111 protein-coding genes (1 of these 111 running past the window's edge) are annotated in these 114,872 nt (G+C 69.0%); 37 read left to right on the top strand and 74 right to left on the bottom strand.

The annotated features are described in order from the left end of the window. Together SBI67_RS10995 and SBI67_RS10990 are read right to left on the bottom strand one after the other, a co-directional pair. Nucleotides 1-915, bottom strand: partial view of a bifunctional 3,4-dihydroxy-2-butanone-4-phosphate synthase/GTP cyclohydrolase II gene (locus tag SBI67_RS10995; RefSeq protein WP_318980603.1) — the 5' portion only. The gene continues 360 nt to the left of window position 1, outside the view; the window shows 915 of its 1,275 coding nt (coding positions 1-915); its start codon is at nt 913-915; its stop codon lies off the left edge, out of view. Between the two features lie 119 nt (nt 916-1,034). After that, on the bottom strand, nt 1,035-5,102 hold the full coding sequence (locus SBI67_RS10990) for a cadherin-like domain-containing protein (protein ID WP_318980602.1): 4,068 nt from the start codon (nt 5,100-5,102) through the stop codon (nt 1,035-1,037). Between SBI67_RS10990 and SBI67_RS10985 the strand changes: the two genes are divergently transcribed. After that, nucleotides 5,062-5,865, top strand: a complete 804-nt coding sequence (locus tag SBI67_RS10985; RefSeq protein ID WP_318980601.1) for a hypothetical protein — start codon at nt 5,062-5,064, stop codon at nt 5,863-5,865. The genes SBI67_RS10990 and SBI67_RS10985 overlap by 41 nt on opposite strands. Nucleotides 5,866-6,093: 228 nt before the next feature. Here SBI67_RS10985 and SBI67_RS10980 read toward each other — a convergent pair whose 3' ends face one another. Continuing rightward, entirely contained in the window at nt 6,094-6,798 is a 705-nt protein-coding gene (locus tag SBI67_RS10980) for a riboflavin synthase (protein ID WP_318980600.1), read from the bottom strand. 73 nt (nt 6,799-6,871) lie between these two features. Here SBI67_RS10980 and SBI67_RS10975 point away from each other — a divergent pair, with 73 nt between their 5' ends. Together SBI67_RS10975 and SBI67_RS10970 are read left to right on the top strand one after the other, a co-directional pair. Then, complete coding sequence (locus SBI67_RS10975) at nt 6,872-7,603, top strand: LppX_LprAFG lipoprotein (protein WP_318980599.1); 732 nt, start codon at nt 6,872-6,874, stop codon at nt 7,601-7,603. After that, a complete protein-coding gene (locus tag SBI67_RS10970) occupies nt 7,603-9,186 on the top strand; it encodes an MFS transporter (protein WP_318980598.1) in 1,584 nt (527 codons plus the stop codon). Before SBI67_RS10975 ends, SBI67_RS10970 begins: the two co-directional genes overlap by 1 nt. Here the strand turns inward: SBI67_RS10970 and SBI67_RS10965 are convergent, their stop codons facing one another. The 9 genes from SBI67_RS10965 to SBI67_RS10925 form a co-directional block, all read right to left on the bottom strand. Beyond that, on the bottom strand, nt 9,187-9,336 hold the full coding sequence (locus tag SBI67_RS10965) for a hypothetical protein (RefSeq protein WP_318980597.1): 150 nt from the start codon (nt 9,334-9,336) through the stop codon (nt 9,187-9,189). Between the two features lie 140 nt (nt 9,337-9,476). Further along, entirely contained in the window at nt 9,477-10,484 is a 1,008-nt protein-coding gene (ribD, locus tag SBI67_RS10960; RefSeq protein ID WP_318980596.1) for a bifunctional diaminohydroxyphosphoribosylaminopyrimidine deaminase/5-amino-6-(5-phosphoribosylamino)uracil reductase RibD, read from the bottom strand. Beyond that, on the bottom strand, nt 10,481-11,188 hold the full coding sequence (rpe, locus tag SBI67_RS10955) for a ribulose-phosphate 3-epimerase (RefSeq protein ID WP_318980595.1): 708 nt from the start codon (nt 11,186-11,188) through the stop codon (nt 10,481-10,483). Before rpe ends, ribD begins: the two co-directional genes overlap by 4 nt. 6 nt (nt 11,189-11,194) lie before the next feature. Continuing rightward, nucleotides 11,195-12,574, bottom strand: a complete 1,380-nt coding sequence (locus tag SBI67_RS10950) for an RsmB/NOP family class I SAM-dependent RNA methyltransferase (RefSeq protein ID WP_318980594.1) — start codon at nt 12,572-12,574, stop codon at nt 11,195-11,197. Further along, the gene (gene fmt / locus SBI67_RS10945) at nt 12,571-13,497 is read right to left on the bottom strand and encodes a methionyl-tRNA formyltransferase (protein WP_318980593.1); all 927 of its coding nucleotides are present in this window, start codon (nt 13,495-13,497) and stop codon (nt 12,571-12,573) included. Before fmt ends, SBI67_RS10950 begins: the two co-directional genes overlap by 4 nt. Nucleotides 13,498-13,516: 19 nt before the next feature. Next, complete coding sequence (locus tag SBI67_RS10940) at nt 13,517-14,050, bottom strand: LemA family protein (RefSeq protein WP_318980592.1); 534 nt, start codon at nt 14,048-14,050, stop codon at nt 13,517-13,519. A gap of 10 nt (nt 14,051-14,060) precedes the next feature. Further along, nucleotides 14,061-15,866, bottom strand: a complete 1,806-nt coding sequence (locus SBI67_RS10935; protein ID WP_318980591.1) for a DUF2207 domain-containing protein — start codon at nt 15,864-15,866, stop codon at nt 14,061-14,063. Between the two features lie 102 nt (nt 15,867-15,968). Beyond that, on the bottom strand, nt 15,969-16,172 hold the full coding sequence (locus SBI67_RS10930; RefSeq protein ID WP_318980590.1) for a hypothetical protein: 204 nt from the start codon (nt 16,170-16,172) through the stop codon (nt 15,969-15,971). Nucleotides 16,173-16,218: 46 nt separating this feature from the next. Beyond that, complete coding sequence (locus SBI67_RS10925; RefSeq protein WP_318980589.1) at nt 16,219-16,425, bottom strand: hypothetical protein; 207 nt, start codon at nt 16,423-16,425, stop codon at nt 16,219-16,221. Between the two features lie 163 nt (nt 16,426-16,588). Between SBI67_RS10925 and SBI67_RS10920 the strand changes: the two genes are divergently transcribed. From SBI67_RS10920 to SBI67_RS10905, 4 genes are all read left to right on the top strand, one after another. Then, complete coding sequence (locus SBI67_RS10920; protein ID WP_318980588.1) at nt 16,589-17,533, top strand: LysR family transcriptional regulator; 945 nt, start codon at nt 16,589-16,591, stop codon at nt 17,531-17,533. A gap of 131 nt (nt 17,534-17,664) precedes the next feature. Next, nucleotides 17,665-18,705 carry an FAD/NAD(P)-binding protein gene (locus tag SBI67_RS10915; protein ID WP_318980587.1) on the top strand — a complete coding sequence of 347 codons (1,041 nt, stop codon included), beginning with the start codon at nt 17,665-17,667 and terminating at the stop codon, nt 18,703-18,705. After that, nucleotides 18,702-19,031, top strand: a complete 330-nt coding sequence (locus SBI67_RS10910) for a YidH family protein (RefSeq protein WP_266046356.1) — start codon at nt 18,702-18,704, stop codon at nt 19,029-19,031. Before SBI67_RS10915 ends, SBI67_RS10910 begins: the two co-directional genes overlap by 4 nt. After that, a complete protein-coding gene (locus SBI67_RS10905) occupies nt 19,028-19,318 on the top strand; it encodes a DUF202 domain-containing protein (RefSeq protein ID WP_318980586.1) in 291 nt (96 codons plus the stop codon). The genes SBI67_RS10910 and SBI67_RS10905 overlap by 4 nt, the downstream gene beginning before the upstream one ends. 3 nt (nt 19,319-19,321) lie before the next feature. Here SBI67_RS10905 and SBI67_RS10900 read toward each other — a convergent pair whose 3' ends face one another. Together SBI67_RS10900 and SBI67_RS10895 are read right to left on the bottom strand one after the other, a co-directional pair. After that, entirely contained in the window at nt 19,322-21,268 is a 1,947-nt protein-coding gene (locus tag SBI67_RS10900) for a primosomal protein N' (protein ID WP_413232480.1), read from the bottom strand. Nucleotides 21,269-21,318: 50 nt separating this feature from the next. Next, nucleotides 21,319-22,017, bottom strand: a complete 699-nt coding sequence (locus SBI67_RS10895; RefSeq protein ID WP_318980584.1) for a lysoplasmalogenase — start codon at nt 22,015-22,017, stop codon at nt 21,319-21,321. On the opposite strand from SBI67_RS10895, the gene SBI67_RS10890 reads away from it, so the two are divergent. The 3 genes from SBI67_RS10890 to SBI67_RS10880 are packed head-to-tail and all read left to right on the top strand — an operon-like array spanning nt 22,016 to nt 25,390. Beyond that, entirely contained in the window at nt 22,016-22,945 is a 930-nt protein-coding gene (locus SBI67_RS10890; RefSeq protein WP_318980583.1) for an alpha/beta hydrolase, read from the top strand. The two genes, SBI67_RS10895 and SBI67_RS10890, sit on opposite strands and share 2 nt — an antisense overlap. A 3-nt stretch (nt 22,946-22,948) precedes the next feature. Beyond that, complete coding sequence (locus tag SBI67_RS10885) at nt 22,949-23,905, top strand: alpha/beta hydrolase (protein ID WP_318980582.1); 957 nt, start codon at nt 22,949-22,951, stop codon at nt 23,903-23,905. A gap of 9 nt (nt 23,906-23,914) precedes the next feature. Further along, a complete protein-coding gene (locus SBI67_RS10880) occupies nt 23,915-25,390 on the top strand; it encodes a flavin-containing monooxygenase (RefSeq protein ID WP_318980581.1) in 1,476 nt (491 codons plus the stop codon). Nucleotides 25,391-25,433: 43 nt separating this feature from the next. Here SBI67_RS10880 and metK read toward each other — a convergent pair whose 3' ends face one another. The 5 genes from metK to mihF form a co-directional block, all read right to left on the bottom strand. Further along, nucleotides 25,434-26,642, bottom strand: a complete 1,209-nt coding sequence (gene metK, locus SBI67_RS10875; RefSeq protein WP_318980580.1) for a methionine adenosyltransferase — start codon at nt 26,640-26,642, stop codon at nt 25,434-25,436. A gap of 112 nt (nt 26,643-26,754) precedes the next feature. After that, nucleotides 26,755-27,993, bottom strand: a complete 1,239-nt coding sequence (gene coaBC, locus SBI67_RS10870) for a bifunctional phosphopantothenoylcysteine decarboxylase/phosphopantothenate--cysteine ligase CoaBC (protein WP_318980579.1) — start codon at nt 27,991-27,993, stop codon at nt 26,755-26,757. Nucleotides 27,994-28,014: 21 nt separating this feature from the next. Next, complete coding sequence (gene rpoZ / locus SBI67_RS10865) at nt 28,015-28,323, bottom strand: DNA-directed RNA polymerase subunit omega (RefSeq protein WP_266046446.1); 309 nt, start codon at nt 28,321-28,323, stop codon at nt 28,015-28,017. A gap of 55 nt (nt 28,324-28,378) precedes the next feature. Beyond that, nucleotides 28,379-28,957, bottom strand: a complete 579-nt coding sequence (gene gmk / locus SBI67_RS10860; RefSeq protein ID WP_318980578.1) for a guanylate kinase — start codon at nt 28,955-28,957, stop codon at nt 28,379-28,381. A 19-nt stretch (nt 28,958-28,976) separates the two neighbouring features. Next, nucleotides 28,977-29,294, bottom strand: coding sequence for an integration host factor, actinobacterial type (gene mihF, locus SBI67_RS10855; RefSeq protein WP_011894593.1), 318 nt, complete (start codon nt 29,292-29,294; stop codon nt 28,977-28,979). A 424-nt stretch (nt 29,295-29,718) separates the two neighbouring features. Here mihF and SBI67_RS10850 point away from each other — a divergent pair, with 424 nt between their 5' ends. After that, entirely contained in the window at nt 29,719-29,862 is a 144-nt protein-coding gene (locus tag SBI67_RS10850; RefSeq protein WP_318980577.1) for a hypothetical protein, read from the top strand. Continuing rightward, nucleotides 29,835-30,302: a DUF2330 domain-containing protein gene (locus SBI67_RS10845; RefSeq protein WP_318980576.1), complete on the top strand. Its 468-nt coding sequence runs from the start codon at nt 29,835-29,837 to the stop codon at nt 30,300-30,302. The genes SBI67_RS10850 and SBI67_RS10845 overlap by 28 nt, the downstream gene beginning before the upstream one ends. Here the strand turns inward: SBI67_RS10845 and pyrF are convergent. The 8 genes from pyrF to SBI67_RS10805 all read right to left on the bottom strand — a co-directional run bounded on the left by pyrF (nt 30,290) and on the right by SBI67_RS10805 (nt 40,221). Next, nucleotides 30,290-31,090 carry an orotidine-5'-phosphate decarboxylase gene (gene pyrF / locus SBI67_RS10840; protein ID WP_318980575.1) on the bottom strand — a complete coding sequence of 267 codons (801 nt, stop codon included), beginning with the start codon at nt 31,088-31,090 and terminating at the stop codon, nt 30,290-30,292. The genes SBI67_RS10845 and pyrF overlap by 13 nt on opposite strands. Beyond that, nucleotides 31,087-34,431, bottom strand: coding sequence for a carbamoyl-phosphate synthase large subunit (gene carB, locus SBI67_RS10835; RefSeq protein WP_318980574.1), 3,345 nt, complete (start codon nt 34,429-34,431; stop codon nt 31,087-31,089). Before carB ends, pyrF begins: the two co-directional genes overlap by 4 nt. After that, nucleotides 34,431-35,555 (bottom strand): glutamine-hydrolyzing carbamoyl-phosphate synthase small subunit, encoded by a 1,125-nt coding sequence (gene carA, locus SBI67_RS10830; protein WP_318980573.1) that lies wholly within the window; start codon nt 35,553-35,555, stop codon nt 34,431-34,433. Before carA ends, carB begins: the two co-directional genes overlap by 1 nt. After that, entirely contained in the window at nt 35,552-36,055 is a 504-nt protein-coding gene (locus SBI67_RS10825; RefSeq protein ID WP_318980572.1) for a PH-like domain-containing protein, read from the bottom strand. The genes carA and SBI67_RS10825 overlap by 4 nt, the downstream gene beginning before the upstream one ends. Continuing rightward, complete coding sequence (locus tag SBI67_RS10820; RefSeq protein WP_318980571.1) at nt 36,052-37,335, bottom strand: dihydroorotase; 1,284 nt, start codon at nt 37,333-37,335, stop codon at nt 36,052-36,054. The genes SBI67_RS10825 and SBI67_RS10820 overlap by 4 nt, the downstream gene beginning before the upstream one ends. Continuing rightward, entirely contained in the window at nt 37,332-38,288 is a 957-nt protein-coding gene (locus SBI67_RS10815) for an aspartate carbamoyltransferase catalytic subunit (RefSeq protein WP_318980570.1), read from the bottom strand. Before SBI67_RS10815 ends, SBI67_RS10820 begins: the two co-directional genes overlap by 4 nt. Continuing rightward, complete coding sequence (pyrR, locus tag SBI67_RS10810; protein WP_318980569.1) at nt 38,285-38,869, bottom strand: bifunctional pyr operon transcriptional regulator/uracil phosphoribosyltransferase PyrR; 585 nt, start codon at nt 38,867-38,869, stop codon at nt 38,285-38,287. The genes SBI67_RS10815 and pyrR overlap by 4 nt, the downstream gene beginning before the upstream one ends. Before the next feature lie 68 nt (nt 38,870-38,937). Further along, nucleotides 38,938-40,221, bottom strand: coding sequence for an MFS transporter (locus tag SBI67_RS10805; protein ID WP_318981306.1), 1,284 nt, complete (start codon nt 40,219-40,221; stop codon nt 38,938-38,940). A gap of 59 nt (nt 40,222-40,280) precedes the next feature. Here SBI67_RS10805 and SBI67_RS10800 point away from each other — a divergent pair, with 59 nt between their 5' ends. From SBI67_RS10800 to SBI67_RS10790, 3 genes are read left to right on the top strand one after another with little or no spacing between them, the layout of a single operon-like run. Further along, nucleotides 40,281-41,951 (top strand): alpha-keto acid decarboxylase family protein, encoded by a 1,671-nt coding sequence (locus tag SBI67_RS10800; RefSeq protein WP_318980568.1) that lies wholly within the window; start codon nt 40,281-40,283, stop codon nt 41,949-41,951. Between the two features lie 46 nt (nt 41,952-41,997). Then, nucleotides 41,998-43,197, top strand: coding sequence for a serine hydrolase domain-containing protein (locus SBI67_RS10795; protein WP_318980567.1), 1,200 nt, complete (start codon nt 41,998-42,000; stop codon nt 43,195-43,197). Then, nucleotides 43,194-44,384, top strand: coding sequence for an FAD-dependent monooxygenase (locus SBI67_RS10790; protein ID WP_318980566.1), 1,191 nt, complete (start codon nt 43,194-43,196; stop codon nt 44,382-44,384). Before SBI67_RS10795 ends, SBI67_RS10790 begins: the two co-directional genes overlap by 4 nt. A gap of 9 nt (nt 44,385-44,393) precedes the next feature. On the opposite strand, the gene SBI67_RS10785 is transcribed toward SBI67_RS10790, so the two are convergent. The 5 genes from SBI67_RS10785 to SBI67_RS10765 form a co-directional block, all read right to left on the bottom strand. Continuing rightward, nucleotides 44,394-45,932, bottom strand: coding sequence for an HNH endonuclease signature motif containing protein (locus SBI67_RS10785; RefSeq protein ID WP_318980565.1), 1,539 nt, complete (start codon nt 45,930-45,932; stop codon nt 44,394-44,396). Nucleotides 45,933-46,103: 171 nt separating this feature from the next. Next, nucleotides 46,104-46,631, bottom strand: a complete 528-nt coding sequence (locus SBI67_RS10780; protein ID WP_024452857.1) for a hypothetical protein — start codon at nt 46,629-46,631, stop codon at nt 46,104-46,106. Further along, nucleotides 46,631-47,107 (bottom strand): transcription antitermination factor NusB, encoded by a 477-nt coding sequence (gene nusB, locus SBI67_RS10775; RefSeq protein WP_024452858.1) that lies wholly within the window; start codon nt 47,105-47,107, stop codon nt 46,631-46,633. The genes SBI67_RS10780 and nusB overlap by 1 nt, the downstream gene beginning before the upstream one ends. 42 nt (nt 47,108-47,149) lie before the next feature. After that, nucleotides 47,150-47,713, bottom strand: coding sequence for an elongation factor P (gene efp / locus SBI67_RS10770; protein WP_266046330.1), 564 nt, complete (start codon nt 47,711-47,713; stop codon nt 47,150-47,152). Nucleotides 47,714-47,732: 19 nt separating this feature from the next. After that, entirely contained in the window at nt 47,733-48,827 is a 1,095-nt protein-coding gene (locus SBI67_RS10765; RefSeq protein WP_318980564.1) for an aminopeptidase P family protein, read from the bottom strand. A 33-nt stretch (nt 48,828-48,860) separates the two neighbouring features. Here SBI67_RS10765 and SBI67_RS10760 point away from each other — a divergent pair, with 33 nt between their 5' ends. Further along, complete coding sequence (locus SBI67_RS10760) at nt 48,861-49,364, top strand: B-4DMT family transporter (RefSeq protein WP_318980563.1); 504 nt, start codon at nt 48,861-48,863, stop codon at nt 49,362-49,364. A 16-nt stretch (nt 49,365-49,380) separates the two neighbouring features. Here the strand turns inward: SBI67_RS10760 and aroB are convergent, their stop codons facing one another. The 8 genes from aroB to alaS form a co-directional block, all read right to left on the bottom strand. Beyond that, nucleotides 49,381-50,460, bottom strand: a complete 1,080-nt coding sequence (aroB, locus tag SBI67_RS10755) for a 3-dehydroquinate synthase (protein ID WP_318980562.1) — start codon at nt 50,458-50,460, stop codon at nt 49,381-49,383. After that, on the bottom strand, nt 50,453-51,088 hold the full coding sequence (locus tag SBI67_RS10750; RefSeq protein ID WP_318980561.1) for a shikimate kinase: 636 nt from the start codon (nt 51,086-51,088) through the stop codon (nt 50,453-50,455). Before SBI67_RS10750 ends, aroB begins: the two co-directional genes overlap by 8 nt. 3 nt (nt 51,089-51,091) lie before the next feature. Next, complete coding sequence (gene aroC / locus SBI67_RS10745) at nt 51,092-52,297, bottom strand: chorismate synthase (RefSeq protein WP_318980560.1); 1,206 nt, start codon at nt 52,295-52,297, stop codon at nt 51,092-51,094. A gap of 88 nt (nt 52,298-52,385) precedes the next feature. Beyond that, on the bottom strand, nt 52,386-52,817 hold the full coding sequence (locus SBI67_RS10740; RefSeq protein WP_318980559.1) for a prepilin peptidase: 432 nt from the start codon (nt 52,815-52,817) through the stop codon (nt 52,386-52,388). A gap of 9 nt (nt 52,818-52,826) precedes the next feature. Then, nucleotides 52,827-53,630 carry a shikimate dehydrogenase gene (locus SBI67_RS10735; protein ID WP_318980558.1) on the bottom strand — a complete coding sequence of 268 codons (804 nt, stop codon included), beginning with the start codon at nt 53,628-53,630 and terminating at the stop codon, nt 52,827-52,829. Further along, on the bottom strand, nt 53,620-54,885 hold the full coding sequence (gene mltG, locus SBI67_RS10730; RefSeq protein WP_318980557.1) for an endolytic transglycosylase MltG: 1,266 nt from the start codon (nt 54,883-54,885) through the stop codon (nt 53,620-53,622). The genes SBI67_RS10735 and mltG overlap by 11 nt, the downstream gene beginning before the upstream one ends. Then, on the bottom strand, nt 54,878-55,369 hold the full coding sequence (ruvX, locus tag SBI67_RS10725; RefSeq protein ID WP_318980556.1) for a Holliday junction resolvase RuvX: 492 nt from the start codon (nt 55,367-55,369) through the stop codon (nt 54,878-54,880). The genes mltG and ruvX overlap by 8 nt, the downstream gene beginning before the upstream one ends. Before the next feature lie 4 nt (nt 55,370-55,373). Then, nucleotides 55,374-58,094 (bottom strand): alanine--tRNA ligase, encoded by a 2,721-nt coding sequence (gene alaS, locus SBI67_RS10720; protein WP_318980555.1) that lies wholly within the window; start codon nt 58,092-58,094, stop codon nt 55,374-55,376. A 162-nt stretch (nt 58,095-58,256) separates the two neighbouring features. On the opposite strand from alaS, the gene SBI67_RS10715 reads away from it, so the two are divergent. Next, nucleotides 58,257-58,877, top strand: a complete 621-nt coding sequence (locus SBI67_RS10715) for a hypothetical protein (RefSeq protein WP_318980554.1) — start codon at nt 58,257-58,259, stop codon at nt 58,875-58,877. Here SBI67_RS10715 and SBI67_RS10710 read toward each other — a convergent pair. Genes SBI67_RS10710 through SBI67_RS10700 form a run of 3 tightly spaced genes read right to left on the bottom strand, consistent with a single transcriptional unit; the run spans nt 58,874 to nt 61,493 of the window. After that, nucleotides 58,874-59,278, bottom strand: a complete 405-nt coding sequence (locus SBI67_RS10710; RefSeq protein WP_318980553.1) for a secondary thiamine-phosphate synthase enzyme YjbQ — start codon at nt 59,276-59,278, stop codon at nt 58,874-58,876. The two genes, SBI67_RS10715 and SBI67_RS10710, sit on opposite strands and share 4 nt — an antisense overlap. 5 nt (nt 59,279-59,283) lie before the next feature. Then, nucleotides 59,284-60,630 (bottom strand): replication-associated recombination protein A, encoded by a 1,347-nt coding sequence (locus tag SBI67_RS10705; protein WP_318980552.1) that lies wholly within the window; start codon nt 60,628-60,630, stop codon nt 59,284-59,286. A 20-nt stretch (nt 60,631-60,650) separates the two neighbouring features. After that, nucleotides 60,651-61,493 (bottom strand): DUF3097 domain-containing protein, encoded by an 843-nt coding sequence (locus SBI67_RS10700; protein WP_318980551.1) that lies wholly within the window; start codon nt 61,491-61,493, stop codon nt 60,651-60,653. Between the two features lie 112 nt (nt 61,494-61,605). Between SBI67_RS10700 and SBI67_RS10695 the strand changes: the two genes are divergently transcribed. Together SBI67_RS10695 and SBI67_RS10690 are read left to right on the top strand one after the other, a co-directional pair. Beyond that, nucleotides 61,606-62,091, top strand: coding sequence for a MerR family transcriptional regulator (locus SBI67_RS10695; protein ID WP_318980550.1), 486 nt, complete (start codon nt 61,606-61,608; stop codon nt 62,089-62,091). Next, complete coding sequence (locus tag SBI67_RS10690) at nt 62,088-63,116, top strand: SDR family oxidoreductase (protein WP_318980549.1); 1,029 nt, start codon at nt 62,088-62,090, stop codon at nt 63,114-63,116. Before SBI67_RS10695 ends, SBI67_RS10690 begins: the two co-directional genes overlap by 4 nt. On the opposite strand, the gene SBI67_RS10685 is transcribed toward SBI67_RS10690, so the two are convergent. From SBI67_RS10685 to SBI67_RS10665, 5 genes are all read right to left on the bottom strand, one after another. Beyond that, nucleotides 63,097-64,128 carry a zinc-binding metallopeptidase family protein gene (locus SBI67_RS10685; RefSeq protein ID WP_266046314.1) on the bottom strand — a complete coding sequence of 344 codons (1,032 nt, stop codon included), beginning with the start codon at nt 64,126-64,128 and terminating at the stop codon, nt 63,097-63,099. The two genes, SBI67_RS10690 and SBI67_RS10685, sit on opposite strands and share 20 nt — an antisense overlap. Nucleotides 64,129-64,139: 11 nt before the next feature. After that, entirely contained in the window at nt 64,140-65,006 is an 867-nt protein-coding gene (locus SBI67_RS10680) for a transglutaminase family protein (RefSeq protein WP_318980548.1), read from the bottom strand. Between the two features lie 61 nt (nt 65,007-65,067). After that, nucleotides 65,068-67,758 carry a circularly permuted type 2 ATP-grasp protein gene (locus tag SBI67_RS10675; RefSeq protein ID WP_318980547.1) on the bottom strand — a complete coding sequence of 897 codons (2,691 nt, stop codon included), beginning with the start codon at nt 67,756-67,758 and terminating at the stop codon, nt 65,068-65,070. After that, nucleotides 67,758-71,051, bottom strand: a complete 3,294-nt coding sequence (locus tag SBI67_RS10670; protein ID WP_318980546.1) for a transglutaminase family protein — start codon at nt 71,049-71,051, stop codon at nt 67,758-67,760. Before SBI67_RS10670 ends, SBI67_RS10675 begins: the two co-directional genes overlap by 1 nt. Nucleotides 71,052-71,092: 41 nt before the next feature. Further along, nucleotides 71,093-71,563: a winged helix-turn-helix transcriptional regulator gene (locus tag SBI67_RS10665; protein ID WP_318980545.1), complete on the bottom strand. Its 471-nt coding sequence runs from the start codon at nt 71,561-71,563 to the stop codon at nt 71,093-71,095. Nucleotides 71,564-71,667: 104 nt separating this feature from the next. On the opposite strand from SBI67_RS10665, the gene SBI67_RS10660 reads away from it, so the two are divergent. After that, entirely contained in the window at nt 71,668-72,852 is a 1,185-nt protein-coding gene (locus SBI67_RS10660) for a thiolase family protein (protein ID WP_318980544.1), read from the top strand. Between the two features lie 26 nt (nt 72,853-72,878). Here the strand turns inward: SBI67_RS10660 and SBI67_RS10655 are convergent, their stop codons facing one another. Genes SBI67_RS10655 through SBI67_RS10645 form a run of 3 tightly spaced genes read right to left on the bottom strand, consistent with a single transcriptional unit; the run spans nt 72,879 to nt 75,662 of the window. After that, nucleotides 72,879-74,240 (bottom strand): hypothetical protein, encoded by a 1,362-nt coding sequence (locus tag SBI67_RS10655; protein WP_318980543.1) that lies wholly within the window; start codon nt 74,238-74,240, stop codon nt 72,879-72,881. Between the two features lie 37 nt (nt 74,241-74,277). Next, nucleotides 74,278-74,724: a nitroreductase family deazaflavin-dependent oxidoreductase gene (locus SBI67_RS10650; protein WP_318980542.1), complete on the bottom strand. Its 447-nt coding sequence runs from the start codon at nt 74,722-74,724 to the stop codon at nt 74,278-74,280. Next, nucleotides 74,721-75,662 (bottom strand): TIGR03564 family F420-dependent LLM class oxidoreductase, encoded by a 942-nt coding sequence (locus tag SBI67_RS10645; protein ID WP_318980541.1) that lies wholly within the window; start codon nt 75,660-75,662, stop codon nt 74,721-74,723. The genes SBI67_RS10650 and SBI67_RS10645 overlap by 4 nt, the downstream gene beginning before the upstream one ends. A gap of 81 nt (nt 75,663-75,743) precedes the next feature. Between SBI67_RS10645 and SBI67_RS10640 the strand changes: the two genes are divergently transcribed. Beyond that, nucleotides 75,744-76,631: a LysR family transcriptional regulator gene (locus SBI67_RS10640; protein WP_318980540.1), complete on the top strand. Its 888-nt coding sequence runs from the start codon at nt 75,744-75,746 to the stop codon at nt 76,629-76,631. Here SBI67_RS10640 and aspS read toward each other — a convergent pair. Continuing rightward, complete coding sequence (aspS, locus tag SBI67_RS10635; RefSeq protein WP_318980539.1) at nt 76,600-78,393, bottom strand: aspartate--tRNA ligase; 1,794 nt, start codon at nt 78,391-78,393, stop codon at nt 76,600-76,602. The genes SBI67_RS10640 and aspS overlap by 32 nt on opposite strands. Nucleotides 78,394-78,454: 61 nt before the next feature. Here aspS and SBI67_RS10630 point away from each other — a divergent pair, with 61 nt between their 5' ends. Beyond that, complete coding sequence (locus SBI67_RS10630) at nt 78,455-79,336, top strand: oxidoreductase (protein ID WP_318980538.1); 882 nt, start codon at nt 78,455-78,457, stop codon at nt 79,334-79,336. Between the two features lie 30 nt (nt 79,337-79,366). Then, on the top strand, nt 79,367-79,861 hold the full coding sequence (locus SBI67_RS10625; protein WP_318980537.1) for an SRPBCC family protein: 495 nt from the start codon (nt 79,367-79,369) through the stop codon (nt 79,859-79,861). A gap of 6 nt (nt 79,862-79,867) precedes the next feature. Here the strand turns inward: SBI67_RS10625 and SBI67_RS10620 are convergent, their stop codons facing one another. Beyond that, on the bottom strand, nt 79,868-81,343 hold the full coding sequence (locus SBI67_RS10620) for a carboxylesterase/lipase family protein (protein WP_318980536.1): 1,476 nt from the start codon (nt 81,341-81,343) through the stop codon (nt 79,868-79,870). A 68-nt stretch (nt 81,344-81,411) separates the two neighbouring features. On the opposite strand from SBI67_RS10620, the gene ypfJ reads away from it, so the two are divergent. Together ypfJ and SBI67_RS10610 are read left to right on the top strand one after the other, a co-directional pair. Beyond that, the gene (ypfJ, locus tag SBI67_RS10615) at nt 81,412-82,302 is read left to right on the top strand and encodes a KPN_02809 family neutral zinc metallopeptidase (protein ID WP_318980535.1); all 891 of its coding nucleotides are present in this window, start codon (nt 81,412-81,414) and stop codon (nt 82,300-82,302) included. Beyond that, entirely contained in the window at nt 82,299-82,826 is a 528-nt protein-coding gene (locus SBI67_RS10610) for a DinB family protein (RefSeq protein WP_318980534.1), read from the top strand. Before ypfJ ends, SBI67_RS10610 begins: the two co-directional genes overlap by 4 nt. Nucleotides 82,827-82,834: 8 nt before the next feature. On the opposite strand, the gene SBI67_RS10605 is transcribed toward SBI67_RS10610, so the two are convergent. Both SBI67_RS10605 and SBI67_RS10600 read right to left on the bottom strand, forming a co-directional pair. Further along, entirely contained in the window at nt 82,835-83,854 is a 1,020-nt protein-coding gene (locus SBI67_RS10605) for an Rv2578c family radical SAM protein (RefSeq protein ID WP_318981305.1), read from the bottom strand. Between the two features lie 54 nt (nt 83,855-83,908). Beyond that, entirely contained in the window at nt 83,909-84,340 is a 432-nt protein-coding gene (locus SBI67_RS10600) for an Rv2576c family protein (protein ID WP_318981304.1), read from the bottom strand. A gap of 232 nt (nt 84,341-84,572) precedes the next feature. Between SBI67_RS10600 and urtA the strand changes: the two genes are divergently transcribed. The 5 genes from urtA to urtE are packed head-to-tail and all read left to right on the top strand — an operon-like array spanning nt 84,573 to nt 89,347. After that, nucleotides 84,573-85,850, top strand: a complete 1,278-nt coding sequence (gene urtA, locus SBI67_RS10595) for an urea ABC transporter substrate-binding protein (RefSeq protein ID WP_318980533.1) — start codon at nt 84,573-84,575, stop codon at nt 85,848-85,850. Between the two features lie 17 nt (nt 85,851-85,867). Further along, nucleotides 85,868-86,752 (top strand): urea ABC transporter permease subunit UrtB, encoded by an 885-nt coding sequence (urtB, locus tag SBI67_RS10590; protein ID WP_318980532.1) that lies wholly within the window; start codon nt 85,868-85,870, stop codon nt 86,750-86,752. Further along, nucleotides 86,749-87,855: an urea ABC transporter permease subunit UrtC gene (gene urtC, locus SBI67_RS10585; RefSeq protein WP_318980531.1), complete on the top strand. Its 1,107-nt coding sequence runs from the start codon at nt 86,749-86,751 to the stop codon at nt 87,853-87,855. Before urtB ends, urtC begins: the two co-directional genes overlap by 4 nt. Next, entirely contained in the window at nt 87,852-88,655 is an 804-nt protein-coding gene (urtD, locus tag SBI67_RS10580) for an urea ABC transporter ATP-binding protein UrtD (protein WP_318980530.1), read from the top strand. The genes urtC and urtD overlap by 4 nt, the downstream gene beginning before the upstream one ends. Further along, the gene (gene urtE / locus SBI67_RS10575) at nt 88,655-89,347 is read left to right on the top strand and encodes an urea ABC transporter ATP-binding subunit UrtE (protein WP_266046297.1); all 693 of its coding nucleotides are present in this window, start codon (nt 88,655-88,657) and stop codon (nt 89,345-89,347) included. The genes urtD and urtE overlap by 1 nt, the downstream gene beginning before the upstream one ends. A 33-nt stretch (nt 89,348-89,380) precedes the next feature. Here the strand turns inward: urtE and dtd are convergent, their stop codons facing one another. From dtd to SBI67_RS10560, 3 genes are all read right to left on the bottom strand, one after another. After that, nucleotides 89,381-89,812: a D-aminoacyl-tRNA deacylase gene (gene dtd, locus SBI67_RS10570; RefSeq protein WP_266046296.1), complete on the bottom strand. Its 432-nt coding sequence runs from the start codon at nt 89,810-89,812 to the stop codon at nt 89,381-89,383. A 123-nt stretch (nt 89,813-89,935) separates the two neighbouring features. Next, nucleotides 89,936-91,204, bottom strand: a complete 1,269-nt coding sequence (gene hisS, locus SBI67_RS10565; RefSeq protein WP_318980529.1) for a histidine--tRNA ligase — start codon at nt 91,202-91,204, stop codon at nt 89,936-89,938. A gap of 9 nt (nt 91,205-91,213) precedes the next feature. Further along, entirely contained in the window at nt 91,214-91,879 is a 666-nt protein-coding gene (locus tag SBI67_RS10560; protein WP_318980528.1) for an MBL fold metallo-hydrolase, read from the bottom strand. Between the two features lie 111 nt (nt 91,880-91,990). Here SBI67_RS10560 and SBI67_RS10555 point away from each other — a divergent pair, with 111 nt between their 5' ends. The 3 genes from SBI67_RS10555 (at nt 91,991) to SBI67_RS10545 (ending at nt 94,778) form a co-directional block, all read left to right on the top strand. After that, nucleotides 91,991-92,863: a peptidylprolyl isomerase gene (locus SBI67_RS10555; RefSeq protein ID WP_266046293.1), complete on the top strand. Its 873-nt coding sequence runs from the start codon at nt 91,991-91,993 to the stop codon at nt 92,861-92,863. A 4-nt stretch (nt 92,864-92,867) separates the two neighbouring features. Further along, nucleotides 92,868-93,887 carry a peptidylprolyl isomerase gene (locus tag SBI67_RS10550; protein WP_413232457.1) on the top strand — a complete coding sequence of 340 codons (1,020 nt, stop codon included), beginning with the start codon at nt 92,868-92,870 and terminating at the stop codon, nt 93,885-93,887. A gap of 90 nt (nt 93,888-93,977) precedes the next feature. Further along, nucleotides 93,978-94,778, top strand: coding sequence for an HAD-IIA family hydrolase (locus SBI67_RS10545; RefSeq protein ID WP_413232479.1), 801 nt, complete (start codon nt 93,978-93,980; stop codon nt 94,776-94,778). Here the strand turns inward: SBI67_RS10545 and SBI67_RS10540 are convergent. Continuing rightward, the gene (locus SBI67_RS10540) at nt 94,775-95,059 is read right to left on the bottom strand and encodes a DUF4333 domain-containing protein (RefSeq protein WP_318980527.1); all 285 of its coding nucleotides are present in this window, start codon (nt 95,057-95,059) and stop codon (nt 94,775-94,777) included. The genes SBI67_RS10545 and SBI67_RS10540 overlap by 4 nt on opposite strands. Before the next feature lie 107 nt (nt 95,060-95,166). On the opposite strand from SBI67_RS10540, the gene SBI67_RS10535 reads away from it, so the two are divergent. Continuing rightward, nucleotides 95,167-96,369, top strand: coding sequence for an MFS transporter (locus SBI67_RS10535; protein WP_318980526.1), 1,203 nt, complete (start codon nt 95,167-95,169; stop codon nt 96,367-96,369). Between the two features lie 59 nt (nt 96,370-96,428). Here the strand turns inward: SBI67_RS10535 and SBI67_RS10530 are convergent, their stop codons facing one another. The 6 genes from SBI67_RS10530 to yajC form a co-directional block, all read right to left on the bottom strand. Further along, the gene (locus SBI67_RS10530; RefSeq protein WP_266046290.1) at nt 96,429-98,768 is read right to left on the bottom strand and encodes a RelA/SpoT family protein; all 2,340 of its coding nucleotides are present in this window, start codon (nt 98,766-98,768) and stop codon (nt 96,429-96,431) included. Between the two features lie 38 nt (nt 98,769-98,806). Next, nucleotides 98,807-99,331, bottom strand: coding sequence for an adenine phosphoribosyltransferase (locus tag SBI67_RS10525; protein ID WP_024452913.1), 525 nt, complete (start codon nt 99,329-99,331; stop codon nt 98,807-98,809). Between the two features lie 12 nt (nt 99,332-99,343). After that, the gene (locus SBI67_RS10520; protein WP_318980525.1) at nt 99,344-100,990 is read right to left on the bottom strand and encodes an ABC transporter substrate-binding protein; all 1,647 of its coding nucleotides are present in this window, start codon (nt 100,988-100,990) and stop codon (nt 99,344-99,346) included. Continuing rightward, nucleotides 100,990-102,240, bottom strand: a complete 1,251-nt coding sequence (gene secF / locus SBI67_RS10515; protein ID WP_318980524.1) for a protein translocase subunit SecF — start codon at nt 102,238-102,240, stop codon at nt 100,990-100,992. The genes SBI67_RS10520 and secF overlap by 1 nt, the downstream gene beginning before the upstream one ends. Nucleotides 102,241-102,243: 3 nt before the next feature. Further along, on the bottom strand, nt 102,244-104,055 hold the full coding sequence (secD, locus tag SBI67_RS10510) for a protein translocase subunit SecD (RefSeq protein WP_318980523.1): 1,812 nt from the start codon (nt 104,053-104,055) through the stop codon (nt 102,244-102,246). 81 nt (nt 104,056-104,136) lie between these two features. Beyond that, nucleotides 104,137-104,496 (bottom strand): preprotein translocase subunit YajC, encoded by a 360-nt coding sequence (gene yajC, locus SBI67_RS10505; RefSeq protein ID WP_318980522.1) that lies wholly within the window; start codon nt 104,494-104,496, stop codon nt 104,137-104,139. A 315-nt stretch (nt 104,497-104,811) separates the two neighbouring features. Here yajC and gabT point away from each other — a divergent pair, with 315 nt between their 5' ends. Continuing rightward, nucleotides 104,812-106,152 carry a 4-aminobutyrate--2-oxoglutarate transaminase gene (gene gabT, locus SBI67_RS10500; protein WP_318980521.1) on the top strand — a complete coding sequence of 447 codons (1,341 nt, stop codon included), beginning with the start codon at nt 104,812-104,814 and terminating at the stop codon, nt 106,150-106,152. A 24-nt stretch (nt 106,153-106,176) separates the two neighbouring features. Here the strand turns inward: gabT and SBI67_RS10495 are convergent, their stop codons facing one another. The 6 genes from SBI67_RS10495 to SBI67_RS10470 all read right to left on the bottom strand — a co-directional run bounded on the left by SBI67_RS10495 (nt 106,177) and on the right by SBI67_RS10470 (nt 109,835). Then, complete coding sequence (locus tag SBI67_RS10495) at nt 106,177-106,809, bottom strand: hypothetical protein (RefSeq protein WP_318980520.1); 633 nt, start codon at nt 106,807-106,809, stop codon at nt 106,177-106,179. Nucleotides 106,810-106,882: 73 nt separating this feature from the next. Next, complete coding sequence (locus SBI67_RS10490; protein WP_318980519.1) at nt 106,883-107,266, bottom strand: DUF1304 domain-containing protein; 384 nt, start codon at nt 107,264-107,266, stop codon at nt 106,883-106,885. A 5-nt stretch (nt 107,267-107,271) separates the two neighbouring features. Further along, nucleotides 107,272-108,327 carry a Holliday junction branch migration DNA helicase RuvB gene (ruvB, locus tag SBI67_RS10485; RefSeq protein WP_318980518.1) on the bottom strand — a complete coding sequence of 352 codons (1,056 nt, stop codon included), beginning with the start codon at nt 108,325-108,327 and terminating at the stop codon, nt 107,272-107,274. After that, nucleotides 108,324-108,911, bottom strand: coding sequence for a Holliday junction branch migration protein RuvA (ruvA, locus tag SBI67_RS10480; RefSeq protein ID WP_318980517.1), 588 nt, complete (start codon nt 108,909-108,911; stop codon nt 108,324-108,326). Before ruvA ends, ruvB begins: the two co-directional genes overlap by 4 nt. After that, nucleotides 108,908-109,465, bottom strand: coding sequence for a crossover junction endodeoxyribonuclease RuvC (ruvC, locus tag SBI67_RS10475; protein ID WP_266046279.1), 558 nt, complete (start codon nt 109,463-109,465; stop codon nt 108,908-108,910). Before ruvC ends, ruvA begins: the two co-directional genes overlap by 4 nt. Before the next feature lie 205 nt (nt 109,466-109,670). Next, nucleotides 109,671-109,835 (bottom strand): hypothetical protein, encoded by a 165-nt coding sequence (locus SBI67_RS10470; protein ID WP_318980516.1) that lies wholly within the window; start codon nt 109,833-109,835, stop codon nt 109,671-109,673. A 26-nt stretch (nt 109,836-109,861) separates the two neighbouring features. Here SBI67_RS10470 and SBI67_RS10465 point away from each other — a divergent pair, with 26 nt between their 5' ends. After that, nucleotides 109,862-110,509 carry an NAD(P)H-binding protein gene (locus tag SBI67_RS10465; protein WP_318980515.1) on the top strand — a complete coding sequence of 216 codons (648 nt, stop codon included), beginning with the start codon at nt 109,862-109,864 and terminating at the stop codon, nt 110,507-110,509. On the opposite strand, the gene SBI67_RS10460 is transcribed toward SBI67_RS10465, so the two are convergent. Beyond that, complete coding sequence (locus SBI67_RS10460; protein WP_024455828.1) at nt 110,506-111,261, bottom strand: YebC/PmpR family DNA-binding transcriptional regulator; 756 nt, start codon at nt 111,259-111,261, stop codon at nt 110,506-110,508. The two genes, SBI67_RS10465 and SBI67_RS10460, sit on opposite strands and share 4 nt — an antisense overlap. A gap of 41 nt (nt 111,262-111,302) precedes the next feature. Next, nucleotides 111,303-111,905 carry a TetR/AcrR family transcriptional regulator gene (locus SBI67_RS10455; protein ID WP_318980514.1) on the bottom strand — a complete coding sequence of 201 codons (603 nt, stop codon included), beginning with the start codon at nt 111,903-111,905 and terminating at the stop codon, nt 111,303-111,305. A 60-nt stretch (nt 111,906-111,965) separates the two neighbouring features. On the opposite strand from SBI67_RS10455, the gene SBI67_RS10450 reads away from it, so the two are divergent. Further along, nucleotides 111,966-113,693, top strand: a complete 1,728-nt coding sequence (locus tag SBI67_RS10450; protein ID WP_318980513.1) for a CocE/NonD family hydrolase — start codon at nt 111,966-111,968, stop codon at nt 113,691-113,693. Here the strand turns inward: SBI67_RS10450 and SBI67_RS10445 are convergent. Further along, a partial coding sequence (locus SBI67_RS10445; protein ID WP_489685554.1) for a mannosyltransferase YkcB-related protein occupies nt 113,676-114,872 on the bottom strand: 1,197 nt, incomplete at its 5' end. The genes SBI67_RS10450 and SBI67_RS10445 overlap by 18 nt on opposite strands.

Genomic DNA, 114,872 nt, shown 5'->3' with positions numbered 1-114,872 from the left:
GCGGCCCTCGTGCCCGCGCATGTAGAGCACGATGCCGCGCCCTTCGCGCGCCACCATCGCCATGGCCGCGTCCAGCTGGGGCCCGCAGTCGCACCGCCGCGAGCCGAACACGTCGCCGGTGAGGCATTCCGAGTGCACCCGGACCAGCACGTCGTGGCCGTCGGATTCCGGGCCGGCGATATCGCCGCGCACCAGCGCGACATGCTCGACGTCCTCGTAGATGCTGGTGTAACCGACGGCGCGGAATTCGCCGTGCCGGGTCGGGATGCGGGCTTCGGCGACGCGCTCGATGTGCTTCTCGTGTTTGCGACGCCATTCGATGAGGTCGGCGATCGAGATGAGCGCCAGGTCGTGTTCGTCGGCGAAGATGCGCAGCTCGTCGGTCTGGGCCATGGCGCCCTCGTCCTTCTGGCTGACGATCTCGCAGATCGCACCGGCCGGCTGCAGGCCGGCCAGCCGGGCCAGGTCCACCGCGGCCTCGGTGTGGCCGGGCCGGCGCAGCACCCCGCCGTCCTTGGCGCGTAGCGGCACCACGTGACCGGGCTTGGTGAAATCCTCGGCGACCGCTGCCGGATCGGCCAACGCCCGCATGGTGGTGGCCCGGTCCGACGCGGAGATGCCGGTGCCGACGCCCTGTTTGGCGTCGACGGTGACCGTGTACGCGGTGCCGTGCTTGTCCTGGTTGACCGCGTACATGGGCAGCAGACCCAGGCGGTCGCAGACGGCGCCGTCCAGCGGCACACAGAGATAACCCGAGGTGTAACGCACCATGAACGCCACCAGTTCGGGGGTGGCCTTCTCGGCGGCGAAAATCAGATCGCCCTCGTTTTCGCGGTCTTCGTCGTCGATGACCACGACGGCCTTGCCCGCCGCGATGTCGGCCACGGCCCGCTCGATGGAATCGAGCCTCGTCATCTTGTGCCACCTTTTAGCGTTCGCATTTCCACCTCAGTATGAACCACCGCACCGCGACGTTTAATGCCCGCCGTCCCTGGGGTGGGACGGCGGGCATCAAACGTTCTGCGCGAAGAACCTCAGAAGGACCGTTGGTCCATGGTGAAGGTCCGGGTACTGCTCGACGGGGTGCTGGTGACCGTCCCGTTGTCCACCACGTAGTAGCCGTCGGACACGGTGATGGTGAAGGTCTCGCCGTTGCGGGTATTGCTGGTGCTGATGGTTCCGAGTGCAGAGTTGAACGACACGGAGCCGTGGGCCGGTTGGGTGACGGTGTATGTCATCGAGTCGCCATCGCTGTCGTTGCTCGTCACGAAGGTCCACGACGTGTAGGTGTTGATCAAGTTGCTGCCGTACAACCGGGATCCGCCGCTGATCGTCGGAGCGGTGTTCTCCGCGTAGATCGGCACCTTGACCACGTAGCTGGTGCTGCCGCCGAAGGCGTCGTTGATCGTCACGGTGAACGAGTCCGCGACGGTATTGCCGCTGGCCCCGATCTTCGCCGCGTCGTGGTAGTACGACGTGGTGAACGCCTTGTCGATGGTGTAGGAGAAGCTGCCGTCGGCATTGACGGTGACAGTACCGCCGTTGGTGGTCGACAGCGTTCCGGCTCCGAAGGTCACCGCGTCGCCGTCGGCGTCGGAGGCGCCGATGGTGCCGGTGGTCGACTGCCGCTTGGTGACGCCGAGGTTCACCGAGTTCAGCGACGAACTGGTGATCGTGACGCTGCCGCCGGTCGGCGCGGCATTGGCCACCGGCGGCGCCACGTTCACCTTGAAGGTCACCGTCTTGCCGTTGGCATCGGTGCCGGTGATGGTGAAGCTGTCGTCGGGTGTCTGGGAATGCCCCAGCCCGTTGTTGCGGGTGTAGGTGTAGCTGCCGTCGGCGTTGACCACCACGGTGCCCTTGGCTCCGTCGGACCCCTTGCCGTAGGTCAGCAGACCGGCGTCGACACCCGGGATGCTGAGCTTGCCGCTCTGCACGTTGGTGCTGGTGCCCAGCGTCGTGGTGCTCGGCGCCACCACCGGGACGTTGACGGTGGCGGTGCTGCTGCCGCCGTGCCCGTCGTCGACGGTGACCTTGAACGAGTCGGTGCCGCTGGCCGAACTGGTCGGGATGTAGACGAAGGTGCCGTCCGACTTCAGTTGCACCACACCACCTTTGGTGGTGTAGGTGGAGCTGGTGCTGACCCCGCCCGGGTTGCCGGCGTTGACCAGGCTGTAGGTGACGGAGTCGCCGTCGCTGTCCGAACCCGACACCGATCCGCGCACCACGCCGAGGGTGTCGGCCTGCCCCACCGACACGTTCGACGACGGGCCGGCGTTGCTGGCGATGATCGGCACCGAGAAGGTGACGGGTGTCGTGCCGCCCTGACCGTCGGAGACGTTGATGGTGACGGTGTCGAACTTGTCGGAGGCCGGGGCGTTGTCGGCGGCGGCCTTGTGGTGGGCATCGGAGTAGGTGATCCAGCTGTACAGGAACCCGCCACCGGAGGTGACCGTGACGGTCCCGCCCTTGGTGGTGGTGTAGATGCCGCCGGCGAACGTCACCGTGTCGCCGTCCGGGTCGGTCGTGCTGAACGTGCCGGTGGTGGTCTGGGTGGCCGGGGTGATGGCGACACCGCCGACCATACCGCGGTCGATCAGGCCGCTGTCGGAGATGGTGGTGCTGGCACCGCCGGCCGACGGAGCGGTGTTGACCAGCGGCGGGGACACGCTGACGGTCGCCACCGTGATGGTGAGGCCGTTGGCGTCGGTGCCGGTGATGGTGAAGCTGTCGGCGGCCGTGATGTTGTGCCCCAACGCCGGATTACGGGTGTAGGTGTAGGTGCCGTCGGCGTTGACCACCACGGTGCCCTTGGCCGGAGTGGTGCCGACGCCGTAGGTGAGCAGCCCGGTGTTGCCGTTGGAGACGTTGAGCTTGCCGCTCTCGACGTTGGGCGCGGTCGACGTGGTGGAGGTGCCGATGGTGAGGTTGGCCAGCGGGGTCACCTTCACCGTCGAGGTCCCGCCGTGGCCGTCGGTGATGGTCACGTAGAACGAGTCGGTGTCCAGGCCGGGGATGATCGCCGTGGACGGCTTCGGGATGAAGGTGTAGGTCCCGTCGGCCGCCAAGTGCACGATGCCGCCCCCCACCGAGTACGAGGAGCCGGTGGTGGCACCCGACGGATTGGATCCGTTGGCCAGGCTGTAGCTCAGCGAGTCGCCGTCCAGGTCGGTGCCGATGATGCTGCCGCGCACCACGCCGTTGGAGTCGGGCAGGCTGATGCTGGGCACACCGGCCGGATCGATGTTGGCACCCGCGATGTCCACCGAGATGGGTACGTCGACGGTGCCGCCGTGGCCGTCACTCACCGTGATGGTGAAGGTGTCCTTTTTGTCGTCGGCGGTCGCCGTGGTGGAGGCCGCCAGGTGCCGCGCCGTCAGCGAGGGGGCGTAGCTGAAGGTGCCGGTGAGGGCACCGACGGTGACCAGGCCACCCTTGCCGGTCGTGAAGGTGATCGGGCCGTAACTGATGATGTCGCCGTCGTCGGGATCGCTTGCGGTGACCTTGCCGGTCACCACGCCGAGCGAATTCGGGCTGCCCACTTGGACATTGGTGACCTGTGGCGCCGAATTGTCGGACAGGATGGAGACCGCCACCGACTTGATGGTGATCCCGCCGTGTCCGTCGGTGACGGTGATGGTCACCGTGTCCGTGAGCGGGAGGCCGGCCGCCAGGTGGCGGGCCGCGGCAGTGGGCGTGTAGGTGAAGGTGCCGTTGTTGAGTGTCACCGATCCGGTGAGCGGACCCAGCAGGTTCGTCACGAGGTAATGCAGGGTGTCGCCGTCGTCGTCCTTGACGGTGAACGTTCCCGTCACGACGCCGGTGCTCGGGTTGGTGTTGGTGACCGTCGGGTTGGAGGTGAAGACCGGGGCCGAGTTGAGGTCGAGGCCCGGCGCGACACCCACGGTGACCTCGACCTGGGTGGTGCCGCCGTGTCCGTCGGTCAGGGTGACAGTGAACGTGTCCTTCTTGTCGTCGTCGGTGGCGCCGTCGGCTGCCGCGTCGTGCCGGGCCGCCAGCGACGGGGTGTAGGTGAAGTCGCCGGTGAGCAGGCTGACCGCGACGACACCGCCCTTGCTCGTGGTGAACAGCACCGGGCCGTAGTTGATGATGTCGCCGTCGTCGTCGTGGGCCGTGATCTTGCCGATCACGGTGCCCAGCAGGGCATTCGGATCACCGACGGTGACCTTGTCGACGGTCGGGTCCGCGTTGGACGGAACGACATCCACCACAACGGATTTGAAGGCGATACCACCGCGGCCGTCGTTGACCGTGATGGTCACCAGGTCCTTGTTCAAGCCGAGCGAGGCGGCCAGGTCACCGGCGGCGGTGTGCCGGGCCAGATCTGTCGGCGTGTAGGTGAACGAGCCGTCGGAGTTGACCACGACGTTGCCGTACAACGAACTTCCCGAATAGGTGAGGCTGTCGCCGTCCGGATCGGTGGCATGCGAGGTGCCGCTGACGACGCCGGTGACATGGTTGACCGAGACGACGGTCGGGGCACCGTCGGAGTCGAACTCGGGCAGGTTGTTCAGTCCGCTGCCGGCGTAGTGGAAGCTGACCGTGTAGTACGCGTCGTTGCCGTCGGGGGTGATCGGATGCGCCAGGTAGCCGAGGCTGTCGTTGATGCGCACGGTGAAGGTGACGTCGGCGCCGTCGCGCAGCCCGGCCAGGGTGGGCACATAGCTGAACGAGCCGTCGGGAATCATCACGATCGTGCCTTGGCTGGGCTGCTTGTCCACCCAGTAGGTCAGCGGGTCGCCGTCGGGATCATTGCTGGTGAGCTTGTAGGTGCCCGGTAGCGGCCCGGTGGCGACGATCGACGGGGCGCCCGGCAGGTGATTGGTGGCCAGGTTCTCGTAGCGCTGATAGGCGGCGACCATGAGGATGTAGACCGGCACCGTGAACGGCGTCGGGGCGCCGTTCCAGTAAGTGCCCGCCAGGATCTGGTTGATCGCGACCACCCAGCCGGCAGCGACCTGGGAGGGAGCCAGGATCGGGTCGGCCTCATAGGCCGGCAGCAGCTTCTCCAGGCCGGTGGCGATCGCGTTGATGACGCCCATGAAGGGGTTGAGCACCGGGATGGTCGGCGGCTTGGGCACCAGGTCGGTGACCGAGGCCAGGGCGTTGGGCGTCGGCGTGGTCGCCGACGCGCTGAACAGTGCGGGTGCCGTGGCGGCCGCCGCCGTGGTCTTGGCCCCGGACGAGGTGGGCGTGCCGGACGACGAGGTGCCGGTGCTCGGCGTCGGATCGGTCGTCGGGGTCGGTTCGACGGTCGGGGTCGGTTCGACGGTCGGCGTGGGCCCGGCGGTCGGGGTGGGGGTCGGCTCGGCTGTCGGGGTCGGCTCGGCGGTCGGGGTCGACGATCCGGTGCTCGTGCTCGTGCTACCGGATGTGCCGGAAGTACCGGACGTGCCGGTGTGGGCGCCACCCGAGCTGCTCACCGTCGTGGTGGGGCCGCCGTTGACACTCGTGGTGGTGGTCGTCCCGGTGGAACCGGACGTGGTGGTCTCCTGCGTGGCAGAACCGGTCGTGCCGGATCCGGTCCCGGTGCCGCCGGTGGTCGAACCCGACGTCCCGGTGGTGCCGCTGCTCGACCCGGTGGTACCGGTGCCGGTGGTGCCGGTCCCGGTCCCGGTGCTGCTGGTGCCGGTCCCGGTGCTGCTGGTCCCGGTCCCGGTCCCGGTGCTGCTGGTGGTGCCGGCGCCGGGGCTGCCGGTTGACCCGGGTGACGCATCGCCGTTCGGCGCGTCGCCGGTGTCCGCCGCCGCGACGGCGGGCGCCGCGGCGACCGACAACCCCAGGAATGCCGCGACTGCGAACTCGCTCGCACGCTTCCGGGTTTTCGCTGAACTCTTGCGATGAGCCCCCACGGTGTTCCTTCCCGACTCCCCCAGCCGGACAGCCGCATGGCAGCAACTGTCCAGCTGGTTCTTAATTGACTGTCGCGAAAGTTAACACGTCTGACAAATTTGAGCCAGCTTTTCCTGAGAAAAAGCTGACACGTGTCTTTACCGAGGCTAGGCGGCTGGTTCTAGAACAGGTTCCTGTTGCTAAAGTGACTCCAGGCCGACAAGTACTGAGAAAATGTCCTTACCGGGCCGACATCAGACGTTCCACGTATTTGGCGATGACGTCGACCTCAAGGTTCACCGGGGTACCGACCGCGGCCCGGCCGAGCGTGGTCAGCGCGAGGGTGGTCGGGATGAGCGACACCTCGAACCACGCCCCGGTGTCATTTCCCGTCGCTTCGCTCGCCCCGGTCTCATTCCCCGTCGCTTCGCTCGCCCCGGTCTCATTCCCCGTCGCTTCGCTCGCCCCGGTCTCATCCCCCGTCGCTTCGCTCACTCCCGACACCGTCAACGAGATCCCGTCCACGGTGATCGAGCCCTTCTCCACCACGTACCGGGACAGCTCGGCAGGCAGCGCGATGCGCACCACCTCCCAGTGCTCCGACGGCGTCCGCGAGATCACCCGGCCGGTGCCGTCGACATGGCCCTGCACGATATGGCCGCCCAGCCTGCTGTTCACCGCGGCCGCACGCTCGAGATTGACCGCACTGCCCACCCCGATGGCACTCAGGCTCGATCGGTTCAGCGTTTCGGCCATCACATCCGCGGTGAAGGCCCCGTCGGCCAGTACCTCCACGACGGTCAGGCACACGCCGTTGACGGCGATGGAGTCGCCATGACCCGCATCAGACGTCACGACCGGGCCTTTGATGACCAGCCGGGCCGAATCATCGAGCCTGTCAATTCCGACGATCTCGCCCAGTTCCTCAACGATTCCGGTGAACATGGTCATCAGGCTAGTGAGGAGCCCGATCAGCGTAGAGCCGGGCCGCCCAGGCGCACCCATTACGATGCTGGGTATGCAGACGCGCCAACGCCGTGCAGTCCGAAGCTCTTTCCGTTTCCTGATCCCCTTCCTGGCCGTATTCCTGGCCGCGCTGGGACTCGTCGGGTGCTCGTCGTCGCCGAAGACCAATGACGCGCCGCTCCCCGACGCCGCCACGCTGCTCAAGCAATCCGCGGATACCACCCGCAAGCAGACCAGCGCGCACGTGGTGCTCACCACCACCGGCGATATCAAGGCCCTCCCGATCACCGTCCTCACCGGTGACATGACGTTGACGCCCGCCGTCGCCGCGCAGGGCAAGGCCGACATCATGTTCCTCGGCCAGAAGCTCTCCGACGTGAAGTTCGTGGTCTCCGACGGCAACCTCTACGGGGCCATCACCGCCGGCGGTGCGATGGAGAACTTCGGGCCCGCCGCCGACATCTACGACATCTCCACCATCCTGAGCCCGGAGAACGGGCTGGCCAACATCCTCACCAGCTTCACCGATCCCAAGGCCGAGGGCCGCGAGTCCGTCAACGGCGTCGACGCGGTCAAGATCACCGGAACGGTGCCCGCCGACGCGATGAACAAGATCGCCCCGGCGCTGAAGGTCACCGGCCCGATCCCCGGCACCGCCTGGATCCGCGAGGACGGCGACCACCAGCTGCAGCAGGTGAAGTTCGACGTCGAGCAGGGCAAGAACATTCAGATGACGCTGTCGGACTGGGGTAAGACCGTCACCGTCGACAAACCCGCCGCCTGATGCCGGCCCGCACCAACCGCGGTCTCGCCATCGGCGCGGGTGGCCTCGCCGTACTGCTGGGCGCGCTGGACACCTATGTCGTCATCGCGGTGATCCGCGACATCATGGCGGCGCCGCCGGCTGGTATCGGCATCCCGCTCAACCAGATCCAGCAGGTCACCCCGATCATCACCGGGTATCTGCTGGGCTATATCGCGGCCATGCCGCTGCTGGGTCGGGCCTCGGACCGCTTCGGCCGCAAGTTGCTGCTGCAGGCCAGCCTGCTGGGCTTCGCGGTCGGTTCGGTGGTCACCGCCCTGTCCACCGACCTGACCATGCTGGTCATCGGCCGCGTCATCCAAGGCACCGCCAGCGGTGCGCTGCTGCCCGTGACGCTCGCGCTGGCCGCCGACCTCTGGTCGGCCCACAACCGGGCCACCGTGCTGGGCGGGATCGGCGCGGCCCAGGAACTGGGCAGCGTGCTCGGCCCGCTCTACGGCCTGGCCGTGGTATGGGCGCTCAGCACCTGGCGCGACGTGTTCTGGATCAACGTGCCGCTGGTGCTCGTGGCGATGGTGTTGATCCAGGTCAGCCTGCCGGCCCGGGACCGCAGCAAGGAGCCGGAGAAGGTCGACGTGGTCGGCGGAGTGCTGTTGGCCGTCGCGCTGGGCCTGGCCGTGGTGGGCATGTACAACCAGTCACCCGACGGCAAGCAGGTGCTGCCCAGCTACGGCCCGCCGGTGCTGATCGCGGCCCTCGTGGTGGCCATCGGGTTCTTCGCCTGGGAGAAGTTCGCCAAGACCCGGTTGATCGAACCGGCCGGAGTGCATTTCCGCCCGTTCCTGGCTGCGCTGGGCGCCTCGTTGTGCGCCGGTGCCGCCCTGATGGTCACGCTGGTCAACGTCGAACTGTTCGGTCAGGGCGTGCTGGGCAAGAGCCAGGACGAGGCGGTGTTCCTGCTCCTGTGGTTCCTGGGCGCCCTGCCCATCGGTGCGCTGATCGGCGGCTGGGTGGCCACCCGCATCGGGGACCGGATCGTGGGTCTGGTGGGACTGCTGATCGCGGCGTTCGCCTATTGGCTGGTCTCGCACTGGGACACCAATGTGTTGTCGGCTCATCACGATCTGGGCGTGGTCGCGCTGCCGACGTTCGGCACCGACCTGGCATTGGCCGGTATCGGCCTCGGCCTGGTGATCGGCCCGCTCACCTCGGCCACCCTGCGGGTGGTGCCGGCGGCCGAGCACGGCATCGCCTCGGCCGCGGTGGTGGTCGCCCGGATGATCGGCATGCTGATCGGTATCGCCGCACTCAGCGCATGGGGCCTCTACAAATTCAACCAGTTCCTGCAGGAACGCCTGGCGGCCCTGCCTGCCCCGAAAGCCGACACACCGGGCGGGATACTGATCGCCCAGGGCGCCCGGCTGGCCGAGGCCACCAGGCAGGCCTACACCATGCAGTACGCGAGCATCTTCCTGATCACCGCGATCGTGTGCGTGGTGGGCGCCGTGTGCGCAGTGTTCGTCAGCGGACGAAACGAGCACGCCGACGAAATCGACGCGGCCGCAGCCGAACCCGCGCCGAGCACGCCGCGGCACGCGAAGTAGCTAGCAGCGTTCGACGCCGCGCCGCATGACCTTGGGCTTGCGGCGCGGCGGTTCGGCGGGGTCGCCACCCCGCAGCACGGCCCACACCACGGACCTCACGGTGTGCGATGTCAGCGGGGAAATCCCCAGCCAGTCGGGTAACAGAGTCATGCGCTCATCCATTCGTCGTACCTTCATTGACTGCGCAACTCGTCTGTGAAAGCGCCTTTGCCAAAATTGTACCGGCGTGCAAGAAACTTGTGGGGTGCACCGGCCGCGAGCGCGGCGCGGGAAACGGAGAAACGGGGCCGTCAGGAACCGTTGGGCACCAGGCTCAGCCGCACATCCGGGCCGATGGTGTCGATGCCGTCGAACCGCCAGCGCTGCGCGCCCGCGATGCTGAGCACACCGACGTCGTCGACGGCCGTGATGGGACCACCCAGCAGAATCGGCGCCACATAGGCCAGGATCCGATTGATCACCCCGGCCCGCAGGAACGCACCGGCCAGCGTCGGACCGCCCTCCACCAGCACCGCCGTGCGGTCCGAGAGCGCCCGCATCACCTCGCGCGGGTCACGGGTGCGGATCACCATGGTGTTCGAATCATCGTTGAGCACATTGGCTTCCGACGGGATCTCCCGTTCGCCGACCACGACGCGCAGCGGTTGATTCGGGGCCAACGTGCCGTCGGGCAACCGGGCGGTGAGCGTCGGGTCGTCGACGTAGACCGTGCCGGTGCCCACCACGATGGCGTCGACAGCGGCCCGGAACCGGTGCACGTCGCGGCGGGCCGCGTCACTGGTGATCCACTGACTGCTGCCATCGGCGGCCGCACTCCGGCCGTCCACGCTGGTGGCGAACTTCCATGTGACATAGGGCAACCCGGTGCGCTGCTTGTACAGCCACTCACGTAGCGGGCCTGTTGTGACCTCTGTCGCGGCGATGCCGGCCACCACCTCGACGCCGGTATCGGCCAGTCGCCCGGCACCGCCGGCGGCCGCCGGATTGGGATCGCCGACCGCGTACACCACCCGCGTCACACCGGCAGCCAGCAGCGCGTCCACACAGGGTGGGGTGCGGCCGTGGTGGTTGCACGGTTCCAGGGTGACCACCGCGGTGCCGCCGCGGGCCCGCTGCCCGGCCTGCCGCAGCGCCACCACCTCGGCGTGTGCGCCACCCGGCGGCTCGGTGCCGCCCACCCCGACGACCTGGCCCCCGGCATCCAAGATGACCGCGCCCACAGGAGGATTCGGGTACGTCGTGCCCTTCACCCGCTCGGATGCGTCGATGGCCTGCCGCATGGCGGCCGCGAACGTCATAGGGTCAGATGGGCCGATGCCGCTGCCGCCTGGGCGCGCAACCGCCGCACCGCCTCCGCGGGATCGTCGGCGTTGTAGACGGCCGAGCCGGCCACGAAACAGTCCACCCCGGCTTCGGCCGCGGCCTCGATGGTGTCGGCGTTGATGCCGCCGTCGATCTCCACCACCACCCGCAGCTCTCCGGCGTCCACCAGCCTGCGGACGATGCCCACTTTGGCCAGCACCTCCGGGATGAAGCTCTGTCCCCCGAAGCCCGGCTCCACCGACATCACCAGCAGGGTGTCGAACTCCCGCAGGATCTCCAGGTACGGATCGATCGGAGTGCCCGGCTTGACGCTCAGCCCGGCCTTGGCGCCCGCGGCGCGGATATCGCGGGCCACCGCGACCGGGTCGTCGGTGGCCTCGGCGTGGAAGGTGACGTTGTAGGCCCCCGCCTCGGCGTACGGCGGGGCCCAGCGGGCCGGGTCCTCGATCATCAGATGGCAGTCCATCGGGATGTCGGTGACCTTGAGCAGGCTTTCCACCACCGGCAGGCCGAGCGTCAGGTTGGGCACGAAATGGTTGTCCATCACATCGACGTGCAACCAGTCCGCGCCCTGCACCGCGGCGACCTCGTCGGCGAGCCTGGCGAAATCGGCGGCGAGGATGGACGGGGCGATGAGAGGGGCCTGGGTGAGCGAATCGACGGGAGACTGACCTGCCATGGGTCGTCAGCGTACTTGCAGTGTCGCGGCGAACATCGCATCGGTGCCGTGCCGGTGCGGCCACAACTGCACGTACGGCCCGTCGCCCAACCGGTCGACGCCCTCGAACAGCGCCCGGGTGTCCAACGCCTGCACGGGCTGGCGGCGTAGCGCGTCGGCCACCACACCCACCGTCTCGGCCAGATGCGGCGAGCACGTCGCGTACAGCACCACTCCCCCGGGCCGGGTCAGCCTGATCGCCGACGCCAACAGCTCGCGCTGCAGCTTGCCCAGCGCCGGCACGTCACCGGGCTGGCGCCGCCACCGGGCTTCGGGTCGGCGCCGCAGCGCGCCAAGGCCGGTGCACGGCGCGTCGACCAACACCCGGTCGAAACTGGCCGCATCCAGGCCGGATTCGCGGCCGTCCACCCGCAACACCTGGACCCCCAGTCCGGCGGTGTTCTGCTCCACCAGCTCGGCGCGGTGCGGGGCCGGCTCGACGGCGGTGACGCGGGCGCCCGTACCGCCTGCCAACGCGGCAATCAGCGCGGTCTTACCACCCGGGCCCGAACACAGATCCAGCCAGTTGCCGCCGTCGGCACCCTCGACCGGGGCCAGCGTCAGCGCCCGGGCCACCAACTGCGATCCCTCGTCCTGGACCTGAGCCGCACCCTTGCGCAGCGCGGCCAACTCGCCGGGATCGCCACCGGTCAGATAGACCGCGTAGGGCGAATACCGGCCGACGGTGCCGTCCACCTGCTCGGCCAGTTCCGCGGCGGTCAGCACGCCGGGCCGGGCCGCCAGGTGCACGACGGGGCGGGCATCGTCGCTGGCCAGCAGTTCGTCCAGTTCCCCCGCATCGGCACCCAGGGCGTCGACGAACGCCTGGGCCACCCACCGTGGATGGGCGTGCACGAACGCGGCCTTGCCGACCGGATCGGTGGGCGCCAGCTCGCCGACCCAGGATGCTTCGTCGCGTTCGGAAATGGTGCGCAGCACGCCGTTGACGAAACCGGCACGTGCCGTGTCGAATTCGATACCCGCCTGGTCCACGGTGGTGTCCAGGGCGGCATGCGGGTCGACCCTGGTGCGCAGCAGTTGGTAGGTGCCCAACCGCAACAGGTCCAGCAGCACCGGGTCGATCCGGTCCAGCGGCCGGCCGGCCGCGGCGACGATGACGGCGTCCAGCAGCCCGCGGGTGCGGCAGGTGCCGTAGGTGAGTTCGGTGGCGAACGCAGCGTCGCGCCCGGTGATGCCACGCTCGCGCAGCAGGGCGGGCAACGCCAGATTGGCGTAGGCATCGCGCTCACTGACGGCGCGCAGCACGTCGAAGGCGGCTCGCCGAGCCGAGTCCAACGGTTTGCGCCGGGGTGCTTTCTGCTGTCGTGGGTTGTGATGGCGGCTCACTGTGCCCGCACCCCCTGATCCAGTCGAGCGCCCCGGGCCCAGTCGGACGCGGCCATCGGTTTCTTGCCCGGTGGCTGAATCCAGCCGAGCCGCAAGGCATGTGAAGCACTGCCGATCCACACGTCACGGCGTCCCACCTCGACGCAACCGGGCTCCAGTTGTTTGTCCTCGTCCACGGTCACCGGGCCGACCTTGAGCCGGGTGTCGCCGACGGTGGTCCATGCCCCGGGGTTCGGGGTGACGGCCCGGATCCGGCGCTCGACCGCCTGGGCCGGCGATTCCCAGCGCACCCGGGCGTCCTCGACGGTGATCTTCGGCGCGACGGTGACCCCGTCGGTGGGCTGCGGCACCGGAACCAATGTCGCGTCGGCGATGCCGTCCATGGTGGCCTCCAGCAGCCCCGCACCCGAGACGGCAAGGCGGTCAAGCAGATCGCCCGCCGTGTCGGTGGGGCGGATGGTCTCGGTCACCACCCCGTACACGGGTCCCGAATCCAGGGCCGGCTCGATGCGGAAGGTGGTGGCACCGGTCACGGTGTCCCCCGCGGCGATCGCGGCCTGCACCGGCGCCGCGCCACGCCAGGCCGGAAGCAGGGAGAAGTGCAGGTTGATCCAGCCGTGTGTGGGTACCGCGAGCAGTTCGTCGCGCAGCAGGGCGCCGTAGGCCACCACGGCGCAGGCTTCCGGCGCGAATTCGGCTAGTTCCGAGACGAATTCGGCACTGTTGGGTTTGGCGGGCCGCAGCACGGGGATGCCGTGTTCGGCCGCCAGCTGGGCGACCGGCGACGGCACCGGGGTGCCCCGTCGGCCGACCGCGGCGTCGGGGCGCGTCAGCACCGCGACCACCTCGTGACGGGGTGAATCGATGAGCTTGCGCAATGAGGGCAGCGCGGGTTCGGGGGTACCGGCAAAGACGAGACGCACCGAGCCAGTCTAGGGCCCGCTAGCGGGGCGTCTGGTAGAACTCCCGTTCGGTCACCCCGGCCAGCGGGGCGACGAACATCCAGGGCATGGTGGCCACCAGCCGGTTCAGGGTGGCCACCGCGTCGTTGTAGTACTGGCGGGCGAAGGCCAGCTTGTTCTCGGTGTCGGCGAGGTTGCGCTGCAGGTCCAGGAAGTTGTTCGACGAGTTCAGCTGCGGGTAACTCTGCCCGAGGGCCAGCACCCGGCCGACGGCGTCGTCGAGGCTACGTTCGGCCGCGCTGCGCTGGGTGACCGACGTCCCGCCGGTCGCGGCGGTCAATTGGGCCCGCGCATCGGTGACCCGATCCAGGACGGCCTTTTCGTGGGTGGCGAACGACCCGACGGTGTGCACCAGGGCGGGGATCAAGGCAGCGCGCCGGGTGAGCTCGACGTCGATACCGGACAACGCCTCCGACACCCGCACCTCGGCACCGCGCAGCTTGTTGTACCCGGCCACGAAGCCGATCAGCACCGCCACCGCGATGAGTAGCACCAGAATCAGCACGAACCGCACAACGCTCTCCTCACCACGATCCACCACCGCCGCCGCCACCGCCACCACCGCCGCCGGAACTGCTGCTACTGCTGCCGCCGGAAGACGACGACGACTGCGATGCGGTGTAGGCCCCGATCGAGGACGACAGGGCCGATTCGAAGCTGTCGAAACTCGGCCCGCCAGACCCAGCGGCGAAGCGTGCCGAGTCGTCGTGTGACGTTTGGTACCACTCCGGCTGCGGCGCAACCGCTCCCGTGGCCGCCTGGTATTTCTGCGCCCAGAGCGCGGCGGCGCCGGCGGCCACCGCGTAGGGCACGTATGCGGTGTAGAGGTCTTTTCGGGCGGCGAAGTCGAAGCGACTCTCAGCCGAATCCGTGGTCAGCATCCGGTGGAATCCGCCTGCCTGCGACCACAGTTGCCGCCCGGCCTCGGTGCGTCGGGTGCCGACACCGTCGGCCCAGGATCCCAGCGAGAGCAGGAAGAACACCGCAAAAGGCAACGCCCACAAGGTGATCGGGAATCCCCACCGGAAGAAGCCGCACACCATCAGGACGGCGGCCGCCGCGTTGGCCGCGCGCACCCACAGCTCTTTGCGCCGTTTCACCAGCAACCCGTCCTTGACCGCCCACTCGTGGATGGCCTCGGTCAGATCGGTCTTGGCCTTGGTGAGTTTCTTGCCGGCCGTCACGGTCTTCTTGGCCTCGAACTGGGCGCCCTGGCCGATCACCTTCAGCGCTCCACCGACGGCTGCGCTCGGATAGTCGACGTCCGCCCAGGCGCCGGGGACGGCGATACCGCGGATGTTCCATTGCTTGTCGTTCACCTGGCGCAGTTCCACGAGTTTGCGCTCGGCGAGGTAGAACAGGGTCGCGGTCAGCCCGTCCTTGGGAATCGACTCGGTGCGGATGTATTCGCACTGGACGGGCCCCAGCCCGGGCGGTGGCGCGTACTGCAGCGGGAAGCCCGGCGCGGGTTCCACGGTGGTGCGGTACGCCAGCACCGCGCCGACACCCGCCAGCGCCGACAACCCGAGTAGCACCACCACCTGGGTCACCGACCGGCCCAGGATCCGGTCGAAGGGGTACGGCCACGGCACTTCGGTGCGGGCCGGGGTGGGCATGTCGACACCGGCCCGCAGCGTGACCGGGGTGCGCGGCGCCAGACCGCCGGCCCGCAGCGTCACGGTGTCACCGCGCACCGTCAGATCGGCGCAGCCTCGGCCGGCACCGAAGCCCACCGAGCACTGCGCACCGACCACCTTCGCGGGCAGCGTCACGGTGATGTTCACCCGTTGGATGACGTTGTTCCAGGACGGCGCGATGACGTTCCAGTAGAAGGCCGTCGGGGCTTGCGCAGCGCCGGTGCTCGACGCGAACTGCTTGTCGGCGCCGATCTTTCGCGGATCCAGGACACCGTCGATGTGATAGCGGATCTCGAAAACATGAGTGCCCTCGTTCAGAGTCACATCGGCAGAGCCGATCTTGGCGACCCGGAATCGTTCACCGCTTTCCCACAACATCTGATACGGCGCCGGTCGGCCGTCCATCAGGATGGCATCGATTCTCGGCGTCTGGCGCACCTGCGGGCTGTTCGGATTGGCGACGTCCCAGTACCGGAAGATGCCGTGCCGGTCGTCGGGAAACTCACCGGTGATGGTCTCCACCGCGTCCAGGCGTCCGCCGGCGTCCACGGCGTAGGAGGCGGTGTAATCGGTGATCTGCACCGGGTCGTCGACCGGGGCGCCCGATCCGGAGCCGCCGCTGAAAATCACCGGCCACAGGAAGCCAAAAGCGATGAGTATCAACAGGATCGACCACCGGATCAGTCGCCCCATCCTCACCTCCTGTGTGCTGGCTGTGCACTACCTTATGTGCAACGAGGCGTTTTGCCCATACGCGGCGCAGCATCTCGACCGGCCGGGCGCGCGACGACCGGGTCAGTGGTGAAACGCCAGGACCGGCGCCCCACCGAACGGCGTCTGGAGTCGAGCGGCATGGTCGGCGGCCGGGCCCGGTGTCGCGACGACCTCGGCGTGCCCGGCGTGCTGGACCACGTCGACATCCGCACCGGCCTGTGGCGCGGCGGCGATGGCCAGTGCGGCGGCGGCGATGGCGACTGCTGCGGTGTGGGTGATTCTCATGATGCGGTGCTCCTCATTGGTGTGGTTTGGGTGGGGTGACTGGTGCTCAGAAGGGGCGGTCGACGAATCCGCCGGAGGTGTCGACCTCGTCCTGGTTGTCGACGTGATAGGTCGGCACGGTGCTGGTTGACGGGTTGGTGCCGTACGGCGTCTGGGGATCGACACCCACCCCGCCCGCGGGTGCCAGGGCGATGGCCACGGCGGCGGCCACCGGGACCAGGCTCACCATCGTCGTCTTCGTCATGTGGCTCATTTCTGCTTCCTCCTATATCGGTTGGGTGGGAACGACATTCATGTTTCGCCCTGCCGGAAGGTCGCAGTAGTGGCTCGATTGCTGTCGGTCCACAACCATTGTTTGTGACTCGAAGGGCGCTCACCCGGGCCCATATGGGTGGCACTGTGCTTTCATCTGGGTCATGGCTTTGAGTTCGCGCATGCCCGGCCTCACCGAGTTCGAGGTGCTGATCGCAGTGGCCGAGACGGGCAGTCTCGGCGCGGCCGCGCGCACGATCGGATTGACCCAGCAGGCCGTGTCGGCGCGACTGGCGTCGATGGAGGCCCAGACGGGGGTGAAGCTCGCGATCCGCACACCGCGCGGCTCGCAGCTGACACCGGCCGGGGTGGTGGTCGCGGAGTGGGCCCGTCAACTGTTGGACGTCGCCGCCCATGTGGATGCCGGTATGGCGTCGCTGCGCGCCGAGACCCGCAGCCGCATCAGGATTTCGGCCAGCCAGACCATCGCCGAGCAGTTGCTGCCACGCTGGCTGGTATCGCTGCGAGCCGCCGCCGTGCGGACCGGGGCACCGACTCCGGAGGTGACGCTGACCGCCACCAACAGTGATCATGCGATCGCCGATGTCACCGGCGGCGCCGCCGATGTGGGCTTCGTCGAAAGCCCGACGGTGCCATCGGGTGTGCGGACCAAGGTGGTGGCCCGTGACGAGCTCGTCGTCGTGGTCGCGGCAAGTCACAAGTGGGCCCGGCGGGGTCGACCCGTCAGCGCCGCCGAACTGGCTCAGACGCCGCTGATCTGCCGTGAGGCCGGGTCGGGCACCCGCGACTCACTCATCGCCGCACTCCGCCGGGCCGGCCACGAGCCCGCCGAGCAGACTTCTCCCCTGCTGGAACTCTCCTCCGCGGCGGCCGTCCGGGCGGCGGTGCTGGCCAGTCAGGCTCCCACCGTGATGAGCCGGCTCGCGGTGGCCGACGATCTCGCGTTCGGGCGGTTGCGCGAAGTGGCCACCCCGGAGCTCGACCTGCACCGAGAGCTTCGAGCCATCTGGGTCGGTGGGCGGACGCCGCCGGCCGGTGCGGTTCGTGATCTGCTCGGTCACATCGCCGCACTGCAGGCGGGACACTGACCGCCCACTCACAAACGAGGTTTGTGGGTTCACAACATCATGGGCCGTACCGGCGCAGCGCCGCCGGGCCGACGATGAATGTGTGGTGCTGATCGACACCACGTCCAGACATCGAAAAGGAGCCCGCAGCCATGCATCAGACACACTATCGATGGACGATCATCGGAGCCGGCCCGGCCGGTATCGCCACCGTCGGCCGCCTGATAGACAGCGGCATCGAGCCCGGTGAGATCGCCTGGATAGACCCAGAATTCGCGGTCGGCGACTTCGGGTCCCGGTGGTCTGTGGTGTCCAGCAACACTCGGGTCAGCGGCTTCCTGGACTTCCTCGAAGCCCCCGCGGCGTTCGGATTCGGCGAGGCACCCGACTTCGCCATCCGCCATCTCGATCCGCAACAGACGTGCTCGCTCGGGGCGGTTGCCGAACCGCTGCAATGGATCACCGCTCACCTCGCGGATCGGGTCGCCACCCACAAGACCACGGCCACCCGGCTCGAGCTGCACGAGCGGCGCTGGGCGGTGCACACCGACGATATCGTCCTCACCTCGGACAACGTGGTGCTGGCCATCGGGTCACAGGCCCGCAGCCTGGACTACGCGGGCCTGCGCGAGATTCCGCTCGATGTCGCCGTCGATCCGCACAAACTGGGCACCGAACCGCTCGACGGTGCGACCGTCGCCGTGTTCGGCGCGTCGCATTCGACCATGCTGGTGCTGCCCAATCTGCTGAAGCAGCCCGTGGCCAAGATCATCAACTTCTACCAACACCCGCTTCGGTACGCCGTCGATTTCGGTGACTGGACATTGTTCGACGACACCGGCCTGAAAGGCCATGCCGCCCAATGGGCCAGGGACAACCTGGACGGGCGGCTGCCCGAGCGGCTGCACCGGTGCCGGGTGGACGACCCGCACTTCGAGGAACTGTTGGGCCAGTGCGATCAGGTGATCTACACGGTGGGTTTCGAGCCGCGACGCATCGATGCTCCGCAGTGGGGTCCGCTGCGGCACAACGCTGCCAACGGCATCATCGCGCCCGGCCTGTTCGGTATCGGGATCGCCTTTCCCGGTTACCGGGTGGACCCCACCGGACTCGGTGAGCATCGCGTCGGACTGGAGAAGTTCATGGAGCAGCTCGACAAGTGCCTGCCCATCTGGATGCGCTACGGCGCATGACCGAGCCCGACTACCGGTTCACGCTGGCCAACGAACGCACGTTCCTGGCGTGGATCCGGACGGCGCTCGGGCTGATCGCCGGCGGCGTCGCCGTCGCGCAACTGCTCGGGCCGTTCGCCGTCTCGTGGGGACGCCGCGGCTTGGCCACGGCGTTGATCGCGGCGGGGGCCGCGGTGGCGGCCGCGTCGGTGCGGCGTTGGCAGCGGGTGCAGCGGGCGATGAGAGCCGATGCCGACCTGCCGACGACGCACCTGCCTGCGCTCTTGACCGGATTCCTGCTCATCGTGGGCACGGCGGTGTTGACACTGGCGGTGCTGGCGAGATGAACACCGCTGGCCTGCAGCGTGAGCGCACCCAACTCAGCTGGGAAAGAACAGCTTTCGGATTCCTGGCGGTGGCTGTCCTGCTGGCTTTCCGTGCCGACCGGCTGCCCGGGTGGACCCATGGACTTGCCGTGATCGCGCCGCTGGCCGCCGGTGTCGCGCACCGGGCGCGGCGCGCAGCGCTGCTCGGCAGGCACGGTCCTGTCGCACCCGCATGGTGGGCGGTCCCCGCGATCGGGATCGTGACCGCCGCGCTCGGTATCGCCTGTGCTGCCGCGGTGTGGTGGTGACGACTAACCGATGTGCAGCGGGTCGATCTGGACCCGCACCGGCTGCTGGTCGTGGCGAGCCGACATCGCATTGACCGCCCGGCGCAACGCGGCCGCCAAATCCAGACCATTGCTCCGCGGGACCCGCACCAGCATGCGGCTGATGGGACTGTCCACCGCGACACCCGGCGGCCGGCGGGCACCGGGCGGCAAATCCACCGGCCCCAGCAGTTCGGCCTCGGCTGGCAGCTCCGCGGCATCGACCAGCGCGGCGACGGCGTCGGGCACACCGTCGAGTACCGCCAGGTGCACGGCCGGGGGCAGACCCACCTCGGAGCGCGCGTTCAGCTCGGTTTCGGCATGCCCCAACGGATCCCACCGGATCAGCGCCTGCACGGTGGGGATCACCGACTCGGCGATCACGGCCACCATGCCGCCGTCGGCACGGCTGCGCACCAGCGCCGTCGCGGCCATCCAGCGGCGCAACGTGTCCTCGGCGGCGCGCAGGTCCTGCCGGCCCAACAAGGCCCAGCCGTCCAGCAGCAAGGCCGCCCCGTATCCGTCCGGCGCCACCGGTTCCGCGCCGGGGGTGGCGACGACGACGGCCGGGCCGGGGCGCACCGTGGACAGCACGCTGTCGCCGCCGGAGGTGATGACCACCGCACCGGGCAGCGCGCGGCCCAGTTCCTCGGCGGTGCGCCGGGCGCCGACCACCACGGCGCGCACCGCGTCGGATCCGCAACTGACGCAGCGCAGCGACAGTTCGGTCCGGGCACACCACCGGCACACCGCGCCGTGGGCGTCGCGGTCGGGCAGCGACAGCGGTCCGGTGCAGTGCCGGCAACGGGCCACGGTGCGGCAGCGGGCGCACGCCAGCGCCGGGATGTAGCCACGGCGCGGCACCTGAACCAGGACGGGATGCCCGGCGGCCAGCGCCGTGCGGGCGGCCCGCAACGCCATCGACGGCACCCGGGCGGTGCGGGCCGCCGGATCGCGTTCCTGGTCGAACGCGCTGTCGTCCACCGCGGCCACCCGCGGCGCCCTGGCCCGCACCGTGGCGCGGGGCGCCACCAGGTCGTGTGCCCAGCGGCTGCGCACCAGCGCCTGCGCTTCGGCGGTGCGCGCATAACCGCCGAGCAGTGCCGCACACCGCAGCTGGTGCGCGCGCAACATGGCGACCTCGCGCGCGTGCGGATACGGGGCACGCGGCTCGGCCAGGGAATCGTCGCCGTCGTCCCATACGGCGACCAGCCCCAGGTCGGCCACCGGGGCGAACACCGCGCTGCGCGTGCCGATCACCAGCCGGGCCTGCCCGCGCAACACCGCCAGCCAACGCTTGTACCGTTGCGACGGGCCAAGGCCTGCCGACAACGCCACCACCCTGGACTCGTCCACACACTCGCACGCCGCGGCGTGCAGCGCGTCGACGTCGCGCTGATCCGGGACGATCAGCAGCGCACCGCGCCCGGATCGCACCGCCACGGCGGCCGCTTCGGCCAGCCGGCCCGGCCAATGTTCCCCCGGCAGCGCCTGCCACACGGCGCGGGCGGCGCGGCCCTCGGCGATCGCGGCGAGGAACTGTTCGCCACGACCGTAGTCGGCCCACCCCGATGGGTCGATCGCGTGCGTCGCCGGCGGTGATACTTCGGGGCGCGGCTGTTTCTCGGCAGCGGCGTGCCGAGGCGGCACCGCCAGCCGCAGCACGTCGGCGCGGGTGCCTGCGTAGCGGGCGGCCACCGCGTCCACCAGCCGACGCACCTCCTGGGTCAACACGGGTTCTGGGGATATCACCCGGTCCAGCCAGCCCAGCTTTCCGGAATGGTCGGTGTCCGAGCGCCTTTCGAGGACGAAGGCGTCGACCAGGCGGCCGTGGAAACGCACCCGGACCCGCACGCCCGGCTGGGCGTCGTCGGACTGCTCGGCCGAGACCAGATAGTCGAATTCGCGGTCCAGGTGCGGGACCGACAGCATCGGGAGCACCCGCGCGATGGGCTCGTGCTCGGCGGGCTGGCGTTCCAGGGTCACCGTTGTCGGCCGAAGAAGAAGCCGGCGGTGATGAGCAGCAGCGACGCGGCGTAGAACCACCAGATCGGCACGGCCAGCCGCTCGCTGCCCAACACGAACTTACTGATGCCGATCATCCCGTCGGAGACGGCGAAACACACCGCACCCCACGCCGTCCACGGTGTCGGCAGCTGCGCCAGCAGCGCCGCGCAGACCATCGCGCCCAGCACCCCCATGTACACCACAACCGGAACCGCCATGCCCTGGCCCAGCAGCGCCGGCCAGAACCACACCAGCAGCACCAGGCAGGCGCACACCACCACCGCGGCGGCGGCCAGCCGGGGCGTGCTGCGCCCGACCAGTGGGTACAGCGCGGCCAGGAAGCACAGGTGCGCCAGCAGGAAGGCAGCCAGCCCGAGCACGAAGGACGGCGGCCACCAGGGCAGCGCCAACAGGAAATCGCCCGCCGCAGAGAACGTCAGCGCCGGCATCAGCCAGCGCCGTTCCCGGCTGACCGGGTGCCCCAGCGCCGCGGCCGCCAGCAGGACCGCCGTGGCGGCCTTGACAGCGGGTTGCAGGGAGAACTGGCCGGTCAGCTCGGCCCCGGCCGGGACCCGCAGCGCCACCGTGATCAGGAAGACGCCGTATCCCGCCGCGGTCAGCAGCGCCAGCACCCACAGCAGCCGGGTCGACCGCGCTGCGTACGGTGATCCCATGCCTGAACCCGGTACCGACAGACCCGCCCTGGACGCCATTCTGGAAAAGGTACTGGAAGCGGTGCCGTTCCAATTGACCACCGAGGGAGGTGCCGAAGCCGCTCGCGAACGGTTCCGTGCGCTACCCCGCCGCCCGGTGCACCAGGACTTGCGCACCGAGGACCGGACCATCGCCGGTGTGCCGGTCCGGGTGTACTGGCCCGACACCGACGAGTCGCATCCGCCGGTCGTGTTGTTCTTCCATGGCGGCGGCTGGGTGGTCGGCGATCTCGACAGTTATGACGGCACCGCCCGCGAGCACGCCGTCGGCACCGGCGCAGTGGTGGTGTCGGTGGATTACCGGCTGGCCCCCGAACACCCTTACCCGGCCGCCGTCGACGACGTGTGGGCGGTGACGCAGTGGGTGGCCGCGCACGCCGGCGAGCTCGGTGCCGACCCGGAACGTCTTGCGGTGGCCGGTGATTCGGCCGGCGGTAACCTCGCAGCAGTGGTGGCTCTGCTGGCCCGCGATACGGGCTTGCCGGTGCGGTTGCAGCTGCTGTGGTACCCGGCGACCACCTGGGACACCACGTTGCCGTCGTTCACCGAGAACGCCGACGCCCCCATTCTCGGCCGCCGCGCCGTCGGCGGATTCTCCCTGCTGTACGCCGGCGGAGCGGACCTGAAGAACCCGCCGGCCACCCTGGTCCCGGCCCGCGCCGCCTCGCTGGCCGACGTGGCGCCCGCCTACATCGCCGTCGCCGGCTACGACCCGCTGCGCGACGACGGTGTGCGCTACGGCGAGCTGTTGGCGGCGGCCGGGGTATCGGTGCAGGTGGATCACGCCCCCACCCTGGTACACGGCTACCTCGGCTATCACGGCGTGGTACCGGTGGCCACCGAGGCGGTCGATCGCGGGTTGGCCGCACTGCGGGCCGCGCTAGCCTGAGGCATGACCACCACCCGACCCGATGTCGACCCGATCCTCAAGGCGCTGCTCGACGCCGTCCCCATGGTGTTCACCAAAACCGAAGGGGTGGAGGTGGCCAGGGAGCGGATGCGCGCGGTGCGACCGCCGGCCGAGATGTTGCCGCAGCTGCGGATCGAGGAACGCACCGTCTCCTACGGCGAACTCACCGATATCCCGGTGCGCATCTACTGGCCGCCGGTCGCCCAGCACGACAACCTTCCCGTGGTGGTCTTCTACCACGGTGGCGGTTGGGCCATCGGCGATCTGGACACCCACGACCACGTGGCCCGCGCACACGCCGTGGGTGCCGAGGCGATCGTGGTGTCGGTGGACTACCGCCTGGCACCCGAGCACCCGTTCCCGGCCGGGGTCGAGGACGCCTGGGCGGCGCTGCGCTGGGTCGGCGAGCACGCCACCGAGCTGGGCGGGGATCCGGCCCGGATCGCAGTGGCCGGCGATTCGGCCGGCGGCAACCTGTCCGCGGTGATGGCGTTGCGGGCCCGCGACGCCGGCGGGCCGCCGCTGGTGTTCCAGCTGCTCTGGTATCCGGTCGCCGTCGGCGACCGCACCGCCCCGTCGTTCCTGGAGAACCCGAACGCCTACATCCTCAACGACGAGGTGATCGAGGCCTTCCTGGAGTGGTATCTGCCCGGGATGGACCTCGACGACCCGGCCGCGCTGCCCACCGATGTGGCGCCGGCCAATGCGGTGTCGCTGCAGGGGTTGCCGCCCGCGTTCATCGGCACCGCCGAGCACGACCCGCTGCGCGACGACGGCGGCCGGTACGCCGAATTGCTCAGCGCCGCAGGCGTTCCGGTGCAGCTCAGCAATGAGCCGACGATGGTGCACGGCTACGTCAGCCTGGCACTGGCCTCCCCCGCCGCGACCGAGGCCACCGAGCGCGGCCTGGCCGCGTTGCGGGCGGCCCTGCATCCCTAGCCGAATGACATGACCGAACCGCACGTCCACACCCTGATCGTCGGTGCCGGATTCTCCGGCATCGGCGCCGCCATCACGCTCGACCAGGCGGGTCTGTCGGACTACCTGATCGTCGAGGCGGGTGAGCAGGCCGGTGGCACCTGGTACTGGAACACCTACCCCGGTATCGCCGTGGACATTCCGTCGTTCTCCTACCAGTTCTCCTTCGAGCAGAGCCCGGACTGGTCGCGCACCTATGCACACGGACACGAACTCAAGGCCTACGCCGATCATTGCGTCACGAAGTACGGGATCGGCCCGAGAATCCGCTACGGCACCGAGGTCACGGGCGCGGTATTCGACGACGCGGAGAACACCTGGCGAGTCGAGACCTCCACGGGACCTGTCACCGCCCGGCACCTGATCAACGCCGCCGGCGTCCTCAACGTCCCCAAGCTGCCCGATATCGACGGCGTCGGCGACTTCGCCGGCACCACCCTGCACACCGCACGCTGGGATCACCGAGCCGATCTGACCGGCAAGCGGGTGGCCGTCATCGGCACCGGCGCCTCAGCGGTCCAGCTGATCCCGGAGATCGCCCCGATCGTCAAGCAGCTCACCGTGTTCCAGCGCACCCCGATCTGGTGCTTCCCCAAGTTCGACGTGCCATTGCCCGCGCCGGCCCGCTGGGCGATGCGCCTGCCCGGCGGCACCGCGGTGCAGCGGGCGCTCAGCCAGGCCTATGTCGAGGTGACCTTCCCGCTGTCGGCGCAGTATCACGGGGTGTTCCCGTTGTCCAAGGGTGCCGAGGCACTGGGCCGCCGGTATCTGCGCAGCGAGGTGCCCGATCCGGTGCTGCGCGACAAGCTCACCCCGACCTACGCGGTGGGCTGCAAACGGCCGGCATTCCACAACACGTACCTGTCCACGTTCAGCCGGGACAACGTCACGCTGGTCACCGAACCCATCGCGCAGATCCGGCCGCACGGCGTCGCGACCACCGACGCTGTCGTCCACGACGCCGACATCCTGGTGCTGGCAACGGGTTTCAAGGTGATGGACGTCGACTCGGGCACCTTCCCGTTGATCGGCTCCGACGGGCAGTCACTGACCGAGTTCTGGTCGACGCAGCGGATGCAGGCCTATGAGGGCGTCAGCGTGCCCGGCTTCCCGAACTTCTTCAACGTGTGCGGACCGTACGGGTACGTGGGGTCGTCGTTCTTCGCGTTGATCGAAACCCAGACCCACCACATCGTGCGCTGTTTGCGCCGGGCCCGCCACGACGGCGCGACGCGTGTCGAGGTGCGCCGCGCCGCCAACGACCGGTATTTCGCCGAGATGATGCGCAAGCGCCACCGCCAGATCTTCTGGCAGGACAGCTGTTCGACGGCCAACAGCTACTACTTCGACCGCAACGGCGATGTGCCGCTGCGGCCGGCCAGCACGCCAGAGGCGTACTGGCGCAGCCGCCGCTTCCCGCTCGACGATTACGCGTTCAGCTCGTAGCCGCCGAGGCGGGATCAGACGGGATCCGGACTGTCTGACTCCGTCAGACGGAAGCCTTGAGCTCCTCGACCTTGTCCAGGCGCTCCCACGGCAGATCGACATCGGTACGCCCGAAGTGCCCGTACGCGGCGGTCGGGGCGTAGATCGGGCGCAGCAGGTCCAGGTCACGGACGATGGCGCCGGGCCGCAGGTCGAACACCGCGGTGATGGCCTTCTCGATCCGGGCCGGGTCCACCGTCTCGGAACCGAAGGTCTCGACGAACAGGCCGACCGGGGCGGCCTTGCCGATGGCGTAGGCGACCTGCACCTCGACCCGCTCCGCCAGCCCCGCGGCGACCACGTTCTTGGCCACCCAGCGCATCGCGTACGCGGCCGAGCGGTCCACCTTTGACGGATCCTTGCCGGAGAACGCGCCGCCGCCGTGCCGGGCCCAGCCGCCGTAGGTGTCGACGATGATCTTGCGACCGGTCAGGCCGGCGTCGCCCATCGGGCCGCCGACGACGAAGGTGCCGGTCGGGTTGACCAGCAGCCGGAAATCGGAGGTGTCGAGGGTCTCGTGGTCGAGGTCGGCCAGCACCGTGTTGACGACCTTCTCCCGGATGTCCGGGGTGAGGGTGCCGTCCAGATCGATCCCGGCGGCGTGCTGGGTGGACAGCACGACGGTGTCCAGCCGGACCGGGGTGGTGCCGTCGTACTGCACGGTGACCTGGGTCTTGCCGTCCGGGCGCAGGTAGTCCAGCACCCCGTTCTTGCGCACCTCGGTGAGCCTTCGGGCCAGCCGGTGGGCCAGCGCGATCGGCAGCGGCATGAGCTCCGGGGTGTCCTTGATGGCGTAGCCGAACATCAGGCCCTGATCGCCGGCGCCCTGCAGATCCAGCGGGTCACCGGCGCCCTCGACGCGGGTCTCGTGCGCGGTGTCGACGCCCTGCGCGATATCGGGCGACTGACGGCCGATGCCGATGTTGACGCCGGCGGTCTCCCCGTCGAAGCCCTTGTCGGAGGAGTCGTACCCGATGTCGAGGATGCGCTTGCGCACGGTGTCGTTGATATCGGCGAACGCTTCCTTGGCCGACGTGGTCACCTCACCGATGACGTGCACCTGGCCGGTGGTGACGGCGGTCTCGACTGCCACACGCGATTTGGGATCGGCGGCCAGCAGCGAGTCGAGGATCGAATCGCTGATCGCGTCACAGATCTTGTCGGGGTGTCCTTCGGTGACCGACTCGCTGGTAAACAGTCGACCTGTGCTCACAGTGCCTTTTCCTCCAGGTAGTTAGGTAGTCGAATCGTATACGCGCTCACTGCGAGCCAACCTGCAACCCCCGACCGGCGCAACCCTTATCCGCAGGTTGATACCGGCGGGATCACTCCGTTGCCAGGAACGCCCCGATCGCGTCCACGATACGGCTGGCCATCAAAGTCTTCGAGCCGTGTGGCAAAGCCGCCTCGGTGCCGTCGGCCCCCAACAGCCAGCCGGTGTTGTCGTCCACCTCGAACGCCTTGCCCTCGCCGACGGCGTTGACCACCAGCAGGTCGCAACCCTTACGCTGCAGCTTCGCCCTGGCGTGGAACAGCACGTCGCCGTTGGCGTCCCCGGTTTCGGCCGCGAACCCGACGATGGCGCGCATATTGGGCAGCTGGCCGTCGGCGCGGGCGCGCACGGCACCGGCCAGCACATCGTCGTTGCGGATCAAGTCGACCGAGGACGGTTCGCCGGCACCCTTTTTGATCTTGGCGGTCGCCACCTGGGCGGGCCGGAAGTCGGCGACGGCGGCGGCCATCACCAGCACGCTCGCCTCGGGGGCATGTTTGGACACCGCATCGCGCAGCTGCGCCGCCGACCCGATATGCACCACGTGTACGCCGGCCGGATCGACCAGGCCGGAGGTGTTGCCGGCGATGAGGGTCACCTCGGCGCCACGCTGGGCGAGCACCCGTGCCATCGCATAGCCCTGCTTACCCGAACTGCGGTTGCCGATGAACCGCACGGGGTCCAGCGGCTCGCGGGTGCCGCCGGCGGTCACCAGCGCCTTCACCCCGGCCATGTCGTAGGGCAGGGCGTCGCCGCGCTCCAGCAGCAGCGCGGCAAGGGTGGTGATCTCCTCGGCCTCGGGCAGCCGGCCCGGCCCGGTGTCGGCACCGGTGAGCCGCCCGGAGGCGGGTTCCAGGACCACCGCGCCGCGGCGGCGCAAGGTGGCGACGTTGTCGACCGTGGCCGGGTGAAACCACATCTCGGTGTGCATGGCGGGGGCGAACAGCACCGGGCAGCGCGCGGTCAGCAGGGTCGCGGTGAGCAGGTCGTCGGCGCGCCCGGCGACGGCACGGGCCAGCAGGTCGGCGGTGGCCGGGGCCACCACCACCAGATCGGCCTCCTGGCCGATGCGGACGTGCGGGACCTCGTCGACGTTCTCGAAGACCCCGGTGTGCACCGGATGACCCGACAGCGCCTCGAAGGTGGCGGCGCCGACGAATTTCAGCGCCGATTCGGTGGGGACGACACGGACGGAATGCCCGGCCTCGGCCAGCTGGCGGACGACCGTGCAGGCCTTATAGGCAGCGATGCCGCCGGCGACACCGACGACGATCCGCTTGCGTGCGGTCATGTGTCCCGCCGGCGCCGTGCGCTACTCGCCGCCCTCGGCGTGCTCCAGCAGATCGCCGTGGATCTCGCGCATGGCGATGGACAGCGGCTTCTCCTGCAGACCCGGCTCGACCAGCGGGCCGACGTACTCCAGGATGCCGTCGCCGAGCTGGTTGTAGTAGTCGTTGATCTGACGGGCGCGCTTGGCGGCGTAGATCACCAGGGCGTACTTGCTCGACGCCCGGTCGAGCAGCTCGTCGATGGGCGGGTTGGTGATGCCCAGCGGCGTGTCGTAGGCACTGGCGGCGTCGAGGTTCTCGACAGAGGTCACGGAGATTCTCCCGGCTGTAATCGGTGATAGAGAAGATGCAGTTGGTGGCCGTGAGGCGGCCGGAAAAGGCAGTCGGTTAGCGGGCCACCAGCAAGGATACCAATTCCGCGCACGCCGACTCCAATTGAGTGTTGACCACCACCACGTCGAAGTCGGTCTGGGCGGCCAGTTCGGCACGTGCCGTGGCAAGCCGCCTGGCCTGCACCTCGGGGCTCTCGGTGCCGCGGCCGGTCAACCGTTCCTCCAGCGCCTCCCAGCTGGGGGGCGCGAGGAACACCGTCGTCACCTCCGGCATCGCCGCCTTGACGGCACGGGCTCCGGCCAGATCCACCTCGATCAGCACGGGCGAACCGTTGGCCACCGCAGCGCGGACGGGCTCGGCCGGCGTGCCGGAACGGTGCAGGCCGCCGTGGATTTCGGCCCATTCCAGCAGTTCACCGGCGTCGATCAGATGCTGGAACTGCTCGGCACTGACAAACCGGTAGTCGACACCGTCGACCTCACCGGGCCGCGGCGCACGTGTCGTCGCGGACACGCTGAAATACAGGTCGGGAATCCGGTCGCGCAGGCAGCGGACCACCGTGGATTTCCCGACGGCGGACGGGCCGGACAGCACCACCACGGCAGCCCTGCCCGGCCCTCCACCAGTGTTCACTTATTCGTTCGGTCCGTGCTCAGGAGAAGTCGAACTTCTCCAGGAGGGCCTTGCGCTGACGGTCGCCGAGGCCGCGCAGGCGGCGCGTCGGGGCGATCTCCAGCTCGGTCATGATCTCCTGAGCCTTGACCTTGCCCACCTTCGGCAACGCCTCCAGCAACGCGGAGACCTTCATCTTGCCCAAGACCTCATCGGTCTCGGCGTCGGTGAGCACCTGCTTGAGGTTGGTGCCGCCGCGCTTGAGCCGGTCCTTCAACTCGGCTCGCGCTCGACGTGCGGCAGCAGCCTTCTCCAACGCTGCCGCGCGCTGTTCGTCGGTCAACTGGGGAAGGGCCACGGGGTTCCTCCGTCTCTCGCCATCTGTTGTTTCATCACGGCTGGATTACGTAACCAGCCAGCGACGACGACCGTACCCACGCATCCTGACGAAAGCTAACCCCACCCCCGGCTAATGGGGCCAAAAGACCAGCGTGTAGGGCGCGCGCGGGATGCCGCCGCCCTTAGCCGCGGCTGCCCGCGGCGTCCGGGGTGTCGGCGCCCCGATACCCGATCTACCTGCATATCCAGGGCTTTTCGCGTCAAGGCGACATGCTCGTCTGTTCGTCGGCGTCGGGCCGCAGCGTCGCCGGTCCGACGATTCTGGCGGTCGGATAAGAATTCTTGCTGGTCACGGCGCGTCGGCGTGTCGGGGCCGTCCCGCCGGGCTGGGCGACCGGCCAATCCGCTCGTGGCGTGGGCACCCGACCGGTAGCTTTATGCCGGTGCGGGTCGCCCACCGGTCGTTTTATGCCGTGCTGATGCTGCTGGCCGCGCTCATCGTGCACACCGCGGCACCGGCGTGGGCCTGCGGATGCGGGGCCTACATTCCCGACCGCTGGTGCCCGGCGCCGCGGGCGAATCGCTGACCGGGACGCTGCAGCCGCTACGGCTGTCGTTTGCCGCAGACACGGTCGTGTACCCGATGCGGCTGTCCCGGTCGGCCACCGCCCCGCAGACCGTCGTCCTGTCCCTGTTGGCCGCACATCGGATGGATCCCGTGCAGGTGCCCGTCGCAGGCACCGCGCCCACACTGCAGTTCGCCGGTCCGGTCGACAGTGCGGTGCTGGCGCCGTATCTGGACGGTGTCGGCTACCTGACCCGCTGGACCGATCACCTGAACGCCCCGCAGGACATCGACGACGACTACCTGTTCGCCCGTGCCGAAGCCGACACCGACTACCAGCAGGTGATCTTGCGCACCCGCAACCGCGGCGACATCACCGGCGCGCTGATGTTGGGGCTGGTGCTCGTCGGCGGCGCGGCGGCGCTGACCGTCGCCGTCCGGAGCCGCCGTCAGGCCAGGTAGGCGACGGCGTCGCGGAGCTCCTCGGCGCGGGCCCGCACTGCCGCGACGTCCGGTCCGGCGCGCAACACCTCGCGGGACACCGCGGGCAGCACCCTGGCACCGAGCCGGCCGAGATCCTCGGGACGGCCGCCCTGCGCGCCGAGGCCGGGAGCCAGCACCGGACCGTCCAGGGCAGCCAGATCCGGCAGGTCGGTCAACGTCGCACCCACCACCACGCCGACCGAACCCGGCCCGCTCGAGCGGTTCTCCGCACCCGCGGCGTCGACGATCGACTGGGCGACGGTGCGCCCGCCTGCGGTGGCCAGTTGCACGCTCGCACCCTCCGGGTTCGAGGTGGCCGCCAGCACGAACACTCCCCTGCCGTGGGCGGCGGCGGTGTCCAGTAGCGGGCGCAGTGATTCGAACCCGAGGTAGGGCGAGGCCGTCACGGCGTCCGAGGCCAACGGCGAGTCGCCGACCCAGGCCCGCGCGTACGCGGCCATCGTCGAACCGATGTCACCGCGTTTGGCGTCGGCGAGCACCAGCACACCCGCGGCGCGCAGCCCGGCAATGCAGTCCTCCAACACCGACAACCCGTTCGCCCCGAAGGCTTCGAAGAAAGCCACCTGCGGTTTGACGATCGCGAACCCGCCGAACGCCTCGACGCAGATGTCGGTGAACCGGCGCAGGCCCTGCACCGACACCGGCAGCCCCCATGCGGTGAGCAGTTCGGGATGCGGATCGATGCCCGGGCACAACGGCCCCCGGGCAGCGACGGCCTCGGCGAGCCGCGTCCCGAACGGGGTCACGGGGTCGCGCCCAACTGGCTGTGCAGCTCCTGCAGCGACCGCACCCCGATATCGCCGCGGATACCGGCCTCGATGCCCTGCACCGCGGCCGAGGCGCCCTGCACCGTCGTCACGCACGGGATGTTCACCGACACCGCGGCCGACCGGATCTCGTAGCCGTCGATCCGTGGCCCGGAATTGCCGTACGGGGTGTTGATCACCATGTCCACCTGGCCGGCCCGGATGGCGTCCACCGCGGACACCTCGGGCCGCCCGGCACCTGGTTCCTCGAAGTTCTTGCGGACCACCTCACACGGAATACCGTTGCGGCGCAACATCTCCGCGGTGCCCTCGGTGGCCAGCACCCGGAAGCCCAGGTCTGCGAGGCGTTTCACCGGGAACACCAGTGAGCGCTTGTCCCGGTTGGCCACCGACACGAACACGGTGCCCGAGGCCGGCAGCGACCCGTAGGCGGCGGTCTGGCTCTTGGCGAAGGCGGTACCGAAGTCACGGTCGATGCCCATCACCTCGCCGGTGGACTTCATCTCCGGGCCGAGCAGCGAATCGACCTGCGAGCCATCGGCTTTGCGGAACCGGTGGAATGGCAGCACGGCTTCCTTCACCGCGATCGGCGCGTCCGGCGCCGCGGTGGCGCCGTCACCCTCGGCGGCCAACACACCCTCTGCTCGCAGCTGGGCGATGCTGGTGCCGAGCATGACCCGGGCGCAGGCCTTGGCCAGCGGCACCGCAGTGGCCTTGGACACGAAGGGGACGGTACGGCTGGCCCGCGGGTTGGCCTCCAGCACGTAGAGCACATCGTCCTTGAGCGCGTACTGCACGTTGAGCAGCCCGACGACGCCGATACCGTGCGCGATCGCCTCGGTGGCCTGGCGGACCTTCTCGATATCGGTGCGGCCCAGGGTGACGGGCGGCAGCGCGCAGGCCGAGTCGCCGGAATGGATCCCGGCCTCCTCGATGTGCTCCATCACGCCACCGATGTACACCTCGGTGCCGTCGCACAGCGCGTCGACGTCGATCTCGATGGCGTCCTCCAGGAAGCGGTCCACCAGCACCGGATGCTCCGGGGACAGCTCGGTGGCGCGCTCGATGTAACCCTGCAGCGTCTCCTCGTCGTAGACGATCTCCATACCGCGCCCGCCGAGCACATAGGACGGCCGCACCAGCACCGGGTAGCCGATATCGGCGGCGATCCGGCGGGCCTGCTCGAAGCTGGTGGCGGTGCCGAACCGGGGCGCGGGCAGGCCGGCGCTGCGCAGCACCTCACCGAATTCGCCGCGGTCCTCGGCCAGGTCGATGGCCTTGGGGCTGGTTCCCACGATCGGCACCCCGGCCTTCTCCAGCCGCTCGGCCAGCCCCAGCGGCGTCTGGCCGCCCAGCTGCACGATCACACCGACCACGCCAGGGCCGCCGGCCCCGGATGCCTGCTCGGCGTAGTAGACCTCCAGCACGTCCTCGAACGTCAGCGGCTCGAAGTACAGCCGGTCGGCGGTGTCGTAGTCGGTGGACACCGTCTCGGGGTTGCAGTTGACCATGACGGTCTCGAACCCGGCGGCGCTCAGCGTGGTGGCCGCGTGCACGCAGCTGTAGTCGAACTCGATGCCCTGCCCGATCCGGTTGGGGCCCGACCCGAGGATCAGCACCTTGGGCTTCTCGGTCTGCGGGGCCACCTCGGTCTCGGCCGCCGGGTCGAGTTCGTAGCTGCTGTAGTGGTACGGCGTGCGGGCCTCGAACTCGGCGGCGCAGGTGTCCACGGTCTTGTACACCGGGTGGATGCCGAGCCGTTCGCGCAGCGCCCGCACCCCGCCCTCACCGGCCAGTTCGGGTCGCAGCGCGGCGATCTGGCGGTCGGACAGGCCGCTGTTCTTGGCCCGGCGCAACAACGCCACATCCAGCACCGGGGCGTCGACCAGTTCGGCGCGCAGCGCCACCAGGGTGGCGATCTGATCGACGAACCACGGGTCGACCCCGGACGCCTCGGCAACCTGCTCGACGGTGCCGCCCAGGCGCAGCGCCTGCTCGATGTCGTAGATCCGGCCGTCGGTGGCCGTCCGCAGGTCGGTCAGCAGCTGATCGAGGGTGGCGTCGCGGTCCGGTCCGGTCCAGAAGCCCGCCCGCTTGTTCTCCAACGAGCGCATCACCTTGCCGAGCGCCTCGATGAAGTTGCGGCCCAACGACATCGCCTCGCCCACCGATTTCATGGTGGTGGTCAGCGTGGGGTCGGCACCCGGGAACTTCTCGAAGGCGAACCGGGGCGCCTTGACCACGACGTAGTCCAGCGTGGGTTCGAAACAGGCCGGGGTTTCCTTGGTGATGTCGTTGACGATCTCGTCGAGGGTGTAGCCGATGGCTAGCTTGGCGGCGATCTTCGCGATCGGGAAGCCGGTGGCCTTGGACGCCAGTGCACTGGACCGCGACACCCGGGGGTTCATCTCGATGACGATGAGCCGGCCGTCTTTCGGGTTGATGGCGAACTGGATGTTGCAGCCGCCGGTATCGACCCCGACCTCGCGCAGGATCGCGATGCCCAGATCGCGCATCACCTGGTATTCGCGGTCGGTCAGCGTCATCGCCGGGGCCACGGTCACCGAATCACCGGTGTGCACACCCATCGGGTCGAAGTTCTCGATAGAGCACACCACCACCACGTTGTCGTGGTGATCGCGCATCAGCTCGAGCTCGAATTCCTTCCAGCCGTAGATCGATTCCTCGATCAGGACGTTCGCCGACGGGGACGCCGCCAGGCCGTCACCGGCCATCCGTTCGACATCCTCGGCCGAGTACGCCATGCCGGAGCCGAGCCCGCCCATCGTGAAGCTGGGGCGCACGACGACGGGTAACCCGAGGTCGGCCACGGTGTCGCGGACCTCGTCCATGGTGAAACACACCCGGCTGCGCGCGGATTCACCGCCCACCTTGGCCACGATGTCCTTGAACTTCTGCCGGTCCTCACCCCGCTGGATGGCGTCGAAGTCCGCGCCGATCATCTCGACGCCGTAGCGTTCCAGCACACCGTTCTCGTACAGCGCGACGGCGGTGTTCAGCGCGGTCTGCCCGCCCAGGGTGGCCAACACGGCGTCGATCTTGTTGCCGCGCTCGGCCTGCTGGGCGATCACCTTCTCCACGAAGGCCGGGGTGATCGGCTCAACGTAGGTGTGGTCGGCGTACTCCGGGTCGGTCATGATCGTCGCCGGGTTGGAGTTGATCAGCGTCACCTGCAACCCCTCGGCGCGCAGCACGCGGCAGGCCTGGGTGCCCGAGTAGTCGAACTCGGCGGCCTGGCCGATGAGGATCGGCCCGGAACCGATCACCAGCACGTGGTTGAGGTCGGAACGGCGTGGCATTACTTTTCCCCTGCCATCAGGTCGATGAATTGGTCGAACAGGTACTCGGCGTCGTGTGGACCGGCAGCCGACTCGGGGTGGTACTGCACCGAGAATGCCCGTCCGTCAATCAGTTTGATGCCCTCGACCACCCCGTCGTTGGCGCAGGTGTGGCTCACGATGCCGCGACCGAACGGGGTGTCGAACTCCTCGCCGGCCTCCCCCTCCAGGGCGAAGCCGTGGTTCTGCGCGGTGACGGCGACCCGGCCGGTGGCGTGGTCCAGCACCGGGATGTTGATGCCGCGGTGGCCGAAGGTCATCTTGTAGGTGGACCGGCCCAGCGCCCGGCCCAGGATCTGATTGCCGAAACAGATGCCGAACAACGGTATTCCGGCCTCGAGCACCTGGCGGGTGACCCCGACGATGTGGTCGGCGGTGGCCGGATCACCGGGCCCGTTGGACAGGAACACCCCGTCGGCTTTGAGATCGGCGATCTCGTCGAAGGTGGTCGCGGACGGCAGCACGTGGGTGCGCACGCCGCGGCGGGCGAAGTTGCGCGGGGTGTTGGTCTTGATGCCGAGGTCGACGGCCGCCACCGTGAAGCGCTGTGCGCCGAAAGGTTCCACCACGTAGCGGGTGTCGGTGGACACCTCACCGGCCAGGTCGGCACCCAACATGGACGGCTGGCTGCGCACCCGCGCCACCAGCTCGTCGGTGTCGGCCAGGCTTTCTCCGGAGAACACCCCGGCCTTCATCGAGCCGGCGCTGCGCAGATGCCGGACCACGGCGCGGGTGTCGATCCCGGCGATCCCGACGATGCCCTGGCGCACCAGTTCGTCCTCAAGTGTGCCGGTCGCGCGCCAGTTCGACGCCCGCGGCGACGGGTCCCGGACGGCGTAGCCCGCGACCCAGATCTTGTCGCCGTGACTTTCGGCGTCCTCGCCGTTCCAGCCGGTGTTACCGATCTGCGGTGCGGTGGCGACGACGATCTGGCGGTGATAGCTCGGGTCGGTCAGGGTTTCCTGATAACCCGACATGCCGGTGGAGAACACCGCCTCACCGAGGGTCTGCCCGATCGCGCCGAACGGGACGCCGGTGAAAACCCGGCCGTCCTCCAGCACCAACACTGCCTTCTGGCTGGTCACGCTGCTTCCTCCCTGACCCATTTCATGTTCTCGTTGCGGTCGTCGGCCCGGAAGCCGGTATCGATCTCGGTTCCTGACGGCAGCTTCCAGCGGATCGCGAGAATGCCGTCGTGGGTCATGGCCTTGCCGGTCATGGCTCGCTCGGTACGGATCACCACGATCGATTCGTCGGGGATCCAGATCGGCCCGGAACCGATGCGCTGCACCATGATTCCCTCCGGGTAGCGGGTCAGCGCGCCCTTGGCGCGGAAGCCCAGTCCCCCGGCGGCGATCCGGTCGTTCCAGTGCGGGACCAGGGTGCTGCCGACGTAGAGCCCCTTGGTCGGCCCGATCAGCGCCGGTCCGACCGTGTCCGGCAACGCCGGCAGCGCCCCGATCAGCTCGGCCTGGCGCTGCGCGCGATGCAACCAACCGCGCAGCATCTGCCGGATCAGGAAACCGATCAGCACCGCCAGCACGGCGGCCATGATCAGCGACCCGATCAGCGTGGGGGTGTTCATGAGCCGACCTGTCCGTCCCGCGCGGTGATCTTGCCGCGCAGCAGGGTCAGCGTCACCGTGGCCGGCAGGGTCATCGACTCGTAGGGGGTGTTGTCCGAGCGGCTGGCCAACGCCGGACCGCTGACGGTCCAGGTGGCGTCCGGGTCGATGACGGTCAGGTTGGCGGGTTCGCCGACCTCCAGCGGGCGCCCCTGGTCGGGCAGCCCGACGATGGCAGCGGGCGCCTCACTCATCACCCTGGCGACGTCGCGCCAACTCAACAAGCCCGGTTGCACCATGGTCTGTACGACCACCGACAGCGCCGTCTGCAATCCCAGCATGCCCGGCCGCGCGTGCGAGAACTCGCAGCACTTCTCGTGTTCGGCGTGCGGCGCGTGATCGGTGGCCACACAGTCGATGACACCGTCGGCCAGCGCCTGGCGCAGCGCGGCCACGTCACTGGCCTCACGCAGCGGCGGGTTCACCCGATTGCGCCCGTCGTAGTCGGCCAGCACCGCGTCGTCGAGCAACAGATGGTGCGGGGTCACCTCGGCCGTGATCGAAATACCTTGGCCCTTGGCCCATTTCAGCAACTCGACGGTGCCCGCGGTGGATGCGTGGCAGATATGCACCCGGGCACCGGCGTCACGGGCCAGGATCGCGTCGCGCGCGACGATGGACTCCTCGGCCGAGCGCGGCCACCCGGCCAGCCCCAGTTTCGCGGCGTTGGGTCCCTCGTGGGCCACGGCGCCGACGGTCAGCCGCGGCTCCTCGGCGTGCTGGGCGATCAGCACCCCGAGCCCGCTGGCGTACTCCAGCGCACGACGCATCACCAGCGGATCGTCCACGCAGATGCCGTCATCGGAGAACATCCGCACCTGGCCCACCCCGGCGGCCATCAGGCCCATCTCGGTGAGCTGCTTGCCCTCCAGCCCGACGGTGACCGCGCCTACCGGGTGCACGTCGACCAGGCCGACCTGTTGCCCACGGTGCCACACGTGGTCGGTCACCACCGCGCTGTCGGCGACCGGGTCGGTGTTGGCCATCGCGAACACCGCGGTATACCCGCCCAGAGCGGCTGCAGCCGAACCGGTTTCGATGTCCTCGGCGTACTCCCGGCCGGGCTCGCGCAGGTGGGTGTGCAGGTCGACGAAACCGGGCAGCAGGATCTGGCCGGCGGCATCGATCACGGTGTCACCGGTCAGGCCCGCGCCGATCTGGGCGATCTGCCCGTCGGCCACCAGCACGTCGACCGGCTCACCCTCGCCGTAGAGCCGCACACCCTTGATCAGGACACTCACGAAACCACCTCTGCCTTGTCGGCTTCTGCGCCCACCAGCAGGTGGAACAGCACCGCCATCCGCACATGGACGCCATTGGAAACCTGTTGCAGGACTGCCGATTGCGGCGCGTCGGCCACCGAATGCGCGATCTCCATCCCGCGCAGCATCGGGCCGGGGTGCAGCACGACGGTGTCCTCGGCCAACCGCGCCAGCCGCTTCTCACTCAACCCGTAGCGCACCGAGTACTCCCGGGTGGACGGGAAGAAGCCGCCGTTCATCCGCTCGGCCTGCACCCGCAGCATCAGCACGGCGTCCGCGCCGGGCAGTTCGGCATCCAGCTCATGCGACACGCTGACCGGCCAGTCCGCGACCCCGACCGGGAGCAGCGTCGGTGGCGCGACCAGCACCACTTCCGCGCCGAGGGCGCTCAGCAGTTCGACGTTGGATCGCGCGACCCGGCTGTGCAGGATGTCGCCGACGATGACCACCCGCCTACCTTCGATCGAGCCCAGCCGCTGCCGGATGGTCAGCGCGTCGAGCAGGGCCTGCGTGGGATGCTGATGGGTGCCGTCACCGGCGTTGATGACGTTCGGACCGGTCCCGTCGGGTTCCGCTGTCCACTTCGAGAGTTGTTGCGCTGCACCCGAAGCCGGATGCCGGACGATCAGGGCGTCGGCCCCGGCGGCGCGCAGGGTGAGGGCGGTGTCACGCAGCGATTCGCCCTTGGCCACCGAGGAGCCCGAGGCGCTGACGTTGATGACGTCTGCGCTCATCCACTTGCCGGCCACCTCGAACGACACCCGGGTGCGGGTCGAGTTCTCGTAGAACATCGTGATGACGGTGCGTCCGCGCAGCGTCGGCAACTTCTTGACCTCGCGGCCCAGCAACGCCTCACGGAACCGGTCCGCGTCATCGAGGATCGCCGTCGCCTCGTCGCGGGAGAGGTCGGCGGCGGACAACAGATGCTTCATGAGCGGCTCGGTCCTCCGTGGGGGGCGATCTTCACACCGTCGTAGCCGTCGCTCTCCTGCAAGCGCACCTTGACGTTCTCGCTGCGCGACGTCGGGACGTTCTTGCCGACGTAGTCGGCCCGGATCGGCAGTTCCCGGTGGCCACGGTCGACCAGCACGGCCAGCTGCACGGCCCGCGGGCGACCGATATCGCGCAGCGCATCCAGGGCCGAGCGGACCGAGCGACCGGAGTAGAGCACGTCGTCGACCAGGATCACCAGCGCACCGTCGATGCCGCCGGGCGGGATCGAGGTGACCTCCAGCGGCCGCGGCGGTTTGATGTTGAGGTCGTCGCGGTACAGCGTGATGTCCAACGCGCCATGGGCCAGCTCGATCCCGGCGAACTCGTGGACCTTCTCGGCCAGCCGGTTGGCCAGCAGGACCCCACGGGTAGGAATGCCGAGCAGCACCACCCGCGGCGCGTCGGGCGCGTCCAGCGCGGTCTTTTCGATGATCTGGTGCGCGATGCGGGAAACGGTCCGGCTCACATCGGCGGCGGACATCAATTCCCGGTCGGCGTGTGCGGCATCAGCGGTGCCCACGATTAACCCGGACCTCCTTCTCCGCCTCTCGGGACGGATCGTTAAAGGACGTCGAACTGCCGGGTAGCTTAGCAGGCCACCTCGGCCGGGTCGTCGGCCAGTGGTGTGCCCTTCGTCTCGGGCAGCGCCACGGTCGAGGCGATGCTGACCACCACGAAGACCGCCATCAGCGCGCCCACCGACCAGCTGCCGAAGTCGCTGACCAGCACTCCGGCGATCAGTGGCGGCACCGCGCCACCGACGATGCCGGCCAGGTTGAAGGCCAACCCGGCGCCGGTGTAGCGGTAGCGGGTGGCGAAGATCTCGGGCAGGAACGAGGCGATGGGTCCGTAGGACGTGCCGAAGATGCAGAACATGCCGCCGATGGCCAACGCGAACAACCACGGCGAACCGGTGTCGATCATCGGCATCACCAGAAAGGCCCACGGCAGCGCGACGACGAATCCGGCCAGGATGATCCGGCGCCGCCCGTACCGGTCGCACAGCACCGCTGAGATGGCGGTGAACGTCATCAACGCGACACCGGCCAGCACCCCGACGGTCAGGATGAGGGTGCGCGGATGGCCGATCTTGGTGGCGGCGTAACTGAGTAGGTAGGTGCCGCCCAAGAAGCTCATGGTGAAGATGCCGACCATGCAGCCCGCGGCGAGCAGCACCTGCGGGGTCTGGCTGCGCACCAGCTCGGTCAGCGGTGCCCGCGGGACGGCGTTGCGGCGCTGCTCCTCGGTGAACACCGGGGTCTCGTCGATGCTCAGTCGTACGTACAGGGCGACGATCACCAGCAGCCCGCTCACCAGGAACGGCACCCGCCAGCCCCACTCCAGGAACACCGGGCTCTTCTCCCCGATGGTCACGTTGGCGAGGAGGAACACCAGGTTGCTGGTGGCCAACCCGGCACCGGCGCCCAGCTGGGTGAACATGCCGTATTTGCCGCGCTGCGCACTCGGGGCGTACTCGGCCGACAACAGCGCCGACCCCGCCCACTCCCCGCCGACCGCGAACCCCTGGCACAACCGCAGGGTGAGCAGGATGACGGGCGCCAGCACCCCGATCGATGCCGCGCTGGGCACCAGCCCGACGGCGAAGGTGGAGACGCCCATGATCAGCAGGGTGGCGATCAGGGTCTTCTTCCGTCCCAGCCGATCACCGAAGTGCCCGAACACCGCAGCACCCACCGGGCGGGACAGGAACGCGGCCGCGAAGGTGGCCAGCGACGAGATGGTCCCCATCGTCGGACTCAGGTTGGGGAAGAAGATCTTCGGGAACACCAGCGCGGCGGCCGTGCCGTAGATGTAGAAGTCGTAGAACTCGATGGCGGTGCCGACGAAGCTGGCGAAGGCCACCTTCTTCATCGGAGCCTGCGCGGCTGTGGTCACCCGAGAAAGTATGCACCCGTGCGTAGGCTCGGCTGATGACCGATACCGACTACACCGTGGGCGATTATCTGCTGGACCGGCTGGCCGAGCTGGGTGCGACCGAGGTGTTCGGGGTGCCAGGGGATTTCAATCTGGAGTTCCTGGACCACGTGCTCGCGCACGACACGGTCCGCTGGGTGGGCGGGGCGAACGAGCTCAACGCCGGCTACTCCGCCGACGGCTACGGCCGCCTACGGGGAATCGCCGCGCTGGTCACGACTTTCGGCGTCGGTGAGCTGTCGGCGGCGAACGCCGTCGCCGGCAGTTTCGCCGAGCACGTGCCGGTGGTGCACATCGTGGGCGCACCATCCAAGGACGCCCAGGCCGCCCGCCGAGTGGTCCACCACTCCCTCGGCGACGGCGATTTCGAGCATTTCTTCCGGATGGCCCGGGAAATCACCTGCGCCCAGGCCAGTCTGATCCCGGCGACCGCGACCAGGGAGATCGACCGGGTGCTCTCGGAGGTGCGCGAACAGAAACGGCCCGGATATCTGCTGCTGGCCACCGACGTGGCCCGCTTCCCGGTCGATCCGCCGTCGGCACCGTTACCGGCCTACGGCGCAGGCACCAGCCCGCGGGCCCTTGACCTGTTCACCGCCGCGGCCCGGCGGCTCATCGGCGAGCATCAGGTCACGGTGCTGGCCGACCTGCTGGTGCACCGGCTCGGTGCGGTGGACAAACTGGCCGACCTGCTGGCCGCCGACACCGTGCCCTACGCGACGCTGATGTGGGGTAAGAGCCTGCTGGACGAGAGCTCGCCCAACTACCTGGGCATCTACGCCGGGGCGGCCAGCGCCGAGCCGGTGCGCCGCGCCGTCGAGGAGGCGCCGGTGCTGGTGACCGCCGGCGTGCAATTCACCGATATGGTCAGCGGTTTCTTCTCCCAGCAGATCGACCCGGCCCGCACCATCGACGTGGGGCCGGTACAGGCCACGGTCGCCGGACAGGTCTTTGCCCCGATCGATATCGACGCTGCGCTCGAGGCGCTGACGGGAATCCTCGCCGACCGGGGTGTCAGCTCCCCCGCCGTGGCCGATCCCGCCCCACCGGTACGCGACGCCGACCCGGCACCGGACACCGCCCTGACCCAGAAGATGTTGTGGGACAGGGTTTCTGACGCGTTGACCCCAGGCAATGTCGTGCTGGCCGACCAGGGCACGTCGTTCTACGGAATGGCCGCGCACCGCCTGCCCGCCGGGGTGACGTTCATCGGGCAACCACTGTGGGGCTCGATCGGCTACACCCTGCCCGCCGCCCTCGGCGCGGCGCTGGCACATCGGGACCGACGGATCGTGCTCCTCATCGGCGACGGCGCAGCCCAACTGACGGTGCAGGAGATCGGGGTGATGGCGCGCGAGGGCATCGCGCCGGTGATCATCGTCGTCAACAACGACGGCTACACGGTGGAGCGGGCCATCCACGGCCCCACGGCCTACTACAACGACATCGTCCCGTGGCGCTGGCAGGAGCTTCCGGCGGCCCTCGGTGTACCCGACGCGTTGACCGCACACGCCCGCACGGTCGGCGAACTGGACGCCGCCCTGGCCGCGGCGGCCGAGAACCGACACCGGATGGCCGTCATCGAGGTGGTCGTGGACCGGGCCGACGTACCGCCGCTGTTGGCCGAACTCGCCCGCGCGGCCGCGGCCGCCAACGCGGCCGGTTGACCCGGTCGGGACCGCTTCCACCCGCAACGTCAGTATCGTGACGCGGGTGAGTCTCGACGCGAACCGCGCCTCCATCACCGAAGCCATCGATTCCGGGTTGCTGGCCGGGGCGGTCACCCTGGTCTGGCACGCCGGCGAGGTGGTCCAGGTCAACGAGCTGGGCCACCGGGACGTGGCGGCCGGCCTGCCGATGCAGCGCGACACGGTGTTCCGGATCGCGTCGATGAGCAAGCCGGTGACCGTCGCGGCCGCGATGACCCTGGTGGACGACGGCACGTTCGCGCTGCGCGACGAGATCGCGCCGTGGATTCCCGAACTCGCCGGGGTGCGGGTGCTGGCCCAGCCCGGTGGACCGGTGGATGTGACGGTGCCCTTGCGCCGGCCCATCACTTTCGAGGACCTGATGACCCACCGGTCGGGTCTCGCCTACCCGTTCTCGGTGACCGGCCCGCTGGCGCGTGCCTATTCGCGGTTGTCGCACCGGCAGAACGAGGATCGCTGGCTGGCCGAACTGGCCCAGCTTCCGCTGGCCCACCAGCCCGGTGAGAGGGTCACCTACAGTCACGGGACCGACGTGCTGGGCATCGCCATCGCCCGGATGGCCGGAAAGCCGTTGCACCAGTTGCTCTCGGAGCGGATCTTCGAGCCGTTGGGCATGCGCGACACCGGTTTTGCGCTGACGTTGGTGCAGCGTCGACGCATGGCCACCATGTACGCCCTGACAGAAGGGGGCCTCCGCGACGACGTGATGGGCCCACCGGCACTCACCCCGCCCGAGTTCTGCGCCGGCGGGGCCGGGCTGATGTCCACGGCCGACGACTATCTGCAGTTCGCCCGGATGCTGTTGGGTGGCGGTGCCGTCGGCGGTGTTCGGGTGCTGTCGGAGGAGTCGGTGCGGCTGATGCGCACCGACCGGCTGACCGCCGAGCAGAAGCAACAGAACTTCCTCGGCGGCCCGTTCTGGATCGGCCGCGGGTTCGGGCTGAGCATGTCGGTGGTGACCGATCCGGACCAGTCCCGGCAGTTCTTCGGCCCGGGCGGCCTGGGCACCTTCGGCTGGCCGGGGGCGTTCGGCACCTGGTGGCAGGCCGATCCGGCCAATGACGTGATCCTGCTGTACCTGATCCAGAACTACCCCGATCTGAGCGCCGACGCCGAAGCTGTGCGCGGCAATACGTCGATCGCGAAACTGCAATCGGCCCAACCGAAGTTCGTCCGCCGGACCTACCAGGAACTGGGGTTGTGACGACGGTGCTGATCAGCGGGGCCGGCATCGCCGGCCCCGCGTTGGCACACTGGCTGTCCCCCGCCGGGTACCGAGTCGTGGTGGTGGAGACGGCACCCGGCATCCGGTCCGGCGGGCAGACCGTCGACCTGCGGGGCGCGGGCCACGACGTGACCGCCAAGATGGGCCTGCTGGACGCGGTGACGGCCAAGGCGCTGGACCAGCGCGGGGCGGCCTGGGTGCGTGCCGACGGTTCGCGCCGGGCCGAGATGCCGGTGACGGCATTCCACGGCAACGGACTGGTCTCCAAGCTGGAGATCCTGCGCGGCGACCTTGTCGAGGTGCTGTATCGGGCCACCGAGGCGAATACCGAATACCGGTTCGGCACCACGATCTCGGCGATCGACGGTGCGACCGTCACGCTCAGCGACGGCAGCACCGTGACCGCCGACCTGATCGTCGGCGCCGATGGACCGCATTCGGCCGTGCGGCGCCTGGTGTTCGGACCCGAGGACCAGTTCACCACCCTGCTGGGCGGGTACAACGCGTGGTTCAGCGCGCCGGACACCGCCGGACTGGACGGCTGGTTCCTGCTGTATCAGGAGCCCGGCTTGAACGCCTCGATGCGGCCGTCGCACGACCCGGCGGTGGCCAAGGCCGGCTTGGCGTTCCGGTCCGATCCCGTCGACTACGACCGGCGGGACACCGGCGCCCAGATCGATTTTCTGAGAAGGCATTTCGCCGATGCGCGATGGCACTGCCCGCAGCTTCTGGCCGCCGCGGCCGCGGCTGACGATTTCCATTTCGACGCGTTCTTGCAGGTGCACATGGACTCGTTCACCCGTGGGAACGTCGCGCTGGTCGGTGACGCCGGGTACTGCGCGTCACCGCTGTCCGGGATGGGGACCAGCCTGGCCCTGGTCGGGGCGTATGTGCTGGCCGGCGAGCTGGGACCCGCGGAATCCTTTGCCGCCGAAGCACTTCCGGATGCCCTGACCCGGTATGAGACGGTGCTGCGTCCGTATGTCGAGCGCTGCCAGACCTTGGCCAACGGGATCGACGGCTATCTGCCGAAGACCAACGGCGATATCGCCGTGACCGCGCAGGTGATGAAGTGGATGCAGCGCTGGCCGTTTCGCCCGATCGCCGAGCGCAAGTGGTTCACCACCGCGGACGCCATCGCGCTACCGCACTACCCTCGCCGGTGACCGACTCCGTCAGAACGGCGGTGGTTGGGCGTTCTCGTGCTCGTTACGGCGGCGTGCGGCCTTGATCCGCGCGGTGTGAGCCTGCGCGCGGGTGCGCCGGCGCCGCGGCATGGCCAGTCCACGGTCGCCGGTGGTGACGACCGGCGCCGGTGGTGGTGGCGGCGCAGTGTCAAGAGGTCTGTCGGGAAACAGGATTCGGCTCAACGGAACGGTCTGATAGCTGTGGCCGGTGGGGCTGATCCAGGTATGTGTGCCGTCCGGATGTTGGCAATCGTCCCAGCCGCCGAAGGTCTTGAGCAGGTGGTGGGTGCGGCATTTGGCCGAGAGGTTGCCGGGGTGGGTGGCGCCGGCTGGCCAGGGCACACAGTGGTCGAGGTCGCAGCGGTGGGCCGGATGGTTACAGCCCGGGAAGCTGCACACCAGGTCTCGGGTGCGGACCCAGGTGGTGAGTCTCGCCGACGGCCGGTAGCCGGGTTCGGCGAGGAGATCGGCTACACCGCTGACGGTTGTGACGCGAGCGCCGGCGGCGACCAGGTCGCTCACCAACGGCGCGGGCACCACGCCACCACCGAGCAGCACAGCCGGGGAGCCGGTGGCCGCGGCCACGCCGTACGAAGGGGTTCGCCGTTCGGGATCCGAGGGGACCGCTGCAGGCGGATCGGGATTCTCGCCGTCCGACCCCAGGTCGGGCGCCGGGTCGGGTCGAGGCTCCGGTTCGGCCGGGCCGCGATCCGTGCTCGCATCCGGCGGTGCGTCGGTGAGCACGTGCACGATGACCGATGCCGCGCGCGGATCCTTACCCGCTGCGGCACAGTTCGCGTCCCCGCACAGACAGGGCAACCGGTCGGCGTGCGGGTCGGCGGCCAGCACGCCCAGCGCATCAGCCAGGCGCTGGGCCTTCGTACGCGGATCGGCCTCGCACACGGTGGCAGCAATCGCGGCGAGCCGGGCCTTCAGGATGGCGGCGTCGGTGGCCAGCAGCCGCCCGAACACTCCTGTGGTGCCGGTGGGGTCTTCGGCGCCGCCGAACTCCAGATAGCGCGACTGGGCGGCACTGCGGGCGCCCGACACCGCGGTGGGATCGAACTTCTCGATCCACACGTCGACGCTGTCCTCGAGGTTCTTCTGCGACAACGCTCCCAGAGTGGGCGCGATGCCGGCCAGGGCGGCGTCGATGAGAGCCAGCGCGTCGTCGTGGATCACCAGGCGGGTGCGCCAGGTGATCGCCGCGGCGATTCTCGCCGAGATCTCGCCGGCAGCCAGCAACGCCCCGACTTTCGGTAACCGGTCCCGCAAGGCGATCGCGATGCGCATCTGCCCGGCCGCGGCCTGCTTGGTCAATCCGCACGCCGCGCAGACGTCGGCGGTGGCGTACTCCCACCCGTCGATCACGGCATGGGCGATACCGTCATCCTCGTCATCGCAGTGGCGGGCGACGATGGCGGCGATCAGGGCCAGCCGTTCGGCGGCGGCCACCGCCTCCTCGCGGGTCTTGTCCCGCAACGCATCGATCAGCTCCGCATCACCGAGGGAAGCCGGATCGAACATACGTTCACCCTAGCCCGCAGCACCGACAACAAGGCCCGGTATTTCTGCGCCCCACGGGAATTGGCACGTTGTCGCTGAAAAGTCGCTCAGAGCCGGGCAACTGGCATGTACCCCCAACTGCGGTCAGGCGCGCACCACGTCCAGGGCGCGACGCGCATAGGCCCGCACATCTCACATCGAGCGCGACAGCACCCGGCCGAACTGCAGCAGCCGTTCCATCTGCGCCAGCCCGCCGTTGCCGACGGACTTGGTGTAGCGGAACGACTCGCAGTACAGGTCGCTGTCGGTGGCCGAGGTCTTCCTGGACCGGGTCACTAGCTGGGTGTACATCCGCAGCCGGACCTCCGACAGCCGCCGTGTGCCGTCGTCGAGCACCTCGAACTGGGTGGACAGGATGTGATCGGTGATCGTCGACAGCAGGATGGTCCGCACCGAGGACGCCAGCTGACGGCGGTCGTCGGCGTACTCGTCGTCGGCACGCCACATGATCAGCCGGCGCCCGTCGGTGGCGACGACCTCCTGCCACAGCGCCGAACCCCAGGACTCCTCGGTCTCGCCGCGCGACATGATGAACGACGCGATACCGGGAAATTCGACGACCGACCTCAGCTGTTCCAACGCCAGCTCAGGGTCACGCAGGTACACCCCGGCGGCGTCCTTGACGTTCATGTACGGCGCCCAGTCCTGAGGTGCGTTCATCAGGTCCCTTCCGAACCTCGCAGCGCCGCGGCAGCGGCCCGGATCTGCGGCGTCACCAGCATCACCTGACCAAGCACACCGTTGACGAACCCCGGCGACTCATCGGTGGACAACTCCTTGGCCAGCTCGACGGCCTCGTCGACGGCGACGGGTTCGGGCACGTCGTCGGCGTGCAGCAACTCCCACACCGCCACCCGCAGGATCGCCCGGTCCACGGCGGGCAACCGGTCCAGCGTCCAGCCCTGCAGATGTGCAGAGATCAGCTCGTCGATATGCGCGGCATGTTCGGTGACGCCGCGCGCCACCGTCACCGTGTACGGGTTCAGCGCGGTGATATCGGCCTGGGTGTGGGACAGCTTGTTACGACCGTCGGCCACCTCGGCGGCCGTGATACTGCGCGCCTCGGCCTCGAACAGCAGGTCGACGGCGCGCTTGCGGGCCTGATGCCTGCCGCGGTCCCCGCGACGGTCACTCACCCCGTCGCTCCGCTGCGCTCCGCTCGCCCAGATCACTCATAGCTAGGCGTTCACCCGTCCCAGGTAGCTGCCGTCGCGCGAATCGACCTTCAACTTGTCGCCGGTATTGATGAACAGCGGCACCTGAAGTTCGGCGCCGGTCTCCACGGTGGCGGGCTTGGTACCGGCGCTGGAACGGTCCCCCTGCAGACCGGGCTCGGTGTGGGTGACGACCAGTTCGACGGTGACCGGCAGTTCCAGGTACAGCGGCACGCCCTCGTGGAAGGCGATCTGCACCACCATGCCCTCGAGCAGGAAGCCGGCCAACCGGCCGACCAGCGCCTCGGGCAGCGGGTGCTGCTCGTAGTCCTCGGAATCCATGAAGACGAAGTCGGCACCGTCGCGGTAGAGGTAGGTGGCGTCGCGCCGGTCGACGGTCGCCGTCTCCACCTTCACACCGGCGTTGAAGGTCTTGTCCACGACCTTGCCGGTCAGTACGTTCTTGAGCTTGGTGCGCACGAACGCCGGGCCCTTACCTGGCTTGACGTGCTGGAATTCGGTGATCTGCCACAACTGGCCCTCGATGTTGAGGACGAGTCCGTTCTTGAAGTCGGCGGTTGATGCCACGGTCTGTACAGCTCCTAGATCAGTTGATGACGACAAGTTCCTTGGGGAACCGGGTGAGCAACTCGGGTGTGGGTGCGTCCGCGCTGCCCACGACCAGGGTGTCCTCGATTCGGACACCGCCCCGGCCGGGCAGGTAGACACCGGGCTCCACGGTCACCGCAGCGCCAGCAAGCAGTGTACCGACGGACGACGCGCTGATTCCCGGCGCTTCGTGGATCTGCAATCCGACCCCGTGTCCCAGCCCGTGGCCGAAGTTCTCCGCGTAGCCGGCATCGGCGATGACCTGCCGTGATGCCGCGTCGACGTCCTTGAGTCCGGCACCGGGGGCCAGCGCGTCCCGCCCGGCCTGCTGCGCGGTGGCCACCAGGTCGTAGATGTCCCGCTGCCAGGTCGCCAGCGGCGCCAGCACGAAGGTGCGGGTCATATCCGAGTGGTAGCCCGCCACCAACGCGCCGAAGTCGATCTTCACGAAATCGCCCGGCGCCAGGACCGCGTCGGTCGGGCGGTGATGCGGGATTGCCGAATTGGCGCCGGCGGCGACGATGGTCTCGAAGGACGCTCCGTCGGCGTCGTGGTCGAGCATCAACGACTCCAGCTCGCGGCCGACCTCCTTCTCGGTACGTCCGGCCCGTAGCCCACCCCCCTCGACCAGGTCGCGCAGGGCCGCGTCGGCGGCCTCGCAGGCCAACCGCAGCAGGGCGATCTCGCCGGCATCCTTGACTTCGCGTAATCCCTCGACCATGCCCGGCGCCCGGACCAGCTCGACCCCGTCGGCCGCCCGCTGCAACCGGGTGTGGCCGTCGACGGTCACGACATGACTCTCGAATCCGAGCCGGCGGATGCCCGCGCCGGCGGCTCGGGCGGCCAGGTGCGGTCCGCAGGCGCGCTCGATGACGAGTTCTGCGTCGGGCGCCTGGGCGGCGGCCTGGGTGACATAGCGGCCGTCGGTGGCCAGCACCGGCGTGTCGTCGTTCGCCAGGATCAGCAGCGCGGCGTTCGATCCGGTGAAACCGGACAGGTAGCGCACGTTGACCAGGTCCGTTACCAGCATCGCATCCAGGTCGGCTGCGGCCAGCGCCGCTCTCAGCTTTACTCGGCGGGCAGATATCGTCACGACCGCTGACGGTACTCGCTACGCTGTGCCCTCATGAGCAAGTGGTTGCTGCGCGGACTCGTGTTTGCGGCGGTGGTGGTGGTCCTGCGGTTGATCCAGGGAGCGCTGGTCGACGCCTTCCCGACGCAGGCCGGCTGGATCAGCCCGGCGCTGGGCCTGTTCCTGGCCGTGCCCGTGCTCGTGTGGGGCTATCTGGACGGCCGGTCGGATGCCACCGCCCAGTCCGATCCGGACCGGCGCACCGATCTCGCGATGGTGTGGCTGCTGGCCGGTCTGGTCGCCGGGTTGCTCGGCGACCTGGTCACCTGGTTCATCGGGCTCGTCTACCCGGCGGTGTACACCGGCAACCTGATCAGTGAGCTCACCTCGTTCGCAGCGTTCACCGCGCTGCTGGTCTTCGTCGCCGGTGTCGTGGCGGTGACCATCGGCCGCTGGACGGTCGATCGCAAGGCGCCGCCGTACGAGCGCCGCCGCGAGGGCGACGAACGCGCGGACACCGATGTCTTCGCCGCCGTGCAGCCCGAGCGCGCCGAATAGGTCTGCCGAGTAGCGGTTACGGGTTTCCCACCACCGAATAGGCGGCGGCCAGCAGGGTGGGGTCGGGACCTTCCAACCGGCCGGGCTTGGCCAGCCCGTCGAGCACGACGAACCGCAGGATGCCCGATCGGTTCTTCTTGTCCCCGGCCATGTACTCCAGCAGTTGTGGCAGCGCATCGGGGTCATAGCTCACCGGCAGCCCCAGCGCCGTCAACACCCGGCGGTGCCGGTCGGCGGTGTCGTCATCGAGGCGACCGGCCAGGCGCCCCAGTTCGGCGGCAAAGATCAGCCCCACCGAGACCGCGGCGCCATGCCGCCACTTGTACCGCTCGCGGCGTTCGATGGCATGCGCCAACGTGTGCCCGTAGTTGAGGATCTCGCGCAGCGCCGACTCCTTCTCGTCGGCGGCCACCACCTCGGCCTTGACCGTGATCGCGCGCCGGATCAGCTCGGGCAGCACCGTCCCGGCCGGGTCGATGGCGGCCTCCGGATCGGCCTCGATGAGGTCGAGGATGACGGGGTCGGCGATGAAGCCGGCCTTCACGATCTCGGCCATGCCGGCCACGATCTCGTTGCGCGGCAACGTCTGCAGGGTGGCCAGGTCCACCAGCACAGCCAGCGGTTGATGGAAGGCGCCGACCAGGTTCTTGCCCGCGTCGGTGTTGATGCCGGTCTTGCCGCCGACGGCCGCATCCACCATGCCGAGCAGGGTGGTGGGCACGTGCACGATGTCCACGCCGCGTAACCAGGTGGCCGCGGCGAATCCGGCGACGTCGGTCGCCGCGCCGCCGCCCAGGCTCACCAGGGCATCCTTACGTCCCACCCCGATCCGGCCGAGCACCTCCCAGATGAAGCCGACGACGGGCAGCTCCTTACCGGCCTCGGCATCCGGGATCTCCACGCGATGCGCGTCGGTTCCCTTGTCCTGCAAGTGCGCCCGGATCGCCTCGGCGGTCTGGGTGAGGGTGGGTTGGTGCAGCACCGCGACCTTGTGCCGGCCCTCCAGAACGCGGCCGAGGTCCTCCAGCAACCCGGTGCCGATGATCACCGGGTACGGCCGGTCCACGAGAACCTCAACGGTTACCGGTTCACTCATTGCGCGCCTCTGCTCGTCGGGCCAGCGCCGCCGGGGTGGGCGGCGCGTCGGTGGTGGGTGCCGGGTTCAAGATGGTGGGCCGCCGCCACGGCGGGCGGCGCCGGCGCCGCGATCGGTGCCCCTGCCCGCAGCCGTCCAGCCGGGTGACGATATGCCGCACGACGGCGCCCGGGTTACGCCGGTTGGTGTTGACCCGCATGGTGGCCACCTCGCGGTACAGCGGTACCCGCTGGGCCATCAGGGTGCGGTACCGCTCCGCCGGGTCGTCACCGGCCAGCAGCGGGCGCGCACTGCCGGTGGTACGCCGAACCCCTTCTGCGGCACTGATTTCCAGATAGATGACGGTGTGCCCGGCCAGCGCCTCGCGCACCGCAGGCGTGGTGATGGCGCCGCCGCCGAGCGATACCACACCCTCGTGCTCGGCCAGGGCGGCGCGCACCACATCGGCCTCGATGCGGCGGAACTCCTCTTCGCCTTCGGTGAAGATCTCGGCGATGCTGCGTCCGGTGGTCTCCACGATCTTGGCGTCGGTGTCCAGCAACGGCACACCCAGCGCCTTGGCCAGGCGCCGCCCGATCGTGGATTTACCGGAACCCGGCATCCCCACCAGCACAGCCTTGGGCGCCATGGGTTATCCCGAGGCCTGCTGGACCGGTTCACGCTCCCGCACCGCGGCCAGGTAGCTCTCGACGTTGGCCTTGGTCTCGGCCAACGAGTCGCCGCCGAACTTCTCCAGCGCGGCCCGCGCCAGCACCAGCGCGACCATGGTCTCCACGACCACGCCGGCGGCGGGCACGGCGCACACATCGGAGCGCTGGTGGATGGCCACCGCTTCGTCCCCGGTGGCCATGTCGACGGTCGCGAGCGCCCGCGGCACCGTGGAGATGGGTTTCATCGCCGCCCGCACCCGCAGCGCCTGACCGTTGGTCATCCCGCCTTCCAGGCCGCCCGCGCGGTTGGTCGAACGCAGCACGCCGTCGGGTCCGGGGTACATCTCGTCGTGGGCGACGCTGCCGCGCCGGCGCGCGGTCTCGAAGCCGTCACCGATCTCGACACCCTTGATCGCCTGGATACCCATCACCGCAGCGGCCAGTTGGCTGTCGAGCCGGTTGTCGCCGCTGGTGAACGAACCCAGTCCGATCGGCAGGCCGGTGACCACCACCTCGACCACGCCGCCGAGGGTGTCGCCGTCCTTCTTGGCCGCCTCGATCTCGGCGATCATGGCCTGCTCGGCCTGTTCGTCGAAGGCACGGACCGGGCTGGCGTCGATGCGGTCCAGGTCCTGCGGCAGCGGGGGGACACCGTCGTACGGCTTGGAGGCGCCGATGGAGACGACGTGTGAGATGACCTCGACGCCGAGGGCCTGCCGCAGGAAGGCGCGGGCCACCGTGCCCGCGGCGACGCGCGCGGCGGTCTCGCGGGCGCTGGCGCGCTCCAGCACCGGGCGGGCGTCGTCGAAGCCGTACTTGAGCATCCCTGCGTAGTCGGCATGGCCGGGCCGTGGCCGGGTCAGGGGCGCGTTGCGGGCGGCATCATTGTCGAGCTGTTCGGCCGGCACCGGGTCGGCGGCCATCACCGTCTCCCACTTGGGCCACTCCGTGTTGCCGATCTCGATGGCGATGGGTCCGCCGAGGGTGACGCCGTGGCGCACCCCGGCCAGCACGGTGACCTGGTCCTTCTCGAATTTCATCCGGGCGCCGCGGCCGTAGCCGAGGCGGCGCCGCTGCAGCTGGGCGGCGATATCGTCGGAGGTGACGGACAGCCCCGCAACCATGCCTTCGACCATCGCCACCAGGGCGCGGCCATGAGATTCACCAGCGGTAGTCCAACGCAACACGGGTGTCATTCTCCCATGCGGGCATCCGGGCGACCCAATCCGTCGACCGGTGTACTCCACTGCAGCAGCACGGTCGGCTCATTCGGGCCTACACGAGCACCAGCGTCACGGCCGCGGCCGTGGCCGCACACATCGACGGACCGTGCGGCACCGCACCGCGATGGCCCGCGGCCAACGCGGTCAGTGCCACGAGTCCGGTGAGCATCGGGGCTCCCGCAGCGGCCAGCGTCCACACGTCGGCACCGAAGGCCCCGGCCAGACCACCCAGCCCGATCGCCAGTTTCACGTCACCGGCCCCCAGGCCGGCCGGCGCGATCAGGTGCACCAGCAGATACACCGCCATCAGCGCGGCAGCGCCCGCCAATGCGGGCCAGCCCCGCCCGGCCACCACCGCCGCACCCAACACCACGGCGGCCCCGGACAGCGTCAGCACATTGGGCAGCCGACGGTAGCGAATATCGAAGGCGCTCAACGCGATCAGCCATGCCGCCGTCAGGCATCCGGACACCAGCAGCGCCACTCCTCGAGGCTAAAGCCCGCCGAGTGCCTGCCTCATCACCTCTTTGGGCGCGGGCCGCCCGGTGAACTGCTCCACCTGGGCGAAGGCCTGGTTCAGCAGCATGTGCAGACCGCTGAGCACCAGGCCACCGGCCACGGTCACGGCGGCCGCCAGCGGCGTGGGCCACGGGTCGTAGATGGCGTCCAGCAGCACGGGCACCCCGGCGACGGTCGACGCGTACTCGGCGGCGACACCGGCGGGCAGGGTGCTGACCACCACATCCGCGTCGACCCGGGTGCCGAGCGGCATCCAGCGCACGGTCACCCCGAGCGGTTCGGCCAGGGCCACCAACGGCGCCGCCTTCTCCGGATTGCGGGCGACGACGGCGATCTCGCCGACACCGAGGGTCGCCAGGCCGACCACCGCCGCCGGGGCGGTGCCGCCCGAACCGAGTACGGCGGCCCGCCGCGGGTCGTCGACATGCGCAGCGAGGGCCCCGACCACCCCGTCGATATCGGTGTTGTCCGCGCGCCAGCCGGTGTCGGTGCGCACCAGGGTGTTCGCCGAGCCGACCAGCGCGGCGCGGTCGGTCCGTTCGGTGGCCACCGCCAGCGCGGCGAACTTGCCCGGCATGGTCACCGACAACCCCACCCACTGCGGGCCGAGCCCACCGACCAGGCCGGGCAGTTGTTCGGCCGTGCACTCGATGCGCTCGTAGGTCCAGTCGGTCAGGCCGAGCGCGCGGTAGGCCGCCAGGTGCAGGTCGGGCGAGCGCGAGTGGCTGATCGGCGAGCCGAGCACGGCGGCCTTCCGGCCGGGCCGCCTATCTGGCACTATCCAGAACCCCGTTGTGCTTGGCCAGCTCGATATTCGCCAGGTGCTGCTCGTAATCGCGGGTGAACAGCGTGGTGCCCTGCAGGTCGATGGTCACGAAGTACAGCCAGTCCCCCGGCGCCGGGTTCTCGGCTGCCGCCAGCGCCGGCTGACCCGGTGAGCAGATGGGGGTGGCCGGAAGGCCTTCGGAGGCATAGGTGTTCCACGGCGTCACCCGGGCCCGGTCGGCGTCGGTGGTCGCCACCTCTTGGCGGTCCAACGAGTAGTTGACCGTCGAGTCGAACTCCAGTTTGCGATGCTCGGCGAGCCGGTTGTAGATCACCCTGGCGACCTTGGCGAAGTCCTGAGGTTTGGCCTCGCGCTGCACCAACGAGGCCACCACCAGGATCTGGTAGGGCGTCAGGTGCGTGGTGGCGGCCGCGTCCAGCAGGCCGTTGGCCTCGTACTGCGCCGCGCTGGCCCTGATCAGGCTGCCCAGGATGTCCTGCGCCGACCCCGACGGGTTGACGTTCCAGCTGCCCGGGGCGATCAACCCCTCCAGTCGGCGGTGATCCGCCCCCATCGCCGTCACCGGCGCGGTGGCCCAGGCCGGGACCGCCAGCGCGGTCAGGTCCGCCGAGCCGGCGGCCTTCTTGAGGTCCTCGGCGGGCACGCAGCGGTGCTCCCCGTTGATGTCCACGCAGGAGGCCTTCGAGATGAGCGTGAAGACGCCGTCGGTCACCGCGTTGGTTTTCACGTCGGCGACGTCGTCGAGTTGGCGGCCCTCGGGGATGACCAGCTGCCCCACCCGGTTCTTCGGGTCGGCCAGCCGGGTCACCGCGCCGGATGCGGGGATCTCGGTGCGCAACTTGTAGAAACCGGGCTGGATCGCCGCGATGGCGTCGTTGCCCGTGGCCGCCTCGACGAACGCCTTCGCCGAGGACACCACGTTCTCTTGCTGCAGTGTCTGGCCGATCGCGGTGGTGGAATCCCCGCTGTGCACCTCGATGACCACGTCGGCGGTGCCGTCACCGGCGAAGTCGTTGCCACCGAACATCCCGTGCCACAACCTGGAGCCGAGGAACACGACGCCCAGCACCACCGCGACCAGAACGGCCACCGCCAGCGCGCTGAACAACCGCCTGCGGCGCTGCATCCGGCGGGCCCGGGCCCGCGCGGCCCGGCTCATCCGGCGCCGCGGCGGTCCGACCGCGACCGGCTCATTCCGCTCGGTGCTCCATTTCTCGCTCCGCTCGGAACTCCAGCGCTCAGTCATCGTCAACCCCTAGCGCGGACCGGCGCTGGTCCAACCAGGTCTGCAGAATCCCTACTGCCGCAACCTGATCGACCATAGTCCGCTGGTTCTTGGCTCGGACACCTGCATCCCGCAGCGCACGTTGCGCGCTCACGGTGGTCAGCCGCTCATCGACAAGGCGCACCGGTATCGGCGCGATCTTGGCGGCCAGGGTATCGGCCAGCTCGACGGCGTCGTGCGCCGAGGTGCCGGCCCGGTCGGCGAGGGTACGCGGCAACCCGACCACGACCTCGACGACCTCGTGTTCGGCGACAAGCCTCACCAGCCTCCGCAGATGACGGCCGTCGCGCTCGCGACGGACCGTCTCCACCGGTGTGGCCAGAATCCCGTCCGGGTCGCAGCCGGCCACCCCGATCCGTACCGTGCCGACGTCGATACCGAGCCTGCGGCCCCGGCCGGGATCGTCGGACCCCGGCCTGTCCGGCAGACGCTCGGTCTCGCCCACGCCCTCAGCTCCGGGCGATCTCAGCGCGTAGCGCGGCCAACGCCGCGTCGATACCCGCCGCCCCCTTGCCCGAACCCTGTGCCAGCTCGGCCTTGCCGCCCCCACGACCGTTGACCGCCGCACCCAACTGCTTCACCAGATCGTTGGCGCTGAACCCGAGATCCTGCGCGGCGGCGTTGACGGCCACCACGAACGGCACCGAGTCGTCCTCGCCGGCACTCTTCCCGTCGCTTCGCTCGCCCGGGTCACCGATCAAAGCGACGACACCGGGCTCGGCGCCCAGCTTGCCCTTGATATCGCCGACCAGGCTGCGCAGGTCGCCGGCCGAGATGCCGCCGGCCATCCGCTGCGCCACCAGGCGCACCTTGCCGACGGTTTCGGCGCCGGCGGCGGCGTTGGCCGCCGCGGCCCGGGCATTCGCCAGCCGCACCTTGTCGAGTTCCTTCTCGGCGACCCGCAGCCGCTCCACCAGGTTGGCCACCCGCGCCGGCACCTCGTCCGAGGGCACCTTCAGCGAGGACGCCAGCCCCGCCATCAGCGCGCGTTCCTTGGACAGGTGCCGGAACGACTCCAACCCGACATAGGCCTCGACGCGGCGCACCCCGGAACCGACGGACGATTCGCCGAGCAGGGTGACGGGGCCGATCTGTGCCGAGCTGCGCACGTGGGTGCCGCCGCACAGTTCCAGCGAGAACGGCCCACCGATCTCGACCACCCGAACCTCGTCCGGGTAGTTCTCGCCGAACAGCGCCATGGCACCCATCGCCTTGGCCTTGTCCAGCTCGGTGTTGAAGGTGTTGACCGCATAATCGGCCTGCACGGCCTCGTTGGCGACGGTCTCGATCTCCTCGCGCTGGGCATCGGAGAGCGCGCCCTGCCAGTTGAAGTCGAAGCGCAGATAGCCCGGCCGGTTCAGCGAGCCGGCCTGAACGGCGTTGGGCCCCAACACTTGCCGCAACGCGGCGTGCACCATGTGGGTGCCCGAGTGGCCCTGCGTGGCACCGTGGCGCCACCGCGGGTCGACCTCGGCGGTGACGGTGTCGCCTTCGACGAACTCCCCGGATTCCACCGTGACGCGGTGCGCCCACAGTGTTTTGGCGATCTTCTGCACGTCGGTGACGGCCGCCTTGGCGGTCACCGAGGCGCCGGTGCCGGTGATGGCACCCTCGTCGGCGATCTGCCCGCCCGACTCGGCGTAGAACGGGGTGCGGTCCAGGACCAGCTCGACGCGCTGCCCCTTGGCGCTCTCGTGGTCCACCACCGGGACCCGCTTGCCCTCCACGAAGACACCGAGAATTCTTGCCTCCGAGGATAATTCATCGAATCCGGTGAACTCGGTGGGGCCGGCGTCCACCAGGTCGCGGTAGGCCGACAGGTCGGCGTGGGCCTGTTTGCGCGCCGCGGCGTCGGCCTTGGCACGTTGGCGCTGCTCGGCCATCAGGCCGCGGAAACCCTCTTGGTCGACGGTCAGTCCGGCCTCGGCGGCCATCTCCAGGGTCAAGTCGATCGGGAAGCCGTAGGTGTCGTGCAGAGTGAAGGCGTCACTGCCGGACAGCACCGACGCCCCGGAACGTTTGGTCGCCTCTGCGGCATCCTCGAACAGCTTGGACCCGGCCGTCAGCGTGCGGTTGAACGCGGTCTCCTCGGCCACCGCGATGCGGTTGATGCGCTCGAAATCGGTGACCAGCTCGGGGTAGGACGGCCCCATCTCGTCGCGCACGGTGCTCATCAGCTCGGCCATGATGGGGCGTTCGACCCCCAGCAGCTTGGCCGCCCGGATGATGCGGCGCAGCAGCCGGCGCAGGACGTAGCCACGGCCCTCGTTGCCGGGGCTGACCCCGTCGCCGATGATGATGGCCGCGGTGCGGCTGTGGTCGGCGATGATCCGATAGCGCACGTCGTCATCGTGGTTGCCCTGGCCGTAGCCGCGCGGGGCGATGCCGGCAACCAGGTCGATGACGGGCCGCACCAAATCGGTCTCGTAGACGTTGTCCACACCCTGGAGCAGGCAGGCGATCCGTTCGACACCCATACCGGTGTCGATGTTCTTGCGCGGCAGCGGGCCGAGGATCTCGAAGTTGTCCTTCGAGGTGCCCTCACCGCGCTCGTTCTGCATGAAGACGAGATTCCAGATCTCGATATAGCGGTCCTCGTTGGCCTCCGGCCCGCCGTCGATGCCGTAGTCGGGGCCGCGGTCGTAGTAGATCTCCGAGCACGGGCCGCACGGTCCGGGGATACCCATCGACCAGTAGTTGTCGGCCATGCCGCGGCGCTGGATGCGTTCGGCCGGCAGCCCGGCGACCTCCTGCCACAGCCCGATCGCCTCGTCGTCGTCGAGATAGACCGTGGCCCAGAGCCTTTCGGGGTCGAATCCGTACCCACCCTCGGACACCGGGTTGGTCAGCAGCGACCAGGCCAGCTCGATGGCCCCCTTCTTGAAGTAGGCGCCGAAGCTGAAGTTGCCGGCCATCTGGAAGAAGGTGTTGTGCCGGGTGGTGATCCCGACCTCGTCGATATCGGGGGTGCGGATGCACTTCTGCACGCTGGTCGCGGTCTCGTACGGCGGGGTGCGGGCGCCCAGGAAGTAGGGGACGAACTGGACCATGCCGGCGTTGACGAACAGCAGGTTGGGATCGTCGAGGATCACCGAAGCGCTGGGCACCTCGGTATGTCCCGCGTTCACGAAATGATCGAGGAAACGCTTCCTGATCTCGTGTGTCTGCACGTGCTGCTGTCCTTAATTCGCTGGGCCGGTGGTCGACCGCATAACAGTACCGGGCTGCTCATCGCGCCGTTTACCCCATTGTGCGTGGCGTGGCGCGGGAGGACAGTTGTGGGTGACCGGTGGCGCCACCGGGGCGCTGCCCCGACCCGAAGGGGGTGGACCGTGTTCGCACGTTCTACCACGGTGATGGCGCGCCTGGACAAGATCGACGCCGGGATCGCCCATGTCCGCGACGAGGTGATGCCGGCGTTGCCAGAACTACCCGGCTGGGTGGGTCTGTCGCTGATGGCCGACCGGGAATCCGGTCGGTGCATCATCGTCACGGCCTGGGAGTCGGAGGATGCGCTGCGCTCCAGTTTCGAGGAGACCGCGCAGATGCGGAATCGGGCGGCCGACGAGTTCGGCGGCACGGCCTGGGCGGAGAACTGGGAGATCGCGGTCCTGCATCGGGAGCACAGCTCGGACCGGCGGGCCTGTGTGCGGGCCACCTGGGTGTCGGTACCTCCGGATCTGGTGGACGCCGGCATCGACTACTTCCGCGGGGCGGTGCTGCCACAGGTGGAGCACCTGCCCGGGTTCTGCAGCGCCAGCCTGCTGATCGACCGCGCCACCGGGCGCGGGGTGTCGTCGGTCTCGTTCAGCAGCCGCGACGCCATGGTGGACAACCGCGACCAGGCCACCGCACTCAAGGTGGCCTCGATGCGGGCTGCGGGTGCCTCCGAGGTCGACGAGGCCGAGTTCGAGCTGGCGATCGCCCACCTGCGGGTGCCCGAGCTGGTTTAACCGCGCAGGAAGCTCAGCCGCACCGAGCGACGCGGGTTGTCCCGGTTGAGGTCCACCAGCACGACGCTCTGCCAGGTGCCCAGCAGCGGGGCGCCGTCGCCCACCGGAACGCTGACCGACGGGGACACCAGGCCCGGCAGCACGTGATCGGCGCCGTGTCCCGGTGAACCGTGCGCGTGCCGGTAGCGGTCGTCGCGCGGCAGCAGGCGCTGCAGCGCATCCACCAGATCGTCGTCGGATCCGGCACCGGTCTCGATGACGGCCAGCCCGGCCGTGGCGTGCGGGACGAAGACGTTCACCAACCCGTCACCGCCCTGGGCGGCGCAGAATGCGCGCACCGCGTCGGTCAGGTCGACGATCCGCCGCCGGGTGGTGTCGATGTCGAGCACTTCGGTCTTCATTCGTTTCACCGCTTCCGTCGCACGATGGCTCGCAGCTTGTCCAGCCGGGTCCCGATCTCGCGTTCGGCTCCGTGCGTGGTGGGCCGGTAGTAGTCGGTGCCCACCAACTCGTCGGGCGGATATTGTTGGGCCGCAACACCACCCGGCGCATCGTGGGCGTACTTGTAGCCGATCGCGTTACCGAGTTTGGCTGCCCCCGAATAGTGCCCGTCGCGCAGATGCGCAGGCACCAGCCCGGCCTTGCCTGCCCGGATGTCGGCCATCGCCTGCCCCAGCGCGGTGGTGACGGCGTTCGACTTCGGCGCGGTGGCCAGGTGCACCGTCGCGTGCGCCAGCGTGAGCTGGGCTTCCGGCAGCCCGATCAGCGCGACGGTCTGCGCGGCGGCCACCGCGGTGGGCAACGCCGTCGGGTCGGCCATCCCGACGTCCTCACTGGCCAGGATCATCAGCCGGCGCGCGATGAACCGCGGGTCCTCCCCCGCCGTCAGCATGCGGGCCAGGTAATGCAGGGCGGCATCGACGTCGGACCCGCGCACCGATTTGATGAACGCACTGATCACGTCGTAGTGCTGGTCACCGTCGCGGTCGTAGCGCACCGCGGCCTGGTCCAGCGACTGTTCGACGATCTCGACGGTGATGACGCCGGCCTCCCCGGCGGCCGTTTCCGCCGCGACCTCCAGCGCCGTCAGCGCCCGGCGCGCGTCACCGGCGGACAGTTTGACCAGCAACTCGACCGCGTCGTCGACGATGGCCACGGCACCGCCCAGCCCGCGCGGGTCGGTCACCGCCCGGCGGATGACGGTGCGGATATCGTCGGGGCCCAGCGGCTGCAACTGCAGGATCAGCGATCGGGACAGCAGCGGCGCGACCACGGAGAACGACGGGTTCTCCGTGGTCGCCGCGACGAGCAGCACTACCCGGTTCTCCACCGCCGCCAGCAGCGCGTCCTGCTGCGTCTTGGAGAACCGGTGCACCTCGTCGATGAACAACACGGTCTGTTCGCCGTGGATGGCCGCTCGCCGGGCCTGGTCGATGACGGCGCGCACCTCTTTCACCCCGGCCGACAACGCCGAGAGCGCCTCGAAACGCCGGCCGGTGGCCCCGGAGATCAGCGACGCCAGGGTGGTCTTGCCGGTGCCGGGCGGGCCGTACAGGATGACCGACGCCGCGCCGGACCCTTCGACCAGGCGGCGCAACGGAGAGCCCGGTTTGAGCAGGTGCTGCTGACCGACGACATCGTCGAGGGTGGCCGGGCGCATCCGCACCGCCAATGGGCTGGCGGCCGACGGCATGTCGATGCGGGCGGCGGAAGACGGCTCCCCACCGGGCACATCGAACAAGCTGTCAGACACGCTCCCTGCTTACCACGGCGTCACGACATCGCTGCGGGTGCCGTGACGAAGTCGATGAGCTCTTCGACCCGGCCGATCAGGGCGGGCTCCAGGTCGTTCCAGTCGCGTACCCGGCCGCGGATCCGCTGCCAGGCGCCGGCGATATCGGCCTGGGTGGCGTGCGGCCACCCCAGGGCGGCACAGATGCCGTGCTTCCAATCGGTGCCGCGCGGGATCACCGGCCACTGCGCCATGCCGAGCCGGGCCGGCTTGACCGCCTGCCAGATGTCGATGAACGGGTGCCCGACCACCAGGGTGTGGGCACCGTGCGGGCCGTTGCCGACGGCCTGCGCGATCCGGGACTCCTTGGAACCTTCCACTAGGTGGTCGACCAGTACGCCCAGTTTGCGCCCGGGCCCTGGCTGGAACTCCGCGACGATGGCGGCCAGGTCGTCGACACCGCCCAGGTACTCGACGACCACCCCCTCGATGCGCAGGTCGGCACCCCACACCTGCTCGACCAGTTCGGCGTCGTGGCGGCCCTCGACATAGATTCGGCTGGCCAGCGCCACTTTGGCTTTCGCGCCGGTCACCGCGACCGATCCGGACGCGGTGCGGGCCGGGGCCTTGACCACCTTGGGCACGGTCAGGATGACGGGTTTGCCCTCCACCAGGAAGCCCGGGCCCATCGGGAAGGACCGGATCCGGCCGTGGCGGTCCTCCAACTCGACCCGGTTGTTCCCGACGCGCACCACCGCGCCGACGAATCCACTGGTGGGTTCCTCGACCACCAAGCCCTTGTCCGCCGGGTGCTCGACGGAGCGAACCCGCTTGGGTGTGTGCGGATTCCGGGCCAGGATGTCGGAGCCGTAGCGATCAGTCACCGGGCGATCCTAGGAAGCCGTTCCGGTTTTGCGGTGGTGCGACATACCCTCGTCGCCCGACCGTGACACGGCAGCTTGACTTGAAGCGCTTCAGGTTCGGCAGAGTGGTGGCATGGCGATCGAGCTGGCCGGGCAGAGCACCGGCGATCTCACCATCCAGCAGGTGTCCCGGCGCACCGGGCTGGCGGAATCCGCGTTGCGGTATTACGAACGCGTCGGCCTGCTGGAGCCGGTGCCCCGGGACGAGAGCAGCGGTCACCGCCGATACCCGCCGGAGGCCGTCGCGGCGGCCGAGGCGCTGGCCTGCCTGCGCGGCACCGGCATGTCGGTGCGGGATATGCGCAGTTACGTCCAGAACATGCGCGGCGGCCCCGGCGACGATACCGCCGCGGCCGACCAGCACCGGCTGTTCGCCGAGCATGCGCAGCGGCTCGGTGACGAGATCACCCGCCTGGAACTGCGACGGCGCTACGTCGCGGCCAAGGCGCAGATGTGGGCGGCACGCGACCGCGGTGACCGTGCCACCGAAGAACGGATGATCCCGGAGCTCATCGCGCTCGGTGATCGACTACTACAGCAGGAAGGCGCACAACGGTGAACGACGACAAGCAGCCGGTACTCGTCACGGGCGGCTCAGGATTCCTTGCCGGACATACCATTACGCAGTTACTCGCGGCGGGCCACCCGGTGCGCACCACGGTGCGCACGGCGGCCAGGATCGCCCAGGTACGTGACACGCTGGCCCGGGCCGGCGCCGACACTCACCAGTTGAGCTTCGCCGTCGCCGACCTGGCCGGGGACGCCGGATGGGCCGACGCTGTCGCCGGTTGCGGCTACGTCCTGCACATGGCGTCGCCGTTCCCGCCGCGCCAACCCGAGAATCCCGACGAGCTCATCGCGCCGGCCCGCGAGGGCACCCTGCGGGTGCTGCGTGCCGCTGCCGCGGGCGGGGTCCGGCGGGTGGTGCTGACGTCGTCGTTTGCCGCCGTCGGGTACAGCCCGCGGCCGTCGGGCTGGGTGTTCGACGAGGCGGACTGGACCGATACCGCCGACGAGAACAGCCCGTACGTGCTGTCCAAGACCTTCGCCGAACGCGCGGCGTGGGAGTTCGCCGCCGACCATCCGGGCGCTGCCGAGTTGGCGGTGATCAATCCGGTCGGCGTGTTCGGGCCGGTGCTCGGGCCGCAGCTGTCCAGCTCGGTCGGCATCATCGCGGCGCTGCTGCGTGGCCGGCCGACGCCGTTGCCGCGGGCGTCCTTCGCCGTGGTCGACGTGCGCGACGTTGCCGATCTGCACGTGCGCGCGATGACGGCACCGGGCGCGGCCGGGCAGCGTTATCTGGCCAGTGCCGGCGAGGCGGTGACCCTGCCCCAGATCGCGGCCACCCTGCGCGAGCGCTTGGGTGCGCGCGCCGCCCGGGTTCCCGAGCAGGTGGCCGACGATGACGAGTTCCGCGCCGCCGCGGCCCAGCGGCCGGAGCTCGAGGTGTTCGCCGGGCTGCTCGGTGAGCCGAAGAAGATCAGCCGCGCCAAAGCCGCCGCCGAGTTGGACTGGTGTCCACGCTCGGCCGCCGACGCGGTGACCGCCACCGCGGAGAGCCTGCTCACGCCGTCGTGGTCGTGACCGCGTCGACGACGGTGTGGATGAAGCGCATCTTCTCCAGGACGGCCGGCGGCAGCACGAACGGGTAGAGGTCGTCCTTGCCCATCGAGCGGTTCACCATGTTCAGCGCCCACGCCAATGGCAACCACATTTCGATCATGGTGTCGAAACCACTGGGGCCCAAGACCTTTCGGTCGAAGGTGGCGCCAGCCGGGGCGAACCCGAACGCCGCCGAGGTGTCCAGGGTGTCGCGGATGTGCAGGTAGTGCGCGAAGGTCTCGGCCCAGTCCTCGGCCGGGTGCATGGTGGCGTACGACGATACGTAGTCCTCGTCCCAGCCTGCCGGCGCGCCGTCGCGGTAGTGCCGGTCCAGCGCGGCCTGGTAGTCGGCGTCCGGATCGCCGAACAGCTCCTCGAACCGTGCCCGGTCCTCGGGCGCCGCCTCGACCAACCGGTAGAAGTAGTAGTGGCCGACCTCATGGCGGAAATGCCCGAGCAGGGTGCGGTACGGCTCGGACATTTCGACCCGCAACTGTTCGCGGTGCACGTCGTCGCCCTCGGCCAGATCCAGAGTGATCACGCCGTTGACGTGCCCGGTCAGCACCTGCTGATGCTCACTGGACAGCAGGTCGAAGGCCAGCCCGTAATCGGGGTCCAGGTCGCGCCCGACGATCGGCAACCGCAACTCGTGCAGCTCGGCGATCAGGCGGCGCTTGGCCTTCTCGGCGATCGCGAAGGCCGCCAGCGCCTTGGCGTCGTCGTCACCCGGGCGGGTGCGGGTCAGCGCGCAGGACACGCAGAGCTGTTGGTCGGCGGTCCGCACCAGCCAATTGCATTCGGCCAGGTGGAGATTGGCGCACAACTGGTATTCGGTGGGGTGAACCGCACCCGCGTTGGCACTCTCCCCGCCGGTGGTGATGACCAGCAGTGCCATATCGTCGAGCGAAAAGCCCAGCGCCGCACCGCAGGACAGGCACACCGAGTTCTCGAACGAGAGCCGCTGACCACAGGTCGGACACGTGAAGTCCCGCATGCACTCTCCCCCTAGTACGGCGCGACGTCGACCGCGACGTCTATCACGCTACTCTCCGAATCGGTGTAGATGATGCCGCGCAACGGGGGCACGTCGGCGTAATCTCGCCCGAACCCCACGACAACATAGCGTTCGTCGATCAATTGGTCGTTGGTGGGGTCGAACGCCACCCAGCGGTCCCCCGGCGTCCACACCGAAGCCCAGGCGTGGGTGGCATCGACGCCGACCATGCGCTCCTTACCGGGCGGCGGGTCGGTGGCCAGGTATCCGGAGACATAACTTGCCGCCAGACCGTTGGCCCGCAGGCAGGCGATGGCCAGCCGGGCGAAATCCTGGCACACGCCCTCGCGGGCGGCCAGCACCTCGGCCACCCCGGTGGAGACCGTGGTGGATCCCGGCAGGTAGCTGAAGTCGGTGTAGATGCGGGTGGTCAGTTCGCGCACGACGTCGATCAGCGGACGCCCCGGCGTGAAAGTCGGTGCGGCATAGGCGATGACGGAGTCGTTGATCTCCGGCGGCACCAGGTCCATGGCGAATTCGCAGGCCAGCCCGGCCGGCCGGGCCCGTTCCCACGGCACCTGCAGCTCGGCACCGTCATACTGGCCGGGTGACGGCACGTCGACCTCGACGACCGAACGGCTGGTCACCGTCAGCATGCGGTGGTGCTGGGTGACGTGGAAGTACGAGCTGATGTTGCCGTACGCATCGCGGCCGGTCGAGCTGTCGGCCGGCTCGGGATCCACCAGCAGCTCGTGCGCCAGACACCGCTGCCGCGACGAGCTGCGCGGGACGAGGAAACCACGGCCATAGGAGCTGGTGACCACGTCGGAATACCGATACGTGGTGCGGTGGGTGATCTCGTATCCGCGTGAGCTCACGCGGCCTCCTCGCAGGCTCGGCCGCCGCGTGGCAGATCCATGGTTCGCTTGCAAGCTTCGCTCACGGCAAGTCGCGCCTCTCGTCAGGCCCCCACAGCGGCTGCATACCGCCGGGCAGGGACAGGTGCGACGCGGTGATCAGGCCGGACAGGTCGCGCAGGCCGGCGTGGATCCCGTCCAGCAGCTCGGCCAGTTCGGCCCGGGTCTCGCCCCGCTCGTCAGCGGCGATCAGCTCCAGGTCCTGCGGGTCGGTGCGGCGCAACCGGGCCGCGATCTCGTCGACCAGCCGTTCCGGACGCGACGCGCCAGAGGCCGACGGCAACCGTTTGAGCCCCGCCCGCAACCGCTCTAGTTGATAGGCCAGCGACCGCGGATTCTCCCCCTCGAAGAGCACCAGGTCGGCCAGCGCGGCCAGGCTGACGGTGCCCAGGGTCCGGCGCCGGTAGATCACCGACGATTCGCAGGCCACCAGAGTGGATTCGGTGATGGTCTGCTCGGCATCGGGGCTGCGCACCTCGGTCAGGGTGGCCCGCAGCAGCGCGGTCAGCCCGAGACCGCGCTCGATGCGCTTGCCGATGTCCATCATCGTCCAGCCCACGTCCTGCACCATGGACTCGGCGGCCATCCCCGACAGCGCGAGCATGCCCGCCAGCGTCTGACTGTGTGCTGTCGCCAGATAGGCGTCACCTTCGGTCTGCGAGTCCGGCGGGGTGGCGGCCCGGTGCCCGACGGCGCGCTCCACCGCGGCCAGCACCATCCAGGTGTCGTTGGACATCTGGTCGCGCACCCCGCGGGCGGCCAGCCCGAGCCGTTCCACCGACTGCGCCAGTGAACCTGGCCGGCGCCGGTCGGCGGTCACCGCCCACAGGGTGCTCGGTGCGACGGCGATCATCTCGTGGTCGTCGCCGCCGCCGGTGTCGGTGCCGGTGATCCGGCCGATCGCGGCCAGCAGTACCGGCACGCACTGACTGCCCGCCATGTCCTGCCGATACCGGTATTCGTGGTAGCGCTCGCGGGTGACGGACAACAACCGCGCCATGTGCTCGGCGCGCTCGGCGTAGCGCCCCATCCAGAAGAGGTCCGACAGCACGCGCGGCGAGCTGATCGCCCGAGTCGGGCTGGGTGTCATCAGCGGAGCTGCGCCGGCGGCGACATAGGTCGGAGCCAACTCCACCGAGGGTGTCGGTACCGCCTTGACCCGCTCGGGGGCGCGTACCCAGATGTCCTTGGCGGCGACGGTGTTCAGCGTGTACGCCGAACTGCCCTGCGCGGGAAGGAAGCCCAACCCACCGATCATGGGTGCGTAACCACCGCGCTGCGCCACCGTGAACAACCGCATACCCACGCTGGCCGCAGACAGCCCACCCCTGTAGTAATCGGTGGGCGCCGAGGAGAATTCGGGCAGCTCCTGGGCCACCCAGCGCCACGGGGTGGCCGCGATCTGGGCGCCGAGTTCCTCACGTCGGGTCGGCGAGAGGGTCGGCCCGACGATGGTGCGCCCGCCGTCGACGGGTTTGATGAGCAGCGCGGCCAGATTGGCCCTGATGTGCGAGAGCTCGTTCTGGTAGCCGGCCCAGTACACCCCGCCGCTGTGCAGCAGTGGCGTCTCACCCACCAGCAGCTCGGACAGCTCGGGCAGGAAGCGAAGCAGCGCAGGGCTTTCCAGGATGCCGCTGCCCAGGGTGTTGACCACCGTGACCGCGCCGCGGCGGAGCACCTCGACCAGTCCCACCACACCGAGCCGGGAGTCGGCGCGCAGATCGAGCGGGTCGACGTATTCGGCGTCGATGCGGCGCAACACCACGTCCACCCGTTTCAAGGTGCCCAGCGAGCGCATCCACAACCGGCCGTCGCGCACCACCAGATCCGCGCTCTCCACCAACGGGAAGCCCAGCACGGTGGCCAGGTAGGCCTGATCGAATGCTGTCTCCGAATGCGCGCCCGGGCTGAGCACCACGACGACGGGTTCCTCGGCGGTGTCCGGGGCGGCATCGATGAGCGCCAGTCGCAGGGCCTGGGCCCACGGTGAGGCCGGCCGCGGAGCCACCCGCTCGTACAGTTCGGGGATGGCGTGGGTGATGACGCGCCGACCGGCCATCGCGTACCCGGCGCCCGACGGCGCTTGGGTCCAGTCGGCATTCACCCGGAAGGTGCCGTCGGCGGCACGGCTGATATCGCACCCGTGCAGGAAGAGTTGATGGTGACCGGGCACCTCGATACCGTGCGCGGCCCGGACGTAACCGGGATGGGCGAACAGCAACTGCGGTGGCAGCACCCCGCTGGTGATCGACCGCCGGTCACCGTAGAGGTCGGTGAGCACGGCGTCGAGCAGCCGGGATCGCTGCACCAGACCGGCTTCCAGCGTGTTCCAGTCACCCGCCGAGACGAGCAGGGGCAGCGCGTCCAGGTGCCACGGCACCGCGACACCGTTGCTGGCCGGTGCGGACGGGTCCACGTGGACGTAGGTGATGCCGTCGTCGTCGACCAGGCCGCGCACCGTCGCGCGCAGCTGGTCAAGGCCGTTGCGGCCGCGCTCGGCGACGCACTCGGCGAGCTCCTGCCAGGTGGGGCGGATGCCGCCGGCGGGGTCGACGAATTCGTCGTAGCCGCTGCCCGCCATGCCGCGGATATCGAACAGGGCCTGCTGCGCGCGGGCAGCGCGATACCCCACCAGCACATCCTCGGTGGAGCCCGAAGCGGTGGCGGTCACACCGATGTTCGGCTCCGGTGAGCCGTTCGTGCGAAGGACCATTACCGCAGAACGGTACGCACCCGGCGCAAATCGAGGATGCCCGGAGCGCCCAAATCGGTGGACTGGCGGGCCTGCTTCTCCCGGATATCGGCCAGGTCCATCCGACCCGGTGTGAACCCGGCCACTTCGAAGCGGCGCCCGCGGCGGGATTCGGCCTCGACGGCGTTGACCGGCGGGGTGTCATAGGCCCGCCCGCCCGGGTGCGCGACGTGGTAGGTGCACCCGCCCTTGGAAGTACCGGTCAGCACGTCGATGAGCTCGAACCGGAGCGGGGCGTCGACGGTGATGGTCGGGTGCAGCGCGCTGGGCGGCTGCCACGCCCGGTACCGCACCCCGCCGACCTGAACGTCGGCCTTGTCGGTGGCCAGCAACGGGATCGGGTGGTCGTTGGCGGTGACGACATAGCGGTGCCGGTCGGCGCCGATCAAGCGCACCTGCACCCGCTCCACCGACGAGTCGACATAGCGTGCGGTGCCGCCCGCGGTGGATTCCTCACCGAGCACGTTCCACGGTTCGATACCCCCGCGCAGTTCGAGTTCCACCCCGTCGAACACCGCGGTCCCGATCCGCGGGAAGCGGAACTCGGTGAACGGATCCAACCAGCTGGTGTCGAAGTCGACACCGTGCGCGCGCAGGTCAGCTGCGACATCGGCAATGTCATGAATCAGGAAGTGCGGCAACAGGTATCGCCCGTGCAGGTTGTCACCGTGCCGAATCAGCGGGGCACGCAGCGGTTCGTCCCAGAACCACGCCACCAGCGATCGCACCAGCAGCGATTGCACCATCGCCATCTGGTGGTGCGGCGGCATCTCGAAACCGCGCAGTTCCAGCAGGCCGAGTCGGCCCCGCGGGCTGTCCGGGCTGTAGAGCTTGTCGATACAGAACTCGGCGCGGTGGGTGTTACCGGTGATGTCGGTGAGCAGGTGCCGCAGCGCCCGGTCGGTCACCCAGGGTTTCGACGCACCGACCTCGGCCAGCCGCGCGATCTCGGCGAAGGCGATCTCCAACTCGTACAACGCTTCCGAGCGGCCCTCGTCGACCCGTGGGGCCTGCGAGGTGGTGCCGACGAACCGGCCGGCGAACAGATAGGACAACGACGGGTGCCGCTGCCAGTAGGTCAGCAGCGACACCAGCAGATCCGGGCGGCGCAGCAGTGGCGAATCGGCCGGGGTGATCCCGCCGAGGGTGATGTGGTTGCCGCCCCCGGTGCCGCCGTGGGTGCCGTCCACGTCGAACGACTCGGTGGACAACCGGGCCAGCCGGGCCTGTTCGTACAGCGTCTCCAGCTGCGCCAGCTGTTCGGCGAAGGTGCCCGTCGGCGCGACGTTGACCTCGATGACGCCGGGGTCGGGGGTCACCGTCATGGCGGTCAGCCGGGCGTCGTGCGGTGGCCCGTACCCCTCGATGACCACCGGGGTGTCGATCGCCGCGGCAGCGGCTTCGATACGCGACACCAGGTCGATGAAATCGTCCAAGGTGTCGGTGGGCGGCAGGAACACGTAGAGGAAGCCGGCCCGGATCTCGGCCACCAGGGCCGTGGTGGGAGCGTCCTCGGTCTGCTCGACGGGCGCCTGCTGCTGGACCGGACCGCGCCGCAACGCGCCGCGGGAGGTCAGCGGATCCGCCTCGAAGGTGCGCCGCGGCGGCTGCCAGCTGATCGAGTTGAGCGGCAGCCGTAGGCCGGCCGGCGAATCGCCTTCCAGCAGCACGATCCGCCCGCGGCGCAGTTTCCAGTCCGCACTGGCCCAGCCCGAATCGTCGTCCCGGCGATGCAGGGGCAGCACGTGTGCGGCGGGCTCGACGACGGATTCGTCGAGCCGCGCCAGCATGGCGGCGCGCCGCTTCGCGTCGTCGGTGACCAGGTCGTCGGCCGGCGCCACCGGATCACCGGCGGGCCTGCGCACCGAGGCCGCCAACCGGCTCAGGGCGTCCTCGTAGGCGGGGCGCACCTGGGTCGCCGGCAAGCCGAGTCCGTCGGCGACCGCGGTGAGCAACTCCGCGTCGGATCCGTCGGGCACCGGGGTCGGCAGGCTTTCGGCCCACGGGTCGGCCAACAGCGTCGGGTCGTTCCACACCGGTTCGCCGTCCGGCCGCCAGAACAAGCCGATCTGCCAGCGCGGCAACGGTTCCCCGGGATACCACTTGCCTTGGCTGCGCTGCACCAAGCCGTGCGGAGCCCACACCTTCTTCAGCCGGGCGGTCAGCGCGGAGGCGCGCTGCCGCTTGTGCGGACCGTCCGCCTCGGTGGTCCACTCCGGGTCGGTCTGGTTGTCGATGGACACGAACGTGGGTTCTCCGCCGACGGTCAGCCGCACGTCGCCGGCCGCCAGCCGGGCATCGACCTTCTCGCCCAGATCCACGATGGCCGACCATGCGGTCGGTGTGTAGGGCAGCGTGACCCGGGGGTCCTCGTGCACCCGCGTCACCACGTTGGTGAATTCCAGGGTGGTCTCACACGGGCCGGTGGCGCCGGTGATCGGCGCGGCCGACTCGGGGTGCGGGGTCGCCGAAAGCGGGATGTGTCCCTCCCCGGCGAACAACCCGGAGGTGGGGTCCAGCCCGATCCATCCGGCACCGGGAACGTAGACCTCGGTCCAGGCGTGCAGATCGGTGAAGTCGGCGGCGGGGCCGGACGGACCGTCGAGCGCTTCCACGTCGGAGGTCAGCTGGACCAGGTAGCCGGACACGAACCGCGCGGCGTAGCCCAACTTGCGCAGGATCGCGACCAGCAACCACGCCGAATCCCGGCAGGAACCGATCGCGGTGCGCAGCGTGAAATCCGGTGCCTGCACACCGGGTTCCATCCGCACGCTGTAGCCGACGTCGGCGTTGACGGCACGGTTGAGCGCCACCAGGAAGTCGATGGTCCTCGTCTTGGCCGGGACGGTGAAGTTCTTCACCCACGCCGCGGTCAGCTCATCGGATCCCTCGACGGGCCGCAGGTAGGGCTTGAGGTCCTCGGCGAGCGCCGGCGGGTAGGTGAACGGAACCGTCTCGGCCCAGTCCTCGATGAAGAAGTCGAAGGGGTTGATCACCTTGAGGTCGGCGATCAGGCCGACCGTGATGGTCAGGCTGCTCGCTCGGTTCGGAAACACCAACCGGGCCAGGTAGTTTCCGAAGGCATCCTGTTGCCAGTTGATGAAATGGTCGGCCGGCTCCACCTGCAGCGAGTAGGCCTCGATCGGGGTGCGGGAATGCGGTGCCGGACGCAGCCGCACCACGTGCGGGTACACCTCCACCAACCGGTCGAACGTGTAGCTGGTGCGATGCTCCAGCGCCACCTTGATTCCCATGACGGGAATCCCACCACACCGTCGGTCACCTTGCAGCGCGGTCAGCGCCGCGACTTCACCCGGACGCCCAGTTCCTCGGCCGGCACCCGATGCCCCTCGGCGCAGCGCAACTCGACGGCGACCTCCGCGCCGCAGTCCAGGTGGGTCAGCCGCAGGGCGCTGTCCTTGACGTGTTTGCGGCCCCATTCGAACATCGCCCACACCACGGGCATCAGGTCGGCACCGGCCGCTGTCAGCACGTACTCGTCCCTGCTGCGCTGCCCGGGTTCCTGGTAGGGCCGCTTGGTCAGCAGCCCGGCTTCCACCAGTTCGGACAGCCGGGTCGAGGCGGCCGCCTTGGTGATCCCGACGCGGCGGGCGAAATCGTCGAACCGGGTGGTGCCGTAGAACGCCTCCCGCATGATGAGCATGGCCGATTTGGTGCCGACCAACCCCATGGCCTTCTCGATAGGGCACTGCCCGACGGCCGACCACGCATCCCGGTCCGCGAGCACCCCTTGCAGAACTGTCATGTAACTCACCCTACCTCTGGGTTGATGTGAATATACCCAGCTGTTATATCTGGGTATAGGTAGCAATACTCAGAAGAGGTTGCCCGGCTCAGAGGAGAGCAGACATGTCCGGATACTCAGGTCGTGACGCGGTCATCGTCGGTGCGGTACGCACCCCGATCGGCAAGGGCAAAGCCAACGGTGCGTTGCACGAGGTGCTGCCGGCCGACCTGCTGGCGCACAGCCTGCGGGAACTGACCGCGCGCACCGGCGTCGATCCCGCCCTCGTCGACGACGTGATCGCCGGCGCCGTCACCCAGGTCGGCGACCAGGCCCTGAACATCGCCCGCAACGCGCTGCTCGGCGCGGGGTTCCCCGAGACCGTGCCCGGCACGACGGTGGACCGTCAGTGCGGCAGCAGCCAGCAGGCCGTCAGCTTCGCCGCCCAGGGCGTGCTGGCCGGCGCCTATGACATCGTCATCGCCGCGGGGGTGGAATCCATGTCGCGGGTGCCGATGGGCACCTCGGTGCTACCCGGCAGCGATCCCTTCGGCCGCGACATGGCCGATCGATACCCCGAAGGCCTGGTACCCCAGGGCATCAGCGCGGAGCTGATCGCCGCCACGTGGAACCTGTCCCGGGCCCAGCTGGACGAATTCTCGGCGGGCAGCCACGAGAAGGCGGCTGCGGCCACCAAGGCCGGGCTATTCGACAACGAGCTGGCGCCCATCGCCGGCCTGAGCACCGACGAGATCATCCGGCCCGGTACCACCGTCGAGACGCTGGCCGGATTACGGCCGGCGTTCTACACCGAGGCCTACGCCGCCCGTTTCCCGCAGATCACCTGGGAGATCACCCCGGGCAACTCCTCACCGCTGTCCGACGGCAGCGCGGCGGTGATGATCACCAGCGGCGAGACGGCCGCCCGGCTGGGACTGCGTCCGCTGGCCCGGATCCACACGACCACCGTCGTCGGATCCGACCCGCTGTACATGCTGACCGGGGTCATCCCCGCCACCGAGAAGGTGCTACGCAAAGCGGGACTCACCCTGGCGGATATCGACCTGTTCGAGGTGAACGAGGCGTTCGCCCCGGTGGTGCTCAGCTGGGCCGCCGACACGGGTGCCGACCTGGCGAAGGTCAACGTCAACGGCGGCGCGATCGCCATCGGCCACCCGCTGGGCGCCAGTGGCGCCCGCATCATGACCACCTTGGTGAACGCGCTCGAACAACGCGGCGGCCGCTACGGCCTGCAGACCATGTGCGAGGGCGGCGGCATGGCCAACGCCACCATCATCGAGCGGCTCTAGCCAGGGACGGGCTGAACGCGGCCGGGTCAGTACTCAACGGCCGCCGTCAATCCGAAATCGGCGAACGTGGCCCTGACGGTATCCGCCAGGGCCACGGCCGAATTGGGCCCGGCTGCCCGCCACGACGCGACACTGAGCGACATCCGGTCGCGCAGGAAGGCCACAGCGAGCCAGAGGTGGCCACCGCGCTCGGCGAACTCGGCAGCGGTCACCCCGGGTTCGGTCATGCGGGCGTCGAAGTAATCGGCGTCGGTGCCGTCGGGACGGTTCACCGCGGGCGGCAGCTCACCGATATTGGAACAGCCGATCGGCTGGCCCATCTTGAGCACCATCTTCTCCACCCGGCGCACCAGGAGCCGCGGGACGAACGGTGTCAGGGGCAAGGGTGCGGCCATCGTGGCCCGGGTGTCGGCCATGCGGACCAGAGCCTGCTTCAGATCGCGCCGCAACCCGCCGAGGTCACCGAGCACCGCTTCCGGGTCGGCCAACACGGTGATCGTGTTGAGCGCGTTGCCGGTGACGTCCCCGTCGGTCCGCTCGCTGACCGGGAACGACAGCATTGCCCGGCCGCCGGCATCGACGCGCCCCATCCGATGTCCCAGGCGCGCGGCCACCGCCGCGAACAGCACGTTGCGGGTGCCGCCGAGTGCGGCGGCCACCCGGTCGAATTCGGGAAGGTCCGTCCGCACCGCCAGCATCGGAACGTCGGCGATCTCGTCGGTGGGCGCCGGGGACACCGCAGGCGCCGCGCCGGCCGATCCGGGCTGCTGCTCGCGCGCGACCCGTACGGCACCGACGATGGCCGCCGGCACCTGCCCCAGGGTCCGTATCGTCGCGCCGAGGTCCTGACGCAGCGCGCTGCCGCGACGGCGTGATCGGGGCGGCGGGTACCCGAGGTCACGCGACCTGCCGTCCACCGCGTCGGCGATCGACCCGATGATGCCGCCGGCATCGGACACCGTGTGCGACACCACCAGGGACACCGCGTCGCCGCCCTCGGCCAGGGGCTGCACGGCCAGGTGCCACACCGGGCCCCATTCGGGATCGACCGGCACCGCCGACCGCGCGGCCACCCACTTCCAGACATCCGCGCGGGGTTGGGTCGCCGCCATCACCTCGATATCGGCCGGACCCGGACCGGCCACCCAGCGGTGTCTGCCGAACGGCAGCGGTGAGCGCTCCACCCGGCGACCCAGCATGGTCCGGTCCAGATTGCGGGCCAGCCGCCGCAGGCCGTCCAGATCGACACCCCGGTCGTAGATCCAGGTGAACTGGATCACCGGCCCACGGCCCAGCGCCCGCAGCGCGGTGTACGACGCCTGATCGATATAGGCGATGGTGTTGTCGCTGTAAGTACGTTCTAGGCCGGTAATGGCACGGTCTGGCACGGTTCGCCCCCTGGCTTGTTTTCGCCAGAGTAGGTGATCAAGCGCGCTGCAGCTCGAACAGCGGGATGGCTCGACTGGTCTTGGTCTGATATTCCGCGAAGACCGGGGCCAGTTCGACGATCTTGGGATATGCGGCGGCCCGCTCGTCGGGCGACAGCTCGCGCGCGGTGACGTCGTAGGTGTCGGTGCCGGTCTCGACGCGGGCCCGCGGATGAGCACGCAGGTTGTGCACCCAGGCGGGGTCCTTGGGCGCGCCGGCATACGAGCCGACGATCAGCATCTTGCCGTCCACCTCCAACGACGCCAGCGGCGAGAGCCTGGGCTGACCGGACTTCGCGCCTGTGGTGTGCAGCAACAACAGTGTGCCGCCCGAGAAGGCCGCGACCTTGCCGTGGTTGGCGCGGAATTCGGAGACCACGTTGCGGTTGAATTCGTCGAGGGCCGCGGTGTCGGCGATCAGCTTGTCCTTGTCGATATCGCTCATGTAGGCGACAAGTCGCCGGCGGGCGTGGCTATTCCGGCGGCGACCTCACAGACCCGGCGCAACGGGTCGGGTCCGTCCAGTATCGGCATCAGCAGCAGGTCGGTGGCACCGGCGTCGAGATAGCGGCCCAGCCCCTGCGCGACGTGCTCTGCGCTGCCGATCAGCGCCAGATCCACGACACTGTTCACCCCTTCCCTGGCATTGATGCGCTGATAGGAAGGCACTTGGTCGTACATCGCCATGGTCTCGGCCGCGACGGCGTGGGCAGCGTCGATGTCGTCGGTGACCGCCACGCTGACCAACCCGAAGACGCGCGGGGCGGGCCGGCCCGCGGCGGCGGCCGCGATCCTCGGCACGATGAACTCCTCCAGGGTGCGCGGCCCGGCGTACGGCAGAGTGCCGTCGGCCAGTTCACCCGTGACCTGCAGGGTCAGTGGTCCCATCGCCGCGACCAGAATCGGATACGGCGTCGCGGCGGGCAACGCCACCGGCATGACCTTCGGGTCCACCGCGGTCACATAGGTGCCGTGGAGGTCGACGGTACCCGTGTCGCGGACCGCACGAAGCACCCTCAGATACTCCCGAAGCCGTTGCGCCGCATGGTCGGTGGGTATCCCGAACGTCAGCTGCTCGAGTACCGCGACCCCCAGCCCCAGCCCCAGACTGAAGCGGCCGTGGGTCGCCGACTGTGCCGTCTGGGCGGCAGCCGCCACCGTCAGCGGGTGCCGCGGGTTGATCGGCACGACCGAGGTCCCGACGGCCAGGCCCGGGACGGCGGCCCCGATCAGCCCGGCGACCGCGATGGCATCGAGATCGAGTTGCTGGCCCAGCCAGACCTGCTGCACGCCAGTATCGCGGGCCAGTGTCGCCTGGGCCACCGCATCGTCGACGACGTTGGCGGCGGCTCGGTTCGGTGACAGCAACACTCCGGTGGTCATGGCTCCACGGTGCCGCCCTACCCGGCCGCCCGTCCAAGGCCTGTTCCGCAACACCCCATGCCTTGCGGGCATGATGACACCGTGGACCTCGATCTGCGTGTGGTGCGCTATTTCGTCGCCGTCGCCGAGCACGGGAACTTCGGCCGAGCGGCGAGCGAGGTGCACATCACCCAGCCCTCGTTGAGCAGGCAGATCCGAGGCCTGGAAACACAGTTGGGCGCAACGCTTTTCGAGCGCACACCGCAGGGCAGCCGGCTCACCGCGGCCGGCACCGCGTTTCTCGCGCACGCCCGCATCTTGCTGGCCGAGGCGGCAACCGCGGCGGCGCATACCCGCGCGGCCGCTGCCCCGCGCAGCGTGACGATCGGCTACACCGCCAACCTGGTCATCGCGCCCGCCGTGCGGGAACTGCGCCGCCGCCGACCGGACGCGCAGGTATCGACGCGTCACCTGGACTGGAACGGCGCGCACCCGGCACTGCTGCAGCGCCGCGTCGACGCAGCCGTGACCCGTCTCCCGGTCGCGATGGGCGGGGTCGACATCGTGGTGCTCTACCGCGAACCCAAGGTGCTGTTGCTCTCGCGCAGGCACCGGCTGGCGGGCAGGGACTGGGTGGATCTCGCCGACATCGCCGGTGAGATCATGCCGCGCGTCAGCGATGCCGCGTGGAATGCGCATTGGCGCATCGACCCGCGCCCCGATGGGCGCCCCGCACCGGACGGACCGGTCATCGACGACAAGTCCGAGCTGTTCGACTACCTCGCCGAAGGCGAGGCCGTGCTGATCGCGCCGGCCGACAGCCGGGCCCCCGACCTGCTCCCCGAGCTCACGACGGTCCCACTGCGCGGTGCCGAGCCGGGCGAGGTGGCGTTGGTCCGCCGCGCGGGCGAAACCAACCCGCTGGTCCAGGCTTTCGCCGACTGCGCCGCCGAACTGCTCAGGCCTGGGGTGCCGAGTCCACGGCGGTAGCGGCCTTCGGCTTGGCGTCGATCCCGGATTCCTTGCGCTGGGCGGCCGTGATCGGGGCAGGCGCGTCGGTCAGCGGATCCACCCCACCGCCGGACTTGGGGAACGCGATGACCTCGCGGATCGAATCCACCCCGGCCAGCAACGCGGTGATGCGGTCCCAGCCGAAGGCGATACCGCCGTGCGGCGGGGCACCGAAAGTGAAGGCATCCAACAAAAATCCGAACTTGTCCTGGGCCTCGGCGTGGTCGATGCCCATCATCGCGAACACCCGCTCCTGGACGTCGCGGCGGTGGATACGGATGGACCCGCCGCCGATCTCGTTGCCGTTGCAGACGATGTCGTAGGCGTCGGCCAGCGCGGTGCCGGGATCGGTGTCGAAGGTGTCCACCGACTGGGGCTGCGGCGCGGTGAACGCGTGGTGCACCGCGGTCCAGGCTCCCGAACCGACCGCCACATCCCCCGAAGCGGTCGCGTCGTCGGCCGGTTCGAACAGCGGCCAGTCCACCACCCAGGTGAATGCCCACGCTGCCGGGTCGATCAGGTTCAGCCGCTTGGCGATCTCGATCCGAGTGGCACCCAGCAGCGCCCGCCCGGCCTTGGGGGTGCCCGCGGCGAAGAAGACACAGTCACCCGGCTGCGCACCGACGTGCGCGGCCAACCCGTCCCGCTCGGCGTCGGTCAGGTTCTTGGCAACCGGACCGCTGAGGGTGCCGTCCTCCCCGACCAGCACGTAGGCCAGGCCCTTGTGGCCGCGCTGCTTGGCGAACTCCTGCCAACCGTCCAGCGTGCGGCGTGGCTGCGAGGCCCCGCCCGGCATGACCACGGCACCCACGTAGTCGGCCTGGAACACCCGGAACGGGGTGTCCTTGAAATAGTCGGTGCATTCGACCAACTCGACACCGAAGCGCAGATCGGGCTTGTCGGAGCCGAATCGGCGTATCGCCTCCTGGTAGCTGATGCGTGGCAGCGGCAGGGTCAGGTCGTGGCCGATCAGCGCCCAGATTGCTTTGAGCACCTGTTCGGAGATGGCGATGACATCGTCGGCCTCGACGAAGCTGAGCTCCATGTCCAGCTGGGTGAACTCGGGCTGGCGATCGGCCCGGAAGTCCTCGTCCCGGTAGCACCGGGCGATCTGGTAGTAGCGCTCCATCCCGGCGACCATCAGCAGCTGTTTGAACAACTGCGGGCTCTGCGGCAGCGCATAGAACGAACCCGGCTGCAGCCGGGCGGGAACCAGGAAGTCACGGGCGCCCTCGGGCGTGGACCGGGTCAGCGTCGGGGTCTCGATCTCGACGAAGTCGTGCTGCGCCAACACCCCGCGGGCGGCGGCATTGACCTTGGAGCGCAACCGGATTGCGTTACCGGGACCTTCACGCCGCAAATCCAGGTAGCGGTACTTCAGCCGGGCTTCCTCACCGGCGGTCTCGTCGAGCTGGAAGGGCAGCGGGGCGCTCTCCCCCAGCACCGTCAGCGTGGTGGCGTTGACCTCGATGTCACCGGTGGCGATCTCGGAGTTGGCGTTGCCCTCGGGCCGGGTCTCGACGACGCCGGTGACGGCGACGCAGAATTCGGCGCGCAGCCGATGCGCCTGTTCCAGCACGCCCGCATCCCGGAACACCACCTGCGACACCCCGGACGCGTCCCGCAGGTCGATGAAGATGACGCCGCCGTGGTCGCGCCGGCGCGCCACCCAACCCGCCAGGGTCACCGTCTGACCGGCGTCGGTGGACCGCAACGAACCGGCGGCATGGCTGCGCAGCACAAAAACTCCTCTGAAGTCGGGTGGAACGAGTGGCCAGTTTACGTCGGTAGGTTTGACGCTTGTGAACGTGCCGATCGCAGTCGTCGGGCCCGGTGCCATCGGTTCGGCGATCGCCGCCTTCCTGTACCGGGCCGGTCACCCCGTCAGCGTCTACGGAAGGTCTGCCCGCGCGTCGATCGAGGTGCGTCCGGCCGACGAGCCGCCGATCGTCGTGCCAGGCCCGGTGCACACCGACCCCGCCGTGGCCACCGCGCCGGCCGGCATCGTCTTCCTGGCCGTCAAGGACACCCAGAACACGGCGGCTGCGCGGTGGCTGGACCGCCTGTGCGACGCGGACACCGTGGTGTGCGTATTGCAGAACGGTGTCGAACAGGTCGAGCGGGTGAGCCCGTACTGCCCGTCCGCCACGGTGCTGCCCGCCGCCGTCTGGCTCTCCGCCGAGCCGATGCCGCAGGGCTGGATACAGCTGAAGAATGCGCTGCGGCTGGTGCTGCCGGACGTCCCCGCCGCAGCCGTCGTCGCCGGGCTCTTCCCGAACGGCACCGTCGAACTGGACCCCGATTTCATCACGGCCGCCTGGCGCAAACTGTTGATGAACGCGGTGGCGGGACTTATGGTGCTCACCGGCCGTCGGGCCGGCGTGTTCGGCCGCGCCGATATCACCGAACTGGCACGCCGGTACCTGATCGAGTGCCTGGCGGTGGCCCGTGCCGACGGCGCCGCCCTCGCCGACGGTGTGGTCGACGAGATCGTCGGCAAGCTGGCGCAATCCCCGCCCGACCTCACCACTTCGATACTCACCGACCGTGTGGCCGGCCGACCGCTGGAATGGGATATCCGCAACGGCGTCGTTCTGCGCAAGGCCCGCCGGTTCGGGCTGTCGACCCCGATCGGCGAGGTGTTGGTGCCACTGCTCGCCGCGGCGAGTGACGGGCCCGGATAAGGTCCCGGCTAAGGTCGGAGGGTGCCGAGAATGTATCCGTGCGAACCCGTTGATCTGGACTTCATCTCCGAGGCACCGTTTCGATTCGTCAGCACCGTCGACTTGGCCATCACCCCGGAGCAGGTGTTCGAGGTGCTGGCCGACGCCGACTCGTGGCCACAGTGGGCGTCGGTGATCACCAAGGTCACCTGGACCAGCCCGCAGCCCTACGGTGTGGGAACCACCCGCACCGTGCACATGCGCGGCCACATCGTCGGCGACGAGGAATTCCTGTCCTGGGAACCGCACAGCCACATGGCTTTCCGGTTCAACCAGGCCTCCACCAACAGCATCGCGGCGTTCGCCGAGGATTACTGGGTGGTGCCCACCGACGCGGGCTGCAACCTCACCTGGGTGATGGCGATGAAACCGAACGGCATCGCCGCCCGGCTCGGCATGACGGTGGGCAGGCCGCTGATGGCGTGGATGTTCCAGCGCTTCCTGCACAACCTGCGCCGGTACACCGACCGCCGCTTCGCCGCCTGAGGCGCGTCAGTAGAGACCGTCCCACGCCGCGCGCCGGCGCTCGTCGGGGTCGGCGACGGTGACATCGCGGGCACTGCCGATCAGCCGGGTGGCCCTGCGCTGCGCGTCGTAGAAGGGCCACTCCTGCAGGCCTCCCCTGGCGAACTCCAGCCAGGTGCGCTGCATGCGCCTGCCCACGCCCGGCTGTACCCGTCGGCCCAGCGGATGCAGCTTGCGGCCCAGATAGGAGCCGTAGCTGTGCTGGATGTGCACGATCTCGCTGCCGTGGGTGGCACCGAGGCCCAACGCCCGCAGCGTCCAGGTGGTGTGGTCGAAGCGATACATGTGGGTGGGCGCCCAGGCGCTGTACGCGTCGGCGAACGCCCAGGTCGGTGCGCCGAACATGGCGTCGGAGCCGAAATCGACCAGTGCCCGCCGACGCGGGTAGGACGGATAGGCGGCCAGCACCCGGTCCCTGGCGTTCGGCGCCCGGCGCGCGAAGAAGCCTTCGACACCGGCCGGCGTGGTGGGCAGCATCGGCGGCTTGCCCCAGGCGAACATCGACGCCTCGTGGCTGTTGGTTCCGATGATCAGCGGGATGCGGTGGACCGCGCCGATCCTGGCCGCCTCGATGGGATGGTGCGGCAACAGGTCCACCCCGTGGGTGAGCCCGTACGCCAGCGTCGGGGTGTCGGCGGCGCTGGCCGCCTGGACCATGCCGGCGGCCCTGCGCAACCTGCGCTGCGGCAGCTGTTTGAGGTGACGTGGGTCGGCACCGAGTTCGCCGAGGAAGGCGTGCGCCTGCCGGGCCCTGGTCTGCCGGTCGGCGATCAGCGGCAGCGCGGGACTCTGCGCAATGGCCCGGGTGAACAGCCCGTCGGCGGCGGGGCTGGCCAGCAACGCCAATACCGATGTGGCCCCGGCGGATTCACCGAACACGGTGACCCGCTGCGGGTCGCCACCGAACGCGGCGATGTTGTCACGCACCCACTGCAATGCCGCGATCTGGTCCCGCAGGCACAGATTGTCGTCGAACCCCTCCCCCAGTTCACCGAGCTCGAATCCGCCGAACACGCCGAGTCGGTAGGTGACGTTGACCACGACGACGTTCCCGTTGCGGGCCAGTCGGGACCCGTTGTACAGCTGCAACTGTCCGGCTCCGTAGACGAACGCGCCGCCGGGGATCCACACCATCACCGGTAGCGAGCCGGACACGTCGGGCGACCACACGGTGACCGTGAGGCAGGCTTCGTCGCGCATCTTCGGGTCGTCGCGGCCGCCGCCGACGAAGGATCGTCCCTGCGGGGGCAGCGGCCCATGCTCCAGCGCATCGCGCACGCCGGACCAGGGCCGTAGCGGCTGGGGTCCCCGGAAGCGCAGTTCACCCAATGGCTGTTCGGCGTAGGCGACCCCGCGCCACACCCCGACACCACCTTCGGTGTCGCCGCGTAGCACGCCATGTGAGGTCGTCACGATCGTCGGAAGTTCGGCGACGATGGACACGCCGTAATCGTAGTGTGGAAAGCTGAGCCCGGTCGGGCGCCGACATGCAGATGGAGGTGGTGGGGGCAATGACCTTCAACGAAGGCATGCAGATCGATACCAGCACCACCTCCAGTAGCGGTGGTGGGCGCGGGCCCGGCCGCGGTATCGCCATCGGCGGCGGCCTGGGCGGGCTGCTCATCGTGGTGGTCGCGATGTTCCTCGGGGTCGACCCCAACACCGTGCTCGGGCAGAACGAGGTCGCCCAGAATCAAGAGTCGGTCACCCCGGGATTCGACGTGTCCCAGTGCAAGACGGGCCGCGACGCCAACGACATCCTGGGCTGCCGCATCATCGCCACCGGCAACTCGGTGGACGGCGTGTGGAGCCAGCTGCTGAAGGGCTACACCCGGCCGCAGGTGCGGCTGTTCACCGGTCAGGTCGACACCGGGTGCGGGCCGGCCACCACCGACGTCGGCCCGTTCTACTGCCCGGTGGACCAGACCGCCTATTTCGACACCGACTTCTTCGCCGTGCTGGTCGACCGGTTCGGCTCCAGCGGCGGACCCCTGGCCCAGGAATATGTGGTGGCGCACGAGTTCGGCCACCACGTGCAGAATCTGCTCGGCGTGCTGGGCCGGGCGCAGCAGGGCCCCGGCGGCGCCGAGGGCAACGGGGTGCGCACCGAGTTGCAGGCCGACTGCTACGCCGGGGTGTGGGCGCACTACGCGTCGGTCACCAAGCAGGAGAGCACCGGCGTTCCGTTCCTGGAGCCGTTGAGCGACAAGGATATCGCCGACGCGTTGTCGGCGGCCGCGTCGGTGGGCGATGACCGCATCCAGAAGTCCGCCACCGGCCGGATCAACCCGGAGCAGTGGACGCACGGTTCGTCCGCCGAACGGCAGAAGTGGTTCACCACCGGCTACCAGACCGGCGACCCGAAGAAGTGCGACACGTTCGCCGCGCGCAATCTGGGATGAGCACCGACCCGATCGTGCCGGACACCAAGGACTGGACCTGGGTGCTCACCCGGCCGTGCCCGGACTGTGGTTTCGATCCCGGGGGCATCGGACACCCCGAGGTCGCCGACCGGATCGCCTCCGACGCCACCGAGTGGGTCGACCGGCTCACCCGGACCGGGGTTCGGGACCGGCCGGCACCCGGCGTGTGGTCGATCCTGGAGTACGGCTGCCACATCCGCGACGTGCACCGGGTTTTCGACCATCGGGTGCGGTTGATGCTGACCGAGGACGAACCGCGGTTCCCGAACTGGGATCAGGATGCGACCGCCCTGGCCGACGATTACCCGTCGCAGGATCCTGCGGTGGTGGCCCGGGAGCTGTTCGAGGCGGCCACCGCGGTGGCCGGCACCTACCGGTCGGTGCCCGACGACGCCTGGTCCCGGCGCGGATTTCGCAGCAACGGAAGCGAATTCACCGTCGCGACGATAGCCGTCTATCACCTGCACGATATCGTGCACCACGCCTGGGATGTCGGCCGCTAGCGATCATCTCAGAACAAGGTGGGGTGCGCCGGTGCCGCGACTTCGGAGGAAACGACACCGGCGCCCGCCATGGGCGGCGTTGGACGCCCAGTCAGGCCGTACCGGGCGACCAAAGGCGCCACCCTGGTACGAAGTTCGTCGCGGTAGTCGGCGGGCAGGTAGGCGCCGCGCCGGTACAACCGCCGGTATTCGAAGACCAGTTCGGGGTGCGTGGCCTGCAGCCACTGCATGAACCAGCCGCGGGTGGAGCCGCGTAGGTGTAGGCCGAACACCGTGACCCCGGTGGCGCCGGCCGCGGCGATCCGGCCGAGCAGGTCATCGAGCTGCTCGGTCGAATCGGTCAACCGCGGCAGCACCGGGGCCACCATCACATGACAGTTCAGCCCGGCCTCGCGGATGGCGCTGATCAGCCCGAGCCGGGCCTGTGGAGACGGAGTGCCCGGCTCCACCTCACGATGCAGGTCGGGATCCCCGACCGCCAACGAGATCGACACGCTCACCGGAACCGTCCGTGCGGCTTCGGAAATCAGCGGTAGGTCGCGCCGCAGCAGCGTGCCTTTGGTGAGAATCGAGAACGGCGTACCGGACGCCGTCAGCGCACCCACGATGCCCGGCATCAGCGCATACCGGCCCTCGGCCCGCTGGTAGGGGTCGGTGTTGGTCCCCAGCGCCACCGTCTCCCGGGTCCACGACCGCCTGGCCAGTTCACGTCGCAGGACGTCGACGACGTTGGTCTTCACCACGACCTGCGAGTCGAAATCGGCACCGGGATCGAAATCCAGGTATTCGTGCGTGGGCCTGGCAAAACAGTAGCGGCACGCGTGGGAGCACCCGCGATACCCGTTGACCGTGTAGCGGAAGGGCAGCATCGAGGCGTCGGGCACCTTGTTCAGCGCCGACTTGCACAGCACCTCGTGGAAGGTGATGCCCTCGAACTGCGGGGTGCGCACGCTGCGGACGAACTTCAGGCGTTGCAGGCCGGGCAGGGCGCCGTCATCGACGCGTACGCTTTGCCCGTCCCACCGCATGGATGTATCGAACACCCGTTCGATACATCCTGTCAAGCGACTACCGCTGGGCAGCTACCACTGGGAGCCCTGGCACACCACGCTGTAGGGCGCGTCCTGCGCGACGATGACCTGGTTGTCCACGGCAACCTCGCAGTGCGGGTTCGGCGCACCGACACCACCCTTGGTGGTGCTGCTGACCTGCAGGATCGCCCACTGCGGATCCGCCAGCGTGGTCTCGAAGACGAACGGCCGGTCCGGCGCGACATTGATGGTCTCGCGCTTCACATACGAGTACGCGTCGGCGTTGTATGCCGCCTTGTCGGCCGGCTGGGCCGTCAGATACAGCACCTGGAAGTCGTAAGGGGCCGTCGACGTCAGCGTGTAGCGAACTTGGTGACCCGCAGCCGGATCGGCCTGGGCCACGCCGGTTCCGACTCCGAGCGCCGCTCCAGAAACCAGCACCGCTGACACCGTCGCCCCGACCTTGCTCATACCTTTTCGCATGTCCGTCACATCGCCGGACGCTACCCGATCGTTACACCGGCCTCGATCCACACCTTCGCAGCACGGCGAACAACGGACCAATACCGATCGACCAACAGGTTAATTTGTTCGTCACATCCAGACATTCCACAGAAACTTCCCAGCTCTAACGTGCCGATTCGACACACGACCCCGTGTGACCGATTTCTCCCCGATTCCCTCGCATGACGCGAAATCGACGGAAAGGCAATAGATGCGACTTCGACGCCCCGCCCTCAGCAGAGGCGCCAACAGGCCGGTCCTCGCGGCCGCAAGCGTGGTCACCGCGGCAGCCCTCGTGCTGTCCGGATGTGGCAGCAAGGCCGGCGAAAGCGACAGCACCACCGCCGCGGCGACCTGCGTGGACACCTCGGGGTCCACCGTCAAGGTCGGCTCGCTGAACTCGCTGTCGGGCACCATGGCGATCTCCGAGGTGACGGTGCGCGACGCCATCAAGCTGGCCGTCGACGAGATCAACGCCAAGGGCGGGGTGCTGGGCAAGCAGATCCAGGTCGTCGGCGAGGACGGCGCATCGGATCCGGCGGTCTTCGCTCAGAAGGCCGAGAAGCTGATCAAGGACGACTGCGTCGCTGCGGTGTTCGGCGGGTGGACATCGTCCAGCCGCAAGGCCATGCTCCCGGTTTTCGAGAGCAATGACTCGCTGCTGTACTACCCCGTGCAATACGAGGGCCTGGAATCGAGCAAGAACATCTTCTACACCGGCGCCACCACCAACCAGCAGATCGTCCCGGCCCTGGACTATCTGAAGGAGAAAGGCGTCAAATCGCTCTATCTGGTGGGCAGTGACTACGTCTTCCCCCAGACCGCCAACCGCATCATCAAGGCTTACGCCGGCGCCAACGGGATCGAGATCAAGGGCGAGGACTACACCCCGCTGGGCTCCACCGATTTCTCCACCATCGTGAACAAGGTGCGCGCCTCGGGCGCCGGGGCGGTGTTCAACACCCTCAACGGCGACTCCAACGTGGCGTTCTTCAAGGAGTACACCAACGCCGGGTTGACCCCGCAGAAGATGCCGGTGGTGTCGGTGTCCATCGCCGAGGAAGAGGTCACCGGGATCGGCGCCCAGAACATCGCAGGCCAGCTCACCGCCTGGAATTACTACCAGACGGTGGACAACCCGGTGAACAAGGCGTTCGTGGCCGCCTACAAGAAGGCCTATGGCGCGAACAAGCCGACCTCCGACCCGATGGAAGCGGCCTACGTCTCGGTGTACCTCTGGAAGAACACCGTGGAGAAGGCGAAAGCGTTCGACACCAAGGCCATTCAGGACAATGCCGGTGGCGTCACCTTCGACGCTCCTGAGGGCCTGGTCACCATCGACGGCGAGAACCACCACATCACCAAAACCGCCCGCATCGGTGAGATCCATCCCGACGGGCTGATCTACACCATCTGGGAGTCCAAGGGTCCCATCACCCCGGATCCGTACCTGAAGTCCTACCCGTGGGCCGCCGGCCTGTCGGGCTGACGACGGGGAACTGACACGTGGATGTCCTGATCGGACAGCTGGCAACGGGATTGAGCCTCGGCTCGATCCTGTTGCTGGCCGCATTGGGCCTGTCGCTGACCTTCGGCCAGATGGGCGTCATCAACATGGCGCACGGCGAATTCATCATGGCCGGCTGCTACACCGCCTACCTGGTGCAGCAGCTGATCGCCAATACCGGCGCCTCCCTGCTCATCTCACTGGTGGTCGGGTTCGGTGTCGGCGGCCTGCTGGGTGTGCTGCTGGAGATGACCCTGATCCAGCGGATGTACCACCGTCCGCTGGACACCCTGTTGGTCACCTTCGGCGTCGGCCTGATCCTGCAGCAGGTGGCCCGCGATATCTTCGGCGCGCCGGCGGTCAACGTCACCGCGCCGGCCTGGTTGTCGGGCGGCATCGAGGTCCTCGGCGCCGTCGTCCCGAAAACCCGCATCTTCATCCTGGTCCTCGCCGTGCTGTGCGTGACGGTGCTGGCCGTCGTACTCAAGGCCAGCCCCATGGGCCGCCGGATCAGGGCCGTCGTGCAGAACCGGGACCTCGCCGAGACCAGCGGGATCTCTTCGCGCCGAACGGATATCACCACGTTCTTCATCGGTTCCGGGCTGGCCGGGGTGGCCGGGGTGGCGCTGACGCTGATCGGGTCGACAAGTCCCACCACCGGTCAGAGCTATCTGATCGACGCGTTCCTGGTGGTCGTCGTCGGCGGACTCGGCCAGATCAAGGGCACCGTGATCGCCGCGTTCGGCCTCGGCTTGCTCAACTCCTTCATCGAGTACAGCACCACGGCGTCGCTGGCGAAGGTGATCGTGTTCGTGATCATCGTGGTCTTCCTGCAGGCGCGGCCACAGGGCCTGTTCACCGTGCGGACAAGGAGTTTGGTGTGAAGAGGGCGCTCATCGGCCGCTGGCAGACCTGGGCGGGTTTCGCAGTGGCCGCGGTCCTGCTGTTCGGCGTCGCCCCGGCGGTGCTGTCCAGCTTCCGCCTCGGCCTGCTCGGCCAGTACCTGTGCTACGCCATCGTCGCGGCGGGTATCGGATTGGCTTGGGGCCGTGGCGGAATGCTGACGCTCGGTCAGGGTGTGTTCTTCGGGCTGGGCGCCTACATGATGGGCATGCACCTCAAGATCGCCGACGCCGAGATCCGCAAGCAGGCGGTGCCGGATTTCATGCAGATCGCCGGTATCCCGAAACTGCCCGCCTATTGGGAGCCGTTCGCCTCCCCCGCGTTCACCATGCTGGCGATCGTCGTCGTGCCGACGGCGATCGCGGCGCTCCTGGGCCTCGGGGTGTTCAAACGCCGGGTCAAGGGCGCCTACTTCGCCATCCTGTCCCAGGCGCTGGCGGCTGCGCTGGCGATCCTGCTCGTCGGACAGGCGACGCTGGGTGGTAGCAACGGGCTCAACGGATTCCGCACCTTCTTCGGATTCCGGTTGTCCGACCCGGTCAACCGGCAGATGCTGTACTTCATCGCGGCGGGTGTCCTGCTGGTGGTGGTGGCGGTGGTGCGCCAGTTGATGCAGAGCCGCTACGGCGAACTGCTGGTGGCCGTGCGCGACAGTGAGGAACGGGTCCGGTTCCTCGGTTACGACCCGGCCAACATCAAGGTGGTGGCCTACACCACGGCCGCGCTGTTCGCCGGCATCGCCGGTGCGCTGTTCGCACCGATCATCGGGTTCATCACCCCGGCTCAGGTCGGCATCGTGCCGTCCATCGCCTTCCTGATCGGCGTCGCGATCGGCGGCCGCACCACCCTGCTGGGCCCGGTACTCGGCGCGATCGGCGTCGCATGGGCGCAAACCGCCTTCTCCGAACAGTTCCCGTCGGCCTGGACCTACGCCCAGGGTCTGCTGTTCATCGTCGTCGTCGGGTTCTTCCCGGCCGGCCTGGCCGGGCTCGGGGTGTTCCTCAAACGGCGACGCGCCACACCCGATCCGCAGGCCGCACCGGACTCGGACCCAGAACCCGAGAAGGTGGGCAGCGCCACATGACCGAGACCGAAGCCGCGCAGCCGGTGGCCGGCGGCAACGTCGGCATGGGCACGCAGTATCTCGAAGTGCGGGACCTGACCGTCGATTTCGACGGCTTCAAGGCCGTCAGCGATGTCGACCTGACCTTGTTCCAGGGCGATCTGCGGTTCTTGATCGGCCCCAACGGGGCCGGTAAGACGACGGTGATCGACGCCATCACCGGTCTGGTCGCGGCCACCGGGTCGGTCAGCAAGTCGGGCAAGGAACTGCTGGGCCGCAAGGTGCACCAGATCGCTCGCGAGGGGGTGGGCCGGACCTTTCAGACCGCCACCGTCTTCGAGCAGCTGACGGTGCTGCAGAACCTGGACATCGCGGCCGGGGCCGGTCGGTCGCCGTGGACGTTGTTGCGGCGGCGGCCCGGTGTGCTGCCCTCGATCGAGGAGGCCCTTGAGACGACGGGCCTGTCCGCGCTGGCCGACAAACCGGCCGGAGTGCTCGCACATGGGCAGAAGCAGTGGTTGGAGATCGGCATGCTGCTGGTGCAGAACGCCGACGTGCTGCTGCTCGACGAGCCGGTGGCCGGGATGAGCCACGAGGAGCGGGAGGAGACCGGAAACCTGTTGCGGCGCATCGGCAGTGAACGCACCGTGGTCGTCGTCGAGCACGACATGGACTTCATGCGGGCCTTCGCGACCTCGGTCACGGTCCTGGCCCGCGGGCAGGTGATCGCCGAGGGCTCGGTCGCCGAGGTGCAGGCCAACCCGAAGGTCCAGGAGGTCTACCTCGGTACCGCGGCCGCCGGAAACACCGAGGAGGTCTGATGCTGCAACTGGTCGACGTGCGCAGCGGTTACGGCCGCTCCGAGGTCATCCACGGGGTCAGCCTCGAGGTGCCATCCGATGGTGTGGCCGCGGTCCTGGGGCACAACGGTGCCGGCAAGACCACCCTGCTGCGGGCCGCGGTGGGTCTGCTGAAATGCACGGCCGGAAAGGTCCTTTTCGACGGCGCCGATATCACGAAACTACGGCCCAGCGCTCGGGTGGCCCGTGGCCTCGCCTACGTGCCGCAGGGCCAGCAGTCGTTCGGGCAGCTGACCACGGCTGAGAACCTGCAGGTCGTCGCCGACGGGCGCAAGAACGCCAAAGCCCTCATCGACGAGCAGCTTGATCTGTTTCCCGCCCTCAAGGAGCTGCTGACGCGACGGGCCGGGTTGCTCTCCGGCGGCCAGCGCCAGCAGCTCGCCATCGCCCGAGCGCTGATCACCGGACCGAAATGCCTGATCCTCGACGAACCCACCGAAGGTATCCAGCCGTCGGTGGTCGCCGAGATCGAGGCGGCCATCACCGCCCTGACCAACCGGGGGGATCTCGGCGTGCTGCTGGTGGAGCAGCACATCGGATTCGCCCTGGAGTCTGCGCAGCAGTACTACATCTTGGAATCCGGGCGGGTCACGTCGTCGGGAACCGGCGGGTCGGCATCGGAGGCCCAGGTCCGCGAAGCGCTGGCCATCTGACGGCACCGCCGTCGTCGCGATCTAGCCCGGCGGTCACAGTTCCAGCAGCACCGTCACGGGTCCGTCGTTGACCAGTTCCACCGACATGTCGGCGCCGAACACGCCGGTGCCGACCGTCGCGCCGAGACCCCGCAACGCCTCGGCGAAGGCATCGACCAGTGGTTCGGCAACCGGCCGGGGCGCCGCGGCGTTCCACGACGGCCTGCGACCCTTCACCGTGTTGGCGTACAACGTGAACTGACTGACCACCAGGATCGGCGCGTCGACATCGGCGGCGGCCTTCTCGTCGTCGAGAATCCGCAGCCGCCAGAGCTTTTCGGCCATCTTTGTGGCGAGGGCGGCATCGTCGGTGTGGGTGATGCCGACCAGCGCCAGCAGGCCCTGCCCGTCCGGGTCGATCCGCCCGACCGTCTGCCCTGCGACCACCACCCGGGCCGACGTCACCCGTTGCACCAGAACTCGCATACGCCGACCCTAGAGTGTCGAGACGACCGAACCAGCACAGCGGACTGGTGATCGCCGAGCGGCCCCCTTTGCACGCCAAATGCGGCGTGTCGCTGTGCAAACACGGACGCTCGCCGGGAGGAGTCAGCCCAGCCGGGATAGCACCTCGGACACCACATCCGCGGCAGGGACATCGGTCTGCGCGCCGTTGGACAGGTCCTTGACGCCGACCGTCCCCGCCTCGATATCGCGGTCACCGGCCACCAGCGCCAGGCGCGCCCCGGAGCGGTCGGCACCCTTCATCGCGCCCTTGAGGCTGCGGTCCCCGTAGGCCAGGTCGACCCGCACACCCGCGGCCCGCAACCCCGCGGCGATCTTGGCCAGTTCGAGCTTGGCCGTCTCCCCCAGCGGCACCCCGTACACATCGACGCGACCGGCCGCACCGACCGTCTTGCCCTCGGCTTTGAGCGCCAGCAGGGTGCGGTCCACCCCGAGACCGAAGCCGATCCCGGACAGGTCCTGGCCACCGAGCTGACGCATCAGCCCGTCGTAGCGCCCACCACCACCGATCCCGGACTGCGCACCCAGCCCGTCGTGCACGAACTCGAATGTCGTCTTGGTGTAGTAGTCCAGTCCGCGCACCATCCGCGGATTGACCACGTACGGCACACCGAGCGCGTCCAGGTGTGCCAGCACCGTCTCGAAGTGCGCCTTGGCCACATCGGAGAGGTGGTCGAGCATCAACGGCGCATCGGCGGTCATCTCCCGCACCGCGGGCCGCTTGTCGTCGAGCACGCGCAGCGGGTTGATCTGTGCGCGGCGGCGGGTCTCCTCGTCCAGGTCGAGCTTGAACAGGAACTCCTGCAACAACTCCCGGTACTGCGGCCGGCAGGTGTCGTCACCCAGTGAGGTGATCTCCAACCGGAAACCGTCGAGCCCCAGCGAGCGGAACCCGGCATCGGCGACGGCGATCACCTCGGCGTCCAGCGCCGGGTCGTCGACGCCGATGGCCTCGACCCCGACCTGCTGCAGCTGGCGGTACCGGCCGGCCTGCGGACGCTCGTACCGGAAGAACGGACCGGCGTAGCACAGCTTGACCGGCAACTGGCCGCGGTCCAGGCCGTGTTCGATGACCGCACGCATGACGCCGGCGGTGCCCTCGGGCCGCAGTGTCACCGACCGTTCCCCGCGATCGGCGAACGTGTACATCTCCTTGCTCACCACGTCGGTGGACTCCCCGACGCCGCGGGCGAACAACGAGGTGTCCTCGAAGATCGGCAGCTCGATATCGCCGTACCCGGCCCGCCGGGCGGCGCCGAGCAGGCCGTCGCGCACCGCGACGAACTGCGCCGAGTCCGGCGGGAGGTAGTCGGGCACGCCCTTGGGCGCCCGGAAGCTGCTGAATTCAGACACGGCGTTCACTCACAGGGTCAGACCTTCGAGAAAGGGGTTGGTGCGGCGCTCGATGCCGATGGTGGACTTCGGGCCGTGCCCAGGTAGTACCACGGTGTCGTCGTCGAGCACCAATAATTTGTTGACGATGGACGTCAGCAGCGTCCGGCCGCTGCCGCCCAGCAGGTCGCTGCGACCGATCGCACCCTTGAACAGGGTGTCCCCGGTGAAAGCGCTCTGGCCCACCCGGAACACCACCGACCCGGGGGTGTGCCCGGGCGTGTGGTCCACGGTGACGGGGATACCGCCGAGGTCGAGCAGTTGACCGTCGTCGGTGAGCTCGACCACCTGCTTCGGCTCGGTGAAGAACGCGCCCACCAGCCGCTTGCCGATCCCCATCATGAGCCCGGAGCCGAGATCCATGATCGGATCGGTCAGCATCGCGCGGTCCTCGGGATGGATGAACACCGGGCAGCCGTAGGTGTCGGCCACCTTCTGCGCCGACCACATGTGATCGATGTGGCCGTGGGTGAGCAGCACCGCCGCCGGGGTGAGCCGATGCCGATCGAGGATCCGCTGCAACGGACCCGGGGCCCGCTGTCCGGGGTCGACGATGATCGCGTCGGCACCGTCGTGCGGCGCGATGACATAGCAATTGCATGCCAGCACGCCGGCCGGGAATCCGGTGATCAACACCGCACCATTTTCCCATGCGGCGTTTGTCGACCGCGGGTCGCGCCACGCGCATTCAGTAACGCCTGGCACACTCGGTGCCGAGTATGACCCTGACGTAGGAGGACAGCGGCGGTGCCGACGAACAAACAACGACGGGAAACTGCCCAGCGCAAGCTCGAGCGGCAGCTGGAGCGCCGCGCCGCGCAAGCCCGCCGGCGGCGGCTCTTCACCATCATCGCCTCGGTGGTCGGCGTGATCGTGGTGGCCGGTGCCGCCGTCTTCACCGTCATCTACACCAACAAGGATTCCGGCAGCGCCACGGCGTCGGCGTCACCCAGCTCCTCCAGCGCGGCTCCGCAGCCGGCCGCCGACGGCAAGCTGCCCGCCTTCGCCGCACCCGCCGACCTCGGCGCCAACTGCCAGTACCCAGCGACCACCGAAGCCGCCAGCAAGAAGGTCAACCCGCCGCGGACCGGCAAGGTGCCGACGGATCCGCCGCAGATCAGCGTCAGCATGGCGACCAACCAGGGCAATATCGGCCTGCAGCTGGACAACGCCAAGGCCCCCTGCACGGTCAACAGCTTCGCCAGCCTGGCCCAGCAGGGGTACTTCAACGACACGCAGTGCCACCGGTTGACCACCGGCGGCCTCGCGGTGCTGCAGTGCGGTGACCCGACGGGCACCGGCACCGGCGGCCCGGGCTACCAGTTCGCCAATGAATACCCGACCAACCAGTACCAGCCCGACAACCCGGCGCTGCAGCAGCCGGTGCTCTACCCCCGCGGCACGTTGGCCATGGCCAACGCCGGGCCCGGCACCAACGGCAGCCAGTTCTTCCTCGTGTACCAGGATTCGCAGCTGCCGCCGAATTACACCGTGTTCGGCACCATCGACAAGACGGGCCTGGAGACGCTGGACAAGATCGCCAAGGCGGGCGTTGCGGGCGGCGGCCAGGATGGCAAGCCCGCCCAAGAGGTCACGGTGAAGTCGATCCAGCTGGACTGAGTCGGTGACGGTTCCCCCGCCGTACGGGTCTCCGTACGGGGCTCAGTACGGGCCGACCCCAGTGGGCTATCCGCCGCCGGGGTATCCACCGCCCGTACCTCCCCGCCCCACGAACGCGCTGGCAGTGGCCTCGCTGATCTGCGCATTCCTGATCGCCCCGCTGGGCATCGTGTTCGGCCACATCTCGCTGTCGCAGATCAAGCGCAGCGGCGAGGAGGGCCGCGGCATCGCGATCGCCGGCCTGGTCGTCGGCTACGTGGCGACGGTGCTGGGAATCCTGGCGCTGGTCGTCGGCATCGTGCTCGCCCGGCTGGTGCTGGAGGACTTCCGCAACGGGCTGGACCGCTACGACTGGGATCCCGTCAACCCCGCCACACCGGCGGTCGGCACTCCCCTGCCGTCGTTCAAGCCGCCGGTCAACCTGGGCGCCAACTGCCAGTACCTGCCGACCACCGAGAAGGCCGCCCGGCCGGTGGCCCCGCCCCGGATGGGCAAGGTGCCGACGGACCCCGCGACGGTGGCCGGCGTCATCGCCACCGACCGCGGCGCCATCCCGATCGAACTGGACAACGCCAAGGCACCGTGCACGGTCAACAACTTCGCCAGCCTGGCCGCGCAGGGATTCTTCAACGGGACGCCCTGCCACCGGCTGACCACCGGCAGCGAGCTCGGCGTGCTGCAATGCGGTGACCCGACGGGCACGGGCAAGGGCGGGCCCGGCTACCAGTTCCCCAACGAATACCCGACCAACCAGTACCGGCTGACCGATCCGGCCGTGAAGACGCCGGTGATCTATCCGCGGGGCACGCTGGCGATGGCCAACGCTGGACCCGGGACCAACGGCAGCCAGTTCTTCCTGGTGTACCGGGACTCGCAGCTGCCGCCCACGTACACCGCGTTCGGCACCATCGACGAGACGGGCCTGACGGTGCTCGATCAGATCGCCGCTGCCGGCGTCACCGGTGGCGGCGACGACGGTAAGCCGGCCACCCCGGTGAACATCGCGACAGTGCGGGTGCAGTAACGCGACGGCGACTAGGCTGGTGTCCATACCGTCCCGCCATCCGGCGTGGCGACTGAAACATCAACCGGGAGAACACTTCTCATGCCCAACATGGCCGCCGCCGACTCGTCGACACGGCTGCGTCTGCCCGCGCAGTGCTGGCTGACCGACATGGACGGCGTCCTGGTGCGCGAGGAGCACGCCCTGCCCGGTGCCGCCGAATTCCTGGCCCGGCTCACCGAGAAGGACCGGCCGTTCCTGGTGTTGACCAACAACTCCATCTTCACCCCCCGCGACCTGGCCGCCCGGCTCATTCGGTCCGGGTTGAGCGTGCCCGAGGAAGCCATCTGGACCTCAGCCCTGGCCACGGCGGCGTTTCTGGACGACCAGCTCTCCGGCGGCTCGGCGTATGTCATCGGCGAGGCCGGCCTCACCACCGCGCTGCACGAGATCGGGTACACCCTGACCGATACCGAACCCGATTTCGTGGTGCTCGGTGAGACCAGGACCTACTCGTTCGAGGCGATCACCAAGGCGGTCCGCCTCATCGGGGACGGCGCCCGGTTCATCGCCACCAACCCCGACGTGACCGGCCCGTCCGCGCAGGGGCCGCTGCCGGCCACCGGTTCAGTCGCGGCCATGATCACCAAGGCCACCGGACGTGAACCGTACTTCGTCGGCAAGCCGAACCCGATGATGTTCCGCAGCGCGCTCAACCGCATCGCGGCGCACTCGGAGACGACGGTCATGGTCGGCGACCGGATGGACACCGACGTGGTGGCCGGTATCGAAGCCGGCCTGGACACCATCCTGGTGCTGACCGGTTCCACCACCGAGGCCGATATCACCAGCTATCCGTTCCGGCCGGGCCGGGTGCTGCCGTCGATCGCCGAGGCGATCGACCTGATCTAGGTGCGCTTGGACTGGATGTAGAACTCGACGGCCGCGCCGTCGACCTTGGTGACCTTCATATGCGCCGTGTAGTCGCCGTCGGGCCCGGTGAAATGGCAGTCGAACTCCGTGCCGACCTCGGCTTTGACTCCCGACGGGCAGGTGACGTCGGTCGGCTTGAACCCGGTCTTGGACACCACCTTGACCACCTGCTCGGCAGCGCCTTCGGGCTTGATGGTGGCACCGCAACCAGCCAGCAAGACGGCGAGGGCGACCATGACGACCGCGGGTGCTGCGCGCATCGTCGAAGAATACCTGTGAGGTGCCTCACGGCACGCGCTGAGATGACTTCCGGGCACCTTGTTGTTGCCAGTACAACGTGTGTCGGCACCACCCGTGAGGAGACAACGTGACGGCTGACGTGGCCGCCCCCGTCGAGGTGCAGCGGGGTGCCTACACCCTGCTGCTGGTTCTCAGTGGCGTCGCACTCGGGGTGTCCGGAGTTCCGGCGCCCCTGTACGGGATGTACGAGGAGGTCTGGCACCTCACCCCGCTGTCCACCACGATCATCTTCGCCGTCTACGCGCTCGCGGCCCTCGGCGCGGTGCTGGTGTCAGGCCGCATCTCGGACGCGGTCGGCCGCAAACCGGTGCTGCTCGGCGCGTTGGTCGCGATGATCGTCGGGCTCGGGGTGTTCCTGATCGCCGACAACATGGCCATGCTGCTGCTCGCCCGCGTGATCCACGGCGCGGCCGTGGGGTCCATCGTGGTCGCCGGTGCCGCGGCACTGCTGGATCTGCGGCCGCACCACCGGGTGCGCTCCGGCCAGCTGTCCGGCGTGGCGTTCAACATCGGCATGACGGTCGCCATCCTCGGCTCGGCCATCTTGGCCCAGTACGCCCCGCACCCCATGCGCACGCCGTACGCGGTGGTCGCCGCCGTCGTCGCGGTGGTCGGCATCGGCGTCGTCGCGCTGCGCGAACCGCACCTGGCCCGCACCCGCGGACCCATCCGGATCGCCCGGCCCGCCGTACCAGCGCACATCCGCGGCGACTTCTGGTTCGCCGCCCTGGGAGCGGCCGCCTCCTGGTCGGTACTGGGCGTGCTGCTCTCGCTCTACCCGTCGCTGGCCGCCCAGCAGACCCATGTGCACAACCTGGTGTTCGGCGGCATCGTGGTCGGCACCACGGCGTTCGCCGCGGCACTGGCCCAGCTCTGGTCCACCCGGGTGCCCGCGCACCGGGCCGCCATCTACGGCGATATCGGGATGGCGGTGGCCTTGCTGATCACCATCCCGGTGCTGGGCACCCACAATCAATGGCTGGTGTTCGCCGCCGCCGCGCTGCTGGGCGCCACCTTCGGACTCGGGTTCGGCGGCTCCCTGCGCCACCTGTCCGACGTGGTGCCCGCCGACCGCCGCGGCGAGACGATGTCGGCCTTCTATCTGCTGGCCTACACCGCCATGGCGGTGCCGACCATCGTGGCAGGGTGGGCCGCCACCCAGTGGGAGCTGCACGCGGTCTTCCCGTGGTTCGCCGCCGCGGTCGCGCTGGCCTGCCTGGGCGCGGCGGGGGTCGGTGCACGCAGCACCCGTCAGGCCGCTCAGGTTTGACTGCGGCTCACGCCGCTGAAGCTTGACTGCGGCTCACGCCGCTGAAGCTTGACTGCGGCTCACGCCGCTGACGTCACCCGGTAGACGTCGTACACGCCCTCCACATTCCGGACCACGTTCAGCACGTGACCCAGATGCTTGGGATCGCCCATCTCGAAGGTAAACCGGCTGATCGCCACCCGGTCGTTGGACGTCGTCACCGATGCCGACAGGATGTTCACCTTCTCGTCGGCGAGCACCCGGGTGACATCGGAGAGCAGCCGATGCCGATCAAGCGCCTCCACCTGGATGGCCACCAGGAACACCGACGACGGTGACGGCGCCCAGTGCACCTCGATGATGCGCTCGGACTGCTGCTGCAGCGAGGCCGCGTTGGTGCAGTCGGTGCGGTGCACGCTCACCCCGCCACCGCGGGTGACGAACCCGAGGATGCTGTCACCGGGCACCGGCGTGCAGCACTTGGCCAGCTTGGTCAACACCCCCACCGCACCCGGCACCGAGACACCGACGTCGTCGGAGGTGCGCTGCCGCACCGGCATGGTGGCCGGTGTGGACCGCTCGGCGATCTCGTCCTCGGCCTCGTCGTCGCCGCCCAGCTGAGCCACCAGGCGCTGCACCACATGCCGCGCCGAGATGTGCCCCTCACCGACGGCGGTGTACAGCGCCGACACGTCCGCATAGTGCAGCTCGCGCGCCAGGGCCGCCATGGACTCGGCATTGAGCAGGCGCTGCAACGGAAGTCCGCCGCGGCGCACCTCGCGGGCGATGGCGTCCTTACCGGCCTCCAGCGCCTCCTCGCGGCGCTCCTTGGCGAACCACTGCCGGATCTTGGCCTTGGCACGCGGGGACACCACGAACGTCTGCCAGTCCCGCGACGGTCCCGCCGTGGTGGCCTTGGAGGTGAAAACCTCGACCTGGTCCCCGTTTTCGAGTTTGCGTTCCAGCGCCACCAACCGGCCATTGACCCGGGCGCCGATGCACCGGTGCCCAACCTCGGTGTGCACCGCATAGGCGAAGTCCACCGGGGTGGAACCGGTGGGCAGCGTGACGACATCCCCCTTCGGGGTGAACACGAAGATCTCCTGCACGGCCAGGTCGTAGCGCAGCGACTCCAGGAACTCCCCCGGGTCCGCAGCCTCCCGCTGCCAGTCCAGCAGCTGGCGCATCCAGGCCATCTCGTCGATCTCGGCGGCGGTGTGCCCGGCCGGTAAACCGTTGCGGCCCTTGGCCTCCTTGTACCGCCAGTGTGCCGCGATGCCGAACTCGGCGGTGTCGTGCATCTCGTTGGTGCGGATCTGCACTTCCAGCGGCTTGCCCTCCGGGCCGACCACCGTGGTGTGCAGCGACTGGTACACGCCATAGCGCGGTTGAGCGATGTAGTCCTTGAACCGGCCCGCCATCGGCTGCCACAGCGAGTGCACCACCCCGACGGCGGCGTAGCAGTCACGCATGTCGTCGCACAGGATCCGCACGCCGACCAGGTCGTGGATATCGTCGAAGTCGCGGCCCTTGACGATCATCTTCTGATAGATCGACCAGTAGTGCTTGGGCCGGCCCTCCACCTTCGCGCTGATCTTCATCGCGCTCAGCGCCGTGCCGATCTCGGCCCGCACCTTGGCCAGATAGGTGTCCCGCGACGGCGCCCGGTCGGCCACCAGACGCACGATCTCCTCGTAGCGCTTGGGGTGCAGGATCGCGAATGACAGATCCTCCAGTTCCCATTTCACCGTCGCCATACCCAGTCGATGAGCAAGGGGGGCAATGACTTCCAGCGTCTCGCGGGCCTTACGCGCCTGCTTCTCCGGCGGCAGGAAGCGCATCGTGCGCATGTTGTGCAGTCGGTCGGCGACCTTGATCACCAGCACTCGCGGGTCGCGCGCCATCGCGATGATCATCTTGCGGATGGTCTCGCCCTCGGCGGCGGTGCCCAGCGCCACCTTGTCCAGCTTGGTCACCCCGTCGACGAGATGACCGACCTCACTGCCGAAGTCGGCGGTCAGCGCTTCCAGCGAATAACCGGTGTCCTCCACGGTGTCGTGTAACAACGCGGCCACCAGCGTGGTGGTGTCCATGCCGAGCTCGGCCAAGATATTCGCCACGGCCAGCGGGTGGGTGATGTACGGGTCGCCGGATTTCCGCAACTGGGTGGCGTGCCGCTGCTCGGCCACATCGTAGGCGCGCTGCAGGATCGCCAGGTCGGCCTTCGGGTGGAATTCCCGGTGCACCGCCACCAGCGGCTCCAGCACCGGGTTCACCAGGCTGCGCTGCGCGGTCATCCGGCGAGCCAGCCGGGCCCGCACCCGACGGGAGGCACTGATCTTGGAGGTGTCCAGCGCCGCGGTGTCCCCCGGCTGCGGCGGCACCGCGACCGTCTGCCCCGTGACGGGTTCGTCGGCCATGTTCACCTCCTGGAGTTAAAGGATATCCCGCACGCCGTTCACACCGTGGTCAGGCTGGTGACCCGCAACGGCTGTACCGCGCAACGTCCATCGAGCCCCGAGAGTTCCAACACCACGGCGGCACCGGTGACGTGCGCCCCGCTGCGTTCGAGCAGCCGGGCGGCCGCGGCCAGCGTCCCGCCGGTCGCCAGCACGTCGTCGATCACCAGAACCCGCCGGCCGGTCATGTCGATCCCGTCGGCCGGGATCTCCAGGGTGGCCGAGCCGTACTCCAGGTCGTAACGCTCGGCGTGTACCGGCGGCGGGAGCTTCCCGCCCTTGCGCACCGCAAGCACACCGGTGCCGAGTTTCAACGCCACCGCGGCACCGAGCAGGAATCCGCGGGCGTCGATACCGGCGATCAGGTCGGCGCCGTCGGCCGCCTCGGCCAGCGCGTCGGTGACCACGGCCAGCCCACGCGCATCGGCCAGCACCGGGGTGAGGTCCTTGAACTGGATGCCGGGCTGTGGGAAGTCGGCGACGTTGCGGGTCAGCTCGGCGATCACAGCCGCGGCGCTAGACATGTCTCATCCTGCTCATCCTTCTAGGACCCAGCGGTCCATATTCCATCCGGCGCCCCATCGGGTCGGATTGGACTGCACCGCCGACACGCGCTTCGACGTGAGCAGTGTGCGCTGCTGACGGTACAGCGGCAGGGTGGGGATATCGCCCCACAGGATCGGCCCGGCCTCCCCGAGCAGCCGGCTCAACTCCTTGGGATCGGCGGTGACCGCCAGTGCATCGATGATCCCGTCGATACGCCCGTCGGCGTACCCGGACAGATTGTTGCCGTTGCCGAACCGCAGATCGTAGGCGTCCAGCGCCGACGATCCGGTGGAACCACTACCCACGGCACCGCCGGTACTGCCGATCAGCACGTCGATGGTGTTGTCCCGCAAGCTCTGCGGGCCCACCGATTCGCCGGAGGCGTCGGTGACGGTGATCCCGGCCGCCGCGCAGGACTGGGCGATCGACCCGACCGTCGCGGCCAGTCGGGCGTTGGGGCTCTGGTAACCGATCCGCACCGTGAGCGGTTGGTTGTTCAGCGCGGCCCGGGCGGCATCGGCATTCGCCACCTCGAATTGACCTGCCGCCCCCGCGTTCTCGGCCGCGGAAAGGGTATCGTCCGCGGTCGGACTGAGCCGGGCGTTGGCGATCGGCACCCCGGCATTGCGGGCGATGGTGTCGCGCGGTGTGCACGACGCCAATGCGCGGCGGGCAGGCGGCGCGGCCATCGGCCCCTGCGCCGCGAAGATCAACTGCTCGATGCCGGCCGACGCGCTGTCGGCGCGGGTGTACCCGGCGGGCAGATTCAGCGTCCCCGACGAACCGGCGGCGATGTCGACGATGTCGAACTCCCCGCGATTGACCCGGTCCTGGATGTCGGCGCCCCTGGGCCACACCGTCACCCGCTGCGCGAGCGGCTTGGCACCCCACCATTTGTCGTTGGCGGTCAGCTTCACCGCGCCGTCCTTGGTCACCGCGTCGATCTTGTACGGGCCGGACGACGGGAACCGGGTGAGGTCGATATCGGGCCCGAGGTTCCACAGCGTGTTCCAGGCCTGCGCGATCCGGTCGATCACCGGCGCGTCGCCGGTCTGCAGGGCAGTGGTGACCGCACCGTCGCCGAGGCCGAGCTGATCGGCGATGACGTGCGAGGGCATCAACGAGGTGGCACCGAAGAGCTGCCCGTAGTCGAGGACGCCGCGGTCCTGGGCGAACGTGACCCTGGCCTTCTTCTGACCCGGCGCACAGTCCACCGTGGCGACGTCGCGGTAACCGGCGGTGCTGGCCGCGTCGAACCCGGGGTTGCGCCCGGACTGCGCGGCCCAGGCCAGCACCATGTCGTCGCAGGTGATCGGCTTGCCGTCGGAGTACACCGCGTTGGGGTTGATCTCGTAGTCCAGCACCAGCGGTGCCCGGCCCACCACCGCGACGCTGCCGTAGTCGCGGTCGCCGATGATCTGCCCGTCGGGGCCCCGATAGGTAAAGCCGGTGAGCATCCGTGCGAAGGCCTGCGGTCCGCCCGAGGCCGCACCGGTCACCGTGTTGGTGTTATAGGTGTTCAGCGTGCCGTCGACGGCGTAGTCGATGACGTGATCGGACCCGCTCGAGCAAGCGGAAGCCACCAGTGTCAGCGCGGCCAGCGCCGCACCCGTCCGGGTGATCGCCCGCCCGCGCACTAGCGACGCCGCTTGCCCGACGGTCGGTTCGGCCGGGCCGGACGCACCCCGGGAACGGGCTTGTCCGGTGCCGGGGTGGTCACGGTGACCGAATCCTCGGCGTCCTCGGTGGCGACGGCGGAGTCCTCGACGGCACCCTTGGCGGAGCCGCCACCGGCGGCCGCGGCGCGCCGGCGCAGCACTCGCCTCGTGTGGGTACGCACCAGATCGGTGCGCTCCCGCATCGTCACCAGCAGCGGGGTGGCGAAGTAGATCGACGAGTAAGTACCGACGATGATGCCGACCAACTGCACCAGCGCCAGGTCCTTCAACGTGCCGACGCCGAGCAGCCAGACCGCCACCACGATGAGCGCCAGGATCGGCAGCAACGAGATGAGGCTGGTGTTGATCGACCGCATGAACGTCTGGTTCACCGCCAGGTTGGCCTGCTCGGCGAAGGTGCGACGGGTGGTGTGCTCGAATCCGTGGGTGTTCTCCTCCACCTTGTCGAACACGATGACGGTGTCGTAGATGGAGAAGCCCAGGATGGTGAGCAGGCCGATGACCGTGGCCGGGGTGACCTCGAAACCGACCAGCGCGTACACGCCGGCGGTGACGATGATGTCGAAGAACATGGCGGCCAGCGCCGAGATGGCCATGTACCGCTCGTAGCGCACGGTGATGTAGATCGAGACGATGACCAGGAACACCACCAGCGCGATGAGCGCCTTCTTGGTGATCTGGCCGCCCCAAGTCGACGACACGGCCGAATCGCTGATGGCCTGCTTGCTGGGTTTGCCGTCGGAGCCCTTGGGCTCGAACGCGTCGAACAGCGCCACCCGCAGCTTCTCGGTGTCGGCGTTGCTCAGCGTCTCGGTGCGGATCTGCACGGTGGCCGACGCGCCGTTGCCGACCAGGACCACCGATTCCGGGGCGTGGCCCAGCGCCTTGCTGTACACCGTCTCGACCTGCTCGGCGGTTGCCTGCCCCTTGGCGCCGTCGACGGGCATGGACACCTTGGTGCCGCCCTCGAAGTCGATGCCGAAGCTGAAGCCGCGCAGCAGGATCGCCCCGACCGCGACCGCGACGATGAGGCCGCTGATGATGAACCACATCTTGCGCTTACCGATGACCTCGAAGGCACCGGTGCCGGTGTAGAGCCGGACGAAGAAGCCGTGCTGGGGCAGGTTCGACGATTCGGCCGCGTCCAGGGCCGGCGCCTCGACAGCCTCGGTTTCCACGTCGCTGTCAGTGCTGTGTTTGGCCGCCATCTGTTATCCCCGTCCCGTGGTGTGCGCGGCACGCCGCTCGCGAGCGATCTGCTGGACCGCGCCGAGGCCGTTGAACGCCGGCTTGGACAGCGTCGCGGATTTGGTCGACAGGTACACCAGCGGCCAGGTGACCAGGAACACCACCAGCACATCGAGGATGGTCGTCAGGCCGAGGGTGAAGGCGAAGCCCTTGACCTGGCCGACGGCCAGGATGTACAGGACTGCCGCCGCCAGGAACGTCACCGCGTTACCCGAGAGGATGGTCTTGCGGGCGCGGGCCCAGCCGCGGGGTACCGCCGACCGGTAGGACCGGCCCTCCCGGATCTCGTCCTTGATCCGTTCGAAGAACACGACGAACGAGTCGGCGGTGGTACCGATACCGATGATCAGACCGGCGATACCGGCCAGATCCAGGGTGTAGTTGATGTATCTGCCCAACAGCACCAGCAGCGCGAAGACGAACGCTCCGGAAGCGATCAGGGACAGGGCGGTCAGCAGGCCCAGCACGCGGTAGTACAGCAGCGCGTAGGCCAGCACCAGCGCCAGACCGACCGCGCCGGCGATGAGGCCGGCCCGCAACGACGTCAATCCGAGTGTCGCCGAGACGGTTTCGGCTTCCGACGATTCGAACGACAACGGCAGCGACCCGTACTTGAGCACGTTGGCCAGCTCACGCGCCGAATCCTGGGTGAACCGGCCGGTGATCTGGGTGCGGCCACCGGGAATCGCCTCCTGGATTTCCGGCGCGCTGACCACCTGCGAATCGAGGGTGAACGCGGTCTGGGTGCCGACGTTGGCGGCCGTGAAGTCCGCCCAGATCTTGGCGCCCTCGCTCTTGAACTGCAGGTCGACGACGTAGTCGCCGCGCTGCTGGTCGAGGCCCGAGCTGGCGCTCTCGATCTGCTCGCCGCTCATGATCGACTTGTCCAGCAGATAGACCGTGGAGTGGTCGGTCGAACAGGTCACCAGCGGCAGGTTGGGGTCGTCGTTGCCGGCGAGCACGTCCTCGTCGTTGCAGCGGGTGGCCTGGAACTGCAGCGCCAGCAGCTGGATGCTCTGATCGGTGCTCTGCCGCAGCTGCTTCTCATCCGAGATGCGCTGGGCCAGATCGGCTTTGGCATCCGGTGTGCCCGGCGGTGCGGGTGCGGGTGCCGGGGCGCCGGGTGCGGGCGCACCGGGCGCGGGTGCCGGCGCGCCGGGCGCGGGGGTACCAGGCGCGGGCGACGGCGTCGGGGCGGGCTCCTGCGGGTACGGCCTGGGCTGGGCCGGCGGTGCCGGCGCCGGCGGGGTTTGCGCCCCGGGCGGCGTGGGCGGCTTGATCGGCGCCTCCGGCTCGGCGGGCGCCAGCAGCGGCGGACCACCCGGCGGCAAGCCGGGCGGGGCACCTGGGGGTGCGCCGGGAGCGCCTTGCGGTGGCTGCTGGCCTTGACCTTGCGCGGGGATGGCGTGGATGACGGGGCGGATGTAGAGGCGCGCGGTCTGGCCGAGGTTGCGGGCCTCGCTGCCGTCGCTGCCCGGCACGGTGATGACCAGGTTGTCCCCGTCGATGACCACCTCGGACCCGGACACGCCGAGCCCGTTCACGCGGGAGCTGATGATCTCCTGGGCCTGCATCAGCGATTCCCGGGTCGGCCGGGAGCCGTCCGGGGTGCGCGCGGTCAGCGTGACGCGGGTGCCACCCTGCAGGTCGATGCCCAGCTTGGGCTTGGCCTGCTTGTCACCGGTGAGAAAGACCAGAAGGTAGACGCCGACCAGAAGGATCAGAAAGAGCGCCAGGTAGCGGGCAGGATGCACCGGCGCCGAAGTCGATGCCACGGTTGTTGGGTCTCCTTGGAAGGTGTCTACACGGGACGAGCGTTACCGGGAGGGTACGCGGTGAGCCTGAACCGGTTGCGGTCAGTTGCCGTCAGGCTTGGGCGCCGGACGGTCCGTGAGTTCCACCGCACCGGACGGCTCGTCGGCGTAACCGATCTCGTCGTCATCGGCGGTGTCCTCGTCGGCGTCCTCGATGCGGTCACGGACCGCGAGCTTCATCCAGGTGGTGATGACTCCCGGCGCGATCTCCAACTCCACGTTGTCGTCGGTGATGCCGGTGATGGTGCCCTGCAGGCCGGAGGTGGTGTGGATCCGGTCGCCGACGCGCAGCGATTCGTGCAGATCGATGGTGGCCTGCATGGCCTTCTTTTGGCGGCGCGAGGCGAAGAACATGAACGCGCCCATGATGATGATGAGCGGCAGGAATACGACCAAATCCATGGGACGGCTGTCTTTCGTGGTTGTTACGCGGGCATGGCGGTGCGAACTCGGTCGCGGCGCCTCGTCGCTGACCAGTGTGCCATCACCCCGATTGCCGGCAGATCCACCCCGGAACCCGCGGCGAGTTCCCGACGGTCCGAGATCCACCCCCAGGGCGTCCTCGCGGCGACGGAAATCGTGGCAATATACTGCCTGTAACACTCGATCCGAAGTCAGAGCGCTGTCCAGCTTTTGTTTTCACCCGCATGGGTGGGTAGCCGATTAGGCTCGGATCCCGTGTCATCCCCCGCTGTGCACACCGATCAGGAGTCAACCGTGACTGCCGTCGAGCAGACCCGCCATCTCGCCACCACCATCCCAGGCCCGAAATCGTCGGCGCTGATCGAGCGTAAGACCGCTGCGGTGTCGCGCGGGGTCGGCACCACCATGCCCGTCTACGCCGCGCGCGCTGCCGGCGGCATCGTCGAGGACATCGACGGCAACCGGCTCATCGACCTCGGCTCGGGTATCGCGGTGACCACGATCGGCAACGCGTCGCCCCGGGTCGTGGAAGCCGTCGCCGCCCAGGCCGCGCGGTTCACCCACACCTGCTTCATGGTGACTCCCTACGAGGAGTACGTGGCGGTGTGCGAACAGCTCAACCGGCTCACTCCGGTCGCCGGCGACAAGCGTTCGGCGCTGTTCAACTCCGGCTCCGAAGCCGTCGAGAACGCCGTCAAGATCGCCCGGTCCTACACCCGCAAGCAGGCCGTCGTCTCCTTCGACCACGCCTACCACGGCCGCACCAACCTCACCATGGCGCTGACCGCCAAGTCGATGCCCTACAAGCACGGCTTCGGCCCGTTCGCCCCGGAGGTGTACCGCGCTCCCCTGTCCTACCCGTTCCGCGACGCGGAGTTCGGCAAGGAACTGGCCACCGATGGTGAGCTGGCCGCCAAGCGGGCCATCAGCGTGATCGACAAGCAGGTCGGCGCGGACAACCTGGCCGCCATCATCATCGAGCCGATCCAAGGCGAGGGCGGTTTCATCGTCCCGGCCGAAGGCTTCCTGCCCACCCTGCTGGACTGGTGCCGCAAGAACAACGTCGTCTTCATCGCCGACGAGGTGCAGACGGGGTTCGCCCGCACCGGCAAGATGTTCGCCTGCGAACACGAGGGCATCCAGCCCGACCTGATCGTCACCGCCAAGGGCATCGCCGACGGCATGCCGTTGTCGGCGGTCACCGGCCGCGCCGAGATCATGGACGCCCCGCACGTGTCCGGGCTGGGCGGTACCTATGGCGGCAACCCGGTGGCCTGTGCGGCCGCGCTGGCCACCATCGACACCATCGAGTCGGAGAACATGGTGGCCCGTGCCGCCGAGATCGAGACGCTGATGAAGGAACGCCTCGGTCGCATGCAGGCCGATGACGACCGCATCGGCGATGTCCGCGGACGCGGCGCGATGATCGCCGTCGAACTGGTCAAGCCCGGCACCACCGAACCCGATGCCGACCTGACCAAGGCGCTGTGCGCGGCGGCCCACGCGCAGGGTGTCATCGTGTTGTCGTGCGGGACTTATGGGAACGTGCTGCGCTTCCTGCCGCCGCTGGCCATCTCCGACGAGTTGCTCAACGAAGGTCTGGACGTCCTGGCGGCTGCCCTCACGACCTTGTGAGGGCAGCCGCTGTGCGGGCGGACCTCAGTGCGGCACGGGTGTGCGCCGATGCCAGAACGAGCGGCGCCCGGACACGTCCTCCCTGGGCTGGACCGGCTCGGTCACCTGAGCCGGCTCGGTCACCTGCGTCGACGTAGGCAGTGACCGGCGCGCGTAGCTCATATCGCGGACGCTGCGCACCGAAAGCCTGCCGACGGCCATCCCCCCGAGCACGGCGATGAGCGCGCCGAGGCCGGTGAAGAAGGTCAGTTCCAGCAGCAGCACCTGCTGGGCGTCCAGCCCGGTCGCGGGGGCGCCGATATCGCCGAGCGCCAAGGTGGCGGTGAACGACCTGCCGATCACGAACCATGCGCCGGCGGCCACGGCGAGCCAGCCGCCCAACATGGCGGTCGCGCGGTTGCCCGACATCAGCAGCAAGAGCCCGCCGAGGACGGCCACCGCGCCCGGCAGCACCTCCAGCCAGCCGCGGGCCGTCGTCCACGTCCAGGCCTGGTCGGGCGTGTATGCGAAGTGCAGATAGGGGCCGATGAACGGGGCCAGGGCACCCCAGGCCCCCAAGATCATCACCAGTAACCCGCTGGCCGCGCCGCGGCTGCGTGGGATGACCAGCCTGCCGGTGCGGGCCGGGATTCCTGTGGTGGCAGTGCTCTCAGTCATGTTTCCTCCTCATGCCTGGGCATGAGGTACCCGCTGCCCGGCCTGGCCAATCCCGAGCCGCGGGCGCTGCAGGTCAGGCCAGTCCCACCGCCACCAGGATCACCGCGATCAGCGGCAGCACCCCCTGGGTGATGGCGGCGCGCGCCTTGTCCGGGGAGGACAACAACAGCACCAGCGCTGCCGCCAGCATCGATCCGACGCCGGCGAAGACCAGTGCCGCACCAACGGCGGTGTGGCCGGACAGCAGCGCAGCGATGCCGACGCCGGACACGATGGCCAGGAACAGGTTGTAGAACCCCTGGTTGAAGGCGAGTTCCTTGGTGGCGGCAGCCTCTTCGGCGGACGTCCCGAAGGTCGCCCGGGTCCGGGCCGACGTCCAGGTCAACGACTCCATCACGAAGATGTACACGTGCAGCAGGGCGGCGAGGGCCGCGACGATCACACCGGCGGTCAGCATGCCGTCTATTCAAACAGCCCGGCTTGGCCCAATCCGGTGACCGGGGGTTGCAGCCCGAGGTGTGTCCAGGCCTGCGGTGTCGCGACCCGGCCGCGCGGGGTGCGGGCGATCATGCCGGCCCGCACCAGGAACGGTTCGCAGACCTCTTCCACGGTGGTGGCCTCCTCACCGACCGCGACCGCCAGGGTGGACACCCCGACCGGGCCGCCCCCGAAGCTGCGGGTCAACGCCGACAGCACGGCCCGGTCCAGCCGGTCCAGGCCCAGTTCGTCGACGTCGTAGACCTCCAGGGCGGCCTTGGCGATATCGCGGGTGATGACGCCGTCGGCGCGCACCTCGGCGTAATCGCGCACCCGGCGCAGCAGCCGGTTGGCGATACGGGGTGTCCCGCGGGAGCGGCGGGCCACCTCCGCACCGGCCTCGGCACCCAACTCGATCCCGAGGATTCCGGCCGAGCGCACCAGCACCCGCTCCAGATCGGCGGGGTCGTAGAAGTCCATGTGCGCGGTGAAGCCGAACCGGTCACGCAGCGGCCCGGTCAACGCACCGGACCGGGTGGTGGCGCCGACCAGGGTGAAGGGCGCCACGTCCAGCGGGATCGACGTCGCGCCTGGGCCTTTGCCCACCACGACGTCCACCCGGAAGTCCTCCATCGCGAGGTAGAGCATCTCCTCGGCGGGCCGGGCGATCCGGTGGATCTCGTCGATGAACAGCACGTCGCCCTCGACCAGATTGGACAGCATCGCGGCCAGATCGCCCGCACGTTCCAGGGCGGGACCGGAGGTGACGCGCAGCGCCGACCCGAGTTCGGCGGCGATGATCATCGCCAGCGACGTCTTGCCGAGGCCGGGCGGACCGGACAGCAGGATGTGATCGGGGGTGCCGCCGCGGTTCTTGGCACCCTCGATGACCAGCTGCAGCTGCTCGCGGACCCGGTGCTGGCCGATGAACTCACCCAGGGAGCGGGGCCGCAGGCTGGCGTCGATATCGCCCTCGCCGACGGTCAGCGCGGGCGAGACGTCCCGCTCCTGGGGTTCGGACTCCTCGTCGAATCGGCTCATTTCTTACCCAGCATCGACAGCGCGGCACGCAGGGCGCCCGACGTGCTGGCCTCCGGATCACCGGCCAGCACCTTGTCGGTGGCCTCCTCCGCCTGTTTGAGCGGAAAGCCAAGCCCGACAAGGGCTTCCACGACGGGTCCGCGAACGCCGAAGCCACCGACGGCGGCCGGGCCGGCGCCGGCGACGGCGCCGATCTTGTCGCGCAGTTCGAGCACCATGCGCTCGGCGCCACGCTTGCCGATGCCGGGCACCCGGGTTAGCGCGGTGACATCACCGTCGGCCAGTGCCTGGCGCAGCGCCTGCGCGTCGTACACCGCCAGGGTGGCCAGCGCGATCTTGGGTCCGACCCCGGACACTCCGAGCAGCGTGGTGAACAGGTCCCTGGCCTCGCCGTCGGCGAAGCCGTACAACGTCATGGAGTCCTCGCGGACGATCATCGCGGTGATCAGCCGGGCTTCCTCCCCGCGGCGCAGCGTCGCCAGCGTGGACGGGGTGGCCATCACCTTGTAACCGACACCGGCCGCTTCGAGGACGGCGTGGTCGAGCGCGATGTCGATGACCTCGCCGCGCACCGACGCGATCATGCCCGGGCCGCCTTCAACCGGGCCTGGTAGGCGCGCTTGGCTTCGGCGGCCTTGGCCTCGGCCGCGGCCATCCGCGCGATCATCGGGGCGCGCCAGCAGTGACAGATGGCCAACGCCAGCGCGTCGGCAGCGTCCGCAGGTGTCGGTTTCTGTTGCAAGGCAAGAATTTTCGTCACCATCGTGGTGACCTGCGCCTTGTCGGCCCTGCCGTTGCCGGTCACCGCGGCCTTGACCTCACTGGGGGTGTGGAAGTGCACGTCGATATCCCGCTTGGCCGCGGCCAGCGCGATGACACCGCCGGCCTGGGCGGTGCCCATCGCGGTGTTGGCGTTCTGGTTGGCGAACACCCGCTCGATGGCAATGACGTCGGGAAGGTGGGTGTCCATCCAGTGCTCGACGGTGTCACTGATGGTGAGCAGCCGCCGGTGCAGCGGCGTGTCGGCGGGTGTACGCACCACGTCGACGTCCAGCGCGATGACGTGGCGGCCGCGCCCGGTCTCGATCACCGACAGACCACAACGCGTCAGCCCGGGATCGACTCCCATTACCCGCACGCCAACCCCTTCACCGACAGAACACGTGTTCGATTAGCGTAGCGGCCCGGTCCGTCACCGCCCGGTAGGGACACGCTCGCTCACAGTTGGTAGTGGCCCGACCGCCACCCCTGGGCCAGTCGCAGCGCGTGCTCGTTGATGCGCGCACCCGAGCGCCGCCAGCCGCGCACCAGTTCGGTCTCCATTTCCTGCCCACCGCGTTGGATCACGATCCGCCACTCATCAGCCAGAACGGCCACAGCAGCAGGAACGGTGCGGCGAGCAACCAGGTGAACCAATCGAGGTCGACGACATCGCTGAGGTCCGGGAACGGCCACCAGCGCCGGTGCACGGACCATTGCGTCCCGTTGGGATCCGTGACCACAGCCATGACCGACATCCTGGCACGCTGGTGGCATGCACATCGTCATCGCCGGCGGCCACGGCAAGATCGCCCTGCTGCTGGAACACCTGCTCAGTGCACGTGGCGACACGGTCACCGGCATCATCCGCAATCCCGCCCACGCCGCCGATCTGGAGACCGCCGGCGCCGTGCCCGCGGTGCTCGATCTGGAACAGTCGACCGTGCAGCAGGTCGCCGAGGTGATCGGCGGTGCCGATGCGGTGGTGTTCGCCGCGGGCGCCGGTCCGGGCAGCGGGGTGGCCCGCAAGCAGACCGTCGACCATGACGCGGCCGTGCTGCTCGCGGACGCGGCCGAGGCCGCCGGTGTCGGGCGCTATGTCATGGTGTCGGCGATCGCGGCCGACAACCGCGACCTGGACGCGGGCTACGACGAGGTGTTCCGTGCCTATATCCGGGCCAAGTCCGACGCGGATGCGAATGTGCGGGCGCGTGCCGGCCTGCGCACCACGATCGTGCGGCCGGGCGGCCTCACCGACGAACCGGGCACCGGAAAGGTGACCATCGCGGAGTCGACGGGACGCGGCACCATCCCCCGCGCCGATGTCGCGGGTGTGCTGCTGGCCGTGCTGGACCGGCCGGACAGCGCCGGCCGGACCTTCGAGGTGATCGGCGGCGATACGCCGATCGACGCTGCGCTCTAGTCCTCTTCGAGGGCGGCGGCGACGTCCTCGGGGATGTCGACGTTGGTGTAGACCTCTTGCACGTCGTCGCTGTCTTCCAGGGCGTCGACGAGCTTGAGCACCTTGCGGGCGCCCTCCAGGTCCACCTGCACGCTGACCGACGGCTGGAAGCTGGCCTCGGCCGAGTCGTAGTCGATCCCGGCGTCCTGCAGCGCGGTGCGCACGGCAACCAGGTCGGTGGGCTCGGAGATGATCTCGAAACTCTCGCCGAGGTCGTTGATCTCCTCGGCACCGGCTTCCAGCACCGCGGCCAGCACATCGTCCTCGGACAGACCGTTCTTCTCCAGGGTGATGATGCCCTTGCGGGAGAACAGGTACGCCACCGAACCCGGGTCGGCCATGTTGCCGCCGTTGCGCGTCATCGCCACTCGGACCTCACCGGCGGCCCGGTTCTTGTTGTCGGTCAGACACTCGATCAGCACCGCGACACCGTTCGGCCCGTAGCCCTCGTAGGTGATGGTCTGCCAGTCGGCGCCGCCGGCCTCTTCACCGGCGCCGCGCTTGCGCGCGCGCTCGATGTTGTCGTTGGGGACCGAGGACTTCTTGGCCTTCTGGATGGCGTCGTACAGGGTCGGGTTACCGCCCGGGTCACCGCCACCGGTGCGGGCCGCCACCTCGATGTTCTTGATCAGCTTGGCGAAGTTCTTGCCCCGGCGGGCGTCGATGATCGCCTTCTTGTGCTTCGTGGTGGCCCACTTGGAATGGCCGCTCATGCAGGTACGCCCTCTTTCTGGTCAAACTCCGGCTGTCCAGTCTACTTGGCCAGATCTCCTTCGATATAGCGCTGGAGGTTCGGCGCGACGGCAGCGACCAGTTCCTCCTCGGTCATGGTGGCCACCGGCTCGATCTGCCAGATGTAGCGCATCATCGCCAAGCCCATGATCTGCGAGGAGACCAGGCCACTGCGCACCTTGCGATCGCGCTCGTCGGCACCCAGCTGCGCCACCCCCATCAGCTGACCTTCGACCACGCGACGCAACTTCTCCCGCGTGCTCTGCTCGTGGGCCGCAGTCTGCAGCACCGAGCGCAGTACCGGCCCGATCTCGTCGTCGGCCCAGGCGCCGAGCATCAGCCGCAGCAGCGCTGCGCCCAGCTCGGGCAGCGGCGTCGTCCAGGTCGCGGCGACGCTGTCCAACCAGCGCCGAGGCGGTGTCGTGGCCGCGTCCAGCAGCCCATCCTTGGACCCGAAGTAGTGGTAGACCAGCGCCGGGTCGACGTCGGCCGCCCGCGCCACCGACCGGATCGTCGTCCCGGCATATCCGGTGTCCGCGAACGCTTCGCGGGCGGCGGCGAGGATGCGCGCCTGTAGGACGCCGCGTTCATCTCGAGGCCCAGGGGGCACCGCTTTCTTCGCCATGCAGACACCCTAGCAATATTTCACGTTGCGTTGAGACTTTTTTCAACGTAGCGTGAGACTATGGCTACGTCCCCTCTGAAAGCCCCCCTGAACGGGCCGCAGACCACCGGCCGCACATTCCGCAATCTCAGCCGGCCGCAGTACGGCATCCGGCGCGATATCAACGTCGGCGTGCCGGTCCGCGACGGCATCTCACTGATGGCCGACGTACACCGGCCCGACGCCGACGGCCGCTTCCCCGCTCTGATCGCTGCGTCGCCCTACCCTCGGCAGATCCAGGACCTCGGCGCACCGATGGGTTTCATCGAGGCAGGCAATACCCCGTTCTGGGTATCGCGCGGCTACGCGCACGTGATCGCCAACGTCCGCGGCACCGGCGGATCGGGTGGCGAATTCGGTTTCTTCGACGGGCAGGAACGGCGCGATATGCACGACCTCGTCGAATGGGCCGCCGCCCAACCGTGGTGTGACGGCAACGTAGGGATGATCGGCATCAGCTATTTCGCGATGACCCAGCTGGAGGCCGCGGTCGAGCGGCCGCCGCACCTCAAGGCCATCTTCCCGCTGGCCGTCACCGCGGACCTGTTCGAGGCGGCCTCGCACCACGGCCTGGTGAGCTCGGCCTTCATCACGCCGTTCCTGTCGATGATGGGGTTGACCGCCGCCCGCAGCGACGACTTCTGGCGCAGCCTGCCGCTCCAGATCGCCCGCAAGGTGCTCAATCTGCCGCCGCTGCACCGCAAGTTCGGGACGATGAACGGCGAGGCCGCAGTGACGCTGATGCACCAGCTGCTCAAACTGCCGCACGACCCGCACCCCTGGGATGACCTCTGGCTGGATGTAATGGTCACCCACCCCGTGCGTGACGAATGGTGGGACGACCGGGATCTCACCCCGCTGCTGGGCAACATCGACATCCCCGTCTACCTGGGCTGCGACTGGGAGAACGTACCGCTGCACCTGCCCTCGACGTTCGTCACATGGAAAGCGCTGGCGCACAACCCGAATGTGCAACTGGGCCTGCTCGACCGATACGGCCTGACGTGGCCGTGGGAGAGCCTGCACACCGAGGCACTGGCCTGGTACGACCACTGGCTCAAAGGTCGCGACACCGGGATCCTGGACGGCGACCGCGTCCGGTACGCGCTTCCCGGTGACGAATCGGCGCAATGGCACACCGGTCCGTCCTGGCCGCCGGTGGCGACGGTCACCGCCTACGCACTGCGCGCCGACGGTGTTCTCGGTGCGGACGAAGGGCCTTCCGACACAAGGGGGTTCATGACGTTGGGGGCCGGGACCGGCCGGGTCAAGGCCGGCGAGCTCGACCCGCCGGCACTGCTCACCTGGACGTCGCCGGAGCTGTCGGCCGACCTGGACGTCGTCGGGGAGATCGAGCTGCGGCTCATCGCATCGGCCACCGCGGCCGACACCGCGTGGCTGGTCACTCTGCAGGATGTGGCACCCGGTGGCGAGGTGACCGATGTGACGGCCGGCTGGTTGCGGGCCGGCCTTCGTGAGGTGGACCCGGCCGCGAGTACACCCGGAGCCCCGGTGCTACCGTGCCGCACGCCCGTCGCGGTGCCGATCGGCGAGCCCGTCGAGTATCGGATTCCTCTGGTACCCAACGCCCGTCGTTTCGGTAAGGGCCACCGCATCCAGCTGGTACTGGCCGGTGACGATCAGGATCCGGACGTCCCCGCGATCATGAACTTCCGGCACGCGAGCGTGGGCACCAGCAGCCTGAACACCGTCGCCTCGTCGTCGCGCCTGCTACTGCCCGTGGTCTGAGCCCCCGCCGGCCTTCGGTGCGGTCAGGTCGTACACCGTGTTGGTGCCGACCTTGACCGGTGTGAAATGGGCCTGCACCCAGTCCGAGATGTCGGTGTGGACGTTACGGCCGAAAGCACCGTGGCCGGCGGAGTCGGGCAGGATGTAGTAGCCGATCTGATGGTCGGCCACATCGCCCTGGAACTGGCTCAGGGTCGGCACCGGGTCACTGCCGATGAATCCGCCGATCGCCATCACCGAAGTGCCGGTGGACAATTCGAGCGCTGCCGCCGCCGAGGACCGGTTGATGGCGGCCGACCACGTGGTGTGGGTGTCCTTCAGCATGGCGTCGAGGTCGGCATTGTCGGTCGGCTGCCCCCAGCCGCCGTGCCTGCCGTCGGCGTGCGCGGGGCCGACCGACGGTCCCCCGCCGGTGTGCGGCTGGCCGACGGTGGCCAGCGAGTACGCGGCCGAGCCGGTGAGCGCGCTCAGCACGCCCACCACCACGGCCGCGGTGGCGATCCCCCGCCGGCGCGGTGCGCCCAGCGCCCACAGCAGCGTGAACGTGGCCGCCACGGTCACCGCGACGATCACCCACCGCAGCGGCGGCAGCCAGGCCGCGTTGCGGCCCAGGATCCAGCAGCTCCAACCGCCGGTGGTCAGCAGCAGCACGGCCAGGCCGATCCGCCCGAACCAACCATCGCGGCGGCGCCACATCTCGCCGACACCGATGGCGAACATCGCGGCCACCGCGGGCGCAAGCGACATGCAGTAGTACGGGTGCACGTTGGTCTTCATGAAGCTGAGCACCAGGCCGTCGATCAGCAGCCAGCCGCCGAACAGGATGGCGCCGGCCCGGACGATATCGGTGCGCGGGGCCCGACCGCGTGAGATGAGTACCAGCACCGTCGCCAGCAGCGCACCGACCAGCAGCCAGCCGATCTCGTAACCGAACTCACCGGTGAACAGCCGGGGCAGGCCCTGCTGCTGATCACCCCAGCCGCCCATACCGCGATGCGCCTGCCCGACGGCCTGCCCGGCCGCCACACCGATCTGCGGCTCGTGCTGGAACCCGTAGTTGTTGTGCCCGAGTACCCGACCGAAACCGTTGTAGCCCAGGACCAGGTTCATGAAGTTGTTGTCGGTGGAACCGGCCAGATACGGCCGCGACGAGGCCGGCCACACCAACGTCAGCACCAC

The organism is Mycolicibacterium chengduense (assembly GCF_033741155.1).
GTDB lineage: Bacteria > Actinomycetota > Actinomycetes > Mycobacteriales > Mycobacteriaceae > Mycobacterium.
This window is presented reverse-complemented; position numbering and strand designations above follow the sequence as displayed.

Excerpts from the sequence above, each read along its gene's own strand:
- SBI67_RS10985 (WP_318980601.1), top strand. The coding sequence starts at position 5,062 with ATGAAGGGGTTGAGCACCGGGATGGTCGGCGGCTTGGGCACCAGGTCG.
- SBI67_RS10980 (WP_318980600.1), bottom strand. The coding sequence starts at position 6,798 with ATGTTCACCGGAATCGTTGAGGAACTGGGCGAGATCGTCGGAATTGAC.
- SBI67_RS10975 (WP_318980599.1), top strand. The coding sequence starts at position 6,872 with ATGCAGACGCGCCAACGCCGTGCAGTCCGAAGCTCTTTCCGTTTCCTG.
- SBI67_RS10970 (WP_318980598.1), top strand. The coding sequence starts at position 7,603 with ATGCCGGCCCGCACCAACCGCGGTCTCGCCATCGGCGCGGGTGGCCTC.
- SBI67_RS10965 (WP_318980597.1), bottom strand. The coding sequence starts at position 9,336 with ATGACTCTGTTACCCGACTGGCTGGGGATTTCCCCGCTGACATCGCAC.
- ribD (WP_318980596.1), bottom strand. The coding sequence starts at position 10,484 with ATGACGTTCGCGGCCGCCATGCGGCAGGCCATCGACGCATCCGAGCGG.
- rpe (WP_318980595.1), bottom strand. The coding sequence starts at position 11,188 with ATGGCAGGTCAGTCTCCCGTCGATTCGCTCACCCAGGCCCCTCTCATC.
- SBI67_RS10935 (WP_318980591.1), bottom strand. The coding sequence starts at position 15,866 with ATGGGGCGACTGATCCGGTGGTCGATCCTGTTGATACTCATCGCTTTT.
- SBI67_RS10930 (WP_318980590.1), bottom strand. The coding sequence starts at position 16,172 with ATGAGAATCACCCACACCGCAGCAGTCGCCATCGCCGCCGCCGCACTG.
- SBI67_RS10925 (WP_318980589.1), bottom strand. The coding sequence starts at position 16,425 with ATGAGCCACATGACGAAGACGACGATGGTGAGCCTGGTCCCGGTGGCC.
- SBI67_RS10920 (WP_318980588.1), top strand. The coding sequence starts at position 16,589 with ATGGCTTTGAGTTCGCGCATGCCCGGCCTCACCGAGTTCGAGGTGCTG.
- SBI67_RS10915 (WP_318980587.1), top strand. The coding sequence starts at position 17,665 with ATGCATCAGACACACTATCGATGGACGATCATCGGAGCCGGCCCGGCC.
- SBI67_RS10910 (WP_266046356.1), top strand. The coding sequence starts at position 18,702 with ATGACCGAGCCCGACTACCGGTTCACGCTGGCCAACGAACGCACGTTC.
- SBI67_RS10905 (WP_318980586.1), top strand. The coding sequence starts at position 19,028 with ATGAACACCGCTGGCCTGCAGCGTGAGCGCACCCAACTCAGCTGGGAA.
- SBI67_RS10900 (WP_413232480.1), bottom strand. The coding sequence starts at position 21,268 with ATGCTGTCGGTCCCGCACCTGGACCGCGAATTCGACTATCTGGTCTCG.
- SBI67_RS10890 (WP_318980583.1), top strand. The coding sequence starts at position 22,016 with ATGCCTGAACCCGGTACCGACAGACCCGCCCTGGACGCCATTCTGGAA.
- SBI67_RS10895 (WP_318980584.1), bottom strand. The coding sequence starts at position 22,017 with ATGGGATCACCGTACGCAGCGCGGTCGACCCGGCTGCTGTGGGTGCTG.
- SBI67_RS10885 (WP_318980582.1), top strand. The coding sequence starts at position 22,949 with ATGACCACCACCCGACCCGATGTCGACCCGATCCTCAAGGCGCTGCTC.
- SBI67_RS10880 (WP_318980581.1), top strand. The coding sequence starts at position 23,915 with ATGACCGAACCGCACGTCCACACCCTGATCGTCGGTGCCGGATTCTCC.
- coaBC (WP_318980579.1), bottom strand. The coding sequence starts at position 27,993 with ATGACCGCACGCAAGCGGATCGTCGTCGGTGTCGCCGGCGGCATCGCT.
- carB (WP_318980574.1), bottom strand. The coding sequence starts at position 34,431 with ATGCCACGCCGTTCCGACCTCAACCACGTGCTGGTGATCGGTTCCGGG.
- SBI67_RS10825 (WP_318980572.1), bottom strand. The coding sequence starts at position 36,055 with ATGAACACCCCCACGCTGATCGGGTCGCTGATCATGGCCGCCGTGCTG.
- SBI67_RS10815 (WP_318980570.1), bottom strand. The coding sequence starts at position 38,288 with ATGAAGCATCTGTTGTCCGCCGCCGACCTCTCCCGCGACGAGGCGACG.
- SBI67_RS10805 (WP_318981306.1), bottom strand. The coding sequence starts at position 40,221 with ATGAAGAAGGTGGCCTTCGCCAGCTTCGTCGGCACCGCCATCGAGTTC.
- SBI67_RS10800 (WP_318980568.1), top strand. The coding sequence starts at position 40,281 with ATGACCGATACCGACTACACCGTGGGCGATTATCTGCTGGACCGGCTG.
- SBI67_RS10785 (WP_318980565.1), bottom strand. The coding sequence starts at position 45,932 with ATGTTCGATCCGGCTTCCCTCGGTGATGCGGAGCTGATCGATGCGTTG.
- SBI67_RS10780 (WP_024452857.1), bottom strand. The coding sequence starts at position 46,631 with ATGAACGCACCTCAGGACTGGGCGCCGTACATGAACGTCAAGGACGCC.
- SBI67_RS10760 (WP_318980563.1), top strand. The coding sequence starts at position 48,861 with ATGAGCAAGTGGTTGCTGCGCGGACTCGTGTTTGCGGCGGTGGTGGTG.
- aroB (WP_318980562.1), bottom strand. The coding sequence starts at position 50,460 with ATGAGTGAACCGGTAACCGTTGAGGTTCTCGTGGACCGGCCGTACCCG.
- SBI67_RS10750 (WP_318980561.1), bottom strand. The coding sequence starts at position 51,088 with ATGGCGCCCAAGGCTGTGCTGGTGGGGATGCCGGGTTCCGGTAAATCC.
- mltG (WP_318980557.1), bottom strand. The coding sequence starts at position 54,885 with ATGACTGAGCGCTGGAGTTCCGAGCGGAGCGAGAAATGGAGCACCGAG.
- SBI67_RS10710 (WP_318980553.1), bottom strand. The coding sequence starts at position 59,278 with ATGAAGACCGAAGTGCTCGACATCGACACCACCCGGCGGCGGATCGTC.
- SBI67_RS10695 (WP_318980550.1), top strand. The coding sequence starts at position 61,606 with ATGGCGATCGAGCTGGCCGGGCAGAGCACCGGCGATCTCACCATCCAG.
- SBI67_RS10685 (WP_266046314.1), bottom strand. The coding sequence starts at position 64,128 with ATGCGGGACTTCACGTGTCCGACCTGTGGTCAGCGGCTCTCGTTCGAG.
- SBI67_RS10675 (WP_318980547.1), bottom strand. The coding sequence starts at position 67,758 with ATGGTCCTTCGCACGAACGGCTCACCGGAGCCGAACATCGGTGTGACC.
- SBI67_RS10670 (WP_318980546.1), bottom strand. The coding sequence starts at position 71,051 with ATGGGAATCAAGGTGGCGCTGGAGCATCGCACCAGCTACACGTTCGAC.
- SBI67_RS10665 (WP_318980545.1), bottom strand. The coding sequence starts at position 71,563 with ATGACAGTTCTGCAAGGGGTGCTCGCGGACCGGGATGCGTGGTCGGCC.
- SBI67_RS10660 (WP_318980544.1), top strand. The coding sequence starts at position 71,668 with ATGTCCGGATACTCAGGTCGTGACGCGGTCATCGTCGGTGCGGTACGC.
- SBI67_RS10650 (WP_318980542.1), bottom strand. The coding sequence starts at position 74,724 with ATGAGCGATATCGACAAGGACAAGCTGATCGCCGACACCGCGGCCCTC.
- SBI67_RS10645 (WP_318980541.1), bottom strand. The coding sequence starts at position 75,662 with ATGACCACCGGAGTGTTGCTGTCACCGAACCGAGCCGCCGCCAACGTC.
- SBI67_RS10625 (WP_318980537.1), top strand. The coding sequence starts at position 79,367 with ATGTATCCGTGCGAACCCGTTGATCTGGACTTCATCTCCGAGGCACCG.
- ypfJ (WP_318980535.1), top strand. The coding sequence starts at position 81,412 with ATGACCTTCAACGAAGGCATGCAGATCGATACCAGCACCACCTCCAGT.
- SBI67_RS10610 (WP_318980534.1), top strand. The coding sequence starts at position 82,299 with ATGAGCACCGACCCGATCGTGCCGGACACCAAGGACTGGACCTGGGTG.
- SBI67_RS10605 (WP_318981305.1), bottom strand. The coding sequence starts at position 83,854 with ATGCGGTGGGACGGGCAAAGCGTACGCGTCGATGACGGCGCCCTGCCC.
- SBI67_RS10600 (WP_318981304.1), bottom strand. The coding sequence starts at position 84,340 with ATGCGAAAAGGTATGAGCAAGGTCGGGGCGACGGTGTCAGCGGTGCTG.
- urtA (WP_318980533.1), top strand. The coding sequence starts at position 84,573 with ATGCGACTTCGACGCCCCGCCCTCAGCAGAGGCGCCAACAGGCCGGTC.
- urtD (WP_318980530.1), top strand. The coding sequence starts at position 87,852 with ATGACCGAGACCGAAGCCGCGCAGCCGGTGGCCGGCGGCAACGTCGGC.
- urtE (WP_266046297.1), top strand. The coding sequence starts at position 88,655 with ATGCTGCAACTGGTCGACGTGCGCAGCGGTTACGGCCGCTCCGAGGTC.
- dtd (WP_266046296.1), bottom strand. The coding sequence starts at position 89,812 with ATGCGAGTTCTGGTGCAACGGGTGACGTCGGCCCGGGTGGTGGTCGCA.
- SBI67_RS10545 (WP_413232479.1), top strand. The coding sequence starts at position 93,978 with ATGGCCGCCGCCGACTCGTCGACACGGCTGCGTCTGCCCGCGCAGTGC.
- SBI67_RS10540 (WP_318980527.1), bottom strand. The coding sequence starts at position 95,059 with ATGCGCGCAGCACCCGCGGTCGTCATGGTCGCCCTCGCCGTCTTGCTG.
- SBI67_RS10530 (WP_266046290.1), bottom strand. The coding sequence starts at position 98,768 with ATGGCCGACGAACCCGTCACGGGGCAGACGGTCGCGGTGCCGCCGCAG.
- SBI67_RS10525 (WP_024452913.1), bottom strand. The coding sequence starts at position 99,331 with ATGTCTAGCGCCGCGGCTGTGATCGCCGAGCTGACCCGCAACGTCGCC.
- secF (WP_318980524.1), bottom strand. The coding sequence starts at position 102,240 with ATGGCGGCCAAACACAGCACTGACAGCGACGTGGAAACCGAGGCTGTC.
- yajC (WP_318980522.1), bottom strand. The coding sequence starts at position 104,496 with ATGGATTTGGTCGTATTCCTGCCGCTCATCATCATCATGGGCGCGTTC.
- SBI67_RS10495 (WP_318980520.1), bottom strand. The coding sequence starts at position 106,809 with ATGACTGAGAGCACTGCCACCACAGGAATCCCGGCCCGCACCGGCAGG.
- SBI67_RS10490 (WP_318980519.1), bottom strand. The coding sequence starts at position 107,266 with ATGCTGACCGCCGGTGTGATCGTCGCGGCCCTCGCCGCCCTGCTGCAC.
- ruvB (WP_318980518.1), bottom strand. The coding sequence starts at position 108,327 with ATGAGCCGATTCGACGAGGAGTCCGAACCCCAGGAGCGGGACGTCTCG.
- ruvA (WP_318980517.1), bottom strand. The coding sequence starts at position 108,911 with ATGATCGCGTCGGTGCGCGGCGAGGTCATCGACATCGCGCTCGACCAC.
- SBI67_RS10470 (WP_318980516.1), bottom strand. The coding sequence starts at position 109,835 with ATGGCTGTGGTCACGGATCCCAACGGGACGCAATGGTCCGTGCACCGG.
- SBI67_RS10465 (WP_318980515.1), top strand. The coding sequence starts at position 109,862 with ATGCACATCGTCATCGCCGGCGGCCACGGCAAGATCGCCCTGCTGCTG.
- SBI67_RS10460 (WP_024455828.1), bottom strand. The coding sequence starts at position 111,261 with ATGAGCGGCCATTCCAAGTGGGCCACCACGAAGCACAAGAAGGCGATC.
- SBI67_RS10455 (WP_318980514.1), bottom strand. The coding sequence starts at position 111,905 with ATGGCGAAGAAAGCGGTGCCCCCTGGGCCTCGAGATGAACGCGGCGTC.
- SBI67_RS10450 (WP_318980513.1), top strand. The coding sequence starts at position 111,966 with ATGGCTACGTCCCCTCTGAAAGCCCCCCTGAACGGGCCGCAGACCACC.